Source organism: Sediminibacterium sp. GW821-FHT12F12 (assembly GCF_058806635.1).
This window is the reverse complement of sequence record NZ_JBXAPW010000001.1, coordinates 67,866-183,208: the sequence shown is the minus strand read 5'-3', so window position 1 is coordinate 183,208 and position 115,343 is coordinate 67,866. Positions and strand designations below refer to the sequence as shown.

The 115,343-nt window shown below is 44.3% G+C and carries 91 protein-coding genes and 1 tRNA gene (2 of these 92 cut by a window edge); 48 read left to right on the top strand and 44 right to left on the bottom strand.

The genetic code is table 11. From position 1 onward, the window contains the following. On the top strand, nt 1-2,259 hold the 3' portion of the coding sequence (locus AC1RNB_RS00730; protein ID WP_493079833.1) for an alkaline phosphatase family protein. Its footprint begins 1,020 nt before the window's first position; the window shows 2,259 of its 3,279 coding nt (coding positions 1,021-3,279); the start codon falls outside the window, past its left edge; it ends in the stop codon at nt 2,257-2,259. 62 nt (nt 2,260-2,321) lie between these two features. Here AC1RNB_RS00730 and AC1RNB_RS00725 read toward each other — a convergent pair whose 3' ends face one another. Then, on the bottom strand, nt 2,322-3,503 hold the full coding sequence (locus AC1RNB_RS00725; RefSeq protein WP_493079831.1) for a sialidase family protein: 1,182 nt from the start codon (nt 3,501-3,503) through the stop codon (nt 2,322-2,324). Nucleotides 3,504-3,508: 5 nt separating this feature from the next. Next, nucleotides 3,509-4,450 (bottom strand): 3-keto-disaccharide hydrolase, encoded by a 942-nt coding sequence (locus tag AC1RNB_RS00720; RefSeq protein WP_493079829.1) that lies wholly within the window; start codon nt 4,448-4,450, stop codon nt 3,509-3,511. A gap of 282 nt (nt 4,451-4,732) precedes the next feature. Between AC1RNB_RS00720 and AC1RNB_RS00715 the strand changes: the two genes are divergently transcribed. Continuing rightward, nucleotides 4,733-5,164, top strand: coding sequence for a response regulator (locus AC1RNB_RS00715; protein ID WP_493079828.1), 432 nt, complete (start codon nt 4,733-4,735; stop codon nt 5,162-5,164). Nucleotides 5,165-5,172: 8 nt separating this feature from the next. After that, nucleotides 5,173-6,600, top strand: a complete 1,428-nt coding sequence (locus AC1RNB_RS00710; RefSeq protein ID WP_493079826.1) for a PAS domain-containing sensor histidine kinase — start codon at nt 5,173-5,175, stop codon at nt 6,598-6,600. Nucleotides 6,601-6,619: 19 nt separating this feature from the next. Here AC1RNB_RS00710 and AC1RNB_RS00705 read toward each other — a convergent pair whose 3' ends face one another. From AC1RNB_RS00705 to AC1RNB_RS00680, 6 genes are all read right to left on the bottom strand, one after another. Beyond that, complete coding sequence (locus AC1RNB_RS00705; RefSeq protein ID WP_493079824.1) at nt 6,620-11,149, bottom strand: PAS domain S-box protein; 4,530 nt, start codon at nt 11,147-11,149, stop codon at nt 6,620-6,622. A gap of 458 nt (nt 11,150-11,607) precedes the next feature. Continuing rightward, on the bottom strand, nt 11,608-12,006 hold the full coding sequence (locus tag AC1RNB_RS00700) for a hypothetical protein (protein ID WP_493079822.1): 399 nt from the start codon (nt 12,004-12,006) through the stop codon (nt 11,608-11,610). Between the two features lie 237 nt (nt 12,007-12,243). Continuing rightward, nucleotides 12,244-12,450 carry a hypothetical protein gene (locus tag AC1RNB_RS00695; protein ID WP_493079821.1) on the bottom strand — a complete coding sequence of 69 codons (207 nt, stop codon included), beginning with the start codon at nt 12,448-12,450 and terminating at the stop codon, nt 12,244-12,246. Nucleotides 12,451-12,959: 509 nt separating this feature from the next. After that, complete coding sequence (locus tag AC1RNB_RS00690) at nt 12,960-14,297, bottom strand: ThiF family adenylyltransferase (protein ID WP_493079819.1); 1,338 nt, start codon at nt 14,295-14,297, stop codon at nt 12,960-12,962. Then, on the bottom strand, nt 14,294-14,638 hold the full coding sequence (locus tag AC1RNB_RS00685; RefSeq protein ID WP_493079817.1) for a hypothetical protein: 345 nt from the start codon (nt 14,636-14,638) through the stop codon (nt 14,294-14,296). Before AC1RNB_RS00685 ends, AC1RNB_RS00690 begins: the two co-directional genes overlap by 4 nt. An 11-nt stretch (nt 14,639-14,649) precedes the next feature. Continuing rightward, nucleotides 14,650-15,318 carry a multiubiquitin domain-containing protein gene (locus AC1RNB_RS00680; RefSeq protein WP_493079816.1) on the bottom strand — a complete coding sequence of 223 codons (669 nt, stop codon included), beginning with the start codon at nt 15,316-15,318 and terminating at the stop codon, nt 14,650-14,652. Between the two features lie 400 nt (nt 15,319-15,718). Here AC1RNB_RS00680 and AC1RNB_RS00675 point away from each other — a divergent pair, with 400 nt between their 5' ends. From AC1RNB_RS00675 to AC1RNB_RS00655, 5 genes are all read left to right on the top strand, one after another. Continuing rightward, entirely contained in the window at nt 15,719-16,060 is a 342-nt protein-coding gene (locus AC1RNB_RS00675; protein ID WP_493079814.1) for a helix-turn-helix domain-containing protein, read from the top strand. Continuing rightward, a complete protein-coding gene (locus AC1RNB_RS00670) occupies nt 16,053-16,946 on the top strand; it encodes an ImmA/IrrE family metallo-endopeptidase (protein ID WP_493079813.1) in 894 nt (297 codons plus the stop codon). The genes AC1RNB_RS00675 and AC1RNB_RS00670 overlap by 8 nt, the downstream gene beginning before the upstream one ends. A gap of 10 nt (nt 16,947-16,956) precedes the next feature. After that, nucleotides 16,957-18,003, top strand: a complete 1,047-nt coding sequence (locus AC1RNB_RS00665; protein WP_493079811.1) for a protein kinase domain-containing protein — start codon at nt 16,957-16,959, stop codon at nt 18,001-18,003. Continuing rightward, complete coding sequence (locus AC1RNB_RS00660) at nt 18,003-19,574, top strand: hypothetical protein (RefSeq protein WP_493079809.1); 1,572 nt, start codon at nt 18,003-18,005, stop codon at nt 19,572-19,574. Before AC1RNB_RS00665 ends, AC1RNB_RS00660 begins: the two co-directional genes overlap by 1 nt. Nucleotides 19,575-19,732: 158 nt before the next feature. Then, nucleotides 19,733-20,080 carry a transposase gene (locus tag AC1RNB_RS00655; RefSeq protein ID WP_493079807.1) on the top strand — a complete coding sequence of 116 codons (348 nt, stop codon included), beginning with the start codon at nt 19,733-19,735 and terminating at the stop codon, nt 20,078-20,080. Nucleotides 20,081-20,255: 175 nt separating this feature from the next. On the opposite strand, the gene AC1RNB_RS00650 is transcribed toward AC1RNB_RS00655, so the two are convergent. The 4 genes from AC1RNB_RS00650 to pth all read right to left on the bottom strand — a co-directional run bounded on the left by AC1RNB_RS00650 (nt 20,256) and on the right by pth (nt 23,869). Then, nucleotides 20,256-20,329: transfer RNA gene (locus AC1RNB_RS00650), tRNA-Met, on the bottom strand. 69 nt (nt 20,330-20,398) lie between these two features. After that, on the bottom strand, nt 20,399-22,465 hold the full coding sequence (locus AC1RNB_RS00645; protein ID WP_493079806.1) for an alpha-ketoacid dehydrogenase subunit alpha/beta: 2,067 nt from the start codon (nt 22,463-22,465) through the stop codon (nt 20,399-20,401). Nucleotides 22,466-22,506: 41 nt separating this feature from the next. Further along, nucleotides 22,507-23,118, bottom strand: a complete 612-nt coding sequence (locus AC1RNB_RS00640; RefSeq protein WP_493079804.1) for a fumarylacetoacetate hydrolase family protein — start codon at nt 23,116-23,118, stop codon at nt 22,507-22,509. A gap of 100 nt (nt 23,119-23,218) precedes the next feature. Continuing rightward, on the bottom strand, nt 23,219-23,869 hold the full coding sequence (gene pth, locus AC1RNB_RS00635) for an aminoacyl-tRNA hydrolase (RefSeq protein ID WP_493079802.1): 651 nt from the start codon (nt 23,867-23,869) through the stop codon (nt 23,219-23,221). Nucleotides 23,870-23,950: 81 nt separating this feature from the next. Between pth and AC1RNB_RS00630 the strand changes: the two genes are divergently transcribed. After that, the gene (locus tag AC1RNB_RS00630; protein ID WP_493079800.1) at nt 23,951-25,237 is read left to right on the top strand and encodes a sensor histidine kinase; all 1,287 of its coding nucleotides are present in this window, start codon (nt 23,951-23,953) and stop codon (nt 25,235-25,237) included. Nucleotides 25,238-25,284: 47 nt separating this feature from the next. Here AC1RNB_RS00630 and AC1RNB_RS00625 read toward each other — a convergent pair whose 3' ends face one another. Continuing rightward, on the bottom strand, nt 25,285-25,875 hold the full coding sequence (locus AC1RNB_RS00625) for a 50S ribosomal protein L25 (RefSeq protein ID WP_493079798.1): 591 nt from the start codon (nt 25,873-25,875) through the stop codon (nt 25,285-25,287). Nucleotides 25,876-26,036: 161 nt separating this feature from the next. Further along, a complete protein-coding gene (locus AC1RNB_RS00620; RefSeq protein ID WP_493079796.1) occupies nt 26,037-26,993 on the bottom strand; it encodes a ribose-phosphate pyrophosphokinase in 957 nt (318 codons plus the stop codon). A gap of 75 nt (nt 26,994-27,068) precedes the next feature. Here AC1RNB_RS00620 and radC point away from each other — a divergent pair, with 75 nt between their 5' ends. Then, entirely contained in the window at nt 27,069-27,758 is a 690-nt protein-coding gene (gene radC, locus AC1RNB_RS00615) for a RadC family protein (RefSeq protein WP_493079794.1), read from the top strand. Nucleotides 27,759-27,825: 67 nt separating this feature from the next. Here radC and AC1RNB_RS00610 read toward each other — a convergent pair whose 3' ends face one another. The 5 genes from AC1RNB_RS00610 to AC1RNB_RS00590 form a co-directional block, all read right to left on the bottom strand. Next, nucleotides 27,826-28,131: a DUF3467 domain-containing protein gene (locus tag AC1RNB_RS00610; protein ID WP_493079792.1), complete on the bottom strand. Its 306-nt coding sequence runs from the start codon at nt 28,129-28,131 to the stop codon at nt 27,826-27,828. Nucleotides 28,132-28,289: 158 nt separating this feature from the next. Then, entirely contained in the window at nt 28,290-29,810 is a 1,521-nt protein-coding gene (locus tag AC1RNB_RS00605) for a SusD/RagB family nutrient-binding outer membrane lipoprotein (protein ID WP_493079790.1), read from the bottom strand. A 29-nt stretch (nt 29,811-29,839) separates the two neighbouring features. Further along, the gene (locus AC1RNB_RS00600) at nt 29,840-32,422 is read right to left on the bottom strand and encodes a TonB-dependent receptor domain-containing protein (RefSeq protein WP_493080454.1); all 2,583 of its coding nucleotides are present in this window, start codon (nt 32,420-32,422) and stop codon (nt 29,840-29,842) included. Further along, nucleotides 32,416-33,033: a carboxypeptidase-like regulatory domain-containing protein gene (locus AC1RNB_RS00595; RefSeq protein ID WP_493079788.1), complete on the bottom strand. Its 618-nt coding sequence runs from the start codon at nt 33,031-33,033 to the stop codon at nt 32,416-32,418. The genes AC1RNB_RS00600 and AC1RNB_RS00595 overlap by 7 nt, the downstream gene beginning before the upstream one ends. 505 nt (nt 33,034-33,538) lie before the next feature. After that, nucleotides 33,539-34,234 (bottom strand): hypothetical protein, encoded by a 696-nt coding sequence (locus tag AC1RNB_RS00590; RefSeq protein WP_493079787.1) that lies wholly within the window; start codon nt 34,232-34,234, stop codon nt 33,539-33,541. A gap of 153 nt (nt 34,235-34,387) precedes the next feature. Here AC1RNB_RS00590 and AC1RNB_RS00585 point away from each other — a divergent pair, with 153 nt between their 5' ends. The 4 genes from AC1RNB_RS00585 (at nt 34,388) to dprA (ending at nt 39,159) form a co-directional block, all read left to right on the top strand. After that, entirely contained in the window at nt 34,388-35,266 is an 879-nt protein-coding gene (locus tag AC1RNB_RS00585) for a bifunctional 5,10-methylenetetrahydrofolate dehydrogenase/5,10-methenyltetrahydrofolate cyclohydrolase (protein WP_493079785.1), read from the top strand. A gap of 154 nt (nt 35,267-35,420) precedes the next feature. Further along, nucleotides 35,421-36,002 carry a 7-carboxy-7-deazaguanine synthase QueE gene (locus AC1RNB_RS00580; protein ID WP_493079783.1) on the top strand — a complete coding sequence of 194 codons (582 nt, stop codon included), beginning with the start codon at nt 35,421-35,423 and terminating at the stop codon, nt 36,000-36,002. 81 nt (nt 36,003-36,083) lie between these two features. After that, entirely contained in the window at nt 36,084-37,994 is a 1,911-nt protein-coding gene (locus AC1RNB_RS00575) for an OmpA family protein (RefSeq protein WP_493079782.1), read from the top strand. A 64-nt stretch (nt 37,995-38,058) separates the two neighbouring features. After that, entirely contained in the window at nt 38,059-39,159 is a 1,101-nt protein-coding gene (gene dprA, locus AC1RNB_RS00570; RefSeq protein ID WP_493079780.1) for a DNA-processing protein DprA, read from the top strand. A 34-nt stretch (nt 39,160-39,193) separates the two neighbouring features. Here the strand turns inward: dprA and AC1RNB_RS00565 are convergent, their stop codons facing one another. Next, the gene (locus AC1RNB_RS00565) at nt 39,194-40,414 is read right to left on the bottom strand and encodes an MFS transporter (RefSeq protein ID WP_493079778.1); all 1,221 of its coding nucleotides are present in this window, start codon (nt 40,412-40,414) and stop codon (nt 39,194-39,196) included. A 131-nt stretch (nt 40,415-40,545) separates the two neighbouring features. Here AC1RNB_RS00565 and guaB point away from each other — a divergent pair, with 131 nt between their 5' ends. The 7 genes from guaB (at nt 40,546) to AC1RNB_RS00530 (ending at nt 51,026) form a co-directional block, all read left to right on the top strand. After that, entirely contained in the window at nt 40,546-42,045 is a 1,500-nt protein-coding gene (gene guaB / locus AC1RNB_RS00560; RefSeq protein ID WP_493079777.1) for an IMP dehydrogenase, read from the top strand. A gap of 191 nt (nt 42,046-42,236) precedes the next feature. After that, nucleotides 42,237-43,385 carry an Lnb N-terminal periplasmic domain-containing protein gene (locus AC1RNB_RS00555; RefSeq protein ID WP_493079775.1) on the top strand — a complete coding sequence of 383 codons (1,149 nt, stop codon included), beginning with the start codon at nt 42,237-42,239 and terminating at the stop codon, nt 43,383-43,385. Between the two features lie 9 nt (nt 43,386-43,394). Next, on the top strand, nt 43,395-44,204 hold the full coding sequence (locus tag AC1RNB_RS00550; RefSeq protein ID WP_493079773.1) for an alpha/beta fold hydrolase: 810 nt from the start codon (nt 43,395-43,397) through the stop codon (nt 44,202-44,204). 14 nt (nt 44,205-44,218) lie between these two features. Beyond that, on the top strand, nt 44,219-46,828 hold the full coding sequence (locus AC1RNB_RS00545; protein WP_493079771.1) for a PKD domain-containing protein: 2,610 nt from the start codon (nt 44,219-44,221) through the stop codon (nt 46,826-46,828). Between the two features lie 195 nt (nt 46,829-47,023). Next, the gene (locus tag AC1RNB_RS00540; RefSeq protein WP_493079769.1) at nt 47,024-49,669 is read left to right on the top strand and encodes a T9SS type B sorting domain-containing protein; all 2,646 of its coding nucleotides are present in this window, start codon (nt 47,024-47,026) and stop codon (nt 49,667-49,669) included. A 94-nt stretch (nt 49,670-49,763) separates the two neighbouring features. Next, a complete protein-coding gene (locus AC1RNB_RS00535) occupies nt 49,764-50,519 on the top strand; it encodes an SDR family NAD(P)-dependent oxidoreductase (protein WP_493079767.1) in 756 nt (251 codons plus the stop codon). A 15-nt stretch (nt 50,520-50,534) separates the two neighbouring features. Then, nucleotides 50,535-51,026: a DinB family protein gene (locus AC1RNB_RS00530; protein ID WP_493079765.1), complete on the top strand. Its 492-nt coding sequence runs from the start codon at nt 50,535-50,537 to the stop codon at nt 51,024-51,026. A 107-nt stretch (nt 51,027-51,133) separates the two neighbouring features. On the opposite strand, the gene AC1RNB_RS00525 is transcribed toward AC1RNB_RS00530, so the two are convergent. Together AC1RNB_RS00525 and AC1RNB_RS00520 are read right to left on the bottom strand one after the other, a co-directional pair. Continuing rightward, complete coding sequence (locus tag AC1RNB_RS00525; protein WP_493079763.1) at nt 51,134-52,087, bottom strand: NAD(P)H-dependent flavin oxidoreductase; 954 nt, start codon at nt 52,085-52,087, stop codon at nt 51,134-51,136. 94 nt (nt 52,088-52,181) lie between these two features. Continuing rightward, nucleotides 52,182-53,174 (bottom strand): sugar phosphate nucleotidyltransferase, encoded by a 993-nt coding sequence (locus AC1RNB_RS00520; RefSeq protein ID WP_493079761.1) that lies wholly within the window; start codon nt 53,172-53,174, stop codon nt 52,182-52,184. 276 nt (nt 53,175-53,450) lie between these two features. Here AC1RNB_RS00520 and glyA point away from each other — a divergent pair, with 276 nt between their 5' ends. Together glyA and AC1RNB_RS00510 are read left to right on the top strand one after the other, a co-directional pair. Next, on the top strand, nt 53,451-54,731 hold the full coding sequence (gene glyA / locus AC1RNB_RS00515; protein WP_493079759.1) for a serine hydroxymethyltransferase: 1,281 nt from the start codon (nt 53,451-53,453) through the stop codon (nt 54,729-54,731). A gap of 72 nt (nt 54,732-54,803) precedes the next feature. Then, the gene (locus AC1RNB_RS00510; RefSeq protein WP_493079757.1) at nt 54,804-55,226 is read left to right on the top strand and encodes a DUF4293 domain-containing protein; all 423 of its coding nucleotides are present in this window, start codon (nt 54,804-54,806) and stop codon (nt 55,224-55,226) included. Between the two features lie 85 nt (nt 55,227-55,311). Here AC1RNB_RS00510 and uvrA read toward each other — a convergent pair whose 3' ends face one another. Then, nucleotides 55,312-58,182, bottom strand: coding sequence for an excinuclease ABC subunit UvrA (gene uvrA, locus AC1RNB_RS00505; protein WP_493079756.1), 2,871 nt, complete (start codon nt 58,180-58,182; stop codon nt 55,312-55,314). A gap of 283 nt (nt 58,183-58,465) precedes the next feature. On the opposite strand from uvrA, the gene AC1RNB_RS00500 reads away from it, so the two are divergent. Beyond that, entirely contained in the window at nt 58,466-59,047 is a 582-nt protein-coding gene (locus AC1RNB_RS00500) for an RNA polymerase sigma factor (protein WP_493079754.1), read from the top strand. An 81-nt stretch (nt 59,048-59,128) separates the two neighbouring features. Here the strand turns inward: AC1RNB_RS00500 and AC1RNB_RS00495 are convergent, their stop codons facing one another. The 5 genes from AC1RNB_RS00495 to AC1RNB_RS00475 form a co-directional block, all read right to left on the bottom strand. After that, entirely contained in the window at nt 59,129-61,075 is a 1,947-nt protein-coding gene (locus AC1RNB_RS00495) for a protein-disulfide reductase DsbD family protein (RefSeq protein ID WP_493079752.1), read from the bottom strand. 13 nt (nt 61,076-61,088) lie between these two features. Then, nucleotides 61,089-61,541 (bottom strand): protein-disulfide reductase DsbD domain-containing protein, encoded by a 453-nt coding sequence (locus tag AC1RNB_RS00490; RefSeq protein ID WP_493079750.1) that lies wholly within the window; start codon nt 61,539-61,541, stop codon nt 61,089-61,091. A gap of 55 nt (nt 61,542-61,596) precedes the next feature. Then, complete coding sequence (gene purQ / locus AC1RNB_RS00485) at nt 61,597-62,256, bottom strand: phosphoribosylformylglycinamidine synthase subunit PurQ (protein WP_493079748.1); 660 nt, start codon at nt 62,254-62,256, stop codon at nt 61,597-61,599. 94 nt (nt 62,257-62,350) lie between these two features. Further along, nucleotides 62,351-63,337: a hypothetical protein gene (locus AC1RNB_RS00480; protein ID WP_493079747.1), complete on the bottom strand. Its 987-nt coding sequence runs from the start codon at nt 63,335-63,337 to the stop codon at nt 62,351-62,353. A gap of 9 nt (nt 63,338-63,346) precedes the next feature. Further along, nucleotides 63,347-64,879: a hypothetical protein gene (locus AC1RNB_RS00475; RefSeq protein WP_493079746.1), complete on the bottom strand. Its 1,533-nt coding sequence runs from the start codon at nt 64,877-64,879 to the stop codon at nt 63,347-63,349. A 173-nt stretch (nt 64,880-65,052) separates the two neighbouring features. Between AC1RNB_RS00475 and AC1RNB_RS00470 the strand changes: the two genes are divergently transcribed. The 3 genes from AC1RNB_RS00470 to AC1RNB_RS00460 all read left to right on the top strand — a co-directional run bounded on the left by AC1RNB_RS00470 (nt 65,053) and on the right by AC1RNB_RS00460 (nt 68,771). Continuing rightward, nucleotides 65,053-67,050: a KUP/HAK/KT family potassium transporter gene (locus tag AC1RNB_RS00470; RefSeq protein ID WP_493079745.1), complete on the top strand. Its 1,998-nt coding sequence runs from the start codon at nt 65,053-65,055 to the stop codon at nt 67,048-67,050. A gap of 104 nt (nt 67,051-67,154) precedes the next feature. Continuing rightward, complete coding sequence (locus tag AC1RNB_RS00465; protein WP_493079744.1) at nt 67,155-67,943, top strand: alpha/beta hydrolase; 789 nt, start codon at nt 67,155-67,157, stop codon at nt 67,941-67,943. A gap of 15 nt (nt 67,944-67,958) precedes the next feature. Beyond that, nucleotides 67,959-68,771: an alpha/beta hydrolase gene (locus tag AC1RNB_RS00460; protein WP_493079743.1), complete on the top strand. Its 813-nt coding sequence runs from the start codon at nt 67,959-67,961 to the stop codon at nt 68,769-68,771. A 41-nt stretch (nt 68,772-68,812) separates the two neighbouring features. Here the strand turns inward: AC1RNB_RS00460 and AC1RNB_RS00455 are convergent, their stop codons facing one another. Further along, nucleotides 68,813-69,325 carry a hypothetical protein gene (locus AC1RNB_RS00455; protein ID WP_493079741.1) on the bottom strand — a complete coding sequence of 171 codons (513 nt, stop codon included), beginning with the start codon at nt 69,323-69,325 and terminating at the stop codon, nt 68,813-68,815. A 148-nt stretch (nt 69,326-69,473) separates the two neighbouring features. Here AC1RNB_RS00455 and AC1RNB_RS00450 point away from each other — a divergent pair, with 148 nt between their 5' ends. The 9 genes from AC1RNB_RS00450 (at nt 69,474) to AC1RNB_RS00410 (ending at nt 78,618) form a co-directional block, all read left to right on the top strand. Then, a complete protein-coding gene (locus AC1RNB_RS00450) occupies nt 69,474-69,941 on the top strand; it encodes a RidA family protein (RefSeq protein ID WP_493079739.1) in 468 nt (155 codons plus the stop codon). A gap of 88 nt (nt 69,942-70,029) precedes the next feature. Continuing rightward, nucleotides 70,030-71,136 (top strand): D-TA family PLP-dependent enzyme, encoded by a 1,107-nt coding sequence (locus AC1RNB_RS00445; RefSeq protein ID WP_493079738.1) that lies wholly within the window; start codon nt 70,030-70,032, stop codon nt 71,134-71,136. Between the two features lie 87 nt (nt 71,137-71,223). Continuing rightward, nucleotides 71,224-72,294, top strand: coding sequence for a dipeptidase (locus tag AC1RNB_RS00440; RefSeq protein ID WP_493079736.1), 1,071 nt, complete (start codon nt 71,224-71,226; stop codon nt 72,292-72,294). Nucleotides 72,295-73,002: 708 nt separating this feature from the next. Then, nucleotides 73,003-73,215 carry a hypothetical protein gene (locus tag AC1RNB_RS00435; RefSeq protein ID WP_493079734.1) on the top strand — a complete coding sequence of 71 codons (213 nt, stop codon included), beginning with the start codon at nt 73,003-73,005 and terminating at the stop codon, nt 73,213-73,215. A 30-nt stretch (nt 73,216-73,245) separates the two neighbouring features. Next, nucleotides 73,246-73,458 (top strand): hypothetical protein, encoded by a 213-nt coding sequence (locus tag AC1RNB_RS00430; protein ID WP_493079733.1) that lies wholly within the window; start codon nt 73,246-73,248, stop codon nt 73,456-73,458. 61 nt (nt 73,459-73,519) lie between these two features. Beyond that, nucleotides 73,520-74,392 carry a CPBP family intramembrane glutamic endopeptidase gene (locus AC1RNB_RS00425; RefSeq protein ID WP_493079731.1) on the top strand — a complete coding sequence of 291 codons (873 nt, stop codon included), beginning with the start codon at nt 73,520-73,522 and terminating at the stop codon, nt 74,390-74,392. A 189-nt stretch (nt 74,393-74,581) separates the two neighbouring features. After that, entirely contained in the window at nt 74,582-75,655 is a 1,074-nt protein-coding gene (locus AC1RNB_RS00420; RefSeq protein WP_493079729.1) for an HlyD family secretion protein, read from the top strand. A gap of 2 nt (nt 75,656-75,657) precedes the next feature. Further along, the gene (locus AC1RNB_RS00415; RefSeq protein WP_493079727.1) at nt 75,658-77,814 is read left to right on the top strand and encodes a peptidase domain-containing ABC transporter; all 2,157 of its coding nucleotides are present in this window, start codon (nt 75,658-75,660) and stop codon (nt 77,812-77,814) included. Nucleotides 77,815-77,925: 111 nt separating this feature from the next. Next, nucleotides 77,926-78,618 (top strand): hypothetical protein, encoded by a 693-nt coding sequence (locus tag AC1RNB_RS00410; RefSeq protein ID WP_493079725.1) that lies wholly within the window; start codon nt 77,926-77,928, stop codon nt 78,616-78,618. Between the two features lie 940 nt (nt 78,619-79,558). Here AC1RNB_RS00410 and AC1RNB_RS00405 read toward each other — a convergent pair. Continuing rightward, nucleotides 79,559-80,467, bottom strand: coding sequence for a S66 peptidase family protein (locus AC1RNB_RS00405; protein ID WP_493079724.1), 909 nt, complete (start codon nt 80,465-80,467; stop codon nt 79,559-79,561). Between the two features lie 144 nt (nt 80,468-80,611). On the opposite strand from AC1RNB_RS00405, the gene metG reads away from it, so the two are divergent. Continuing rightward, nucleotides 80,612-82,804: a methionine--tRNA ligase gene (metG, locus tag AC1RNB_RS00400; RefSeq protein ID WP_493079722.1), complete on the top strand. Its 2,193-nt coding sequence runs from the start codon at nt 80,612-80,614 to the stop codon at nt 82,802-82,804. 113 nt (nt 82,805-82,917) lie between these two features. On the opposite strand, the gene AC1RNB_RS00395 is transcribed toward metG, so the two are convergent. Beyond that, complete coding sequence (locus tag AC1RNB_RS00395; RefSeq protein WP_493079721.1) at nt 82,918-83,610, bottom strand: gluconate 2-dehydrogenase subunit 3 family protein; 693 nt, start codon at nt 83,608-83,610, stop codon at nt 82,918-82,920. Nucleotides 83,611-83,724: 114 nt separating this feature from the next. Then, complete coding sequence (locus AC1RNB_RS00390; RefSeq protein WP_493079720.1) at nt 83,725-85,467, bottom strand: GMC oxidoreductase; 1,743 nt, start codon at nt 85,465-85,467, stop codon at nt 83,725-83,727. Between the two features lie 228 nt (nt 85,468-85,695). Here AC1RNB_RS00390 and AC1RNB_RS00385 point away from each other — a divergent pair, with 228 nt between their 5' ends. From AC1RNB_RS00385 to tnpA, 5 genes are all read left to right on the top strand, one after another. Continuing rightward, nucleotides 85,696-86,454, top strand: a complete 759-nt coding sequence (locus AC1RNB_RS00385; RefSeq protein ID WP_493079718.1) for a hypothetical protein — start codon at nt 85,696-85,698, stop codon at nt 86,452-86,454. A gap of 18 nt (nt 86,455-86,472) precedes the next feature. Then, entirely contained in the window at nt 86,473-89,274 is a 2,802-nt protein-coding gene (locus AC1RNB_RS00380) for a TonB-dependent receptor (protein ID WP_493079717.1), read from the top strand. A 9-nt stretch (nt 89,275-89,283) separates the two neighbouring features. Further along, nucleotides 89,284-90,438 (top strand): DUF4249 domain-containing protein, encoded by a 1,155-nt coding sequence (locus AC1RNB_RS00375; protein WP_493079715.1) that lies wholly within the window; start codon nt 89,284-89,286, stop codon nt 90,436-90,438. A gap of 19 nt (nt 90,439-90,457) precedes the next feature. Next, on the top strand, nt 90,458-92,881 hold the full coding sequence (locus tag AC1RNB_RS00370) for a hypothetical protein (protein ID WP_493079713.1): 2,424 nt from the start codon (nt 90,458-90,460) through the stop codon (nt 92,879-92,881). A gap of 515 nt (nt 92,882-93,396) precedes the next feature. Continuing rightward, complete coding sequence (gene tnpA / locus AC1RNB_RS00365; protein WP_493079711.1) at nt 93,397-93,822, top strand: IS200/IS605 family transposase; 426 nt, start codon at nt 93,397-93,399, stop codon at nt 93,820-93,822. Nucleotides 93,823-94,064: 242 nt separating this feature from the next. Here tnpA and AC1RNB_RS00360 read toward each other — a convergent pair whose 3' ends face one another. Further along, nucleotides 94,065-97,424 (bottom strand): vitamin B12-dependent ribonucleotide reductase, encoded by a 3,360-nt coding sequence (locus tag AC1RNB_RS00360; RefSeq protein WP_493079709.1) that lies wholly within the window; start codon nt 97,422-97,424, stop codon nt 94,065-94,067. Nucleotides 97,425-97,827: 403 nt separating this feature from the next. On the opposite strand from AC1RNB_RS00360, the gene AC1RNB_RS00355 reads away from it, so the two are divergent. Beyond that, nucleotides 97,828-98,583 carry a phosphoglycerol geranylgeranyltransferase gene (locus AC1RNB_RS00355; RefSeq protein WP_493079708.1) on the top strand — a complete coding sequence of 252 codons (756 nt, stop codon included), beginning with the start codon at nt 97,828-97,830 and terminating at the stop codon, nt 98,581-98,583. 246 nt (nt 98,584-98,829) lie between these two features. Here AC1RNB_RS00355 and AC1RNB_RS00350 read toward each other — a convergent pair whose 3' ends face one another. The 3 genes from AC1RNB_RS00350 to AC1RNB_RS00340 form a co-directional block, all read right to left on the bottom strand. Then, entirely contained in the window at nt 98,830-100,128 is a 1,299-nt protein-coding gene (locus AC1RNB_RS00350; protein WP_493079706.1) for a M28 family metallopeptidase, read from the bottom strand. 126 nt (nt 100,129-100,254) lie between these two features. Then, entirely contained in the window at nt 100,255-100,986 is a 732-nt protein-coding gene (locus AC1RNB_RS00345) for a LytR/AlgR family response regulator transcription factor (protein WP_493079705.1), read from the bottom strand. Between the two features lie 22 nt (nt 100,987-101,008). Then, the gene (locus AC1RNB_RS00340; RefSeq protein WP_493079703.1) at nt 101,009-102,061 is read right to left on the bottom strand and encodes a sensor histidine kinase; all 1,053 of its coding nucleotides are present in this window, start codon (nt 102,059-102,061) and stop codon (nt 101,009-101,011) included. A gap of 191 nt (nt 102,062-102,252) precedes the next feature. On the opposite strand from AC1RNB_RS00340, the gene dxs reads away from it, so the two are divergent. Continuing rightward, the gene (gene dxs / locus AC1RNB_RS00335) at nt 102,253-104,187 is read left to right on the top strand and encodes a 1-deoxy-D-xylulose-5-phosphate synthase (protein WP_493079702.1); all 1,935 of its coding nucleotides are present in this window, start codon (nt 102,253-102,255) and stop codon (nt 104,185-104,187) included. Between the two features lie 75 nt (nt 104,188-104,262). On the opposite strand, the gene AC1RNB_RS00330 is transcribed toward dxs, so the two are convergent. The 3 genes from AC1RNB_RS00330 to AC1RNB_RS00320 all read right to left on the bottom strand — a co-directional run bounded on the left by AC1RNB_RS00330 (nt 104,263) and on the right by AC1RNB_RS00320 (nt 106,551). Next, nucleotides 104,263-105,123, bottom strand: a complete 861-nt coding sequence (locus AC1RNB_RS00330) for a segregation and condensation protein A (protein ID WP_493079701.1) — start codon at nt 105,121-105,123, stop codon at nt 104,263-104,265. A gap of 181 nt (nt 105,124-105,304) precedes the next feature. Beyond that, a complete protein-coding gene (gene mscL, locus AC1RNB_RS00325; RefSeq protein WP_493079699.1) occupies nt 105,305-105,754 on the bottom strand; it encodes a large-conductance mechanosensitive channel protein MscL in 450 nt (149 codons plus the stop codon). A gap of 50 nt (nt 105,755-105,804) precedes the next feature. Continuing rightward, nucleotides 105,805-106,551 (bottom strand): PPK2 family polyphosphate kinase, encoded by a 747-nt coding sequence (locus tag AC1RNB_RS00320; RefSeq protein ID WP_493079697.1) that lies wholly within the window; start codon nt 106,549-106,551, stop codon nt 105,805-105,807. A gap of 71 nt (nt 106,552-106,622) precedes the next feature. Between AC1RNB_RS00320 and AC1RNB_RS00315 the strand changes: the two genes are divergently transcribed. Next, nucleotides 106,623-107,489, top strand: a complete 867-nt coding sequence (locus tag AC1RNB_RS00315; RefSeq protein WP_493079696.1) for a DMT family transporter — start codon at nt 106,623-106,625, stop codon at nt 107,487-107,489. Between the two features lie 28 nt (nt 107,490-107,517). After that, entirely contained in the window at nt 107,518-107,883 is a 366-nt protein-coding gene (locus AC1RNB_RS00310; RefSeq protein ID WP_493079694.1) for a nucleoside triphosphate pyrophosphohydrolase family protein, read from the top strand. 69 nt (nt 107,884-107,952) lie between these two features. Here the strand turns inward: AC1RNB_RS00310 and frr are convergent, their stop codons facing one another. Beyond that, entirely contained in the window at nt 107,953-108,516 is a 564-nt protein-coding gene (gene frr, locus AC1RNB_RS00305) for a ribosome recycling factor (RefSeq protein ID WP_493079693.1), read from the bottom strand. Between the two features lie 168 nt (nt 108,517-108,684). Between frr and AC1RNB_RS00300 the strand changes: the two genes are divergently transcribed. Further along, nucleotides 108,685-109,527 (top strand): transketolase, encoded by an 843-nt coding sequence (locus AC1RNB_RS00300; RefSeq protein WP_493079691.1) that lies wholly within the window; start codon nt 108,685-108,687, stop codon nt 109,525-109,527. Nucleotides 109,528-109,640: 113 nt separating this feature from the next. On the opposite strand, the gene AC1RNB_RS00295 is transcribed toward AC1RNB_RS00300, so the two are convergent. After that, nucleotides 109,641-110,855, bottom strand: coding sequence for an FtsX-like permease family protein (locus AC1RNB_RS00295; protein WP_493079689.1), 1,215 nt, complete (start codon nt 110,853-110,855; stop codon nt 109,641-109,643). A 90-nt stretch (nt 110,856-110,945) separates the two neighbouring features. Continuing rightward, nucleotides 110,946-111,320 (bottom strand): 30S ribosome-binding factor RbfA, encoded by a 375-nt coding sequence (gene rbfA / locus AC1RNB_RS00290; protein WP_493079687.1) that lies wholly within the window; start codon nt 111,318-111,320, stop codon nt 110,946-110,948. A gap of 63 nt (nt 111,321-111,383) precedes the next feature. Here rbfA and AC1RNB_RS00285 point away from each other — a divergent pair, with 63 nt between their 5' ends. Beyond that, nucleotides 111,384-113,204, top strand: coding sequence for an ABC transporter ATP-binding protein (locus tag AC1RNB_RS00285; RefSeq protein ID WP_493079686.1), 1,821 nt, complete (start codon nt 111,384-111,386; stop codon nt 113,202-113,204). 586 nt (nt 113,205-113,790) lie between these two features. Here the strand turns inward: AC1RNB_RS00285 and AC1RNB_RS00280 are convergent. Both AC1RNB_RS00280 and ileS read right to left on the bottom strand, forming a co-directional pair. Next, nucleotides 113,791-114,756, bottom strand: coding sequence for a TraR/DksA family transcriptional regulator (locus AC1RNB_RS00280; protein WP_493079684.1), 966 nt, complete (start codon nt 114,754-114,756; stop codon nt 113,791-113,793). Between the two features lie 6 nt (nt 114,757-114,762). Next, nucleotides 114,763-115,343: the final stretch of an isoleucine--tRNA ligase gene (gene ileS, locus AC1RNB_RS00275; RefSeq protein ID WP_493079683.1), read on the bottom strand. It continues 2,920 nt past the right edge of the window; 581 of the gene's 3,501 nt are visible here — the last part of the coding sequence; its start codon lies beyond the right edge, outside the window — the gene reads right to left on this strand; the stop codon is at nt 114,763-114,765.

The window sequence follows — 115,343 nt, the reverse complement described above, 5'->3', positions numbered from 1 at the left end:
GGCATTAAAGCATTTACCGATAAGGGAAAAACATGGGTGGTTTGGAGCGCTGCAGAAAAAGACAGCGATAAATCCTTTCTCATGATCGCCGAATGGGCCAATGAGTTCCGGCAGTTTGCTTCGGTTCCTTTCGCAAAAAAATCGCCTTCTAAAAATGCACTTCCAAATGATATAGTTGTTACCAAAGAACAGGGAGAAGCGTTTTTATATATTGTTCTCAACGGAAACAATGAGCTTGTCAAACTACGCTGGAGCGACCGAAGCATCGTGTGGCAAACTAATACAGGTGTAGCGCCCTTTGGATTAACTGTAGCCGCCAATAAAGTATATGTAAGTAACTGGGCAGGAAGCACCGCTACCGACAGCAGCCGCGAAAGAGCAGGTGTTCCCTGGGGGCTTGCTTATACGGATCCCAGAACCGGTGCTACCGCCAGTGGCTCAGTAAGTGTATTTGACACAAAAACAGGCAAACAACTTAGCGAGATCAACACCGGTCTCCATCCGAACGCAGTGCTTGCTTCGACTGATGGCAAATTTGTATATGTGGCCAATGGAAACAGTGATGAGATCACGGTGATAGAGACCGCTTCAGATAAAGTGGCAGCAACGATTCCGGTGGGTCTACTTACTAAAACAAACAATTTGCAGGGTAGTAGTCCGAATGCACTGGAACTGAACAAAGACAACACAGTGTTATATGTGGCCAATGGTATGGACAATGCGGTGGCACTGGTACAATTGGGCAAACAGGCCGCCAGTTTGGGAAAAGGAAAAACAAGATTGTTGGGATTGATCCCTACGGAAGCCTATCCCGGAGGGTTGAAGCTGATCAATAAGACACTGGTGGTTACCAATCTCGAATCTGATGGGGCCAATGTAATAGATGAGAAAAGAAAAGCAAGATCTATTCATAACCAACTGGCTTCTGTAAGTATGATTCCTGTTCCGGGTGCGGCCCGCTTAGCGCAGTATACGGAGGAAGTAACTACATTGAATCTAGTGAACCGTACCGAACAGTTTGCACCCAGAAAAAACATAACCCCGGTGCCCGTTCCGGCCCGTTTAGGAGAGCCTTCTGTGTTTAAACATGTGGTGTATATCATCAAAGAAAACAAAACCTACGACCAGGTTTACGGTGATATGCCTGCGGGCAGGGGCGATAGTTCCTTATGTATTTTCGGAAAAAAAATTACACCTAATATGCACGCATTGGCGCTGCAGTATGGCTGGATGGATAACTATTACGCATCGGGTAAATCTTCTGCCGAAGGACACCAATGGACGGATGCGGGCATGGTATCTGATTACGTGGAGAAAAATGTACGCGCATGGTTTCGCAGTTACCCGCACAGGCAGGAAGATGCGTTGGTGTATAACAAAAGTGGTTTTATCTGGAATCAGGCCATGGATCATGGAAAAACTGTCCGCATTTTCGGCGAAGCCTGCGAAACCGAGTACGACAGAAAACTGAAATGGCAGGACCTCTATAAAAACTTCCTCTCAGGTAAAAAACCGGTTTGGCATAATGAGAGCACCATTGCAAGGATCAGACCCATCATCTCTTCTACTTTTCCGGATTGCGACAATATCGCTTTCAGCGATCAGCAACGGGCCGCAATTTTTATGGACGAATGGAAACAGGCAGAAAGGGATAATCATCTCCCAAACCTGATGGTGGTTTCTCTCCCCAATGATCATAGTGCCGGCACTTCTCCCGATTTCCCTACACCCAATGCCATGGTAGCAGATAATGATCTGGCTGTAGGAAAAATTGTAGACATGATCAGCAAGAGCAAGTACTGGGATTCTACCGTGATCTTTATCACACAGGATGATTCGCAGAGCGGATGGGACCATATTTCCGCGTACCGTACAGTAGGTCTCGTTATCAGTGCGTACAGTAACAGTAAACTGGTAACTACGGAATACAACCAGACTTCCATGCTGCGCACCATAGAACAGATCCTGGGCATTCCGCCGATGAATGTGATTGATGCTACCGCCAGATTAATGACCGATTGTTTTCAATCCACTAAAAACAGTCTGTCTTATCAGTTTCTACCCAACAATATTCCACTGGACGAAATGAATAAAAAGCTGAATGTACTCAGTGGCAGAGAAAAGAAAATGGCCCTGCAATCGCAGCACGAAGTCTTTAATGAAATAGATGGTGGTAAAGATGATACCATGAACCGGATTATCTGGTATTATGCGAAGGGGGACACACCTTATCCTACTGCCGGACAGACAAAAAAATAAGATCTTGTGTACAGGTATATAGAAGCTGGATGTACCATCAGCATGCTGTATAACCAGGTGGTTTATTTATGCCGGATAAGCCGGAATGCGATTTCACCGTAATTATCCCTCTCATATAAAATGCCAATCTCTTTTTTCCCAACCACGGTAATATCCGAATAGGCGGTTGCATCACCCTTCCTTCTTTTATTACCCGCTTCTATCAACCATGATTGCGGCCAACTGCGGCCCTCATCATAACTGATCCGCAGTGTAAGGCTATCCCTTCTTTTTTCCGATGCATTGTTGCTGAAAGCCAGCACGGGTTTTCGTTTGCGTGGTGTAAGATTCAGGATACTTCCTTCACAAACAGGATCGGGTAATTGTTTGTCAAAATAAACCGTATCCCATTTCTGTCCGCCGTTATGGCTCAGGGCAATAATTCTTGCCCGCTGATCGCCATTCTGGTTACGGATATTCATCATCAGTTTGTTTCGTGGTAACGCAACGGCACTGGCTTCATTAGATCCGGGAAGCGACACCACATCACTGAGATGAAAACTTTCGCCATGATCATCTGTATAAAATCCATGCGCTGCATAATCTCCCGCATCCGGTTTTGCAGCACCGGCACTATGATTGGCCGCTATATAAATCCTACCCCGGTAAATACCTGTCTGAAACTGTTCTCCATGTCCGGGTGTATTGGCATAACAACGCCAGTCTTCTGCAAACCGGTAGACCGGATTGATGGAGGGTTGCAAGGGCTTATGCACCTGTAAGGTAATATCTACGCCTGCAGACCAGGTTTCGCCTCCATCAACAGAAGTTGTATACCATACCTGTTTATATCCTTTTCCCTGGCGGATTTCATTTTCGGTAACATTACCGGTATTATAAAAAAGAAAGATCCGGCCTTTGGGATAGCGGGGATCGGTGAGATCGATCACAGGGGCAGGATTACCTGATTGCAAAGTATCATTATCGGTTATCTTCTGTAAGGGTAACCAGGTTTTGCCCTTGTCCATACTTTTCTTGAGCACAATATCAATATCACCAAAATCGGCACCGTCCTGTACACGCCCCTCAGCAAAAGCCAGTAATACACCATCCGGCCTTGTTATAATAGCAGGGATCCGGAAAATCTTATACCCTTCTGTTCCGGAAATAAAAACAGATACCGCGGCCGGTTGCGCAGATACCCGGATAGATAGCAGGGCACACCCGATCAGTAAAAACGGGCTTCGGATACTTCTCCGGTTCATGGCACTTATCTGGCAGGCGTAATGACAATATTCCGATACTCAACCGGACCATGATCGCCCTGAATCAGGATAGGTCCAGGTTCTCCTTCTTTGCTGTTCAGTGCACCGCCTGTAATGCCGGGTATTACCTGATCTGCAATTACTTTTTTGCCATTCGCTGTTACGGTAACTCTTCTGCCTACTAAAGTGATATCAAAAGATTGCCATTCTCCTGCTTTTTTGGCTGCCATCTCGTTGGGTGGCAGAAATCCATATACAGCACTGAACAGATCAGGCAGCGGTGCCATTCCATAGCTATCTTCTACCTGCACTTCATACCTACCCCGAAGGTATACGCCACTATTACTGCCTTTGGGATAACGGAATTCAATATGCAGTTTAAAATCATCGAACTGCTTTTCGCTCACCAGATTAGCCCCGGATTTAGGGCTGCGTAAAACACCATTTTCCACCATCCACTGGTTGGTACCCATCGCTTTCCAGCCATCCAGGTTTTTACCATTAAAAAGTTGTATCGGCGTTCCCCATACCGGTTCCTTCGCTCTTACCAATGAAGGTGCCCTAACACCTGTCCATTCATACTTTTTACCATCTGTATAGATCATAGACCCTTTTAAACCACCCTCCGAAAGGATAAATTCAAATTCCATTTCACGGGAACCTGGCTCCCATTGCGGGGGAATGGAAAAAGAATAGACATTATTGGTATGTTTTACCTGTGCTATCGGCCTGGCGCTTCCAAATGCATACACAAACCGCCCAACCAGTGTGCTTCTGCCCGAATGACTTACTTCTAACCAGGAGGGCAAGGATTTCCCCTCCTGTTCAATCACGAGATCCCACCGTCCTTCAATAGCGGCGTCTACTTTTGCCTGAGAAAAGGCTACAGAAAAAAAGCCCGACAGCAGTAAGGCCAACAGGCCTGTTCTTTTCAGATAATTTTTCATGGAGATATTATTTTGCAGGTACTGAAAGTAAGCAAAAAACAGGATTCTGCTATCTCTTCTTTATATCTCACACAATATTCCATCTCAGAAATCATTTCACATTGTGGAATGATTTCTGGCCGGATCCGGTTTTCCCATTTACAAAAATCATCTCACAATAAGTGTCAAACTACTACTTCAGCTTTTCCGCCCTTCTTGGGTAGGTAGAAAAAAATCAGAGACCAGCAGAATATGCGTAACTAAATGATTTTGATTGTAACTTTAATAAAACCCCCAGTTGTAATGAAACCCATCCATATTCTGCTTGTTGAAGATAATGAAGGTGATATTGTACTAACAAAAGATGCACTGGAAGAATATAAGATAGCTACGAATACAAGTATTGCCCGGGATGGCAAAGCGGCTATTGAACTGCTGGAGGAATTATGGAACAAAGGACCCGCTTTTTTACCAGACCTGATACTACTCGATATTAACCTCCCCAAAAAAAACGGCCAGGAAGTGCTGCAAACCATTAAGAGTGATAACAGATTTAAAGAGATTCCTGTCATCATGCTTACTACTTCTTCTTCTGAAGATGATATTTTGCGGGCGTATCAAAATCATGCGAACTGTTTTATCACGAAACCTGTAGAAGCAGAACAGTTTCTGGAAGTAGTTTCTTCTATAGAGAACTTCTGGATCTCAATCGTTAAGTTACCTGTACGTAAATAGCAGCTACCATGATCAAGGATGAAAAAAAATACCGGATCCTCGTGATCGAAGATAATCCAGGAGATTTTCTGATTGTGGAAGACCTTTTATCAGAAGAAATCCTTGACCCTGCAATTATACAGGCAAAAAACTTTAAAGAAGCCGTTGCGCTGCTCAGTTCGCAGGAAAACCCGTTTGATATTATCCTGCTGGATCTGACCCTTCCGGATAAAAGCGGACAGGAACTGATCAATGAAATATTACTGGCCGCACCCAACTATCCTATAATCATTTTAACAGGCTATACGGACATGGACTTTAGTATCCGTTCCATTACCCGGAATATATCCGACTACCTGCTCAAAGATGATCTGAACGCTACAACCCTTTACAAAAGTGTGCTGTATGCCATAGAACGGAATAAGTATATCGCAGAAATCAGGAAATCGGAAAAAAGGTATAGTGATCTATTCCGGTTAAGTCCACAGCCCAAGCTCGTATTTGATGAAGAGAGTTACCGTCTTGTACAAGTGAATAAAGCAGCAGCAGATAGCTATGGGTATAGCGAGCAGGAGTTTCTTGATCATTCTCTTCTGGATATCATACAAGAGGGAGATATCCCTAAAATCAAAGAAATGCTGGGAAGCGGTACAGAACCGGAAAAAGAAAAGCTGAACGGGATTCGATGTACGCACCGTAAAAAAAACGGCGACCTCATTGAAGTGGAAATGTATAGCAATCCTATTCTCATCGGGGAGAAACAATGCAGGTCAATGATCGCGATCGATATTACCGAAAAGATCCTCCACGAAGAACGTGTTATCCAGGCTATCCTTAAAACCCAGGATGAGGAACGCTATGAAGTGGGCAGTGAACTGCACGACAATGTTTGCCAGATCCTGGCAGCAGGCCAGATTGGTCTCGACAAACTGGAGGAAGTAATACCAGCCGAAAAAATGAACTGGTTCAATTATTGCAAAGATCAATTAGCGCTGGCATTGATGGAAATCCGCAACCTCTCCCATCGCATGGCACCCGCCTTTCATAGCGATACTACGGTAGAGTTTGCTTTCAGAAAACTATTACGCTCATTTGATATTGAAGGAAGGTATAACATCAATCTATCCATTGATGACACTGTGCAGCATTACCAGATTACAACAGATGCACAACTGAATCTTTACCGTATCCTGCAGGAACAACTCAGAAATATTTCCAAACACGCAAAAGCAACAGAAATCCTGATAGATGTAAACATAAATGATGATCAGTTTACCATGTCCATAACAGACAATGGAATAGGTTGTACGCAGGATACTACCATACAAGGCATTGGTGTAGCCAATATGAGGAGGCGGGCAGATTTTTTTTCGGGAACACTTGATATCAGTTCTTCACCAGGAAAAGGTTGCCGTGTTTTGGTTAAGATCCCACTTAAAAAAATTGTAGTTCCGTAACCGATAGCCCATTAAATTTTTATTTGGGAATCGTAAATGAGAATATACTTCCTCTACCAGGTTCAGATTGTACCCGGATTTTTCCGCCCATTGTCTCTATAATTTTTTTAACAAGCGCAAGCCCGATACCCGTGCCACTGTATTGATCTCTTCCATGCAAACGCTGAAAGATTACAAAAATCTTATCAAAATATTCTTCCTCAATACCAATACCATTATCCTGTACAGAAAATGTCCAGAAATCACCTGTATCACTGGCTGACACTTCTATCAAAGGCGGCACCCCCTCTTTGTTGTACTTGATGGCGTTACTGATCAGGTTCTGGAATACCTGCAACACAGGTGATTTAAGCTGGTAAATAACCGGAAGGTTCTTTGTAGTAATAATGGCCTTCTTTTCTTCTATTGCTTTTTTCTGTAACAGGCAAATCTCATTGATGAGTAAATTCAGGTCAATACGTTCTTTCTGGCTGTTGACTCTACCAACCCTTGAAAACTCCAGTAATTCAAGAATGATCTGTCGCATCCGTTTGGCCCCATCTACTGCAAAAGCGATGTATTGACGGGCTTTTTCATCCAACTGATTTCCATAGCGTTTCTCAAGTTGTGTCAGAAAACCTGTTACCATACGCAAGGGTTCCTGCAGGTCGTGAGAGGATACATACGCAAACTGTTCCAGTTCCTGGTTAGAAATAGCCAGTTCATTATTGATCCGTTCCAGATTGGCATTCAGTTGCCTGAGCGATTCTTCCTGCCTTTTCCGTTCTGTTACATCGGCAATAGACCCAATCATCCGGATGGCTTCGCCTTTTTCATCTCGGATGATGAGCCCTTTATCATATACAAATGCATATGTGCCATCGGCTTTCAGAAAACGGTATTCATCCTCCCAATGATCCAATGCAGGGTCTGATAGGATTTTTTGTCTTTCTGTATGAATTCTCTCCAGATCATCCGGATATACATGAGCCGCCCAGAACTGATCGTCTGCATCTGCCGTTTCTGCATCGTACCCAAAGATTTTTTTGAAATTATCACCGGACCTGACAACCTTATTGGTACGCAGATCCCAGTCCCAGATAGAATCGTTGGTTGCCTTGGCTACATAATCATAGCGTTCATTGCTTACCCGTATGGCTTCTTGTGTTTTTTTCCTTTCTGTGATATCTTTCAGGTATACAGATGCACCTTTTTCGGATGGATACGCACTGATTTCAAACCATCGTTGTACAAATTCAAGATAACGTTCGTAATGAATCGGTTTCTTTTCTTTTACCACCATTTGGTAGTACTCGTTGATATTGGGAGATAAATTATCTCCAAAGTATGTCAATAGATTTTTACCTATCATTTCAGCAGCACTTACACCCAGCACTTTCGAAGCCTCGTTATTCCAGTAAGTAATGATCCAATCTTTATCCATCGCAAAAAAAGCATCTCCGATACTTTCCAGAATAGTATTCCGTTCTTCCAGCGTACTTATAAAAGCAAGCTGCGCCCGTTTCCGCTCGTCAATATCCTGAAAACTACCATATAATCTTATACATCGCCCATCTTTCAGTTCTGCCTCACCTATTGTCCGTACCCATTTTTCGTTACCCTTAGCAGTAATAATCTGGAGCTCTGCCGAAAAGGAACTCCCGTCTTTGATCGACTGCTGCAACAGTTTGCGGATAGTTTCGCGGTTCTCTCCTTCTTTGTAAAAAAGAATAACCGATTCGAGTGAGGGTTCAAAATCTACAGAGGTTTCATGTATCTCCCGTGTAATCAACGACCAGGATATTTTGTTAGTTACCAGGTCCAGGCTCCAAACACCCATTCTAGACAAACGATATACTTTATCCAGTGTTTCTTCCAGTTCTTTTTTGCCGGTAATATCCTTCCCATATCCATAGAGTAACCCGTTTTCATCAAATACTTCAGAGGAACTCCATGAGATCCATTTCCATTCTCCGGATTTTGTCCGATATCGATTTTCAAAAACATAGGTCAAGTTATCGTTAAAAGCATCTTTGTGCGAAATAATAGTTTCGGTGACATCATCAGGATGCACAAAATGCATATAAGGATTACTTGTTAATTCCGCTTCTGAAAAACCAAGCAGGTTAGTAAATGCCGGGTTTACCTTTTTGAAGAAACCATCCCTGCCAACAATACAAAGCAGGTCGGGCGACTGGGTAAAGAAACGGTTCAGTTCATGTTCTGTTTTCTTACGTTGAATTTCTCCGGCCAGGTGCGATAGCAGTGAATCCTCCATAACCACAGATGCGGAAAGATGCTGCTGTTCCTGTGTATCATAAAAAATCAAAACAGCGGTTACCGCACCTTTAAAAATAACGGGTATAGCAGTTGCCCGCAAAAAACCATGAGATGCCGCCCATTCTTTTCTGATATAGGATCCATCGTTTTGCAGGTCTGCGAGAAAAACGGTTTCTCTTCTCTCCCAGCAGATGCCCGGTAAACCTTCTCCCTTATTGAAAATCAGCAGTTTCTCGGGATCGGTATTCAGCTGATCAACAAAATAAGTGGACTCAAGAAACAGCTGGTTCTGATCCATTCCGGTTAACCAAACTTCGCCAGCCTGTTGTTTAAAATACCTGCAACATAACTCCAGCATCTTTACCAGACATACTTTTATGGTTTCCTCCGTACTGAATACTGCGTTGATCTGTAGCAGCAATTCTTTTTCCTGGTGGTTATGCACCATATCAGTAATATCTCTGCTGATACCAACCACCCCGACCACCTGTTCATTTTCCATAATCGGGATCTTGGTCGTATTCAGCCAGCGTAATTCTCCATTAGCCAGGTACAGGGGTTCCTGTTTATTGATAACCGCTTTTCCGGTAGCAATCACTTCGCGGTCATCTTTCAGGTAAACCGCAGCTTCATCTGGCGGGAAAAAGGCTTCCAGTGTTTTATGCAGTGTCTCTTCTTCTGCTTTCGCACCCAGCAACTGCACCATTTTTTTATTATTGAGAAGATGCCGGGTCTCTCTGTCTTTCACATACACATAATCCGGCAGGGTATCTACCAGGATACGTAAAAGGTTTCTTTCTGCGGCCAGTTGTTTTTCTTTCCTTTCCAGGGCTTCATCTGCCTCCCATCGCTGGGTCACATCCCTCACAAAACCCATATAATTACCATTGGATAATACACTCGAAGTGATTTCTGCAATAAAAGTACTACCATCTTTTCTTTTGGCCTTACGCGCTGTAAGCAAAGACCTTTTTTCCAGCAACTCTTTTACCTGCAATACAGGATCAGTTGCTGTTATTACCAGTACATCGGGTAAATGCAATTCAAATAACTCTTCGCGGCTATAGCCTAACAACTTTAATGCTGCTGAATTTACCTGAACAAAACGAAGCGAAGGATCACAGATCACAATACCATCAGAAGCCTGCTCTACCAAAATGCGGTAACGTTCTTCCGACACCGCCAATGCCTCCATAGCCTCCCGTTGTTCGCGGGTCTTTATCTTCACTGCCCTCCGAACCATGATTCCATACATCAGTATACCGGCAAACAAAATCGCTACGATCCCCAATACAAAAAATCCGATATTTTTTACCGATTCATACAGGCCAGGTTTTTTTTCATAGATAAACCCATTCAGTTGCGTTGTAGCCGGCATCAGCCCCAATGCTTTGTGAATATCAAGAATATGGCTCCATCTCCCCTCATTCATATGTCCCATATCTACCAATTCAGGCAGAATCAGTTTCTCCATTTCTTTCGCCTCAAACAGCAGTGCCTCTTTGGTTGTCTTTCGGGCCAACACACCCGGCAGGGTAAGGATATAGTTGCACATTTCTTCCTGATGACTCATGGCATATTCCCATCCCAAACAACTGGCCCGTCTGAATTTTTCAACAGTTTCAGGGTTGTTTTTTACAAATTTTCCGGAAGAAAAAAGAATATCACCATAAAAATCAACGCCATAGTTTATCGGTTTGATGAGCACAGGCGATATACCACCCAACCGTTTGATCTGGTAGGGTTCTACTGAACTATAACCAGTCATTGCATCTACTTTGCCATTCACCAGATCCTGGTTATCCCAGCTATGCTGGAGCACAGCAAGATGAGAAAGATCAATCCCTTCTTTTAAGAAAATCGCTTTCAGTTCCACCCATCCCTGGTTTTCAGATGCCATAATAGATTTACCAACCAGATCTGAAGGAACCCGGATTCCCCTTCCGGGCATCGACATAATTACATACGGGGAATGTTGAAAAATGGCAGCTACTGCCACCAGCGGTTTACCCTTTGAATACTCGATGAGGAGGTCTGAGCCGGTAATACCGAAATCGGCTCTGCCCAACAAAACCTCTTCGGTAACGGGATGTATTGCATCGCCCTCTATCAGTTTTACGGTAAGGCCCTCCTGCTTATAATACCCCTGCCTTATCGCTGCATAATATCCGGCAAACTGGAACTGATGCCACCATTTTAAACGGAGCGTTACCTCCTGCTTCTCCGCTAATCCATTGAGTGGAAGGAAAAGAGAAAAAAGGCATACCCAAAAAACTCCGCGGAATAACATAGGCCTGGCAATCTGAATACAGCAATAAGATACTAAAAAAACTGCATATTTTACAAAAAACTACACGCCCCCATCTCTGCTTTTTTTATGCAGAGATGGAGGTATACAGATAGTTCCGTCTTGTAAGGTTACTATTCGGGAGGGGAAAAAAATGACTTTCGTCAGCTGAGAAGCAGGATACATGTATTGCGTATCCGTATTAGCCCTGGCAGAATTTGAACATTTATGTCATGGCAAACCGGCTGTAATGGTACAAATACAGTTCGAGACCAATTCTCTCATTCAACACACAAAGTGCCTGATATCAACTTATCCGCAGCAGGCAAAAAGGGCATTAGCAGAGATTTTACACGAGATCGCCACTATGTGGGCAATTGGTAGCCCATGAACCCGCAGCCGGTTCCCGTTTATCTTTGATGGGCCTGTATTATAAACAAACAGGCCTCCTGGCAGGTAATTCAGTTACTCCAGTCTTCCGTTAATGCCACCCATTGAAAAGCGGAAGGTGCACCGGGAACAGTAGCCGCACAGGTACTGCAGGCGGGTTCGCTGATCTGTTTCTCAATTAATCTGATTTTGATCACCAAACCCTTTTTATCTGCTGTAAGCGTCTGCATTTTAGCCATATCGGCGCAGGAAAAACGGGTGGTAAACACGTGATCGTACGTCGTATCCCTACTTACAAAACCATTTACGCCGTACTGATACAATGCAGGATCCTGGATCTGAACAACCGCACTGCTACAGATCTCATCTATGATCTTGACCCTGAATACTTTTTCTGAGATCTCAGACTTCGTACAACTGCTGGCTACCAATAAAAATGATAGCATTACTACCCAAATATTGTTTTTCATGACACTTGTTTTGGGATTGACACAGGGTGGATAGGATTCGTTGCATGTTTGTTTCCAGAAAAAATATTCTGCGGCAAACAGGCAAACTAACTTCCTACCGTCACACAAAAAAGCCCCGTTGACGGGGCTGGTTGTATGTTTGAGTACACGCTTCATTAGTATACGTTCTCGGAGTTATGAATCCGCAGAAGGTAAATTCTCCAAATCATTCTGATGGATTTGATGGTACGATTACCATTATTCGTTTCTTGACTTGATGGCAAACCTGGTTTTATCCATACGCGGGGGCGAATGCTGGGAATAGTTAAAAGCGATACTGTTTAAATAAGCCGACACGCGCAAACGCTCTTTCCAACTTATCTGCTGGTAATAAGTAGCATGATCTGACGCTTCCTCCACCGTTTGCGCTTTGAAAGCAGTTCTATCTAACTTGTATGAAGACATAACCGAATATACAAAAACATAATTGTTTAAGCGAGCAACACGAATACCAGAAGGAAACCTGTATCAATATATCCGAAAAAAACTTGTAAATTTTGTTTTCAAGACTATTTTCTTACAACTAACGAGATCGGGATTGGAGCCCAGGATCTGCGCACTATTTATTTTTTGCCATAATACTTATTAGTTTATTTTTTATATATTGTCATTAAATGAAACCATCATGGGAAACTTAAGCTTTACAGAATTGGTTATTATTTCCGTTTTGTTTTTGGTGATTGTCTTTTCGGTAATCAGAGGAATTAAAATACTGTTCAAACGTAAATAAGGAATCTGTACTGAATCAAAAAGCCCATCAAAATTTGATGGGCTTTTTTGTAGCAAGTATGAGCGTTTATTAGAACTGGAAGACGACTTTCTAATTGAACTTCAAACGATTGTACGATCAAAGAAGCATCAGATTGATGAATTGATACAAGCAAATTGTATCACGAAAGAACCTTGACCCCAATCTATAATCTTTTGAAAACGGGAGGCCCGGCATCTTCTAATAGATAATGTATACAAACCTTATCCGCATATTTAGCACGTATATGTTCCTGCATCGTCCCCGCATTACCATTATACGATAGATAAATCTGTTCCTTAGACGCATTGGTCCAGCCTGTGATCATTTCGACCAAAATTCCTACGGCTGTCGAAGCCAGGACGCCGTTCGGCCAAACAACTTGCGGTCTACCCCCTACTTTTCCATATTTAGCGGCCTCCTTCGCAAGGTTTTCTTCAGTCAGGAAACCGAAGCACTTAAAGCAGGAACAAGCAGGAATCGAAGCCACAACCTGTCCTGAGATTAGATAATCACTATCCTCTTCTTTGTGAACATCCATGCCAATATCGATCAATGGAATAAGGTAGCGTCTGCACTCAGCTTCCAACTGTTCCCGTTCAGCATAGGAATCAACGTTTCCCATAATGATATCACAGCTATGAAGAAATTCAGGAGCCTCCTGCCACCTTTTCGCAACAGGCACCACCACCGCATCAGGAAGAACTTTTTTAATAGCTCTTTTTGCAATCTGAGTCTTCAACGTTTTTTTTACGAGATCGATGAACCATCCGCCGATTAAACGATTTAAATTACTTTTTTCTATATGGTCTTCGTCGAAGACAACAATATTCTTGATACCGATATGTGCGAGTTGTTGCCCGATGTGAGAACCTCCTCCCCCATAACCAACGATTCCTATGCGAACATTGGAAAATAGCATTTCGGAATCAGCTCCTAAAAACGATTGCCGAGTATATACATCTTTGTTGGCAGGCACTATCGGATCATGATAAACTAACTTCATAGGTGATCCCACTACACTGAAGTTTGCAATTGCACTTGAAGTTTTTGCCTTATCAACAAATGCATTCGCAAAAAATGAATTATCGCTCAGGATCAGAAAACCCGTTGAGTGAATACCGGAAATTCCCGAAAGGCTTTTTGACAACGCAGGAAGGCTTTCTTTGTCAGTGTAGCTTGGATAAGGCTTACCAAATCCTTCATGCTTGTGAACGTGAAAACAACCACACTTTTGATCAAACATCAGTTGCATGATTTTCCTTATCGCTTCTGAACTTATTTTGGCTCCAACGCTGTTGTCCTGAACATAATCTTCATCTGCAACCGGCACATAACCTACTGCAACAATAATCTCAGTTCCGAATGCAACTTTCATAGATCTTGTCAGTAAGAAGCCTACACGTTCGTATGCAAATTCATGTGGCCTATCCAGATCATTATGCATTGCCTTGTACATTGACGAGGTGGTGCGCAATTGTATTTTTATTTTTCTTTTTTTCATGGCCTTAGTGCACTTAGGTGAATTAATAACATATCTACTAAGCTCAACCCTGCGTTCACTTTCCAGGACACGGCATGCCAATTTTTACTTAGCACACGGATGTTTCCATTCCAGTTACGGGCTGGGCCACCGGTAATTTGCTGCGCAAAAAATAATCGGGATTGATATCCATCGCGTGGCACAGGACACAGCAATACATCAACACTTTTGGGTATGCAATGATCCGGCAGAGCTAAATTGGGAATCAATATATAAGAATACCCCCCTTCCTGAGCCAGGCTCAGGTCAGGGGATATCTTTTTCAATTCCGCTATTTGTTCGTCAAAATTTTTATTAGACATAGCGGAAGGTTTTAGGATGAGGACCCGTCACGTACGTGGCCAAAAAAGATTTCACATCCTTTGATCAACACAGTCGCATCATCAGCCAAAGGAGTAAGCTTTCCATTGATCAGTTCTTCCAACACGTAAGTCTGTGGTAGTCCTCCGATCTTTTTGATTTCACTTACCGTGTACTTACCTCTTTTAACAGGATACCGCACTTCGTTGATCTCGATTGTTACATTCAGATCTTCGTCATGTTTCTTGATGATAAAGCGCTCAATACCTGGGCGGGCAAGATCCACTTGCGTTTCATCTTCAATAACCTCGTCCTCCCATGGTCTTTCGATAGCCAGCAGGATTTTGTCCGCTTCTGTTGCAACGGCGATCTTACGCAGATCGAACCCCGTGATGTACTGTTTAAACCATTCGTGTTTGGTTTCATTGATGAAAAACTCCAGCTTTTTCTTGCAATAAAAATGCTCGATTTCCGGACGCGCGAGATCGACACGTTTGTCATTTTCGATCAATTCATCTTCCCAAGGGCGTTTGATAGAAAGGAACAGCTCTGTCGGAAAGGGAATTCCGGCCATTTCTTTCAATTCTTTACCTGTTACATACTGCTCCTTCCATTCGAAGGCCTGTCCATTAATGATTAAGGGGAGTAATGGATGCTCACCATGGTTTACTAAATTTTTCACTTTTTTAAATTTTGCCGGCGCCGAAAGAAGCTGGATGAGGAAGGTGCCGTTTTCCTTTTCCCAGGATAGCGCGGCAGTATTGTGGGGATCAGAATAATCCTTTACATTGTGTCGCGAAACTTAACAAGGACGAGGTGATGAGCCTCGCAAGTAGAAAGCGCTAACTTTCCACTTCGACCCGGCCAGCTGCTATCATTGCCTGTCCGGGTTATTTTTTTCATCGGCAACCTATTTAATGGGTTTGCTTCACAAAAATAGCGATTTCTAATTATAATTAGCAAATCTAAATTTACTTACTTTAATTTTAAGCAAATCTTAATTCACTTACCATATTATTAGCAAATTTTGGTATTCTGAGCAAATGGCAATATTTTTGTATCTCCAAATTCAAAAAGTCCCCATGAAGTCCTTAGGCAAAACCCTGAAAGAGCACAGAGAGAGAATTCCGTTGACGTTGAGACAGGTTGAAGAAGCTACCGGTATTTCAAATGCATATTTAAGTCAGCTGGAAAACGAAAAGATTAAAAAGCCCTCTGCAAATGTGTTGCACAAACTGGCAGGCTTATATAATGTAGATCTGAATGATCTATTGGCGGCAGCCGGTGTGATAGAAAAAACGACTCCAGGAAAAAGCAGGTTACTGGATACTGCAGCGCTTTCAGCCAGACAACTGACCAATGAGGAAGAAGCGGCATTGCTTGAATACCTGGATTTTATGAGATATAAATCGCGGAATGGTTGATATTCACAGCAGGAAGGACATTGACAAAATTTCTTATGAGATTTTAAGAAACAGCAAAAGTTTTGATGTTTTTCCTACTCCTATTGACAAGATCGCCGAATTTTCAGAGCTCATAATTAAGAAGGATATAGACATATCCCAGGTTCACGAAAGCTATCTTCAGAAGGCAAGTTCTGTGCTCAAAAGTGCCTTATCCAAAGTCAGTGGACTTTTCGATCACAAACAGAAAACCATTTATCTTGATTTATCACAGTTGCCTACCAAGCGTAATTTTGTCCAATTACATGAAATTGGGCACGGAGTATTGTACTGGCAGACCGATGTGTATGATTTTATGGATGATGATGACCAGTCGTTGAATGGTGAATACACGGAAGAATTTGAGGCGGAAGCCAATTATTTTGCCTCTGTAACTTTATTCCAACACGACAGGTTTGATCATGAGGCTAAAAAATATGGGCTAGGCATAGAAGCATCTATGACCATTAGCAAACACTTTGGTGCTTCCATACATGCGACTTTACGCCGCTATGTTGAAACCTCAAAAAAACGTTGCGCATTAGTTGTTTTGGAAAATATTTCCGGCAAAGGCCAGCCACCCAAATGTAATATCAAATCCATTAATGAATCTGCAAGATACATTGAGGATTTTGGGTTGTTAACATTACCGCAGGAATTAGGTTTTACGTGGGAGTTTGTGAAAGACTATTATTTCAAAAGAAGACTCAAGATGGACGGTAAGATAAAAATCAAAACAGACAACGGAACTATAGATTTTCATTACCATTTCTTTTACAACGGATATAACGGGTTTGTTTTTCTTTACCCGATAGGTGAAAAGAAGAGTGCCACGACAAAAATTATTATAGCAAATCATTCCTCTTAAATACTTCGATATGGCAAACGCTGAGAATTTAGTAGGTGTAAAGTTGAACAATGATTGGATTGTAACAAAGAAGTTGACTAACAAGCCCTTTTCAACGGGTGGAAACTTTTCAATTTGTTATGTCGTAGAACGAGGCGGTGAGGTTGGCTTTATGAAAGTCCTTGACCTTAAGCGATTACTAAGGGCCAAAGATGTTATGCGGGTATTAGAATTAGCCATCAAGGCACACAACTATGAATCAGACATACTTAAATTATGTGCTGAACGCAGAATGTCAAAAGTAGTATATGTTATTGAACATGGTGAGATTCTTGCCGAAGAAGGCGAAAGTGATCTGCCTGTTCATTATTTGATATTTGAACTGGCTGACAAATCGGTAAGAGATCACGTAGCGATTAGTGAGGAATTGGCAAACTCATGGCTGATGCGTTCTATACACAATGTTGCCGTAGGCTTAAGCCAGTTGCATAAATCAGGAATAGCTCATCAGGACGTTAAACCGTCAAATGTATTATTGTTTAATAAATCAGCCACATCAAAAATCGGTGATCTTGGTAGAGCAGAAGCTCAGCAAAGGGAGTCGGTTTATGTATACTACACTGTAGCAGGTGATCCAGACTATGCGCCCCCGGAATTGCTTTATAATTATATTGAACCGGATTGGAACAAGCGCAGAAAAGCAACTGACTTATACCATTTGGGAAGTTTACTGACTTTTTATTATATGAAGTCGCACATGACAGCGCTTCTAAAAACATATTTACCCAGTGAATTTCACTGGACTAACTGGGATGGAGAGTACAAAGCAGTACTCCCCTATGTAAATAATGCATTTGAGCGTGTTCTGGAAAAGACAGCAGAAGAAATGAAAATAAAAGTGAAAGATGAAGAAATAACAAAAGAAATCATCACAATCATCAAACAACTTTGCCATCCAGAACCAGACAAACGCGGACATCCTTTAAACCGAATGATTGAATTAAACAAGTATTCTCTAGAAAGATATATAACACAATTTTCAAGACTCACTAATAAGTTTGAAGTAAAGATGATCTAATGTCAATTATCTTAGAAGATAGAAACCGAATCATTATTCCTACTTGGAGAGAGTACAAAACCAACAACCTTTCCCAGGAGCACCTGCCTGCTTTCCTTCACAAACCAAAGCCAAAACCGATTGGAGAAGGTTTATTGATAAAATTGGAGGAATGGAAAGGTGAGCCCAGCCTATCAACCTCCCTTGAATTGGTAAACTCTGCCTATGCAAGCAATCAACATCAAATAGCTGTTGATGCCGCCAAATTTTTGAAGGTACATGGCAATAACTTCCCACAACAGTTTCATAGAATTATTGCAGAAATACTTGAGGAAGACGTTGATCAAGATCATACAGTTTCGCAAGAAATCGCAGAACTAGATAAGCTTCTCAGTTACATAGGCAAAAAAATCAATCATACCCGGAAACGATTAGTTGAATATCCTGATAATCCATTTTTATGGATGGAACTGGCTAGACTACATTCAATTTTAGGGAATGCAAAAAAAGCTGAGAAGAGTTTGCTCGTTGCAATGCAACTTTCTGCTGGACTGAATCGGTATATAGTAAGAGCAACTTCACGCTTCTATTATCATATGGATGAATATGAGCAATCGAGTCGAATTATTCGTGCATATCCAAATCTTAAAAATGATCCGTGGTTACTGGCATCTGAAATAGCTTATTCCAGAAAATTGGAGCGACATACCCCTTATTTAAAAATAGGTGGACAATTAATTGACTCAAAAAATTATTCGAATGATTCAATTTCAGAATTAGCCGCAATGATTGGGACACATGAACTATACGATGGGACTTTAAAAAATGCCAGGAAATTCACTAATAGATCACTTTTAGCTCCTAACGACAATTCATTGGCACAAGCAGAATGGCTATCACGGCATATCAGTGAAATTCATTTCAACTCATGGCTTGATAAAATCGAATTTGCTTATGAAGCCAGAGCTCATGAGCTTTTGTTTACAAAGGATTACAAACGATCGATGGAGGAAGGATTTAATTGGGTGATCGATCAGCCGATCTCTAAACGTGCAGTTGCTTTTGCTTCATATGTAGCGTGTGGAATTATGGGCAATTATGATCAAGCGGTGGACATTTGTAAATTCGGTTTGAGAACCAACCCTAATACATTTTTAATTTTAAATAATCTTACCTATTCTCTCGCTTGCAATAATCAACTCTCTGAAGCCACAAAGTATTTTGAAAAGATGGCGACATGCATCGACGGTGATCTTGATCGTGTAGTTTATCACGCCACCGACGGCCTGATTGATTACCGTTCAGGAAATCCAAAATCAGGCCGAGAGAAATATGAAAAATCGATCGAGTTGGCACTCAAACTTAAAGATGACAGTGTTGTACTAAAAGCAAAGATGAATTTTATACGAGAACAATGTTTTGCCGGAGAACTTGATGAAGAAACAGCAATGAGAACAATTACAAGTGTTTACAAAGAATCTAAAGCTGGCAACAGTGATGAGTTGAAATTGGTAATTACAAAAATTGAAGAGAAAATAAAGATAGCTGGCAAACAAGATAATTCAGTCTACCGCCTCAAGACATCCGATTAATTCAAGACCATGCACTTTTTGCTCAAGCATTTTCAATCTAATTTCCGGCGATCATCTAATTGCCTGGTAGTTGTCCATGCGAATGATCAGCTATTAACATCGTGATTTTTGCGCCATTACCCCTAATGGTTACATAAATACCGTTTAAAAGCTGGATTATGACTTATATAAAATTCACGAGACGCAAATCATTAGCACTTCTTAGGCTAAAAGAAAGTGGAATGCCAGTTACTGAACTTTGCAAAAAACAAAAGATTAGCCGAGCAACATTTTATAATTGGATGACGACGCTTCGGATACAAGCTCTAGAGAAAGAAAACATACAGCTCAAAAAAGAAATACTGCGTTTAAAACCAAAAAGTAAAACACCGACAATCCAAACAAAGTTAGAAAAAGATGACGATCAGGAATTCTTTGAAACAATAGCGACGATTATAGCGGATATTATTTTAAATAACAACTATAACAATCCAGAAGAATTCTTGAAAAAACTAAAAAAATTCTAGCTTGGTCCTAAATCTTCTCATTCATACCTGTAAGAGACTTTATAAAAACCTATTGAAAACAAATGTATTATACAGCCCTAAAAATGAAATTTCTAAGACACGTTTTAACAAATAAGTAGTTGATTATAAATAAAATAGACCGCAAACAGCGGTCTATTTTAACATTTTGTTTAAGTAGCGAGAACGAGATTTGAACTCGTGACCTCAGGGTTATGAATCCTGTGCTCTAACCAACTGAGCTACCTCGCCAGGTCATTTCCGCCGGAAGTTTTCACTAACGGGCTGCAAATATAGGAGGTTTGGGCAAAATGAAAACCCTTAGTAGGCTAAAAGTTTGTAGATCCGCTCCATCAATTTGTCAGGAGTGGGTAACATAGCCGCTTCCAAAGCCGTATGAATAGGTACTGCAGGCAGGTTTTTGGCCCCCATTACCTCCACTTTGGCATCGAGAAAATGATAACATTGGTTGGAGATCCGGAGCGATAAAGCCTCGGCAAATGAATTATGCTGCTGTTCTTCACTCAAAACCAGCACTTTTCCATGCCGGCGCACGGCTTCAAAAACCGCTTCCTCATCCAGCGGAAACAGGGTGCGCAGGTCCAGGATCTCTATTTTTCCGGGCATGCGGGCTTCTACGGCTTTGGCCCAGTAAACCCCCATTCCGTAAGTGATAATACAAACCGTTTCGCCTTTCCGTAGTTTGGCGGGATCAGCTTCCTGTACAATGGCGGCCTTGCCAAGGGGCAGTACATATTGGCGGTCGGGTTCAATGGTTTTGGCATCCTCTGTACCGGGTACTTTGCTCCAGTAAAGGCCCTTGTGCTCCAGCATAACCACCGGGTTTGGATCGAGAAAAGCTGCTTTCAGCAAACCCTTCATATCTGCCGCATTGGATGGATAGACCACTTTGATCCCTTTTACACTCAACAGGGTACTTTCTATACTGCCGCTGTGATAGGGCCCACCCCCTCCATAAGCCCCCGTAGGCACCCGCAAAACCATCTGCACAGGAAACTTACCATTACTGAGGTAACAGGATTTGGAAGCTTCTGTGATCAACTGGTTTAAGCCGGGGTAGATATAATCAGCAAACTGCACTTCTACAATAGGTTTGATACCCAAAGCCGATAAACCTACTGTTGACCCTACAATATAGGCTTCCTGAATAGCGGTATTGAATACCCGGGTAGAACCAAACTTATCTCCCAGGGTAGCCGCTTCTCTGAATACACCGCCCAAACGGGCCCCTACATCCTGTCCATATAAAACCGCTTCGGGATAATCTTCCAAAATCTCTTCAATCGCATGAAGGGCTGCATCCACCATCATTACTTTCTCGCCGTTTTTGGGTGCACGTTTACCCTTTTCTTCTGTAACCGGTGTGGGAGCAAATACATGCTGCTCCACAGAAAAAACATCCGGCTCGGCCGCCTGCTGTGCCAGGGTAAAATCCTGCAGCACTTTTTCACGGGCAGCCGATTCTACCTGGTTAATCTCGTGTTCGGGATAACCTACCCCGTTCAATAACATCCGCAGCTTAGGCGCCGGATCATATAATCCATGTTTTAACAGGTCTTCGCGACTCCGGTAAAACTCTTTCCGCACCCCACTGGTATGGTGGCCCAGTAAAGGCACTACGGCATGCACCAATACGGGTTTGCGTTCGGTGCGGGCATAACTTACCGCCTGTGCCATGGTTTCATAGCTCTTGATAAAATCACTGCCGTCGCACTGTAAACGTTTCAGGCCTTTAAAGCCGGCGGCATAATCATACGCATTACCCGAACGGATCTCATCAGCCGTAGCGCTGATGCTCCATTCATTATCCTGTACCAGGTATACGATCGGTAATTCTTTAAGCACAGCTACCTGCAAAGCTTCGCTCACCTCTCCTTCCGATACACTCCCATCTCCCATCGAGCACACCACCACGGGCAAACTGCCATCTTCTGCCTTCCTGAAAAGCGGCGAATTGATCTTCTCCAAAAATTGTAACCCCTGCGCCAGCCCTGTAGTGGGTATGGCCTGCATACCGGTGGCACTGCTCTGGTGTATGATAGAAGGTTTATCAGTATCCCGGCTGCTCGGATGGCAGTAATAAGAACGCCCGCCCGAAAAAGGATCTTCTCTTTTGGCCAGCAGCTGCAACATCATTGCGTAAGGGGTAAAGCCGATGGTTAAGAGGATACTGTCATCCCGGTAATACGGACTTACCCAATCGCAGGGCAGTAACTGCATACCGGTGGCTATCTGTATCGCTTCATGTCCGCGGGAAGTGGAATGTACATATTTACACACTTGCCGGTTGGCATCATAGGTATCGCCCATGGCGCGGGCCGTAACCATCAGTTGATAAGCGTGTAATAAAAGTTCTGGCGTCAGCATCTGGCGGTTCGTCTTCGGATAACTTGGTAAGAAATAAGGTATTATTTGATCTCGAGGGCGAATACTTTCTCTTTACCATAAAACCCTTCCAGTACATCATCGGTTACACATTCGCCCACACCGGCCGGTGTACCTGTATAAATCAGGTCGCCGATATTCAATGAAAAATACTGGGAGATATGAGACACGATCTCGTCAAACGGAAAGATCAGGTCTTCGGTAGTACCGCTCTGTACGGTTTCTTTGTTTTTCTGGAGTGAAAACAGGATCGGTGCATTCCGCAATTCGTTTGTAAAAGGGATCCACCGGCCAATAATGGCTGAATTGTCCCAGGCTTTGGCTTTCTCCCAGGGCAGGCCTTTTTTCTTCAGTTCTGCCTGTACATCCCTTGCCGTAAAATCAATCCCAATCGTAAATGCATCATAATATTTATGGGCAGATTCTTCATCTATATATTTCCCATTTTTGCAGATCCGCAGTACTACTTCTGCTTCGTAATGCAGTTCATTGGTAAACTCAGGGTAATAAAAGGGGGCGTTCGACTGCATCAGCGCAGTCTTGGGTTTCATAAAGATCACCGGTTCTTCCGGAACCGCATTGCCCAATTCTTTGGCATGATCGGCATAATTCCGGCCAACGCAGAAAATTTTCATAAGGTAACAGTTTAAAATACTAACTAAATAGCCGGATTACATGGATACGGAGGCTACTTATATTATATTTCTCCTTCCGCAAAACGCTCAGAAAGCCATTTTATTGCCCGAAAACAAGGTTATTTACCTGGTTCATCGTTCTTTCGATTCCGATTGCTGCAAAAGACTCAATCACTTCAACACATCTATCTATTTTTTGTTGCACAACCGGCATTTCAGCCGGCGTCCATTTTCCCAACACAAATTCAACCTGCCTTCCCTTGGGAAAATCATTGCCGATCCCGAAGCGGAGTTTGGGGTATTGATCGGTGCCAAGGGTTAACTGGATATCTTTGAGTCCATTATGTCCCGCATCGCTGCCTGAGCCACGTAAGCGTAATTTATGCAGGGAGATGGCCAGATCGTCTACAATCGTTAAAGTTGCCGCGATCTCGATCTTTTCTTTATCCATCCAGTACTTAAAAGCCTTGCCACTCAGGTTCATGAAAGTGGTGGGTTTGATACAGACAAAGGTCTTACCCTTCCACTTCACCTCTGCTACTTCGGCTAACCTGTCTGTTTTAAAGAAACCACCATGTTTGAGCACAAATGCAGAAACCACATCAAACCCGATATTATGCCGCGTATGCCGGTATTCATCACCGATATTACCCAATCCAACAATGAGGAACTTATTCATAGATACCCCAAAAGTAGCGGGTAAACCGTTATGCACAAAAGCCATTTCGGATAGGCGTAATCCTGTATACACAACTGTTTTGGAGGGGTTGTCCTTTTCCTGTTTATTTTCGGGGCAGTTATCTTAATTTTACAGTAAGCCCACTATCCGTTTATGCAAAACCCGATCAAACAGCTTACACAGTTCTTTCACTGGATAGCCAATATCGGGGTCACGGACTCCATCGGTTTCTATGAGAAGAAAAAAACACAACTGATCAACCTGGCAGTTGCCCTGGGAATACCGGTCAATGTATATTTTGCGATTAAAAATTTTTCCGAACAAAGAACTACCCTGGCCATTATCAATGTTTGCCTGATGACCGGGGCATTCGCTATTCTCCTGATCAACAGCTACCGGAAATTCCTGCTCGGACGCGCGGTCCTGAGTTTTTTGGCGAGTATTCTTTTTTCAGCAAGCGCCATCCTGTTCCGGAATGGAGGCGAATATTTCCTGCTGCTGAACGTGGTTATCATCATTACCTTTTTTAATGATAAGAAATTTCTCATCAGTTTCACTGTTTCTAACATCCTACTTTTCATAGGCATAAAAATATTCCTCAACAGCCCGGTGGTATATGATGAAGTTCCCTTCAGCAGGGTGCTCTTCAACCTGATCTGGGCACTGATTACGATGGTACTGGCCCTGCTCTTTTTTAAAAATGAGCAACTCTCCTATCAGAAACAGGTAGAAGAAAAGAACCATGAACTGGAAGAACTGAACAATACCAAAGAAAAATTATTCTCCATTATTGCGCATGATCTGCGTTCTCCCATCGGACAACTGAAGTCATCACTGGAACTGGTAAACAAGGAATACATTACGCCCGAGCAGTTTTTGCCGATAGCCGGTAAACTATCCGTGCAGGTAGACCAGTTACACAGCACCCTCGATAATCTTTTACGCTGGAGTATCAGCCAGTTTCAGGGTATACAGGCTGTTCCGGAGTATGTTTCACTGGAAGATGTGATCGGACAAAAAGCCATTCTATTCCTGAAACAGTCTTTTGACAGGAAGAATATACAGTTGCATACAGAAGGATTGCAGCAGCGGGTCTGGGCCGACCCCGATCACCTGATGCTGATCTTCCGTAACCTGGTGGCCAACGCCATCAAATACAGCTACCAGGATGGAAAAATCAGTATCCGGGCTTACCGGAAAGAAAATAACGTGATTGTTGAAATTGCGGATAATGGCATGGGCATGACAGAAGAAGTACAGAAATCTGTATTCAGTTCTCCTACCATGATTTCCAATACCGGCACTTACAATGAAAAAGGAACCGGGCTGGGATTAAAACTCTGTAAAGAATTTATCGAAAAGAACAAAGGGAAGATCTGGCTGAAAAGCGAACCGGGTAAAGGCAGTACTTTTTACGTATCGATACCCGCCACCCAATAAAAAACCCGGAAGATTTTCCGGGTTTTTTAATAAAAGCTATGGGAAGATTATTTCTTCTTCGCGTCTTTTTCTGCAGTAGCTTCTTCCTGTTTCAGCTGGCGGGTTAACACCACTGAAGCGATAGGAATACGTGGAGAGTTCAGAATTTCCATTCCGTCCACTTTTACATCTTCTACACGGATATTACCATTCAGATCCAGGTTAGTGATATCCACTTCGATGTTCTCTCTCAGGTCTTTAGGCAAGGCCTTTACTTTCAGAGATTTGATCTTGGTAATCAGTTTACCACCACCTTTCACACCCACAGAAACACCTGTGAATTTGATAGGCAAAGTAGCAATCACTTTTTTGTCGCCAACCAGTTCCAGCAGATCCACGTGGATCAGGGAATCACTTACTTTGTCAAACTGCAGATCTTTCAAAATGCATTTGTACTTTTTGCCGTCTACCGATACTTCAGCCAACTGAAATTCACCAGTGTACACCAAAGGCTTGAAAGCCTTCGCAGAAGCATAAAAATTAACCTCTTCGGCACCCCCGTAAATTACACCCGGCACATTTTCCTGAGAGCGAATCTGGCGGGCGGCTTTTTTGCCATGTTCGGTCCTCAGGTGACCTTCGATTGTAATTGTTTTCATGTTATTATTTTTGGACGGCAAAGGTAGGGAAATAGCAATTAAAAATTAACAATTAAAAATTAGCAATTGACAGGGTTGCACAAGAATGAAAATTGCCCAACTATTTAATAGTCAGGCAATTATTTATAAAAAATTTTTAATTTCTAATTTCTAATTTTTAATTACTTGTCCCTCCCCCTCAATTGAGAGTGTATAAACAGGCTGGTAATGCTCTTATTTTCATAGGCATTCCGGATAGCGATGGCGAAGAGGTCGGCCACCGAAATCACCTTGATCTTGGGGCTGGGCTGCTTCAGCGGAATGGTATCGCAAACCACCAGTTCTTCCAGTACACTGTTTTCGATATTCTCGTATGCTTTCCCGCTCAGCACCGGGTGGGTAATCATGGCGCGAACACTACGGGCACCCTTCTCTTTCAGCAAACCGGCCGCTTTGGCCAGTGTACCGCCGGTATCGCAGATATCATCTACCAGGATAATATCCCTGTCGGTTACATCTCCAATCACCACCATACTGGCAATCTCATTGGCACGTTTCCTGTGTTTATCGCAGATCACCATTTCAGCATTGAAATAGCTTGCAATTTCACGAACACGGTTGGTACTGCCTACATCCGGCGCGGCAAAAGAGAGGTTGGCCAGCTTCAGTTGCTCTATATAAGGAATAAAAATCGCTGAACTATCGAGGTGATCCACCGGCACGTCAAAGAAAGCCTGGATCTGCGGTGCGTGCAGGTCCATGGTAATGATCCTGTCGGCACCTGCCGCCTGTAAAAGCGTGGCAATCAGTTTGGCGCCAATAGCTACACGGGGTTTGTCTTTTCGGTCCTGCCTCGCAAATCCATAATAAGGGATTACAGCAATAATTTTGTGTGCACTGGCTCTTTTGGCTGCATCAATCATCAGTAACAACTCCATCAGGTTATCTGTGGGTGCGTAGGTACTTTGCACCAGAAAAACATAATCGCCACGGATACTTTCCAGGAAAATGGGCTGGAACTCGCCGTCACTGAATTTCTGAATGTTGATTTTTCCGATAGGCGCACCAAAACGTTGCGCAATTTTTTCTGCCAGCTTCTGAGAACCAGTGCCGGAGAATATCTTGACGGATGGGTTCATAATGTGTGGGGATGTGCCGCGAAGATAGAGATAAGGCGAAGAAATTGTAATTTGATTTTCCTATAATTTTTCCTTATGCGCAAATTTTCTATCAAAAACTGGGCATCGGATGACCAGCCCCGGAAAAAGCTGTTACAGTTGGGAGCCCCTGCGCTCAGCAATGCAGAACTGCTTGCCATCCTGATCAATAACGGATCAGGAGGTGATACGGCAGTGGATGTTGCCAGAAACCTGCTCTTATCTGCCGAAAACGATCTGCAGAAACTGGCTGGCCTTAGTGTGAAAGAAATGGTGAACAGAAAAATCAAAGGATTGGGGGAAGCCAAAGCCATCACCATTGCCGCCGCACTCGAATTAGGCATTCGCCGGAATGCCGCCGGAAGATTAAAACCCCGTGTTACGCGCAGCGAAGATATTGCCCATTTTCTCCGGGCTACGCTGGAGCACAGGCAAAAGGAAGTATTTGCGGTGGTGTACCTGAACAGTAACAATACCATTACCCATCTGGAAATCATCAGTGAAGGTGGTCTCACCGGCACCGTTGCCGATCCACGGGTGATTCTGAAAAAAGCGCTTGAACACAATGCCACAGGACTGATTCTCTGCCATAATCATCCCAGTGGGAACCGCCGCCCCAGTAAAGCCGATGAGGCCCTCACCCAAAAAATCAAACAGGCCGCCACCCTACTCGACATGATGGTGATGGACCATATTATTGTAAGTAATGAAGGATATTTCAGTTTTGCAGATGAGGGGATGTTGTAAGAGTTAACAGTTAAAAGTTAATAGTTATGCTTCACTATTAACTTTTAACTATTAACTCCTAACTTTCCTACGCCTGCGCCGTAGGCCCGCCAAAATTCATCGGGATCTCTATCTGTTCCAGATCTTTGATAGCACCGTTAGCGGCTTCATAACGCTCTATATTTTCCTGTAAAGCACGCATAAAACGTTTGGCATGCATAGGGGTAAAAATAATTCTTGATTTTACTTTGCTTTTGGGGGTACTGGGCATCACATTCACGAAATCTATTACAAATTCAGCATTACTATGGGTGATGATGGCCAGATTGGCATAACTGCCTTCTGCTACTTCTTCACTGATCTCTATATTCAATTGGGTAGGTTGCTGTTCCATGTATATATTATTTGTGTGGCAAATGTAAAAAATGAAACCCGTAAACGGGCAGGATTATTCTGCGCCTACATGGAACACATAGACCCTATGCTAAATAAGAAGGCCGGCAAAACTGCCGACCTTCTGTAAAATATTCCTAAGCTACGCTTTCGGGGAAATTAGTTAACGTCCCAGAAGATTTTGCTTGTAAACGGATTGATAGTGCCCTGTGCAGTAACATTGGCACCGTTAGAACCCAGTTCACTGGCAGGATAATAAAATCTGCGAGGTCTGTCTGAATTCACCACCTGTAAAGACTGTGGTGTATTAGGCAGTTGAGTTCTTCTGTATTCTGTCCAGGCTTCAAAACCATTGAAGTTGGCCAGGGCAAACCATTTCTGGGTAGCAATAGCAGCCAGCTTATTAGTAGAGGCAACAAAATCACAGTTGTCAATTCCGCTGGTTAACAGCGTAGTTGCCTGTGCAGTGGTGCTACCTACCAGACGGAAAGCCTGTTTAACACCCTCTTCGTAATAAGACTGAGGAGTTCCAGATAAGGTAACTGCAGGGAAACGCTGTTTCAGTTCTGCCAGACAGAATTGTACTTCTGCTGCAGACATCATTACCAGCGGTCTTGCATACTCACCTCTTACCAGCAAGCTTGGCCCTAAAGAAGAAGCTGCAGAAGGCAGGTAACCAGCACTGGCGCCGAAAGGAATACCAGTATAGTTGCTGGCATTTTCAGCTACAGCACTTATACCTGGGGTAGAAGAACTTTCACCACCGTTGGCATATCCAAAACGCTTCAGACGGAAAGTGTCATTGTTGGCTTTAAGAGTATTAACAAAATACTGAGTCAGACGTGGGTAATTGTTCAACGCTCTTTTGGCATTGGTCTCAGAATAACCCCATCTATCGTAAATTGGGTTAGTGTGACCGGCTACTGCTTCGTAACCTGGGTTAATAGAGGCTTCTGCTCCGGTTAACCAGCCACCAGCACCTGTAACTATCTTGTTTACTTCGGTAGTGATGTAACCATCCCTTCCGGTAATTCTGGCCTGGTGAGTCAGGATACGCAGTTTCAGTGAGTTCGCAAACTGGATCCATTTGGTGGTATTTCCCTTAAACATGATATCAGAACCTGCATAGGCATTGGCAAATGCATTGGCTTTCAGGTCAACGATAGCCTCATCCAGTAAAGTGATAAGTCCTTCGTATACTGTTTTCTGATCATCAAACTTAGGAGCCAGTGAAGCAACTCCTTTCAGCGCATCGCTGTAAGGAACATTACCATACATGTCTACCAGATGCTGGAATACAAAAGCTTTCATCACTTTTGCAGGCCCTTTCAGGTAAGCCTGACCGGCAGCATCCGCACCAGTGATTACATACTGGTAATCCTGCAGGTTATCGTAGAATCCATCCCAATAGTTAAAGTCTCCATTGGTAAAGTTATAGGCAAACTGGGTGGTAGAGATAATGTAACCGTTTGACTGGGTCCATTGTCCAGACCAGTAAGCACCCAGTTCATTAGGTCCTACCATGTTATTACCTGTTACGTTAATTGCATTTGCAATTACAAATGCAGGGGTAGCTGATGGGAGTGAGTTCGGGTTCGTATTTACATCAAGGAATGATTTGTTGCAACCCGTACCAAGAACTGCAGCTAACCCGAGGATATATAATGATTTAAGTTTCATTGTCATTTATTTATTGGTTAGTGTTGTAATTAGAACGTAAGGTTTACATTAAAGCCATACTGACGAACCGGTGGAGTCTGGTTGGTATTGTTGATACCGATACCATTACCAGTTGTGAAGCTATACTCAGGATCAGTGTAGTAGTTAGCCTTGTCTACGATAGTAAACAGGTTTCTTCCGTACAATGAAACGCTGGCAGCAGTAAACACTTTGGTTTTTCTGATCAGGCTGGAAGGCACATTATAAGCGATGTTTACATCTCTCATTTTGATAAACCAGGCTGAGTTTACAAAGTTCTCAGAAATCAAACGGTAGTTGTTAACCCATAAAGCATACTCTGGCTCACGAACCTGTACGGTTGTGTTTGGTACCACTTTACCGCTACCATCAAGATAAGCTGAGTTAGCGAAGATCTGAGGAGCCCTGTTCTCAGTCCATTTACCAGCACCGGTAAAGGTCATCTGACGGCCCAGATCGCTATACATCACGTTTCCACCGCGGTATTCGAGGTTGAAAGTGAAAGAGAAATCGTTGTAAGATATTCTGTTGGTGAAACCGGCGATGTGACGGGGCAGGGTACCACCTCTCTCATTCAATGTAGCATTTCTTAAAGGATATCCTGTTGTAGCATTCACCAATCTCATACCTGAACCATCTGGCGCATATTGATAACCATCTGTTTTCAGGATAGGGTAACGTGAACCTTTGATGATATTGGTACTTGCATACGCCTGATAACCACTGAGGAAGAACTCGTTGATGCCTGGGTACAGGTCAACCACTTTGTTATCGTTGAAAGAGTAACGAACACCCACATCCCATTTCAGTTTGCTCTTACGCAGGATCTGTACTTTCAGGTCTGCTTCATAACCCCAGTTTTTCGCTTCACCTACGTTGATCAGCAGGTTAGAGAAACCGGTAGTGTTAGGAACTTTAACGGTGATCACCTGTCCTTTTGAATTCTGATTGTAAGCAGTTACATCCAGGTTAACGGTGTTGTTAAATAACTGGAACTCACCACCTACTTCGTAAGAAGTTACGAACTCAGGCTTCAGGTTAGCATCAGGTAATACGTTACCAACAGTTAAACCTACGGTGCTACCATAAGGGAATCCACCACCATTAGGATAAGTCAGGTCCAGACCATACAAAGGCACGTTATCGTTACCGTTTTTGTTGTAGTTCAGACGAATCTTAGCATAGTTCAGGGTCTTGCTCTTCAGAGAAGGCAAGGCGTCTGTAGCGATGAACGCCAGGGCCACACCATAATAAGGATATGAGTAGAGGCTGGTAGCTCTGTCTGCTTTGAAGAAACGGGAAGTGGCATCATAACGGAAAGTACCATTCAGGATCAGATAACCTTTGTAGCTGGTGGTTAAATCCGCATAAGCACCCCATTTACGCTCAGTAGAATTACCTTCAGAACCGGCAACGTTACCCTGCCTGTTGGCAATATTGTAAACGCCGGGTACTACGATAGAGCTGGAAGAAACACTGATAGATTTGGTTTGTCTCTGGTAAACAGAGTAACCCAACACCAGTTTATTTTCAAAAGAACCGAAATCTTTTTTCAATTGTGCCTGAAACTCATTGTTCACTATATTCTCAGTAGAAGAATAATCGTTTACAGAACCTAAGACATCAGAAATCGCACGGTAGATACCGGGATAATCATCATCATGCTGCCATGGAGCAGGAATGTAGGCAGAATTCTTTGCAAAATCAGAATACAAGAACTGCTCTACGATGTTCTTACCGGTACGTGAATTATTCATCATACCTAAACGGTTAGTGAAAGTTAACCATGGTGTAGCGCGGTAAGCAATGTTGAAGTTACCGGAAATGTTTGCATCCTTATAACGGAGACGGTTGATGTCTGCGTTAAAGTAAGGGTTGTTATAGTAGTCATTATAGAACCCATTAGGATTGGCGAACTTGTTGTTTCTCCAGTCTCTTAACTCGTTCAATGGAATATGACTCGCGTTGTTGATGATGTCGTTGTAGAAATCAGAACCGGTTCTGTCATAGTCTGCCTGTGTATAGCTTACGTTGAAGCCGGTGCTGATCTTGTTGTATTCTTTGGTAGCTGCCAAACGAACACCAGTACGCTGGCTACGGTCGTTGGGAACGATACCGGCAATTTTCTGGTTTTCAACAGACATATAGTAAGAACCGGTTTCATCACCACCCTGGAAACTTACCTGGTTGTTGATAGAAACACCTTTGTCGAAACTCTTACGGCGTCCATTCTCAACATTTGCATAAGGAACTACCAGTTTGTCGCCGGCTGCGTTGATCACACGACCGATGATTCTCTGAGAACCATCATACGCATCACCATACTGCTGGTTTTCATAAGGCCTCCAGTTTTCTTTCATCCTTACTTTGTAATCAGAACTGTAACCAGCCTGGCCGAATACATAAGGATAATACTGAGAACCATTACCATAAGTTGTCTGGAACTGAGGCAGGAAGCTGATCTCTTCAAAGTTGGTTGAGTTAGAGAAGTTCACTTTCAGTTTACCTTTTGTACCGGTTTTAGTAGTAATTACTACAGCACCATTGATACCTGCAGAACCGTACAGGGTTGCTGCCTGACCACCTTTCAGGATAGTAACGCTTTCGATATCGTTAGGGTTGATAGTAGCCAGTACAGTAGTGGTGGTTGCATACCATCCAATACTACCAGGGCTTCGTTATTACCGGTTAAAGAACGGTAACCACGTAATACCAGTTTGGTTTGCGGGTCAACGCTGTTGTTTACGTTGTAAACAGCCAGACCAGATACTTTACCTGATAATGCCTGGGCCAACTGAGGAGAACGACCATTGGTCACTTCATCGTTGGATACCCTTGCATAAGAGTAACCGATCTCCTTGGTTTTCTTTCTGATACCCTGGGCGGTAACTACCACATTCTCCAGTTCATTCACTGTTTTAGACAGTGAAATGTTAAGCACAGAGGATTTTCCTACTTTCTGCTCAACCTCGTTGAAACCTACGGCAGAAAATACCAGAACTGCGTTATCTGCAGCACTGATCCTGAAATTTCCGCTGGCGTCACCTACTGTTGCAGTAGTAGTACCCTTGATTTTAACTGAAACACTGGGAACAGGAGCGCCCTGTTCATCTTTAACGGTACCCGTGATCGGACGTACCTGTGCAGTAACCGCTATCGAAAAACATAGCAAGGCCACTACAAGTGTGGATACAATTTTCTTCATGTTTTTAGTTTTTGGATAAACTTTTGAGTGGACGAATATAACCAAACATGTCAAATGTTAAAAAAAAACTAATTCAACAAAATTTACAATCAGTTAACACGTCCGCGAACGGGAGATAGACCACCCTAAGTTGGTAATTGCTGCGTAAAACAAAAAAAATAGTTAATATTAAAAAATATTAACGTATAAAATATTAATTATCAATCTATAAAATAGCCTGATATATCCACGTATTTTAATGCAATTAGGTTTACACGCTTTAACCGATCTGTTATCACAAAGTAGCCTTGAGATAACGGAGATTCTGGTTGGAAACCGAAACCAATCGGGACGAGTACGGATCTATCAGATTATAAAAAGAGACTACCTAAAAATATCTTAACAATTTGTTTAACAACCACTTAGGCTATAATAAATAGGATAGTTGGGTATCAAACTAATAAAGAGGCTGTATCAAAAGATTGATACAGCCTCTTTATTATCTATTGTGTTAGGCCTTCGGGTATCAACTCAATGGCACATCAGATATCCGGGCAGCCAAAGAACCATCTGCCTTTTTGATGAGACTACCTACAATAATCCTGTTACCGGATCCTCCAACATCTAATGTTGTAATATAATTGAGTATGTGCGGCGGATTATAATCAACCCGTACCGATGCATTTACATCTGGAGGTAAATTCCACTGTACCTGAAAAATCAGTTGCCACGCCGCATTCAACTGATTAGCATAGTTGTTTCGGTAGGTATCCACTGCTGCCCAGTAACTACCTAAGTCCGGGAAAAAAGGTGCCATATAAATAGATGGAACCTGAAATATAAATTGATTACTTGGGGCATCCGGAGCAGCTATCAAGCTCCATTGGCTGGAGTTATCATTAGGGTTGAATGAAACAGTAGCATACACCGGATCTCCTTCTTTGGGTATAAGCGGAAGTCCATTGGCGTCATATAAGATGTCATAAATGACATTGGTGAACTTAATTTCAGCACCAAAAATAATAGCCGTATAGGAGGCATCGGCAGGGTTGTAAACAAGCGGAACTTCAGTGCTACCAGGGTTGGCTACATCCGTACGCTTAACAATGGGACCGAGATTATCCTTGCTTTCCAGATCACTTTTTGGCGGAATATTCTCTTTTTTACAAGCAGCGAAGAGAAGAATAATTGCGAGTGGCAGGAAAAAAAATTTTTTTTTCATTGGATTGGATTTTAAATAAATAATTTATTTGTTAGACAACTAACACAATAGATTTGCATAAATATAATATAATAAAAATGTAATAAGAAGTAAAAAGCTACCGCTGGAAAAATTAAATATGCTGGCAGACAGGAAAGAAATATTTTTGTGTTAATGTTACTACTCGACGGAAAAACCGCATCCGCAGCGGTTAAACAGCAAATACATGCAGATACCCAACTACTTATACAGTCGGGCAAGCGTGCCCCGCACCTGGCCGCCATTCTGGTAGGTACCAATGGTGCCAGCGAAACCTATGTGGCCAGTAAGGTCAAGAACTGCGAAGAAGTAGGGTTCCGCTCTACCCTGATCCGCCTGGAGAGTGATGTAGCCGAAAACGTACTACTCGAAGCCATTGCCACCCTGAACAATGATAAAGATGTGGATGGCATTCTGGTGCAGTTACCCCTGCCCAAACAGATCAGCGAACAGAAAGTGATCGAAGCCATTGATCCATCAAAAGATGTGGATGGTTTTCATCCCAGCAGCGCCGGTAAACTGGTGCAGGGTTTACCGAGTTTTATCCCAGCTACTCCTTACGGCATTATGCTGATGCTCGAACTGTTTGATATCCCCACCAAAGGCAAACATGCCGTTGTGATAGGACGCAGCAATATTGTAGGCAGACCCATGAGTATCCTGCTCAGCAGTAACCAAAAAAGAGGCAACTGCACCGTAACCATCTGCCACTCACATACCCCTAACCTGAAAGAGATCTGTTTGCAGGCAGATATTCTGGTAGCCGCGCTGGGCCGCCCTGAGTTTGTAAAAGCAGATATGGTAAAAGAAGGTGCCGTGGTAATTGATGTGGGCATTACACGCGTAGACGATGCTACCGCTAAAAAAGGGTTCCGCATTAAGGGGGATGTGGCATTTGCAGAAGTAGCACCCAAAACATCCGCCATTACGCCGGTACCCGGTGGTGTAGGCCTGATGACCATTGCCGGATTATTGAAAAATACGTTACAGGCATATAAACAGAACCAGCTATAAGGAATGTCGAATATCGAACAGGGAACACCGAACGCCGAAGTATCACTCCGATCTGCATTCGACATTCCTTGTTCGATATTCGATATTCAATTGCAGAACTCGTAAGTACCCCATTTCTGATATGACTACATCTACTCTAAATACGCTTCCCGTTATGGAAGCTTTCTACACCATTCAGGGAGAAGGTTTTCACCAGGGCCGGGCCGCGTATTTTATACGGCTGGGAGGTTGTGATGTGGGTTGCGTATGGTGTGATGTAAAAGATAGCTGGGACGCTACTCAACATCCGCAAAAATCTGTAGAAGAAATCGTAGCGGCCGCTAAAACATTTCCCGGTCGCCTGGTCGTTGTCACCGGTGGTGAACCCCTGCTTCATAACCTGGATGCGTTAACACAGGCATTACATGCTGCCGGTTTTGAAACCAATATGGAAACCTCCGGTTCTTCGCCTTTGAGTGGAGAATGGGACTGGATCTGCCTCTCGCCCAAAAAATTCAAACCCCCGTTACCCGCTATTATTCCGCTGGCGCATGAATTAAAAGTGGTCATTTTTAACAAACACGATTTTGCCTGGGCCGAAAACTATGCAGCGCAGGTAAACAAAGATTGTAAACTGTATCTGCAACCCGAATGGGACAAAGCCGCAGAGATGACACCGCTGATCATCGAGTATATCAAAGCCCATCCGCAATGGGAACTGAGTCTGCAGGTGCATAAATACATCAACGTTCCCTGATTGTCCGCTCATCCCTGAGTCGGATAAGCATCCTAACTTTAACAAGTTGCTGTTTCCCTTTTTTACGATCTTGTTCCTGCTATGAAAGTCATTTTAATCAGTATTTTGGTTTTCTCATCCACCCAGGTTTTTTCGCAGGTATATGTGCCCGAGCGGGTGAATCCGAAAGCCGTTAAAAATTATGAGAAAGCGCTGGACCTGCTGCAGGACGGCCAATTAAACGAAGCTGTTCCCGTGCTGTTACAATCCATCAAAGAAGACAGCAATTTTGTAGATGCCTACTTATCACTAGCCGGCGCACTGGGGCAACTGAAAAGATATGACCAGTCGGTAAAACTCTATGAGAAAGCAAGGGACAAAGACACCAGCTATTTCCTCTTATACAATCTCCCCTATTCCATCAATCTGGCCGGACTGGGCAGATTTGAAGAAGCATTGGCAGCCGTAAAATCTTTTCTGCGTTATCCCAAACTGAATGAACGCAGTATCAAAAGCGCAGCGTACCGGATCCGTTGTTACGAATTTGCTATTCGTTATGCGAAAGAACATCCATCCACTTCTTACTTATTTACCCCGGTAAACCTGGGCGATAGCGTGAATACGGCACAATCGGAATACTACCCATCTGTTACCGTAACAGACAGCCTGCTGGTTTTTACCCGACTGGGGCAACGTGGGCGCGAAGATTTTATAGAGAGTGCCATGCATAAAAAAGGATTTGGCAAATGGAAACTGATTGATGGAGACATCAATGAGGAACCCAATAAAGGTGCCTTATCTGTTTCGCAGGATGGCGAATGGATGATATTTGCCGGCCAGCTCAGTACACAGAGCTACCGCAGTTTTGATATTTACATTTCTTATTACACCCCGCAGGGCTGGAGCGAACCCCAGAGCCTGGGCCCGAATATCAATACTGATGCGTATGAAAGCGGACCTACATTGAGTCCGGATAAGCGTGCCCTCTATTTTATCAGCAACCGTCCCGATGGTTATGGTGGAAGCGACCTGTATGTAAGTTACCGGCAACCCAATGGCAAATGGGGGCCGGCTGTGAATATGGGACCGGATATTAATTCTGCCGGAGATGAAAAAGCACCTTTTATTCATGCCGATAACCAGACACTTTACTATACTTCTGATGGCTTACCGGGATATGGCGGATCGGACCTGTTTGTGATACGCAGGAACCTCAATGGTGATTGGGGTAAACCGGAAAACCTCGGCTACCCGATCAATACCATTGAGAATGAAGGCAGTCTGGCTGTTTCAGCAGATGGATTAACGGCGTATTATGCCAGCGACAGGAGTGATAGCCGCGGAGGCCTTGATCTGTACAAATTTGATCTGCGGCCGGATATACGTCCTTACCGTACTTTATATGTAAAAGGAAAAGTGACCGATAAAAAGACCGGAAAGCCATTGCCTTCTTCTGTAGAACTGGTAAACAACAGCAATAACAATTTGCTGATGAAAGTGCAGACAGATGAGCTGGGTGATTACTTTATTACATTGCCAACCGGTAAAGACTACACATTCACCGTTAACCGTAAAGGATATCTTTTTTACAGTGAATTGTATGCATTGGGCAGCATGGAAGCTGATAGTGTTTACCGGAAAGATATTTTATTGCAACCGGTAGAACTGAATGCGGTCAGTGTGTTTCAGAATATCCGGTTTGCCAGTAATTCATTTGAGTTACCAGCCGGTGCATTGATTGAGCTGGATCGTTTACTGCAGGTATTAACCGAAAATCCCACCCTGAAAGTGGAGATCAGCGGACATACAGATAATATTGGCAGGGCGGAAGATAACCAGGTACTGGCCACCAACCGCGCCAAAGCCATCGCGGATTATTTGAAGGGAAAAGGAATTGCAGCTGACAGACTTACCTATAAAGGATATGGCGCTACCCAACCTGTTGCTGATAATACTACCGAAGCAGGCAGGGCTCAGAACCGGAGAACTACGTTTACAATCACCGGTTTATAGCGTATAAATACCTAACCGGAATCCTCACATTTTGCAGACATTGAACAGGATTAAAACTGTTTGTATGCAGGATGAATTGTATTACCAGGTGGCCCTTACCCTGGTACCCGAACTGGGAGCCATCCGCGCCCGCCAATTAGTGGATCACTTTGGATCGGCGGCAGCTGTTTTCAAAGCAAAGAAAAAAGAGATTGCTGCGATAGACGGCATTGGAGAAAACTGTGCCAGATCAATTAAGGAATGGAATGCTTTTGATGAAGCAGAAACAGAGATCCGCTTTACAGAACAACACAACATACAAACCTTCTTCCTCACCGATCCGGCCTACCCGCAACGTTTATTACACTGTTACGATCCGCCCACGCTTTTGTATTATAAAGGCACTGAAGATCTTAACCATCGTTATATCGTCAGTATTATCGGTACAAGAAATCATACAGAGTATGGCCGGCAGGTTACGGAACAATTGGTGACAGATCTGCAGGAGCAAGAGGTAATGATAGTGAGCGGACTTGCTTTCGGGATTGATGCCATTGCACACCGTTCGGCTTTACAATATGGTTTACCCACCATCGGGGTGCTGGGGCATGGATTGGATACAGTATACCCGATGCAGCACAGGTCGCTTGCCAGAGAGATTACCGGGCATGGTGCACTGCTAACAGAATTCCGCCGGCATACACAACCAGACAAACACAATTTTCCCAGGCGAAACCGGATTGTGGCCGGGATGGCAGATGCCACCATTGTGATAGAAACGGCCAATAAAGGAGGCAGTATGATTACAGCAGAACTGGCTTACACCTATAACCGCGATCTGTTTGCAGTACCCGGAAAAATCACAGATTCCAAGAGCAGTGGTTGTTTGCAACTGATCAAACAGAACAAAGCCATGGTATACACAGGCGCTGAAGATTTACTGAATATACTGGGCTGGAAAGAAAAGAAAAAGCCGGTTGTTAAAAAGCAGAAAGAGCTGTTTATAGAATTGACTCCAGACGAAAAAATCATTGTTGACCTCTTATCGGAACAGGAAGGAACCCCTATCGATATACTGTACCTGCGAAGCGGTTTAAGCAGCAGTACCGTAGCGGCGGTTTTGCTGAAACTGGAATTGCAGAATATCGTAGTGTCGCTACCGGGTAAAATATACCGGCTGCTTTAACTTTTGGAAAGTGTCAGCACTTTCCAAAAGTTACTTATTCAGGCAGATCATACACCGTTGGTTGCTGTTCCTGCAGCATGTTTTCTTTTCTTCGCCAGTTCAGTAGTAATAACATGGCCACCAATGCCAGTAAACCGGGTAATAAAAAAGCATACAATAAATTCTCTAACCTGTTCCGGTAAATCCAACCCGAGATCAATGCGCCGCTGCCGATGCCCAGCTCCAGCGCAATATACACAGATGCTACGGCCCTGCCGCGGTTCTCCGGTTTGCAGAGGTCTACTGTCCAGGCCATCAGCGTAGGCCCGTTCATCCCTACACTGAACCCCAACAGGCAGGCACTGATGATAACCATGGTAACGCTATGTGCCAACGACAATACCACCATTGCAACCAACATGGTAAATGATGAAAAGATCAGCACAATGATCCGTCCGTGACGGTCAGAAACTTTACCGGCTGCGAAACGGATAGCCAGAGAGGCAATCGTATAACAGGCATAAAAGAAACCTTTGTTCTTCAGACCCACCGACTCACTGAGATCGGGCGATAAAGTAAGTACCACCCCAATAGAGAAACAAAGCAGTGTCATAATGATAGCCGGACGAACAGAAGTATTATCAAAAATTTCATTCTTTTTAATATGCAGCAGACCGATCGTAAAAGGTTGTGGGTTGGGTAATGTTTCCTTAATATTATACAGGATGATGACAGAACCTAATGCAAAAACAGCAGACACAATAAACATGGTGTTGTAGGAATAATGCATCACCAGAAAACTACCTGCCAGCGGACCGATAGAAGAACCAAGACTGTAACCGATAGCCAGTGCACCCAATGCTTCTCCCCTTCTTGATTCGTGTACCACATCTGCTCCATAGGCCGATGTAGCGGTTGGTTTAAATCCGGTAGAAAAGCCATGAAAGAACCGTAATAATAAAAATCCACTCACAGAAGTCAGTACAGGATATAACAGACTGCAAACCACACATACCAAAGAACCAAAGATCATCACAGGCACACGTCCAACAGTATCGGTTAGTTTTCCACTGAAAGGTCTTGAAATACCTGCCATGAGGGTAAACAGTGCAATGATCAATCCTTTGTACTCGGCACCTCCCAGGCTGGTTAGGTAACCCGGCAATTCAGGGATCATCATGCTGAAACTGGCGCTGAAGAGAAAATTACTGAAACAGAGTAAGCCGAACTGTAAGTTAAAATAAGGGGTATCTGCAGCAGGGGCAATTCTTGTCATCGCTCAAAAGTAAAAACAAATCCATTGGCAAATAGGGTGATTATTCCTGCCAAACCCATGCTGTTACAGGCGGTTATATAGCTGTATGAAAAAGTTTTGGACTGAATTTACCTGCAGCACTATCTTTGCACATGGCAACAAGAAATACTCCTCCCCGCACCAAGTCTGCTTCTTCCAGGTTATTCGGCGAAGGTCTCACATTCGACGATGTATTGTTAATGCCCGCTTTCAGCGAGATCCTGCCCCGCGAAGTAGATATCCGTTCACACCTCACCAAAGACATTGTACTGAATGTACCCATGCTGTCTGCAGCTATGGATACCGTAACCGAAGCCCATCTGGCCATTGCGCTGGCGCGTGAAGGTGGCCTGGGTATCCTGCACAAAAACATGAGCATTGAACGTCAGGCAGAACAGGTACGGAAAGTAAAAAGAAGTGAAAGCGGGATGATCGTTGACCCGATTACCCTGTTAATCGATGCCACTATCGGTGATGCACTGAAGCTGATGAAGGATAATAAAATAGGTGGTATTCCGATTGTAGATGCCGGCCAGAAACTGGTGGGGATTTTAACCAACCGCGATCTCCGTTTTGAAACAGATAAGCGCCGGAAAGTAAAAGAAGTGATGACGAAGGAAAACCTCATCACCGCACCGGAAGGCACTGATCTGAAAAAAGCAGAAAAAATCTTACGCCAATATAAAATCGAAAAACTGCCCGTAGTTAACAGGCAGGGAAAACTGATTGGTCTGATTACTTATCGGGATATTCTGCAACTGCGCAATTATCCCAATGCTGTAAAAGATTCGATCGGCAGGTTACTGGTGGGTGCTGCGCTGGGTATTACCCAGGATTTGATGGACCGTGCCTCCGCTCTTCAGTTTGTAGGAGTAGATGCCGTTACCTTAGACAGTGCCCATGGCCATAGCAAAGGGGTGATTCAGGCCCTCAAAGCCCTTCGTAAAAATTTCAAAAATTTACAGATCATTGCCGGTAATGTAGGTACCGCCGCCGGTGCCAAAGCATTGGCAGAAGCCGGCGCCAATTGCGTGAAAGTAGGTATCGGTCCGGGTTCTATCTGTACTACCCGTATTGTGGCCGGTGCCGGTGTTCCGCAGTTAACGGCTATTATGGAAGCCAGTAACGCTTTAAAAGGAAAAAATATTCCGGTCATTGCCGATGGCGGTATCCGCTACACTGGTGATATGGTAAAAGCACTGGCCGCAGGTGCCAATGTGGTGATGATGGGTAGTGTATTTGCAGGGGTGGAAGAAAGTCCGGGCGATACCATCATCTACGAAGGAAGAAAATTCAAAGAATACCGCGGTATGGGCAGTCTGGGTGCTATGAGCCAGGGAAGCGGCGACCGTTATTTCCAGGATGTAGAAGCAGATATTAAAAAATATGTACCGGAAGGTATTGAAGGGCGTGTAGCTTATAAAGGTTATCTGAACGAGATTGTTTACCAGTATGTAGGGGGGTTACGTTCCGGCATGGGTTACTGTGGTGCCAAAGATATCAAGGCATTACAACAGGCCACTTTTGTAAAAATCACCAATGCGGGGATGAAAGAAAGCCATGCGCATGATATTGATATTACAAAGGAAGCGCCGAATTATAGCAGGAAGTAATCGGTAGTATAAGTTCTATGTTCTAAGTTTTAAGTTCTGAGCTTTACAAGTAATCAGAAACAGGTGACTCGGCTAAGGTGTCACCTGTTTGTTTTTTAGGATATGGGCCGAGCTGGCCGATTAAGGAATTAGGTAAAGGTTGATTAACCTCAATCCACTAAAAGCGATGTATCTTTCCAAAAAAAAATCTGGTGAAAAAGATTGTCCTGGTCTGCCTGCTAATAGGCATATCGTTTTGCAGCAGTTTTGCGCAAGGCGGTCCCTCTCATCTCCGTATCAGTGTACTGACCTGTGCACCGGGACAGGAACTCTATTCTACATTCGGGCACACGGCTATCCGTATCATCGACAGCAGCCGTCAAACAGATCTAGTATATAATTACGGCACTTTTGATTTCAGTGATCCGGATTTTTATTCCAAGTTCACCAGGGGCAAACTCGATTATTTTTTATCCGTGGCACCGCTGGAAGATTTTATGTATGAGTACCGGTCTGAGAACCGTGATGTACACGAGCAGGTTCTGGCAGTAACCGATAGTACCAAAAAGACCATCCAGCAGGCATTGGCAGAGAACCTGGCGGGTCCGGCACGTTATTATAAATATGATTTTCTGTACAACAATTGTACTTCGCGGGTACGAGATATTTTGATGAAATATGCCGGTTTGAAAGCAGACCAGGTATTGGTGCCAGCCGGAACCAGTTTCCGGGATATGCTGCATGAATACCTTGACAAAGGCAACCAGGCATGGAGCAAACTGGGGATCGATCTGGTATTGGGCAGTCCGATAGATCAGAAAGTGAACATAGCCGAATCTATGTTCCTGCCTGACTACCTGATGAAGGGAATAGATAGTTCTGTTCATACCCTTTCATCGATGGTACTACAGGAAAAAATACTGATCAATCGGGGCAAGGGTCAGCAAGAACCTTTTCGCAATACTCCCTTGATTCTTTTTAGTGTGTTGGCCATAGTGGCGGGAATGATCGCCTCTATCAAACATAAAACAGCCATTAGCCTCACAAAATTGATTGACTTTTTTTTATTCCTTTTTACTGGCCTGATCGGCTGTTTGTTGCTGTTCATGTGGTTTGGCACCGACCATGCCGCCTGTGCCGCCAATTATAATTTGCTATGGGCCCTGCCTTTTAACCTGGTGGCGGCCTTTGCAGTTTGGAAACAACCTGTATGGTTACAGCGGTACTTTACGTTGTATGCAGTGATCCTGCTGGTCGCTTTGCTGGGCTGGTTCTGGCTACCGCAGGAATTGAATACGGCTTTACTACCAGTTTGTTTGTGGTTATTGTTCCGGAGTATCCGGCTAAGAAAGAAGTCATAGATATCAACTATGGAAAAAACATTCTCCTTCCATTCCACCACTATCTCCTACACGCTCCAGGGAAAAGGAACACCCGTGGTTTTATTACATGGTTTTGGAGAAGACAGCCAGATCTGGAACACACAGGTTTCTTTTCTGCAACAGCATTGTATGTTAGTGGTTCCCGATCTGCCCGGTTCGGGTAAGTCGTCGCTGTTTACAAAAGAAATTTCCGTTGCTGATCCCGTTAGCATAGAAGATTATGCAGATCTGATCTATGCTTTGTTACAGACAGAAAACATTGTTTCCTGCATTATGCTTGGCCATAGTATGGGTGGATATATTACACTGGCTTTTGCAGAAAAATATCCGGCCATGCTGCAGGCTTTCGGGTTGGTACATTCCACGGCTTTTGCAGATAGTGAAGAGAAAAAAACGATGCGGGCCAAAGCGGTAACCACCATCGCGCAATATGGAGCAGTTGCTTTTTTAAAGAATACGATCCCTAATTTATTCGGCAAAGCTTTCAAAGAAGTCCACCCGGACAAAGTAGCCCAACTCATATCATCTGCTGCTGGTTTTACAGTAGCGGCGCTGCAGCAGTATTACATTGCCATGATGAACCGTCCCGACCGCTGCAAAGTATTGGCAGGCAACCCATTACCCGTACTCTTCGTTATGGGCACCGAAGACGTGGCCGCGCCGATGGAAGATGTATTGCAACAGGTTCACCTGCCCAGGATTTCGTATATTCATGTATTACCGGGTTGCGGTCACATGGGTATGTGGGAAGCAACTGAACCACTCAACCAACTGCTGCTGGCTTTTATCAACCCTTAACTATTAGCAGATATATGAAGAAGTATTTCTTCATATCGGCATTATTACTTTGTTTTCTTCCTTCACAGGCAAGACATGTGGCAGGAGGAGAACTGTTTTATGAATACATAGGCCCCGGAAATTTATCAGGATCTGCCAGCAGTGTTTACCGGATCACTTTACGTTTGTTCAGAGATTGTGCCACATCCGGTCCGGTACTGGAAGCCGAAAATGTAACTGTTGGTATTTATTCAAACGATAATAATCTCCTCGTATCAACGGTTCCGTTACCACTATTTAATGCAGTCAGTACCATTGCACTGAACACAAGTGTATTTCCCTGTTTGGTAGGCAATGTAAATGTTTGTTATGAGATCGGCATCTATACCGCTACCGTAACACTATCGGATAATGTAACAGGTTATACGCTTTCCCGAACCGGATGTTGCCGGGTAGACAGACTTTCCAATCTTGCCATCTCCACCAATGTAGGCAGCAATTATGTAACAAAGATTCCGGGAACGGGCGTTTTGGGTGCCGGGCATAATAACAGTCCGCAATTCTTTGTACGTGATACTGCCCTGGTATGTGCCCGTAAAAGATTCACCCTCGATTTCAGTGCGCGGGATGCAGATGGTGATTCGCTTTCCTATTCTTTTTGCGAAGCCTATTCTGCACCGTCTGGCGCCAACAATTCGGGTCCAACCAGATCGCTGAGCCTGATCCCATTACCCTACGCGTCTATTTATAGTGGTGCTTATCCGCTGGGGTCGGAAGTCAGTATCAATCCGGCTACCGGCATCATCAACGGGATAGCGCCACCGGAAGGACAGTATGTAGTTAATGTATGCATCACCGAATGGAGGGCCGGAAAACCCATCAGCGAGCACCGGAAAGATTTTATCCTGAAAGTGCAGAACTGCGATATTATTGAAGCGGTACTACCCGAAAAAATCATTCAATGCAAAGACTCCATCGTACATTTTGAGAACCAGTCTACCTCCGCATCTATCACTTCTTACCGCTGGGATTTTGGCGATGGCACGGGTAATTTCTCTACCAGTCCAACGGTAGATTATCCCTATGCAGATACCGGCATGTATATTGCCCGGTTAACCGTAACCGGTCCACAGGGTTGTTTGGGATCGGCCACTACCCGTGTATTTGTATACCCTGGATTTCAGCCGGCATTTTCTGTGCTCGGAAGTTGTGTGCAGAATCCTTACCAGTTCAAAGATCTCACCAGTACCCGTTATGGTACGGTGAATAGCTGGCGATGGGATCTGGGTGATGATGAAAGCACGGCAGATACATCGCTTTCCAAAAACACTTCCTACACCTATCCCAAACCTTCGGTAAAAGATGTGAAGCTGATTGTTACCAGTAGCAAGGGTTGTATTGACAGTGTGTTTCAACAGCTCACTGTAGCAGACAAACCAAGATTGCAATTACCATTCAAAGACACGCTGATCTGTTCTATTGATACCCTGGCTATTCCTGTATTGAACACAGGCAGTTTTTCCTGGCAACCCAACCGGAATATATTATTTGCGAACAGTTCTGCGCCATTGGTATTTCCCAAAGACACTACGCGTTATATTGTAACCCTTAATGATAATGGTTGTGTGAATAGTGATACTGTTACTGTGAATGTATTATCCTTTATCAAAGTGCAATTGGGCAATGATACACTGATTTGCCAAACAGATACTCTGCGGCTCAGGCCGGTCAGTGAGGCATTGAGTTACCGCTGGAGCAGTTCTTCAGGTGTAACCGTGAACAATGTAAAATATCCACTGGTACAACCGCTGGTGAATACACAGTATTATGTTACTGCCAACCTGGGCAAATGCCAGGACAGGGATACGGTACTGATCAAAGTGGCTCCCTATCCTATCGCCATAGCCGGTCCGGATACCACGATCTGTTTTGGCACAAGAATACAATTGAGAAGTACCGTAAGAGGCAGCTCCCTGAACTGGACACCTGCAAACTCTCTTATTGACCCTACCGTAGGTTCTCCTGTAGCGGGGCCTTCCAGAACTACCACGTATGTTTTGCATGTAACCGATACGGCAGGCTGCCGTAAAGCGGTTACAGACTCAGTAGTAGTAACCGTAGCTCCCCCCATACCTGCCTATGCAGGAAAAGATACCGCTGTATTAGCTAACCAGCCGTTGCAATTACAGGCATCCGGTGGATTGCGTTACAATTGGTATCCGGAATATGGCCTCAGCAATCCATCAATCCCCAATCCGTTAGCCACGCTGGATGCGAGCATCGACTCGATCCGTTACCGGGTTATGGTTAGCGATGCGGCGGGTTGTTATGCGTATGATGAGATCCTGGTCAGGGTGTATAAAACAGGGCCGGATATTTTTGTACCCTCTGCTTTTACGCCAAATGGAGATGGTAAGAATGATATTCTAAGACCGGTTACCCTTGGCATTAGCCAACTTACTTATTTCAGGGTATATAACCGTTGGGGGCAATTGATCTTTAGTACCAGCGAATTGGGGAAAGGATGGGATGGCATATATAATGACACCCCGCAGGCTGCCAATACCTATGTTTATGAGGCCGAAGGCACCGATTATACCGGTAAAACAGTGTACCGTAAAGGAACTTCGGTATTGATCAGGTAATTCAGTAAAATACAGCTGACAGGCAGCAGAATCTGCCTGTTTTCCCTCTTTATTGTTAAGTGTTGTGAGTCCGTTAAAACCAACAGGATTCTGTTAACGAAACGTTTACAAATAGTACTTTCACGTTTGCAATCACGCGTATCGGGATCAAATGATCCCAGGTTCGGAGAAAGATGCAGAACAGGAATATAGAAGATGAAAAAAGCTGTCTACACCATTGTTTTCGTATTAGCCATGCTAACCAGTTATGGAAAGCATATTACCGGTGGCGAGATCTACTATACCTACCTGGGGGCCTCCACTACCAGCCCCGGCAAACTTTCCTATAAACTCACTTTACTGTTATACAAAGACACTACGGTTACCGGTGCGGGTGTAGCTTCGCTCGGCGTAGCTTATCCGCTTTCTATTTTCAGAGGAGATAATAATACACTTGTAACCACCGTTACTGCCCGCCGCAGTAATTATGAGTACATGAATCTTTCTACTTACAACCCCTGTTTAAATACCAGACCACCGGTCCGTTTTGCCGTAGCCACTTTTGAAGCTACCGTTGACCTGGACCCTTTGGCAGCGGGTTATATTGCAGCACACTCGCAGTGTTGCCGCATAGACCAGATCGTTAATATCAATTCCCTGAATGTGGGAGCTACCTATTGGGTAAAAATCCCCGGCACTAACGACAATCCTTTTGCACCCAATAATTCGAATGCGGTTTTTAATAAACGGGATACGATCCTGGTTTGTAAAAGTTCTCCCATCGCCATCGATTTTTCTGCGGCAGATCCCGACGGAGATTCGCTGGTGTATAAATTTATTCCGGGTTATGTCGGAGCAAGCCCTAATCCAGCTATACCGCCGAACGCAGATGCACCACCCTATATTCCGGTTAATTATCTGGGTAGTTACTCATCTACGTTACCGCTGGATACCGGTATCACCATCAATTCCAGCACAGGGTTGGTTACGGGCATTGCCCCGGCCACTACGGGTGTATATCTGATGGCAGTGCTGGTAGAAGAATACAGGAATGGCATCAAGATATCGGAACACAGAAAAGATTTCCAGATCAGCATCAATGATTGTACCCTTACCGGTGCCGTGCTGAAACCCACCTATGTAACCTGTAACGGTACCACACTTTCGTTTCAGAATGAATCAACCAGTTCTAATATCAGTTCCTATCTATGGGATTTTGGGGTGCCTGGTATCAATACCGATGTTTCAACCAGCCCTACCCCTACCTACGATTATTTACAAAGTGGAAAAGACAGTGGCACTTACACCGTTAAACTAAAAGTAACCGCTGTGGGTGGTTGCCAGGATTCTACTACAGCTGTGGTAAAAGTGTATCCCGGTTTTAATCCTGGCTTTACGGTTACCGGTACCTGTTTCCTGAATAATTATGTGTTCTCAGATACTTCCAAAACAAAGTATGGATCTATCACCAGCAGAATCTGGGATTTTGGCGATACCAATTCCCTGGCTGACACAGCCCGCAGCAAAGACACGGCCTGGAAATATACAGCTGCCTCCAGCGTGCAGGTGAAAATGATCGTGGCCAATAATGTAGGCTGTGTTGATACGGTTACCAAAACGGTAACCATTCTTGACAAACCCACGCTGAACCTTCCCTTCCGCGATACCCTGATCTGCAGTAATGATACACTTGCCTTAAAAGTAAATATCAGTAGTGGCAGCGTTTTGTGGACACCATCTGTGGGCCCCAACAGCACCCGGATTCTTAACCGGGCCACCAATTCGCCATTGGTATTTCCCAGGGATACCACGAAGTACTATGTATCTGTTAATGACAATGGTTGCGCCAACACGGATACAGTAACCGTAAACGTGTTACAATTCATTTCGGTAAAAGCAGGCGTAGATACGGGTATCTGCCTAACGGATACCTTTCGGTTACGGCCGGTGAGTGATGCATTGAGTTATCAATGGACCAGTTCTTCGGGCGCAGCTATACAAAATATCAAAAACCCGCTGGTGCAACCCCTGGTAAACACTAAGTATTATGTAATTGCCAATCTGGGCAAATGCCAGGCAAGAGACTCTGTGGCTGTAACGGTGGCGCCTTATCCAACGGCCAGTGCCGGATCTGATATCACTATCTGTTACGGAACCCGCGCCCAGTTAAACGGTTCTGTTGTTGGCAACTCATTTAAATGGAATCCGGCCGCTACACTCATTAATGAAAATACCTTAACACCGGTTGCCGGCCCTACCCGTACTACAGCGTATGTTTTAACGGCTACCAATACAGTGGGTTGTCCCAAACCGGTTACGGATACCATACTGGTTACCGTTATTCCACCTGTAATAGCCAATGCGGGAAAAGATACATTCGCCGTTCCTACGCAACCATTACAATTGAATGCCAGTGGCGGAACGAGTTATGTATGGTCGCCAGCAGATTATCTGAACAATCCCAACATTGCCAACCCGGTAGCTGTATTCGACAACAACATAGATTCGATCCGTTATACCGTAAGAGTGAGTGAGGGTGCCTGTTTTGCAGAAGACCAGGTATTGGTACGTATATTCAAAAACGGACCGGATATACTGGTCCCCTCTGGCTTTACACCTAATGGAGATGGCAAAAATGATGTGATCAGACCCAGTCTTGTGGGCATCAGTAAACTTACTTATTTCAGTATTTATAATCGCTGGGGACAACTCCTATTCACCACCACTGAAGAGAATAAAGGATGGGACGGTAATTTTGCCGGCGTGGCACAAGCCAGCGGTGCCTATGTGTACCAGGCATCGGGTGTGGACTATCTCGGTAACACGGTATTCAGGAAAGGAACCGTGGTACTGATCAGGTAAAAAGCCCTTTTACTTATTCACTTTTCGGTAAGTGGCATAATGTAATAACTGCATTCCTGTACTTTTGTGATCCCTCTTTACTTCAATCTTTTATATGGATAAAATTATCTTGATTACCGGTGCCAGTTCTGGTTTTGGCAAAGCCATTGCCGAAAAATTTGCCGCTGCCGGATGGAACTGTATTGTTACCGGAAGAAGAGCCGACAGGCTGAACGCATTGGCTTCGGAACTGCAAACTAAATATCAGGTGAAAGCGTTACCGGTTGTATTTGATGTGCAGGACAGGAAAGCTGTTTTTGCTGCCATCGAAAACTTACCTGCTGAATGGAAAACGATCGATGTGCTGGTGAACAATGCCGGCCTGGCGCTTGGACGCGATAGTTTTGAAAATGCCGATCTTGACGACTGGGATACCATGATTGATACCAATGTTAAAGGCATGATGTATGTTACCAAAGCGGTATTGCCGTATATGACAGCACGCAAAAAAGGACATATCATCAACATGGGTTCGGTAGCCGGCAAGCTGGTTTATAAGGAAGGCAATGGTTATTGCGCGAGTAAACATGCAGTAGATGCACTGAGCAAAGCCATGCGCATTGATCTGTTACCTCACCGCATTAAAGTAACCGCCATTCATCCCGGTGCTGCAGAAACAGAGTTCTCCATGGTGCGTTTTAAAGGTGATGAAAACAAGGCCAAACAGGTGTATGATGGTTTTATTCCGCTGTACGCAAACGATGTGGCCGATATCGCATTTTACTGTGCTTCCTTGCCCGAGAATGTATGCATCAATGACCTGACCGTTTCGTCTGTTTCGCAGGCAGATGGCATTTATATTCATAAATAAGTAAACCCTGATCCAATGTTTAGTTCTATCCAACATTTTTTAGGTGTATGGGATTCAGAATCCGCAGCCACCATTTCCTGCTTTGAAAAACTAACCGACGAAAGTTTAACCAAAGATCTGGTACACGATCATCGCTCTATCCAACGGCTCGCCAACCATATTATTAATTGTGCTGCCGGCATCCCGCACGAAGCAGGTTTTCCGGTGCTGGGGTATGAAAATAAGGAGTACAACACAGCAGCAGAGATCGTAACCGCTTACAAAGCCGCTGTTGATAGGGTAAAGCAGGCATTACAAACCTGTACAGACAATACCTTACAGGACGAAAGCCCCATGTATGGCGAAACCTGGAAAAAAGGATTTTCGCTCTGGGTAACTGTGATGCACCAGATACATCACCGCGGTCAGTTAACCATATTAATGCGTTTAGCAGGATTACCCGTGCCCGGTGTGTACGGACCTTCCAAAGAAGAATGGGAAGCGATGGGGCTGCCGCAGGCAGACTGAGGTGGTGAGCAGTCAGTGGGGAGTTGTGAATGGACAATTGTCAATGGAGGGCAGCTCTATTTAACTGCCTATTCACTACTCACCACTGACGATTCACCACTGACGATTCACCATTGCCCATTCACCATTGCCAATTCCTGCAAAGCAGCCCTGTATTCTTCCCAGATCTCTTTCACAATTTCTCCGGCAGGGATAATATTTTTGATCAGGGCGCTTACCTGACCTACTTCCAGTTCGCCTTCTTCGAGGTCACCTTCAAACATGCCTCGTTTGGCGCGGGCGCGGCCCAGGATATGTTGCAGTTCTTCTTCAGTTGCACCCCGCTGTTCAGCGGCACGTACTTCTTCAAAAAAACGGTTTTTTAATAAGCGCACGGGCATTAGTTTTTTCATGCTCAGCAGGGTATCTCCTTCTTCTGCCTTGACCACCGCTTCTTTAAAGGCGATATGTGAAGAAGCTTCAGGACTACAGATGAACCTGCTGCCGATCTGCACACCATCTGCACCCAGTACCTGTGCGGCCAGCATCTGCCGGCCGGTAGCAATTCCACCGGCAGCGATAACCGGTATTTTTACAGCGGCCCTTACCAGCGGGATCAATACAAGGGTAGTAGTTTCTTCCCTTCCGTTATGACCACCGGCTTCAAAGCCTTCGGCCACTACGGCATCACAACCTGCGTCTTCTGCTTTTTTAGCGAACTTGCTGCTGCTGACCACATGTACTACTTTGATACCTCTCTCTTTCAGATACCCCGTCCAGATTTTGGGATTACCGGCACTGGTAAACACAACAGGTACTTTCTCTTCTACAATAATATCTATCAGTTCTTTGATGTCGGGGTACATCAACGGTATATTCACGCCAAAAGGTTTGTCGGTGGCCGTTTTACATTGCTGTATATGCTCGCGCAGCACGGCGGGATACATACTGCCCGCACCGATCAATCCCAGGCCACCGGCATTACTCACCGCACTAGCCAGTTTCCATCCGCTGGCCCAGATCATACCAGCCTGGATAATGGGAAACTGAATATTGAATAATCGGGTGATGGGCGAAGACATGGAAAGAATTTGAAAATTTGAAAATGTGGTAATTTGAAAATGAGTGAATCTGAAAACCATTTTCAAATTTTCAAATTACCTCATTTTCAAATTACTACCCAAAATCGATCTCTGTATTATCCCCGATATTCAGGCTGCGGCTCAATCCTTTTACAGAGGCATCGCTGCCGATGAGGGAATTATCCAGCACCACTTCGTCGAGGTTGGTATAAGAGCCAATGATACTGTCGCGCACGATAGAGTTTTTGATAGAGGTATTGGCACCAATGGCTACGTGCGGACCGATAATGGAATTAGAAATATCACATCCTGGTGCAATACTTACGGGAGGAATGATGATGGTTTCTTTGTATTCATGTCCATCTGTTGTGTTACCCCCGAATTTCTTTAAAAGGGTGGCATTACTTTCGAGCAGGGTTTCTTTTTTACCGCAGTCGAACCAGTTCTTCACTTTAAACGCTTTGAACCTGGCGCCGCGTTTGATCATACAGTCCAGCGCATCGGTAAGATTATACTCACCAAAGGTTTTGATATCCTGGGTAAACAGGTGATGCAGGCATTCGAACAGGAAATGGGTTTCCTTGATCTTGTATAAACCCACCAGGGCCATATTACTTTTCGGTATCGCCGGTTTCTCTACCACCTGTTCAATAAATCCTTCTTCATCAATAGAAGCTACCCCGAAATTGCGCGGGTCGTCTACTTTTTTAATACCGAGCATGCTGTAGGCACTATTCACCACTTCTTTCACATCGTACTCGCAGATAGTATCTCCGAGCACCACAAACACTTCATCGTTACCTACAATGTTCCTGGTTAATTCAATAGCATGACCGGTACCCTGCCGCTCGTTTTGGAATACAAAATGAGTGGTTAAATCGGGGTAAGTCTGTTTTACATAGTCCTGGATCTTTTCACCCAGATAACCTACAATAAAAATATATTCTGTAATGCCTGCTTCCCGCAACTGATCCACAATAAAACTCAGGATCGTTTTTCCGGCAATGGGGATCAGGGCTTTGGGTTGAGTATAGGTATGGGGTCTTAATTTGGTTCCGGCGCCCGCAACTGGGATGATTGCTTTCATGGGGGTTGTTTATGTTTGAACACTGCGTTGATGACTGCTTCACAAGATCATCATGTATAGCCAACACAATATCAGGCGCCGAAATTAGGAAAAACTGCCGATGGGGCAAGTTTTGGGGAAAATAAGCCCCTTTTGAGGCTGGGATACCCTCTGTTTGACACATTCTAAAAAAATTTCCTCATTTTATTACCCGATTATCCCCTTTTGGCACAAATCCATCTGACGCAACAGGGCACCTATTTGCCCACTGCTTATCTTTGCGGCAAAATCAATACAATGCAAAGAGATACCCTGGTTTTCGACCTGATCAAGCAGGAACTGGAAAGACAACGTCATGGAATTGAACTGATCGCCTCTGAAAATTTTACCAGCTTACAGGTAATGCAGGCCATGGGTGGTGTAATGACCAATAAATACGCCGAAGGGTATCCCGGCCGCCGTTATTATGCGGGTTGCGAAATTGTGGACCAGACAGAACAGCTGGCCATCGACAGACTGAAACAGATTTTCAACATAGAATACGCCAACGTACAACCGCATAGTGGTGCGCAGGCCAATGCGGCAGTAGCACTGGCCGTATTACAACCCGGTGATCCGATCCTGGGTCTTGACCTGAGCATGGGCGGACACCTTACACATGGTTCTGCCGTAAACTATAGCGGTAAATTATATCAACCCCATTTTTATGGTGTAACCCGCGAAGACGGTTTGGTGGATTATGCCATGCTGGAAGCCAAAGCACGTGAGGTAAAACCCAAAATGATCATTTGTGGCGCCAGTGCCTATAGCCGCGACTGGGACTATGCCCGCATCCGCAAAGTAGCAGATGAAGTAGGTGCACTGGTGATGGCTGATATTGCACACCCTGCCGGGCTGATTGCCAAGAAATTACTGAATGATCCATTCGATCATTGTCATTTTGTAACTTCTACCACCCACAAAACCCTTCGTGGACCACGTGGCGGAATTATCATGATGCGGAAGGATTTTGAAAATCCTTTTGGACTGAAAGATGTAAAAGGTAATATCCGCATGATGAGTAACCTGCTGGATATGGCCGTATTCCCCGGTATCCAGGGTGGTCCGCTGGAGCACGTGATCGCTGCCAAAGCCATTGCGTTTGGAGAGATCCTGAGTGATGAATTTACCGTTTATGCCAACCAGGTACTCAAGAATTCGCAGGCCATGGCCAAAGCATTGGTGGCTAAAGAATATCAGATCATCAGCGGTGGTACAGATAACCACCTGGTATTGATTGATCTGCGTAATAAAAACATCAGCGGTAAAAAAGCAGAACAGGCATTGGTACAGGCAGATATTACCGCCAATAAAAACATGGTTCCTTACGACGATAAAAGTGCCTTTGTTACATCCGGTATCCGCCTGGGTGTTCCGGCCATTACCACACGTGGTATGAAGGAAGAGCATATTCCGTTTGTAGTAGATGCCATCGATAAAGTGCTGATGAACGCAGATGATGCCGCTGTACTGCAGGCTGTAAAAAAAGACGTAAATGCCTTCATGGAGCAGTTTGTACTGTATCCGGAATTAGGTTAAAACAGTTAAATGGGTAAAAAGAGGTAAATTGTTGACATAGCATTTTATCCTGAAAACCAATAAACTTTTTCTATGTTACAAAGATTACAAACCGTTTGGCTGCTGCTGGTTGCGGTACTGGCTTTTGTATCGCTGAAAGTATCTTTCTTCAGTGGTAATATCCTGGTAGAGAATGCGAAGCAATTCCAGAACTTCACCGCCATGAGCAATATGCTGATCATGATACTGACGGTGGGTGTGGGTATAGCCTCACTAATCACCATCTTCCTGTTTAAAGACCGGAAACTGCAGATCAAAATCGGTTTTGCCGTACTGGCAGTTGCGGTGATAAATATTGTTCTGTATTATCTGCAAACCAAAAACTTCGTTCCCGAAGAATGGACATTTGATATCACTTCCCTGATCACCATAGCCATTCCCTTCCTGTTGTTCCTCGCCATTCGTGGAATTTACAAAGATGAAAAACTGGTGAAGAGTGTAGACAGGCTTAGATAAGAACAGAAGAATATCGAACAGACGAACAAGGAACAGACGAACCGAGGGATTATAAGATATTTCATCTGTTCCTTGTTCATCTGTTCTACAGATATTTCCCCGTATAACTTTCCTTTACTTTTTTAATACCTGCCGGTACCCCCGCATATACCAGGTTGCCACCCGCATCCCCGGCTTCGGGGCCAAGGTCGATGATCCAGTCGGCGGATTTGATCACATCTGTATTGTGTTCGATCACGATCAGCGAATGTCCCTGTTCAATTAACGCATTGAAGGACGCGAGCAATTTTTTGATATCGTGAAAATGCAGTCCGGTAGTGGGTTCATCAAACACAAACAGCATATGTCCGATGCCTTTGCCCTTGCCCAGAAAGCTGGCCAGCTTTACACGTTGTGCTTCACCACCACTTAAGGTATCGCTGCTTTGTCCCAGTTTGATATAACCCAGCCCTACATCCTGCAAAGGCTGTATGGCGGTTTTGATGGCTTTTTCGTCTGCAAAAAAATCAATTGCTTCATCCACACTCATATCCAGTACATCGAACACACTTTTGCCATGATACTGCACTTCAAGTACTTCTTCCTTGAAACGTTTGCCGCCGCAGGATTCGCAGGTCAGGTGTACATCGGCCAGGAACTGCATTTCTACGATCTGTTCGCCTTCTCCTTTACAGGTATCACAACGCCCGCCATCTACATTGAAAGAAAAATGTTTGGGCTGAAAACCGCGGGTTTTAGACAATTGCTGTTTGGCATACAGATCGCGGATATGATCGTAGGCTTTGATATAAGTGATCGGATTACTACGGGATGATTTACCGATCGGGTTCTGGTCTACCAGTTCTATCTGTGAGATATAATCCATATCACCCGTCAGATTTTTATGCAGCCCTACTTTTTCAGAGAACTCTCCCTTCAGTTTCCGCAAAGCGGGTACCAATACCTGTTTTACCAGTGTGGTTTTTCCACTGCCGCTTACACCGCTCACTACACACAAAGTATTCAACGGAAATTCAACGGTGAGATCTTTCAGGTTATTCTGCCGCGCGTTTTCTACCGTAATACTCCGGTTCCATTTGCGTACATTTTTGGGGGCATCTATACTGAGTGTACCCGTCAGGTATTTACCGGTTAGGCTTTCGGGGTTGGCCACCAGTTCCTCATAATTACCAACGGCCACTACTTCGCCACCCAGGTGCGAAGCCAGTGGACCCATATCAATAATATGATCCGCTTCGCGCATCATCATTTCATCGTGTTCTACCACCACTACCGTATTACCCAGATCGCGCAGCGCTTTTAATACACTGATCAGGCGAACCGTATCGCGCGAGTGCAGTCCAATGGAAGGTTCATCCAAAATATACAATGAGTTGGTCAGGTTACTGCCCAGACTCCGCGTTAGCTGGATACGCTGGCTTTCTCCGCCGCTTAAAGAATTAGCCAGCCTGTTCAACGTAAGATAACCCAATCCTACATCTATCAACGTCTGCATGCGCTGGTGTACTTCTATCAGGATCCTTTTGGCTACCTGCCGGTCGTGCGCAGACAGTACCAGTTTATCCAGCCATTTCTTCAGATCTTTCACCTGCCACTCGCATAACTCACCAATATGTTTACCGCCTACCTTCACATACAAAGCTTCTTTGCGTAAACGATAACCTTTACAATCCGGACAATTGGTACGGCCCCGATAACGGCTCAGCAGAACGCGGTATTGCACTTTGTACAGGTTCTGTTCCACTTCTTTAAAAAAATCATCGATACCCTGTACCACGCCTTCGCCCTGCCATAACTGGCGATACTGTTCTTTACTGAGATCGATAATGGGTTTGTGTATAGGGAAGCCGAATTTACCTGCATGTTTTACAAACTGTTCTCTCCACCAGCCCAGTTTCTCTCCTTTCCAGGGGGCAACAGCACCTTCATACACACTTAATCGTTTGTCTGGGATCACCAGGTCTTCATCAATACCCAACACCTGGCTAAAACCCTCACAGGTAGGACAGGCGCCATACGGATTATTAAAGGAAAACAGATTGGGCACCGGTTCTTCAAACTGGATACCATCGAGCTCAAATTTATTACTGAAATGAAGCAGTTCTTTATTATTGATCTCTACATACATCTCCCCCTCTCCTTCATAAAAAGCCGTACCGATCGAATCTGATAAACGGTGGATATCATCTTCTTCAAATTCTTTGGTTACGATGCGGTCAATGAGAACGTGAGTGGTGAGTGGTGAGTGGTGAGTGGTGAGTTTCTTTGATAGTTCCTTATCGGTTAAAGCCAGTAAGTCTTCAATACGAATCAGCTCCGCAGATGTCGCTTCCCTCACTGACGACTGACGACTCACGCCTGACGCCTCTCGAATATACATTCTCGAAAACCCTTTCTGCATCAATATATTCAGCTCTTCGCGGGTGGCTCTGTTGGCATGTTGTTTAAAGGGTACAATGATCACCAGTTTGGTACCATGGGGCAAAGCCTGTATGGCTTTCATTACATCGGCCACATCATCTTTCTGCACTTCTTTGCCGCTGATGGGCGAAATGGTTTTGCCGGCACGGGCATACAGGAGACGCAGATAATCATAGATCTCCGTCATACTGCCCACCGTACTACGGGGCGTTCTTGTGATCACTTTCTGTTCGATGGCAATGGCGGGGCAGAGACCTTTGATAAAATCCACATCCGGCTTTACCATCCGCGCCATAAACTGGCGGGCATAGGCACTCAGGCTTTCTGCGTAACGCCTTTGTCCTTCGGCAAAAAGCGTATCAATGGTTAAAGATGATTTGCCGCTGCCCGAAACTCCTGTAACAACGATCAGTTTATTGCGAGGAAAGCTGACAGTTACATTTTTGAGGTTGTGCACGCGTGCCCCTTTCACGATGATGCTGCCGGAATCGTCTGTTGTCTTTTCTATTTTCGGGAACTTTGTCTTTGTTGCCATAGGGTCAGCAATTTAAACAGATTATCCGCGCAGATGTTTAGAAAGCCCTGCAGATGCGGATTTTTTTTACAAATGGCTACTTTATTTCTTCCTTTCGGGCCGGCCCCTCGGCCACCTGAAATGTGTATAACCCAAAACCCGGAAAACATAATTTCCACAAAACTTTCCAGACATAAAAAGATGTATAATTTGTTGTTGAAAGTTAATGAGTTAGTCGGGGCGCATTCAACCAAAAGTTCTAGTAAGGCCCGGCATAAGCAGTACACAACTCAAAAATGATGATATGAGACCAGCAGAACAGGCATCTGATACGGAACTGATACGGGCATTCCAGGATGGCGATACTGCCTCCTTCGAAACCCTTATCTACCGGTATAAGGATAAGATCTTCTCTTCTATACTTTTCTTTGTGAAGGACAGTTACCTCGCCGAAGACCTTTTCCAGGATGTGTTCATCAAGATCATCGACACGCTTAAGAACAAGCGTTATACCGAGGAGGGCAAGTTCCTTCCCTGGGCCCTGCGCATTTCACATAATCTTTGCGTGGATTATTTCCGCAAGGTAAAACGCACCCCCGCCATCCGCACCAGCGATAACCAGGATATTTTTGAAGTTTTGCAGATCGTGGAAGAAGGACCTGACAGCAAGATCATGCAGGGTCAGAGTCATGAGCGGGTACGTAAAATGCTGGACCTGCTGCCCGAAGAACAACGCGAGATCATTGTATTAAGGCATTATGCCAATATGAGTTTTAAAGAAATTGCCCTCATCACCAATTGCAGCATCAATACGGCATTGGGCCGGATGCGCTATGGCCTCATCAACCTGCGTAAGATGATGGTGGAGAAACAGATTGCCTTATAGGCAGGAAGCCGATTTCCAATCGATGAAAAAATCATGAACCCTTCATTACGATGAGGGGTTCGCCTTTTATAGATCGGGATATTATTGGCCTTTATCAAAAGCCGCTTTACCACACTGCAGCCATCTCAGGTATTCGGCAGCATTGGGGGTATAACCCACCGGGTGGTTCATGAGTTTTTCGCTGGTATCCAGGATCCCGTAAAGTGGTTGTGTGGTCTGGTTAAAATTCTCCGCTTCAAATGTGGCCCATTTATCACCCACGGTAATGATGTCTTTGGTATCACCATTTTTGGTCTTGTAATTCAGGATCCGCTGTTCGGCGGGCAGGTTCTTCCGGTCGTCTACGTACAGAGAAACGAGGATATAATTTTGTTTGATGTAGTTGTACACTTCGGGTTGTGTCCACACATTCTCTTCCATCTTACGGCAGTTCACACAGGCCCAGCCGGTGAAGTCGATCAGGATGGGTTTGCGCTGCTCTTTTGATAAAGCTACTGCCTTGGCATAATCGTTCACCACGTTGGCTTCCAGTCCTTTGCCATGCACATTGTCTGTTCCGTAAATACTATAACTTAATGGTGGTGGAAAACCACTCAGCAGTTGCAGGTTGGCATATTTGGTGGGGGTAACACCGGGCAACAGATAAAGTGTAAACAGCAATGCGAGTACACCCAGCGCTTTTCTGCCTTTGCTGATCTTCATTCCCTTGTAATCGTGCGGTAAACGCAGAATACCAAACAGGTATAAAGTTAATCCAGCACCTACCAGGATCCAGATTCCGATAAATACTTCACGTTTGAGTAAACCCCAGTGCATGACCAGGTCGGCATTGGACAGGAACTTGAACGCCAGGGCCACTTCCAGAAAAGCCAGAATTTTTTTCACCGTATCCAGCCAGCCACCCGATTTGGGTAGTGATTGTAACCATTCAGGAAAAATGGCGAACAGGGCAAAAGGCAGGGCCAGGGCCAGGCCAAAACCTGCCAGCCCCGAAGTTAGTTGCCAGGCACCTCCACTTAAAGAACCTACCAATAAGGAGCCGAGAATCGGACCGGTACAGGAGAATGATACAATGGCCAGTGTTAAAGCCATGAAGAAAATGCCCCCCATACTTCCCAATCCGCTTTTCGAATCTGCTTTACTGGCAATACCACTGGGCAGGGTGAGTTCGAAATAGCCAAAAAAGGAAATAGCAAAAAAGATGAAGATGATGAAAAAGATAACGTTGAGCCAGGAATTGGTGGAGATATTATTGAAGATCTCCGGCTGCACATTGCCAAGAATATGGAAAGGCAGGCTGGCCAACAGATAGATCAGGAAAATAAAGAACCCATATATGGCTCCGTTCTGGATTGCCTGTTTACGGCCGGAGGCTCTTTTAGTAAAGAAAGAAACCGTTACCGGTATCATTGGAAATACACAAGGCGTCAGTAAAGCAATCAGACCGCCCAGGAACCCGAGCAGAAAAATGGCCCAGAGACCACTCTCAGCCACTTCATTTTTGGCACCACAATCAGCCACGGGATTTCCGAGATCAATAGCAGCGATTTTTAGTTCTGCGGCAGAGGCTTCCGTAGCTGCACCACCTTCCAGCGATACTTCAAAAGGCTGTTCAGATACAATGAACTCACCCGCTTTGGCCATACTGGCATTAATGGTTCCCTTTAATACGGCAGGTACAAAACCATTGATTTTGATCTGTTGCCTGATTTCTATCTCACCCTTATATACATCCACTTTACTGAACAGCGGATCGTTAATGGTACTGGGCTGAATATTATAGCGGATGCTTTCCTGCAGCACCGCATTCTCGTAAGCAGGTACAAATTTTACCTGCTCCAGTCCCTCAGCTTTTGGATTATTGCCATACACATACCAACCTGTCGGAATCGTTGTTTTTGCCACCAGTTCATACATACCATTACTCAGCTTACGCGATTGGGTTTGCCAACGCAATAAACTGTCTGTCTGACCAAACACCAGCACGCATGCCAGCATCGTTACGCAAAGCAGGGAGAGTTTTTTCATTTGTACCGCTTGTTTATTGAAGCTTCAGGTCAAATGATTTTTTAACAGGGGGTAAACACTGGCTTTCATCGCAAACCATGTATTCAACAGTACCACTCAGGTTGGTTTTGATACCGCCTTTTACTTTTACCAGTTGCACAAACTTTACTTTATCGGAGAAATAGAGTACATCGGTATTGAAGTTCTTATCGAATACTTTTTCGAGTTTACCCAGTTCTTTTACTTTACCGGTTTTAGTAACCAGTGGATTGGGTTTAAAAACAACAGTGGTTGGGATAGGACCTCCTTTACCTGTATTCTGAGAGTAGATATGCCAGGGCTCTTCTACCGTTGCGGTTAACACGATTTCGTAGGTATCGGCCGATTTTTTGATAGCTTCATAATTCCAGCTAACGGGATTCTGCCTTTGTGCAAAGGAAAAGGCAGTTACGAGTAAGGCTATAACAGAAAGTGACAATCTTTTCATAAAACAATGCTGTTTACAAGTATGACGCAAAGCAAAACCTATCCTTACAACTCTCCTAATTCAGTCCCAGTATTTCAAATACTTTAACACCATCCAGGTTATTCAGGGCTTTGGATGTGGCCCTTTCCGGGTGTGGCATCATCCCAAATACGTTATTCTGTTTGTTCCGGATGCCGGCAATATGGCGTTCGGCCCCGTTAGGGTTAGCAGCTGCATCAATCGTGCCATCTTCTGTACAATAACGGAAAATTACCTGTCCATTGGATTCCAGCTCATTCAGTGTTGCTTCATCAGCATGGTACCTTCCTTCGCCATGGGCAACCGGAATTTTCAGGGCTTCGCCGTTTTCCTGTTTGATAAATACATTTTTGCAGACAAATTGTTGATTGGCATTCTGGAGCAGCACCCCCGGTAACAGACCACTTTCGCAAAGGATCTGGAAACCATTGCAAACACCCAGCACTTTCCCGCCACGGTTGGCAAAATCAATTACACTTTTCATCATCGGACTGAAACGCGCAATGGCGCCACAGCGCAGGTAATCGCCATAAGAGAACCCGCCGGGCAGAATAATGCAGTCATCGGTGGTAAACATACTCAGGTCCTCGTCTTTGTGCCAGAGCATGATGACTTCTTTACCAAGGTCCTGCTGAAGGGAATCCTGCATGTCTCTATCGCAGTTAGATCCCGGAAAAACCACAACGCCAAATTTCATAGGGGTGTATTTTGTGCTCGAGTAAGGAAAAAACGCTTGCGCGGCAAAGGTAATAACTGACCGGTTAAGAAGGGGCTAATTTTTGCACACCCGGCTACTTGTAATAGATCAGCCACCAGTTATTATAGGCGATAATACCGGCTGCCAGCCAGAACAGGATATTAGGCAGTACCAGTCGCCGGGGGTAGGAAAAGCTGTTTCCGGCAAATGCTCCCAGCGGAACCAGGCTCATCAGGGCCGATTCCATACCCGCTTTCATGAAAATAAAGGGGATGGGCAGGAGAATAATGAGCATTACCGCCATTACCCCCCAATTCTTCCGGATCTGGATCACCATACGGGCACTGGATACCTGCCAGTAATATAGACCGGTTACCAGAAAAATGAACATTACCGACAAACTGATCACCAGCGGTACACTCCATTGCAGCAACGGCAGGTTCCATTGCAGGTAGGGCAGATAAAGCGAAAATTTGCCAAGCTGGTCCTGCATAAACAAATAGGCTCCAAGGAAATAATAAGGTACCAGGATGCCCATTAACAGGGTCAGCCATTCGGCCAGTTTAAACGGGCGTACTACGGCCAGCGCAAATAATACCACCAATACCAGGATGGCGGTAGGATGATAACAGAGCACAGCCACCCCTACGATCAACCCGGTATTAAACAGGAGGGTTTTGGGAGAGGGATGATTATACAGCCTGCTGAGTTTGATAAACAGCCAGATCAGCAGAAAATTGGCCAGCAAAGCAGGCGTAATGCTGCACCACTGGGTAAATAAACCGGTTAACAGCACATAGGCCATGGCAGTAGTGTAGGTATTGTGCTGAAACATCCGCAGATCGTTCAGCACCATATTCAGGCGAATGGCCTGTACCAATACTACTGCATGGTATAAAAGAAACAGTACCGTAGCAGGTAACCCTGCTATATATTGGTGAAGCACCGTAGAAAAGAGCCCGTCTGTAGTACTGCTGATTACCAGCGGTGTGTTAATGAACAGGTGCAGATGAACGGCAATGCTGAGAAGCAGCAGGAAAAACAGGTTAATGATCGATTTGTCTCGGAATAAAAAAACCACGGCAGCAGATTAAAATTCTAGTTTGGCAAAACAGGTAAAGCCCCTGTACTGGCAGGGAACAATGGCTTGCCTTGCCCCTACCTGTTTGGCATGACGCGGCATAAAATCATATCCTTTATCAAGATTCTTGAAGGTCGGATTCCTGTCAAGCTGGCCATTGGGTGCCAGGCTCTGTTCCGACAATATCATATTCCTTTTTTCCTGGATATTAAAAATAAAACGCAGCTGGTCGCCGGTATTGAATAAACCAAAGCCGATATAATTATCAGTATTATCATCGTATTGCGATTTGCGTATCACATTACTCCATTCCACTTTTCCATTGGGCTCGAAAGAGATCACTGCCACATTATCTGCATAATAACGGGTAAGGGTATTGATATTATTATACATACCGGAACGGTACCAGGGATAATACCCTACCGGACTGTTCCATGAATAATAATCCACCGGCGACCAGTACGGAGACCCATACAGGTAATCCCAGCGGTTCAGGGTATTGCCTCTGGAGCTGGTATAGGCCGATTCGGCTACCACAATAAAACCACCATCTTTCCGCAAAATGATATTCTTCAGAAAGTAATCGTTAAAAGCCGTTTTGGTGCCACCCTCGCCCTTGGCATCTTCCCTGAACTCGGGGGTAAAGATATCGGTGGCATTCAGCAGTTCCTTGTTCTGCTGTTTATCCCAGAGCACATAATACAGTCCTTCAATATTACCCCTTCTGGTCTTACTCAGAAAAGAAGTGATCACATAGTGTTTATTGATATTATCCACTTTAATACGGATATCATCCAGAAAAATATTACCCAGTTTCAGGTCGGTCATCGTATAGCTATCCAGCGGAGCGGGTTTGGTAATGAGGGTGATCTTGTTGATGTTATCATTGGTAGAAGTACCCGAGGCCCGGATGCAAACCAGGTCACCATCATTATCCAGCGAGAACTCTGATAAAAAATCGTTCCGCTGCGGCATATTGATACTGAGCCTTGATTTTTTTACCAGCGATAGGTCTTTGTTAAACAGACTGGTAGTAAGCATATGCATCTTATCATTGCGCGTATTGATTTTAAACACCATGATCTTCTGCCTGTCTTCGCTGTTCAGTACAGAGTATATTTTGTTACTGGCAGAGTAATTGATATTATCGGTTGAATCAAGCTGAACAGACTCACCCACCTGTTTACCCGCCCCATCCAGTTTAATGGCCATGCAGTACATGATGCTTCTTTTCTGGTACTGGTAGATCATATAGGCAAAATCGGCGTACTGGATGAATTCCGTATTCAGGATCCGGGTATTACCAGCCAGCTCCAGCTGGTTTTTATCCACCATCTTCATTTCATTATCATAGGTAACAATAAAATGCAGATCACGATAACTCTTATATACCAGCACTTTCCCATTGATTTTCCCGATCACTTCAAAATTGAGCACCCGGGCATCATCTCGGTCGGGCTCAGAATACGTGATCCGTTGGCCCCAGGCGGTTACACAGGCAAGCAGCAAACAGCTCAGTAATATGGGTACGGTCTTTTTCATTTCCGGGTGGTCATTTAGTATTTCAAAAGTAAGGTTTGTAAGGCTTCCCCATCTCTAAATTAACAGTAAAAGCACAATGGGGGGCCGGGCAGCGGATATTTCTTTGGTGGATTGATTTTCAGGCTACATTTGTTAAATATATTTCACAGCAACCATTGTAATACACACTTCGAGTGAGCAAGAATATTAATAAGGTTTCCACCGCGGGATTGATCATTGCTTTGGGTATCATCTACGGCGATATCGGTACCTCGCCTTTATACGTTTTAAACGAAATCATTACCGGCCGGCCGATCAGCGAGAAGCTGATCCTAGGAACCCTGTCCTGCATTATCTGGACACTTACCCTTCAAACCACCGTTAAATACGTGATCCTTACCCTCAAGGCCGATAACAAGGGCGAGGGTGGCATTTTCAGCTTATACGCCCTGGTACGCCGCCGCCGCAAATGGCTGGTTATTCCCGCCATGCTGGGGGGTGCTGCGCTACTGGCCGATGGTATTATTACACCGCCCATCACCGTTACTTCTGCCATTGAAGGTTTGCGGCAGTTACCGAGCTTACGCAACATACAGCAAACCACCATAATCGCTATCGTGATCGGGATCATTTCCGTTTTGTTCTTTATGCAGCAATTCGGTACCGCTTCCATCGGTCGTTTATTCGGGCCCATCATGGGTATCTGGTTTGCCATGCTGGCTGTGCTGGGCTGTTCGCATTTAATGGATGATATTGGCATATTCAAAGCCCTTAACCCTTACTATGCTTTTGAAGTGCTGACCACTTACCCTAAAGGTTTCTGGCTACTGGGGGCGGTATTTCTATGTACTACGGGGGCCGAAGCGCTGTATAGTGATCTGGGGCATTGTGGCCGCGGCAATATCCGCATCTCCTGGATCTTTGTAAAAACCTGTCTGATCCTGAATTATCTGGGTCAGGGTGCCTGGTTACTGGCCAACTACAAAGACCAGGTAATTCCGCCGCATATCATGGCCGACGGGTTCAACCCCTTTATCAGCATCATGCCCCAGTGGTTCAAACTACCGGGTATTATCATTTCAACCATTGCTGCGGTGATTGCCAGCCAGGCGCTGATCTCCGGTTCTTTTACCCTGATCAGTGAAGCTATGCGACTGAACCTATGGCCCAAAATGAAGATCAATTATCCTACAGAAGAAAAAGGCCAGCTCTATATCCCGGGCATCAGCCTGTTGTTATTCGTGGGTTGTGTGGGCATTGTGTTGTATTTCCAGAAATCGGCCAATATGGGCGCTGCTTATGGTCTGGCCATTACCATGTGTATGATCAGTACCTCTATCCTGTTTGCCAATTTCCTGGTAAGCAGGCGTGTAAACAAAGGCTGGATCTACCTGTACCTGATCGTGTATTTCTCCATAGAATCTTCCTTCCTCGTAGCCAATCTCGAAAAATTCATGCACGGTGGTTATGTGACCCTGGTGGTAGGTGGCGCTTTATTTGCGGTGATGTATGTCTGGTTCCGCAGCCGTAAGATCAAAAACCGTTATGTGGAATTTGTACGTATGGAACATTATATACCCATGATCCAGGAGCTGAGCAACGACAAAACCATTCCCAAATATGCCACACACCTGGTATACATGACCAGTGCCAACAACCCGAAAGAGATCGAGCATAAGATCATTTATTCCATCCTCAACAAAAAACCCAAGCGCGCCGATATTTACTGGTTCGTACACGTGGATGTTTTGGATGATCCCTACACCTGTGAATACTCGGTAGAACATATCATTCCCAACGATATTATCCGGGTAGAGTTCCGCTTAGGGTTCCGGGTGGAGCAACGCATCAACCTCATGTTCCGTAAAGTGGTGCAGGAATTGGTAGACAATAAAGAAGTGAATATTACCAGTCGATATGAAAGTCTTGAAAAGAACAATGTAGTGGGCGATTTCCAGTTTATTGTACTGGAGAAATACCTGAGCCAGGATAACGAACTTCCTTTCCTGGAACGCATTGTGATGAAACTCTATTTCTGGCTGAAAGAGATCAGTCTGGGTGAGGAAAGAGGTTTTGGACTTGACCCCAGTAATGTAACCATTGAAAAATTTCCGCTGATCGTAGCACCGGTGGCTAACCTGAACCTGAAAAGGGTTTACCACGAGGGGCTGGAGGAGGAAGAGTTTGCCTAATACAGTTTCCCAACCGGTTAGGGCAGCTACCTATTGGGTCTGCTTGTGAATAGTATTGGTTTCCACCAAGAAAAAACAGAACTTAGGAAACCAAAACACTACGCTTGCTACTGATTCTCCTTTATATCCTTATCGGTTACCTTGTGATGGCTGCAGTGGTGTACCTCGTGCAGGAAAAACTCATTTTCAAACCGGAGAAATTACCGCAGGATTTTGAGTATAAATACGATGCCCCTTTCGAAGAACTGTTTTTCCATATTGCACCAGGGGTGCATATCAATGGGTTGCATTTCAGGTGTAAAGAACCCAAAGGACTGATCCTCTATTTTCATGGCAATTCCCGAAGTATCAAGGGCTGGGCCAAATATGCGCGTGATTTTTACCGTTATGGGTATGATGTATTACTGGTAGATTACCGTGGTTTTGGTAAAAGCATCGGCAAAAGAAGTGAGAAAGAAATGCTAAACGATATGCAGTTTGTGTACGACCGGCTGCGCGAGAAATACGAAGAGCACCACATCCTGGTATACGGCCGCAGTATGGGCAGTGGTTTTGCCACCAAGATAGCGGCAGACAATACACCCCGTTACCTGATACTGGATGCCCCTTATTACAGTTTTATCAAAGTGGTAGAGCGGTTTACCCCTTTTCTGCCACATCGATGGTTTTTGCGATACCAGCTGCGCACCGATCAGTGGATCCGTAAAGTAAACTGTCATACCTATATCCTGCATGGCACCCGCGACCGGTTGATTCCCATCCGGCATAGTGAGAAACTGCAGCAACTCAATCCCCATAAAATCACTTTGATCCGGATCCATGGCGGCGGGCATAATAATCTGCCGGTTTTTCCGGAATACCACAATTTCATCCGGGATATATTACAATACTGAGCCTACCTTTGCGGTGTGAAAAATAAACAGCGAATTTTCCGTTGGGTTAAGATCGGAATTGCCATATATGCGATCCTGGGTATTGCTTTGTATTACCTGCAGGAGAAACTCTTGTTTCATCCGGTGGCCATTCATGCAGACAGCAGTTATCATTTTTCACAATCCTTTACCGAAGCCAATATTCTGCTCGATAAGGAAACGCGTTTTAACATCGTACAGTTTCCGCCGGCCGATACGCCTGCCAAAGGCATTGTACTGTATTTTCATGGTAACCGCGAAAATGTGAACCGATACGCAGGTTTTGCCAAAAAATTTACCAGCAAAGGATATGAAGTCTGGATGCCGGATTATCCCGGTTTTGGCAAATCAACCGGCAAACTCACAGAAGCCATCCTGTACGAAGAAGCTTTGCATGTTTACAAACTGGCCAGGGTGAGGTTCCAGCCGGAACAGATCATCCTCTACGGAAAATCTATGGGTACGGGCATAGCGGCAGAGCTGGCTTCTATCCGCGATTGTAAACAGCTGATCCTCGAAACACCTTACTATAGTCTCAGCTCCGTTACCAGACTGCTTTGCTGGATGTATCCGGTAAATCAGTTACTGCATTTTAAAATGCGGACACAGGAGTATCTGCCCAATGTAACTGCACCTATTACCATTTTTCATGGTACATCAGATGGGGTGATCCCTTATTTTAACGCGAAAAGATTACAGGCTGTTCTAAAACCCGGCGACCGATTTATTACTATCGAAGGTGGTTCGCATAATAACCTGAACAGTTATCCGCTGATGCAGCAACAACTGGATAGTTTACTCCGGAAATAAAAACCCGCGCCTCCTCGCCTTTGCGGGAAAATACTATCCGTTCAATACGCCGGCGGATTTATCCCCACCCAGAACTGCAGAAAATCTTCTACCCTGCTATCTACCGGAACACCATTCTGCAATCCCGGTTTCCAGAAAGGCATTTTGCCAATCATATCAGCGATGCGTTTATCGTAATACTTTCGATCCTCTGAAAAATACCGGATCGTTTTAGCAGATTCCCCCCTCGCATACTGGGTAGAAGCCATCCGTTCAAACCGACCTTCGTAAGGAGCGCCGTTCTTATCAACAATAAAGGAAAAATATACGCGGATGTATTTTGCCGTATCTCCCCGCTCAATCACTTTACTTAACACACTGTCGAACCCACCAAAAAAGGCAAAATAGAATCGTTTGCAGGAATCCGCACCAAAGGGATATTGCGGCGGTTTCTGCATATACTTCGCTTCAAACAAACGGGAGTAACCCGACTCAGCCAGTGCTGCATTGGTATTCCGTTGCGCCAGGGCCGGAAGGGCCATTGAGAACCACACAAAGAAAAGGATATTTTTCATGCTCGTGTTTTTACAAATAAACGGTTTTACAGCTATTTTACATAGCGTATTTATACGGTAAGATCTGGCTGTTTTTCCACAGCATGATGGCTTTTTCTTTTATCTTAGTGCAGAAGATCCTGATTAATTCATCCTTACAGCCTGCTTTATGACACCTGAAGAAAACTTTGCCAAACTGGGCCTAACCCTACCCCCCGCCCCCAAACCGCTGGGTGTGTACAAACCCTTTCTGATTGATGGTAAACACGGTTATGTTTCCGGACATGGCACCATAAAAGAAGATGGAACTTTTATTACCGGTCGCGTAGGCGTGGATCTTACCATGGAAGAAGGTAAACTGGCCGCCCGCCAGGTAGGACTGGCCATATTGGCCACCCTGAAAGCCAACCTGGGTTCGCTGAACAAAGTAAAACGCGTAATCAAAGTACTGGGTATGGTAAGCTGTACCCCTGAGTTTGACAAACATCCCTTTGTGATCAATGGCTGCAGCGAACTGTTTGCCGCCGTTTGGGGCGAAGACAATGGAATCGGTGTAAGAAGCGCTGTTGGCATGGGCTCGCTGCCTGGTAATATTCCGGTTGAGATTGAAGTGATGTTTGAAATTGAAGAGAAGTAAAAAGTCAAAATTAAAAAATGATTCCTGTTCAACCCGTTTTGACTTTTGAATTTTGACTTTTGAATTGCTAATTTTTAATTGCTTTCCCATGCAAACTCCCTGGTACACCATATCCAACATAGACAAAATAGATTCTCCCTCACTGGTGATATATCCGGAAAGGATCAAAGAGAATATACGCCAGTTGATATTGATGGCGGGAGATGTGGCGCGTATCCGTCCGCATGTAAAAACCAATAAGATACCGGAAGTATGCAAACTGATGCAGCAGGCCGGCATTCAGAAATTCAAATGCGCTACAATTGCCGAAGCCGAAATGCTGGCCGAGATAGATGCTGCCGATGTATTGCTGGCTCATCAGCCGGTGGGTCCCAAAGCAGACAGGCTCTTACAACTGGTCACCAATTTCCCCGACACCAGTTTTTCCTGTGTGATAGATAATATCGAAACTGCCACCATTCTGTCTGAACTTTTCAGCAAACACAATCTGCAACTCAACACTTTTATCGATCTTAATATCGGCATGAACCGGTCCGGCATCAAACCCGAAGCAGCACTTGTTTTATACAGGCAGGTAAAAACACTGGCCGGTATCCGCATCATTGGTCTGCACGCCTACGATGGTCATATCCGTGATACCGATCTGGCAGAAAGGAACCGCCGTTCCGATGAAGCTTTTGCCAAAGTAGAATGGCTCGTAAAAGAAATCGCTGCCATCGATCAAACCAACCTGCAGATCGTGATTGGTGGTTCACCCAGTTTTCCTACGCATACTAAAAGGAAGAACGTGGTGTACAGTCCGGGTACCTTTGTGTTCTGGGACTGGGGCTACAAACACATTGTACCCGATGAACCTTTTGAATATGCAGCACTGGTCATTACCCGCATCATTTCCATCATTGATGAAAACACATTCTGTACCGATCTCGGCCACAAAGCCGTAGCAGCCGAAAACCCATTGCCCCGTGTACATTTCCTGAATGCACCCGATGCCGTTCCTTACTCGCAAAGCGAAGAACACCTAGTAGTAAAAGTACCAGACAGCAGCCAGTGGAAAGTAGGCGATGTGTTATACGGTGTGCCGGTACATATCTGCCCAACCGTAGCCTTATACGACCACGCTATGGTGATAGAGAACCATGAAAAGGTAGCCTGCTGGCGGGTGGTGGCGAGGTCGAGGAAAATAACTATTTAGCGAGTTGGCAATGGTGAATGGTCAATTGTGAATAGACCTTCCCTTGCCAATTGACCATTCATCATTACCCATTCACAATTCACCACCATGTTTATCTTCGACGCCCATCTTGATCTCAGCATGAATGCCATGGAATGGAACCGTGATCTGCGGTTGCCGGTGCATACTATACGCGAAATAGAAGCAGGGCTGACTGATAAACCCGATCGTGGCAAAGGAACTGTTTCGCTACCCGCTTTGCGGGAAGGAAATATTGGCATTGTGGTAGCTACTCAGATTGGTCGATACGTAGCACCCGGCAGCACCCTCAGCGGCTGGCATTCGCCCGAACAGGCATGGGCACAAACACAGGGGCAGTTACAATGGTACCGCGCCATGGAAGAAGCGGGCGAAATGATACAGATCAGTAACCTGACAGAACTGGAGAAACATTTGTTGCTTTGGAACAACGGCACCCCTAATCATCAGAAACCCATTGGCTATATTTTAAGTCTGGAAGGAGCCGATTCGTTGATCACGCTTGAGCACTTGCATCGCGCGCATGCTGATGGTTTGCGTGCGGTTGGACCGGGACATTATGGTCCGGGCAGGTATGCCAACGGCACCAATGCCACCGGAAGACTGAATGAAATGGGCATCGCTTTACTGAAAGAAATGCGATCACTGAATATGATCCTGGATGCTACCCATTTATGTGATGATGCCTTCTGGGACGCGATGGAAGTATTTGATGGAAGTATCTGGGCCAGTCATAACCATTGCCGCAGCCTGGTAGATCATAACCGGCAGTTCAGTGATGAGATGATCAAAATCCTGATCCAGAAAAAAGCGGTGATCGGTGCCGCCATGGATGCCTGGATGATCGTGCCCGGATGGCAGAAAGGGATCTCAGATCCCAAACAGATGAACTGTGGTCTGGAAAAGGTGATCGATCACATGGACCATATCTGCCAACTGGCCGGCAACACCTTACATGTAGGCATAGGAACAGACCTCGATGGTGCTTACGGAAAAGAACAATCTCCACATGATATCGATACCATTGCCGACCTGCAAAAAATGACGGGTCTGTTACTGAAACGGGGCTACTCACAAACCGATTGCGAAAACATCATGCATGGTAACTGGCTAAGGCTGCTCAGGGAAACCTGGCAATAACTGCCCGGCGTTGATTCTGAACGCTTTATAAAGACGCAAAAGCCTCCTCCAGGTATTGCCACGAATTACCGCCACGTGGCGTAGTGCAACTATTACAAATATTATTTACATCCAGATAGCTAAATAGCCATGCACCTTTAGCCGAATGTTTGCTGAAAACCAGGTGTTTTTACGGTATTTGATTTGCGTAGTAGTACTTAGTTTTAGCACAGAAAGTTTTCCAACAGATGTTAACTGATGAATAATAGGAGTATACGATCATGAACCTGTATATGACACATGGTAAAGCATCGAAACCTGTGATTGAGATATTAGGTAGTGAAAAGTCTGAATAAATGGATGGTTTCATAGGTATAAACAGATGATTCAGTGATAGATAATTAGATTCGGCGAATAGCCGAGAAACAGGAAAAAAGAAAATATTCTTAAATGAAAAGTGGTTTCGAAAAATAATTATTGTCTTTTTAAAATGAGGTATATATAAAATATTGAAGTCGCATTCAATGGGTATTACTCCTTAATTGACCATAAATCTGTGGCCACGGATAAAAAAGGGACGTTGGTAGTTCACGATACTACTTCGGGAATAGCATTACAGCCGAGTATTTAATACAAACATGGAGCCTTGCAGTATAAGCAAGTAAATAAACCGCTGAAAATCCGATTACCATGCGCGTCAGGCAGATCATTCACTCAAAAAAAAACGTCATGAACACATTAAAGTTAAACGATTACAATCTTACTTCACTCAATGATCAGGAAATGCTACTGCTTAATGGCGGAGGGCTCTTCGATTCACTCATAAAGCTTGTAGAAGCTGTTGGATTAATCGATGCGATTACAGATTCGGCTAAAGGCTTTGTTGATGGCTTTAAAGCAGGTTACAACAAAAGAAGTCACGGCGCTGGCGGCTCATGGTAATTCATTTACACACTAATAAAACTTAAAACAATGAAAAACATTGAATTATTTGGCTTGCAAGAACTTTCGTTGCATGAAACTATATCAACAGATGGTGGTGGATTTTTTTATGATCTTTTTCACAATGCCGGTCAACTTGTTGGCTCAGGTGTTAGGTCGGTAGTCGATTATTTGTCTACACCTCGTCCTAATGATCCGAGCAATGCCGCTACCTTGAGTTCTGGCACCTATTATGGTCGTTAGTATGTTCAGCTAAGGCGACCAAACGTCGCCTTAGCTTCTTTATTGCATTTATAGAATAGTTATGAAAGCCTTTATTCAAGAGATTTCCACCAGTATCGGAGACATATTAAGTAAACTGATTACATACTTTGTTTATTTACTGCTTACTTATGTACTTGTTTTACTGACTTTTATATTATTCCATATCAGTAAATCGGCACTTTTATTTGAGTTTTCTGTACCAAGCATCTGTGCAACGGTATTTTTTTGCCTAATTGTTACCTTCAAAGAAAAAAAAGTATTATTCACAAGAGAGCAAGTAAACACCATAAAGAATTATTGGATTGAGTTGCTTGTTGGGTTTCTCTTGCCGGTTTTCATTGTCTTGCTAATAAAATTGGTTGATAGATATAGTTCACTATCGTTAAATTTTGACATAAAAGCATTTTATTACCTACCTTTTTTTTTCCTGTTTGCCACATTTGAAGAGGTTCTGTTTCGCTTTGCATTATTGGGCAGTCCGAAAACTAAAGGAAAGTTCAATACAAAAGTAATTTTGTCAAGTATTATTTTCTCACTTTTTCACATCACAAATAACGGTTACGATTTAGTTGCTTTTGCCCTGATTTTTGTCTCAAGTATGATCATTTCGTTTGTCTACATTGCAACGGAAAAAAATTTGCTTTTGGTTTCACTTATACACACGATCTGGAATTTTTGTTCCGGCAGCGTGATTGGTGGAGAAGTCAGTGGTTTACCAGTTCAGCATACCCTGATTAAGCTTGTTCGGACAAAAGATAACATAGTAAATGGAGGTAGTTTCGGAATTGAAGGGTCAATTATATCTCTTATAATATTAACATTTATACTTCTTGGCTATACTACTTTCAATAATTGGTTTAAAAAAAATATTAAATTCTCCACTAAAAATCACAGTTCAGGGACATGTGGTTGAAAATCGATATGGCACCTTTCGCCTAATCGGTCCAAAAGAAAATAATTGCTGCTAAGATGAGATCAAAATAAATTATAAACCTTTTGTAAATATTTAATATTGATTTATTCTACTACAAGTCTCGAGTACAGTACAATTCATTATTTACCTACAATTAGGCCAAATGCCCGTGCTTTCATTTCATTTCTTTTGATCTCATTTATAAGCATTCTTATCAGTTTGCCATTTATTGACCTTGATATTTACGTAAAAACAGTAGGTGTAACAAGACCGATAAAAGAAAGAACGGAAGTTAGGCCCACTATCTCCGGCATTATCGATACTATATTTTTTGAAGAAGGATCGCATATAGAAAAAAACGCTCTATTGCTCCGTATCAAAGATCTCAACACAAAAAGTAAAAGATATACCAATCACTTTGAATCATCGGAGCGAGTGTCATTCATATCAGATTTGTCAATATTAACTGCTACCGGAGATATTAATTCAGAAGTTGTTGCTCTCTTGCAAACCCCTCAATATAGGCAGCAAGCATTACGATTTATTCATCAAAAGAATGATTATAAGGCTTCCCTAAAAAAAGCAACACATGAATTGCAAATAAACACTTCGCTCGCAAAAGAAAAAGTGATTAGTGGCAAGGAACTTTTTGATATACAGATCAACCACGAAAGGATTCAATCCTCATACAAAGCCTTTGTTGAAGAACAGTTAAGTAGCTGGCAGCAAGATTTCACGAAATACAGGCTTGAATTATCTGAATTTAGACAGCAAAGGGATCAAATAAACGCTGAAGCAAATTATTATGAATTAAGAGCTCCGGTTTCTGGGACCATCCAAGGCTTAAATGTTCGATACAGCGGCGGTCTAATCCAACCCACCGAGGCCATTTGCACCATTTCGCCAGATGAGGAGCTAATTGGCGAATGTTATGTGCAGACAAAAGACATCGGACTCCTCAAAAAAGAAATGCTAGCACGTTTCCAATTCGAGGCATTCAATTACAATTACTTTGGCACATTGACTGGTAAGATTATTGCAATTGATAACGATTTCACCATCCAAAATGCAAAGCCGGTTTATAAAGTAAGATGCAGTTTCGACGAGACCCAGTTGCATCTTAAAAACGGATACATCGGTCTGCTAAAAAAAGGATTAGGATTTCAAGTAAGTTTTCCAATCGCTAGAAGAAGCCTATGGCAGTTGCTTTTTGATAAATTCGACGATTGGCTAAACCCAAATGCTCCGGGAAAAACAGGATAACTATGGGTTGGAATCAACGTGTAAAAATCAAGCAAAGAGATATAACGGATTGCGGAGCAGCTTGTTTGGCATCTGTTTCTGTACACCATAAACTTCGCCTGCCTGTTAGCCGTATAAGACAATTTGTCGGAACTGACAAAAAAGGAACAAACGTGTTAGGGTTGGTTGAAGGTGCTCAACAAATTGGGTTTCAAGTCAAAGCGGCTAAAGGCCCCCTTGATAGTTTATTTAAGATTCCATTACCTGCTATCGCCCATCTAATCCTCAAAAATAATCTCCACCATTTTGTCGTAATCTATAAGGTTACTAAGGATAACGTTATCTATATGGATCCTGGTACCGGTACTATGGAAAAAAAGAAAGTAAATGAATTTGCGGAAGTATGGAGCGGAATCATCATTCTATTGATGCCGGGTGAAGAGTTCAGAACAGGAAATGAAAGAATTTCCAATTCATTTCGTTTCTGGAATTTGATCAAACCCCATGGTTTCATTATGCTACAGGCAATTATTGCCGCAGTCCTCTATACCATGCTCGGTCTCTCAACTTCCATTTATATACAGAAGGTTATTGACTTTGTATTAGTCGATGGCAATTTTAGATTATTGAATCTACTAAGTATTGGAATGATTGTAATTTTATTTATACAGTTATTGACGGGATTATTCAAAAGCATTATCAGTTTACAAACCGGCCAGTACATTGACGCAAGACTTATCTTGGGGTATTACAAACACCTTCTGAACTTGCCCCAACGTTTTTTCGATACAATGCGTGTTGGAGAAATCGTTAGTAGGGTAAGCGATGCGGTGAAAATCAGGCTGTTTATTAATGAGGTGGGCATGTCTCTTATTGTAAATATCTTGATAGTGATATTTTCTACTGGGATAATGTTTTTGTATTATTGGAAACTTGCTTTAATTACAGTATCAGTAATCCCCGTACTCTGTCTTTTGTATTGGCTAAGTAATCGAATTAATAAAAAATGGCAGCGAAGATTAATGGAAAATAGTGCTGAACTCGAAAATCAGTTGGTTGAAAGCCTAAATGCTATTGGCACAATCAAAACATTCAGTTTAGAGGAACATGCCAATTTAAAAACAGAGAATCGCTTTATTCAGCTACTTCAGTCTATTTACATTAGTAGTTTAAAAGGTCTTTATGTATCCGTATCATCAGATTTTATTACTCGATTATTTACCATAATTGTGTTGTGGGTCGGCAGCTATTTTGTTATCAATCGCGAATTGACTCCTGGTGAATTACTTTCGTTTTATGCAATAGTAGCTTATTTTATTGGGCCGGTCACTTCATTAATCGGAGCGAATAAAAGTATTCAGGATGCGCTGATAGCATCGGATCGCCTTTTTGAAATTATTGACCTCGAAACTGAATCATCCGACACCAATAAAGTTGAACTATCTCCTGAAACAATCGGAGATATTCATTTCCATGCTGTAAATTTCAGGTATGGGAGCAGGGTAACAGTGTTTGACGGGTTAAGTCTTACAATTGAAAGAGGGAAAGCAACGGCCGTCGTTGGTGACAGCGGGAGCGGTAAATCTACGCTTCTATCACTCCTCCAGAATCTGTATCCCCTAAATTCTGGAAACATCACTATTGGAGGCCTCGACCTTCAACATATAAGCAATGCAAGCATCCGAAATATGATTGCCGTTGTACCTCAACAAATTCATTTATTTGCCGGTACTATTATTGATAACATTGCTATTGGTGATGATGAACCCGACATGCGAAAAGTAGTCGGAATATGCCAATCTTTAGGTGTAAATGAGTTTATAGAGAAACTCCCGGCCACATATGCAACAATTTTGAGCGAACAGGGTAATAATCTTTCAGGGGGTCAGCGTCAACGTATTGCACTCGCCCGCGCATTATACAGAAATCCTCAAATACTCATTCTAGACGAAGCTACTTCTTCTTTGGATCCATCAAGTGAACAAAAAGTGCAGCATACACTTGAACAATTAAAGTTAGCTGGGAGAACTGTAATCATCATTACACACCGACTTAGCACAATAAAGAACGCCGACAAAATACTCGTCCTACGAGAAGGTAAATTAGTAGAACAAGGGGATCACCAAAAACTTTTAGCTCTGAATGGATTCTATCATGAAATGTGGCAAAACATGATGTAAGCCTTCTGGTACAGATCAGTAACCTGCCTGAGCTCGAGAAACATCTCTAACAGTCAACAAGGATTAAGTAAAGCAGAAATAAAACAAATTGGAACAGAGCACAATCGTCTAATGATTGATATAATTAAACAGCTTAAAAACGGCCCGGTCGCCTCATCAAACATTCGCACTAACTCTTTTGGCGTTAAGACTAATTACATTGATAATGTGACAGTATACAACACATTAAACTATGTTCTTAGCAACAATGGTTACCCCACTGTTCCGCAAGATGAGTTTTCATACTATATAAATAATTATTCTCTCGAGGTTGTAGGCCCTACCATTGCAAATACGCTTAGTAGTATTAGTAATACACAGCAAGGTGATATTATGAGGTCATTAGTAGCAAACGTTGATAATACGACCGATTATAATACTTTGAACCAACAACTTGCTGCCCTATCTAATAGGGCCTATAATGAGCTTTCGGGTTATGATCAAACATCAACTTTAATTGCTATCGAAGTTGCCAACAACTCTGCATACATGTGGTTGCCAGAAAGTCAAGGAGGTTTAGGATATTATGATATGGTCGAAAACGATCTGCTGGTTGGAGCGAATAGCACAAGGTCACAAACAACAGTGGGTGAAAATAGCACTTATGTAATCCCACCTAATCGCGTTAAGCAGAATAGGCTAGATAAGAAAAAAGTTGGTGCTGTTATCGGTGCAGACGCCATGGGGGCATTTTTCGGCTTTTGCCAAGCAGCTTTATCATATTTCTTAAGTGGGGGCCTGTTAATCCGGTATCAAACGGAATGATTGCAGGCAGGGCTTTAATTGGAGGCGTTCAGGCTTCTGCAGGAGCTGCATACGGTATCCTATCTAGATAAATCTAATATTTTCAATTCCATGATAAAAAAATTTATTTTCTTTTGCATTATTACCGTTGGATTGTATGCTTCATTGGTAACATACCACCTAATCGTTAATAATCAATTTACTCACGAATACAAGTGGGCTTTAATAACCGCCGTGTACACATCATTATCACTCAGTATAGCAGAGTATTTCTACGAAAGAAAGAAAAAAAAGAAACCAACATCTAAGAAAGAGGTTTGATTTTTTCATTTTTATAGTTTTAACCGCTCCAGTAACCTGGGGCGGTTTTTAGTTTCTTCGTTCCAGCTAGCTTACTTTTGGGGAAGCCTATAGTGTAATCCGGGCTAACGAGATTCCGATACACCCCTGCCCTTTGTGTGGACGTCGGTTAGAACATATAGGCAATGATGTACGGGATATGAATAAATAGATTACTACTATTGTATTTCACATTAAACTAAATAACAATGACTTATCGATTAAAAAAAATGGCGGCTATAGGAATTATTCTAATGATGATTGGAATCAGTTTACCCCTATTTATAAAATCAATCTTACTAAAAAGAGTTTTACAAATTACTCTTTTATGTGCAATGAGTATTTTGATAGTGAGAGTAGTTGAAGAAAAGAAAAAGACTAATCAAAAGATTAACTACATAAATCTGATCATTGTTACATTATATGGTCTTGCATTATACTTCGTACTAAAAAATAAGTAAAACGAACAAGCTTTCTCAAAAGTCAATTGCGAAAATTTCATGCCTGGCACTAACTCCGTGTATCTCTGTTTCTCTGATTCTCTGTGTTGAAAAAAAAATAGCATTTGTCTACCATCATTATTTTCAACGCAGAAACAGGGAGGTACAGAGGGACACAGAAATTAGATTTCTTTGAGTATCACTTTGGCTTTTGTAACCGTTAACCGGTGTTTTACACCCACTTTCAAGGCATAATTCTTTTTATCATGACTCACCGGAAAATCAAAACAAACCGGGTAGTCATACTCTTTCAGGTGCGCTTGAATGGCCGTGTACACATCGGTACCAAAAGGAATGGTGGTATCTTTCATTTCTGTGAAACCGCCGATGATCAGTCCGGCCAGTTCATCCAGCATACCACTCCGTTTCAGCTGAATGAACATGCGATCAACGTTATAAATATATTCTCCCACATCTTCGAGAAACAGGATCTTTCCTTTGGTCTGATAAGCAGACACACTGCCCACCAGGTGCGCTACCAGCGAAAGATTACCGCCTACCAGTTCACCTTCGCCTTTGCCTGCCCGGTTCAACACATGCGGCTTGCAGGCATAATTCGCTTTTATCCCTTTCAACGCTTTTGCCAGCGACTGTACATATTCTTTTTTATGCTGCCCGTCATTAAAAGCCGCCGCCATGGGTGCATGCAAACTGGCTGTTTTTAATTGCTGGTACACCTGTGCATGCAGCACGGTAATATCGCTGAACCCGATCAACCATTTGGGATTCTTTTTAAATTTTGTAAAATCAAGTCCGTCCACAATATGGCTCATCCCATACCCGCCACGGCCACAAAGAATGGCTTTTACATCCCTGTCATCCAGCATGGTCTGCATATCGGCTAATCGTTCGGTATCCGTTCCGGAAAAATAATGAAACTGGTTACCCAGGGTTTTACCCACTCTTACCTGGTAGCCCCATTCCTGCAGAACACGGATACAGGTTTTGGCTTTTTTAGCGGGCATATAACCCGAAGGACAAACAATCGCAATGGTATCGCCTTTCCGCAAATAGGGTGGTAGCTTAATCATACACAATATTACTGAACTGTATCAATATGCGTGCAGGCGTATACGCCTGCACGCAGTCGCTCGGCTCCGCCGAGTGACCACTATCCCCCCGGCTTCAAGCCGTCAATAACCTCCAAGCCTCCCAAAATTGCCTACTTACACGGATTGCTTACCTTTGCAGACTTTCCCAACAAGGAAACCACCGAAACAATGGATACACCCAAAAGATATTTAATTACTTCTGCCCTTCCCTATGCCAACGGACTGAAGCATATCGGTCACCTGGCCGGAGCCTACCTGCCAGCTGACATTTACGTACGTTACCTGAAAGCACAGAAGCGCGATGTGGTATTTGTATGTGGAAGCGATGAACACGGCACCGCCATCCCCATCCAGGCTACCAAGGAAGGAACTACGGCCCGTGCCATCATCGATAAGTATCACCCGATTATGGAGCAGAATTTCAAGGACCTGGGCATTGCGTTTGATATCTATCACCGCACCAGCGATCCCCTGCACCATGAAACGGCACAGGAGTTCTTTACCAAGCTGAACAATAACGGCGATCTGGAGATCAAAGAATCGGAACAGTATTTTGATGAACAGGCCAACAGTTTTCTGGCCGACCGCTATATTAAAGGCACTTGTCCCAATTGTAGTTTCCCGGGGGCCTATGGCGACCAGTGCGAAAACTGCGGCAAGAGTCTGAGTCCGGATGAACTGATTAACCCGGTAAGTACCCTCAGTGGTAATGCACCGGTAAAAAAATTAACCAAACACTGGTACCTGCCCCTGAACAGGCATGAAGATTTTTTACGTAACTGGATCCTGAAAGAGCATGCCCACGACTGGCGTTCTACCGTATTGGGCCAGTGTAAAAGTTGGATAGATGGCGGCCTACAACCACGTGCCGTAACCCGCGATCTGGATTGGGGTGTGAAAGTACCGCTGAAAGAAGCCGATGGCAAAGTATTGTATGTTTGGTTCGATGCTCCCATCGGATATATCAGCGCTACCAAACAATGGGCACTGAATAATGATAAAGACTGGCGCCCTTATTGGGAAGATAAGGACACCAAACTGGTGCATTTTATCGGCAAGGATAATATTGTATTTCACTGCCTGATTTTTCCGGTAATGTTGAAACTGCATGGTAATATTCTGCCTGATAATGTTCCTTCCAACGAGTTCATGAACCTGGAAGGAGATAAAATGAGCACCAGCCGTAACTGGAAAATAGAGATGCAGGATTATGTGGATGATTTCATCAACAAAGAAAATGGCGGCAGCCAGATGGCGGATGTGTTGCGGTATTACTTAACACTGATCGCACCTGAAACCAAGGATAGTGAATTTACCTGGCAGGGCTTCCAGGATGCCAATAACAGCGAACTGGTAAGCATTTTCGGTAATTATGTAAACCGTTCCTTGGTATTGATGCACAAGCTCTGTAAAGGCAAAGTGCCTCCCATACACAATGAGAGCCTCACCGAACTGGACAGAGCCACCATCGAAGAAATAGAAGGTTCCGGAAAGAAAGTAGAGAACCTGCTCGAACAATACAAGTTCCGCGATGCCCTGTTTGAAGTGATCAACCTGGCCCGTACCGGTAACCAGTACATGCAGAAAAAAGAACCCTGGATCGTTGCCAAACAAGTGGGCGATGATGGACAGGTTGTAAAAGAAGCGCAGCAGTCTATCGACAATACCATGCATATCTGTTTACAGCTCTGTGCTAATCTCGCTATTCTCATCAATCCCTTCCTGCCGTTCACGGCTAAGAAAATGTGTTACCTGATGAAAGTGGTAGATAAAATGCTGGATTGGGAAAATGCGGGTAAAATGAAATTATTAAGTGTAGGCTATTCTTTGCGTGCACCCGAATTGCTGTTCCGTAAAATAGAAGACAGCGAGATAACCTATCAATTGGAAAAATTAAAAGCAGCCGTAGTGAATCGTGAATCGTCAATGGTGAATGAAACAAGTACCGCAAAAGCGGAAGAACCCATAGCAGCAAGCAGTCCGGTAAAACCGGAGATCGTGTTTGATGATTTTGCGAAGATCGATCTGAAAGTGGGCAAGATTGTGAGTGCCGAAAAAGTGGAGAAAGCAGATAAGCTGCTGAAACTATCGGTAGACCTTGGTTTTGAAACCAGAACCATCGTATCAGGCATTGCCCTTCATTTTACGCCAGAAGAGATTGTAGGCAAACAGGTAACCGTGGTTACCAATCTGGCCCCGAGAAAAATGCGGGGAATAGAAAGTAACGGTATGATCCTGATGGCAGAAGATGCCAATGGTAAATTACACTTTATCAATCCTGAAACGGATATTAATCCGGGTGCGGGGGTAAGTTAGGCGTTGGTTAAAGTAGTTAAAAAGGTTAAAAGGGTTAAAGTAGTCAGGAGAAATCTGTTACTACTTTAACCCTTTTAACCTTTTTAACGCTTTTAACGGCCTATACTCTACCCCTACGCCTTATCAAAGCTCACACACTCTTTCAGTTCTCTTTCAGAATAGGCGTATCCATATTGTTTCAACACATCATCCGGTACACCATTCCATTGGTTGGGCGTGTTGCCCATGTAACCGAGGTCTTTTACCCCGATCTCTGATGTATAAAAACCGGTCATTACCAGGTCGCGCATTTTGCTGAAAAAAGCAACGCCCTGCTGCATACCGGGTTTAATAGTACGTTTGTTTTTGCTGATGGCCCCCTCCACTTCCGGGTAGGCAATATCTTCCACGATCTCGATCTGCTGCTTAGCATCGCTATCTTTGAAAGCTTTACCAAAACGTTTGAGGCTTTCCATATCCAGCCAGCGTAAACCACCACGCAGGGGTGTCTGGTGCTCGGGCATATCTTTCACAATAAACTCGAGAAACTCATGCACTTTGGCATCGGAAGCACTACCACTGGTAGCATCTTTGGGCAGGATGATATCTTCCAATACAATAATAGTAGCCATTTCGTGTTCCGTAAAGAACCTGGGTTCGGCCTCTATTTTTTTCAGGTAATCTTTCTCTTCCTGCATCCTATCAGCCAGCAGCACATCTGCCGATTCGGCAATGGCCTTTTTGTCACTGCTCTTACAGGCTTCTACCAATACACCGGCACCAACGGTTCCGATAAATAAGGTTTTGATCGATTTTCTTCTGTCCATAATAATCACAGATTGATATGATTTTAGTATGATTCCTTGAGCCGGATTTTTATACTTGATTTATATGATTCCGTAGAAAGCGAAATCATATAAATCAAGCATGTTCATCCGCGCTTAAATGTTTTGTTTTTTCATCTCCTCAATAATATACTCCGATGCCCGCATAGAAAGCGCCAGGATGGTCCAGGTGATATTTTTATCTGCCTGGGAAGTGAACTGGCTGCCATCAACACAGAACAGGGTTTTACAATCGTGAGCCTGGCTCCATTTATTCAGGGCAGAAGTTTTACGGTCTGCACCCATCCGAACGGTTCCGGCTTCGTGAATGATATTTCCCGGGTTATTCAGTCCCCAGTTATTCTTTTCATTATCATCTCCCCCCCAGGTAATGATCGCGCCCATATTGTGCAGGATCTCCTTAAAGGTCTCTTTCATGTGTTTGGCCTGCTTGATCTCGTACTCTGAGTGATTGGTATGGAAACGAAGTACCGGGATCCCGTATTTGTCTACCACTTTCGGATCGATCTCGCAATAGTTTTTGATATCGGCAACCGCTTCTCCCCTACCGGCCATCCCTACACCGGCACCATAGAAGAAACGGGCATCTTCTTTTAATCCCGCACCATAGCCACCGGGATCTTTGGTTTTGCCATTCACCATGTACTTACCATTTTGGTATTCCATACCCATACCAAAGCCATAGGCCGGCTGGCCCATGCCACCCCAGTATTCAATATGGTAACCTCGTGGGAAGTCTAATTTTTTGTTGTCTAACCACCAGGGCGTATACACGTGCATACCACCCACCCCATCTTCATTATAACGCTTACGACCATACAGTTGTGGCAATACACCTCCTATAGCGGCGCCGGTAGAATCGTGCAGGTATTTACCTACTACATTGCTATCATTGGCTAAACCGTTGGGGTGTCGGGTAGATTTTGAATTCAGTAACAAACGCGCTGTTTCGCAGGCACTGGCAGCGAGTATTACTACACGGCCGCTTACCTGGTATTCCATATTGTCTGTTTTGTCAACATAAGAAATACCGGTGGCCAATCCATCCGCATTGGTAATTACCTCACGCGCCATGGCATTGGTGATCACATCCACATTACCAGTAGTAACTGCCGGTTTAATCAATACAGAAGAAGAAGAGAAATCGCCATATACTTTACAGCTTCGGCCACACTGTGCACAATAAAAACAGGCACCGCGCTCCTCATTGATCTTTTTGGTGAGGATCGATAAACGCGAAGGAATCACAGGAATACCGATTCCGGTTGCCGCTTTTTTAATCATCAGCTCATGCAGCCTGGGCTTAGGTGCCGGTAAAAAAATACCATCCGGATCGTTCTCCAGTCCTTCATTAGAACCGAATACTCCGATCAGTTTATCAATCTTATCGTAATAGGGTTTTACATCTTCGTAACCAATGGGCCAGTCATCGCCCAATCCATCAATACTTCTCCGTTTAAAATCCTTCGGACCAAAACGCAGGGAGATCCTTCCCCAGTGATTGGTACGTCCGCCAATCATACGTGCCCTCCACCAGTCCCACTTGGCACTTCCTTCGGCCATGGTATACGGTTCGCCGTCAATTTCCCAGCCCCAGTAGCAGCCATCAAAATCACCAAATGGTCTGAATTTGGTACTGGCTCCGCGGCGCGGAGAATCCCAAGGATTTTTGAGTTGAGAAGAGTGTTTGGCAGGATCATAATCAGGCCCTGCTTCGATCAGACAAACTTTTAAACCCGATTTGGCCAATACATAGGCAGCCATACCACCACCTGCACCGGAACCTACGATGACTGCATCGTATTTTTTGCTTTGTTTTTTGATCTGGAGATCTCCCATATAGCAATATTGATTTTGGAATTCGTTGAGAGAATGAAAATAAGTTATTTCAGTTGTTATAGAAAAGGTTTTAGTGAAATGTCGAAAAAGTATCGGTAAAGGGTAAAAAAAATCTATTCCGGGTATTGAACCAAAGAATCACCGATAAAACAGGGCCGTTTGTCAAAAAACGGCTCTGAAATTTGTATCGGCCTGACAAAAGATTTACATTTCAAATATTATTAATTTATGATCACCACCAAAAGAGCTGCTTTTGGGATGCTGGCCACCTGTTTTTCCCTCCTGACGAAACAGTCGCTTGCACAACCAACCCCATCCGACAGCAGTACCCGTACTGCCGCGGTGGAACATGTGCGCCGGCAATACCAGCAGTTCCTATCTACCGCCGCCCCTCTTTACTCCGGGCCGCAGTATGTGGAATACGATCAACGGCTCGACCGGGGGCAGCCCTTTTTTCTATCGGCAGCTTTCCAGCAGGGCTCTATCCGCTACGATCATATCCTGTATGAGAACATCCCGTTTAAATTCGACCAGGTACAAAGCAGGCTGGTACTCACAGATGCTTCAGGCACTTTTAAATTAAGTCCATCAAACGAGAAGATCGACGAATTCACTATTGCCGGACATCTGTTTATCAAATTAGAGAAAACCCCCAATACCCCTACCTTGCCCGTCAGCGGGTTTTATGAATTGCTGCACACAAACAGTCGCTTTTCCATCCTGAAAAAAGAAAACAAAGCCATTGAAGAGGAATTGAGAAACTGGGGCGGCGGCGCTTTCAGGAATATTGTATCCTCTGTAAATTATTATCTCAAAGAAGGGAATACCTATCAACCTATTGGTAAGAAAAAGCAGCTATTAGCTTATACAAAAGATAAAAAAACGGAAATCAGACAGTTTATCCGGAAGAATAAACCCGATTTTTCAAAAGATACAGACAATGCGCTGATCAGTGTGCTGACCTATTATCAAAGCCTGACAAACTAATTTTATAAGCTCAGATACATGTTCCGCAAACAGAAACATATCCTTTTATCCTCACTGGTAGTATTACTAATGAACTGTTTATCTGTAAAAGCACAGACCGATACTTCGGGGCCGCTGGTTACGGGAGAGTTCAAACAGCTACGGGTAGAGACATTTCTGTTACAATTGGAAAAAAACACAGGCTATAGATTCTATTACAATAAAACGGATTTCGATAGCATTCTGATCGATCTTTCTGTCAAAAACCAACCACTGCACAAACTGCTGCAACTCGCTTTCAACGATACCCATCTTGTTTTTTCTGATGATGGCAACCGGCAGATCTTCATTACCAAACATATACCGATCAGTATGGCGCTGGCTGATGATCTATTTGATGATCTGCCGCCAAAAATTAAAAAACCGGTTATAACGGCCAAAAATCCTGTCCAAAAAGATGCGGTAGTTACAGAACCCAAAGCCGCCAAAGCCAATCTCGAGAACAAACTCTATATAATTGGTGACAAACCCAAAACAGCCCTAACCCCGGGTAAAGTAACCATTGCAGGTTATCTCCACGATAGTAAAACAGGAGAACCGGTAATTGGTGCTTCCATTATGCTGGAAGGAAGCAAAACAGGTGTGATCAGCGATCAGTATGGGTATTATTCCATCACGGTACCCAAGGGACGTACTATTATCAACATACAAAGCCTGGGTGCCCTTGATACGCGTCGGCAGTTAATGGTGTATGGAGAGGGACGGATGAATATTGACCTGCAGCCACAGGTAATTTCCCTGAAAAATGTCACTGTTTCTGCTGAAAGAACCAGCCTCATTAAAGGCATGCAGATGGGTGTGCAGAAAATAGATATCAAAGCCATCAAACAGGTACCCGTTGTTTTTGGAGAAGCAGATATTCTCCGCGTAGTGATGACCATGCCCGGTGTAAAAACCGTGGGCGAGGCCAGCACCGGTCTGAATGTACGCGGCGGTTCGGCAGACCAGAACCTGATCTTATTTAATGATGCTACCATTTTTAACCCTTCACATTTCTTCGGGTTATTCTCGGCTTTTAATCCTGAAGTGGTGAAAGATGTGCAATTATACAAAAGCGGCATTCCCGCCAGGTATGGCGGACGGCTTTCTTCTGTACTGGAGGTAAACAGTCGCGAAGGAAACAAGAAGACTATTACCGGCTCAGCAGGGATCGGGTTGCTCACCAGCAGGATCAACGTAGAAGGGCCCCTCGTAAAAGACAGGAGTTCCTTCATTTTCGGTGCCCGCACCACTTATGCCAACTGGCTGCTGAACCTGTTACCCAATGAATATAAAAACAGCAAAGCAGCTTTTAATGATATCAATTTCAATATCACACATGAGATAGATAAAAAGAACAGTGTCTATTTTACAGGTTACCTCAGCAACGACAGGTTTAATCTCAATAACGATACCACCTATCATTACGGCAACCGGAATATTTCACTCAAATGGAAACATGTATTCAATAACAAATGGTACATGATCAGTTCCGGGGGGTATGATGGATATTATTACGACATATCGAGTGAACGCAACCCTACCACTGCCTACAAACTTGATTTCAATATTAACCAGTATTACCTGAAAACCCATGTAAACTATTTTGCGAATGCCAGGCATACCATTGAGTTCGGAATGAATAACCTCTTGTACAAACTACGACCCGGAACATTTGCTCCATTGGGAAACAAATCGCTGATAGTACCGCAAAAAATGCAGACCGAGCAGGCGCTGGAAACGGCCTTATACCTCAGCGATAAATTCACCGTAACACCCGAGCTTTCTCTGGAAGGAGCCATTCGTTATTCCGTTTTTAATTATCTGGGGGCACAAACTGTTAACCAGTACGCGGCCGGTGTTCCCAAAACCGAAAACAACCGGGTGGGAGTTATCAATTATGGCAGTGGCAGTTTCATCAAAACCTATCACGCACCAGAGATCAGGGCTACTGCACGCTATATCATCAACCAGAATTTCTCAGTGAAAGCAGGGTTTAATACCCAGCGGCAATACATTCACATGCTTTCCAACACAGCCGCCATTGCACCTACCGATATCTGGAAGCTGAGTGATCCCAATATCAGGCCACAATCGGGCGAACAGGTATCATTGGGGATTTATCATAATTTCAAATCCAACACCATTGAAACATCCGTAGAAGTATATTACAAACGCATCAAAGATTTTCTCGACTACAAAAGTGGTGCTGTTCTTGTGCTGAATCCGCATATCGAAACAGATCTGGTAGGTACCCGCGGAAAAGCATACGGCGTAGAGTTCCTGATCAAAAAAGCAACCGGTAAATTCAATGGCTGGTTCAGCTATACTTACTCACGCACTTTGTTACAGATGAACGACAGTACACAGGGATCTCCTATCAATAAAGGAGCTTTTTACCCTGCCAACTACGATAAACCGCATGACCTTACTTTTGTGGGAAACCTCCGTATTTCGCACCGGTTCAGTATCTCGGTGAATACAACCTATAGCACCGGTCGCCCCATCACTTTGCCCATTGGTATGTTTTATTATGCCGGAGCGCAACGCACCCTTTATTCAGACAGGAACCAGTACCGGATACCTGATTATTTCCGTGCCGATTTTTCGATGAATATAGAAGGCAATCACAAAGTGCATCAGCTGTTTCATAATTCATTTACCATTGGCGTATACAACCTAACGGGAAGAAAGAATCCTTATTCCGTTTACTATACAACAGAGAATGCGGTGGTTAACGGCTATAAACTATCCATTTTCGGAACATTGATTCCTTATATCAACTATAATGTGCGGTTTTAAATGATGCGTATGAAAAAACTATTTATTGTATCACTGCTGCTGATGGCTCTTGCCTGCAGGGAAAAATACATACCACAGTTAAACGAACCCCCTACCGGTTACCTCGTAGTGGAAGGCTTCATCAACAGCGGCAATGGTCCTACCAGTATCAGCATTTCAAGAAGCACAAAAATTTCCAGTGCTGCCACTATCGTAAAAGAAACGGGGGCACTGGTACGGGTAGAGAATAAAAATAATACAACCAATTTTCCTTTAGCTGAAACAAGTGCGGGTACCTATACCCACCCACAGATCGTCCTTAATAATGCTGAACAGTATCGTGTATACATCAGAACAGCTGCCGGAAAAGAATATGTATCGGATTATTCAACTGTACGTAAAACACCCGATATTGACAGTGTTTCTTGGAATAGAGAAAACGGTGGCGTACAGATCTATGCAAACACACACGACAATACCAATAACACAAAATTTTATCAGTTTAAATACGACGAGACATGGGAATTCAGTTCCACATTCGCCACTATGCTGAAAGTGTACAATGACAGATTTGGTAATCCGCACCATGTAGGCTACCGCGATTCGAGTAATCCTGTGTACGACCCGAAAGTACTCAGGTGCTGGAAAACAAATATCCCAACCAATATTCTCATCAACACAACAGAAAAATTATCAAACGATGTAGTAGCGCTTTATCCATTAACCTACATTGAACCTGCCTCCTGGAAACTGGGGATTCTGTACAGCATCAACTTAAAACAATATGCCATCAGCCGGCAGGCATTCCGTTTTCTGGAGCAGATGCGGAAAAACACAGAACAACTGGGTTCCATTTTTGATGCCCAGCCTTCTGATAACAATGGCAACCTGCATTGCCTCAGCAACCCGGCTGAACCGGTAATTGGTTTTGTTGAGGTTTCGGAAGAAAAACAGAAGCGGATTTTTATCAGTGCAGCGCAGGTACCCGGCTGGAATTATGACAGTAAATGTTTACCGGAAGTAGTGGTTAGAAATCTTCCTGATTCTATCAAAATAAAAGCTGGAACCCCTACACGCGTTGCCATAGGAGGTATGACCGGTCTTGATTATGTTTATTTCGCCAGCGAGGTCTGTGTTGACTGTACGATAAGAGGCGTTAATGCCAAACCCATATTCTGGCCCTGAAAAATAGTATACTGTATCCATGAAACGCATTGCTGAAATAAATAGAAAACCCTGCTTCTTTTTTGTTGTGGCACTGCTGTTGGCCGTAGCAGCTAACGCACAAATCAGTACAGAAAAGCTGAGCGGGCATTTTTCACGCTACTCGGAAAAAAGTTTACAGGAAAAACTCTACATGCATGTTGACAGGGAGTTCTATCTCGCAGGTGATATTATCTGGTTTAAAATATATGTAACAGATGCATCTCTCCATCAACCATTGGCCATCAGCAAAGTAGCATATGTGGAAGTGCTGAATGAAACCAATCAATCCATACTACAGGCAAAAATATCCCTTCAGAAAGGAAGTGGAAATGGTTCTTTACAGTTACCTGTGACAATCAATTCCGGCAACTATACCATACGGGGTTATACCAACTGGATGAAAAACGCAGGGCCGGCTTATTTTTTTGAAAAAGCGATTACAATTGTCAATACACAAAAAAGCAGGGAGATATTTACTCCCACGGTAGCCTCTACCACTGCTCCTGATATCCGTTTCTTTCCGGAGGGTGGTAATCTGGTAACAGGTATCAGTTCGCGGATTGCCTGTAAAGTGCAGGGGGCTGATGGCAATGGTATTGTGTATACTGGTTTGATCGTAGATGAAAAGAACGATAGTATCACCGGCTTTCAGTCGTACCGATTCGGAATGGGGAGTTTTGATTTTACACCTGTTACCGGCCACCGCTATAAAGCAATCATCAAAACCGGATCAGCTACCTACACCCGCGACCTCCCGGAAATATTTGACCGGGGATATGTAATGCGTTTACAGGCCAATGGCAATGCAACTATCAACATTACGGCACAAACCAATCTCTCAGACACCGGCACGTTGCTACTACTCCTGCATACACGCCAGTCGTTAAAAAAAATATGGCAGGGCAAACTGCAGCAGGGTAAAGCTATATTTGCTGTAGACCCGGACTTATTGGGCGAAGGTATTTCTCATTTCACACTGTTCAATGGTGCCGGACAACCGCTCTGTGAAAGATTGTATTTTACCTACCCGAAACAAAAACTATCAATTGACCTAAAAGGGATACAACCTGCTTATAACACCCGTTCTGCAGTAGACATGCTGGTAGAAACCGCCATGCAGAACAGGAAAGAGAACAACACCGACCTATCCATATCTGTATACAGACTGGACGAGCTGCAGCAACCGGATGAAAGCAATATCCATACCTTTCTCTGGTTACAGTCAGATCTGCGCGGAACCATTGAATCACCGGCTTTTTATTTTAACGGGTCCAGAGAAGAGACCCTGCCGGCCATGGATAACCTGATGCTGACGCAAGGCTGGCGTAGATTTAAATGGGATGATATTCTCCAGGAAAGAGATCCGGTGTCCGCTTTCCCACCAGAGCTCAACGGGCATATCATTACCGGTAAAGCAGTGAGCGCCATCACCGGCAAACCACTGGAAAATATTGAAACCTATATTTCTGTTCCCGGCCTGAATACCAACTTCAAAACTTATATCAGCGATACTGCCGGAAAAATAAAATTCGATTTCAAGTACATGAAGGGTTCGTCAGAGATCATTGTACAAACCAATCCTACCGTTGATTCCCTCTCAAGAATAGAGCTCAATAATCCTTTTGCCGAACAATTTTCGAGAAATACTGCACCCCCGTTTTATCTGTCTTCAGCCAGACAAAATGCCCTGCTCGATCAAAGTATCAATGTGCAGGTTCAGAACCAGTATGCGGGCACCCAGTTAAAACATTTTCTGCCAACTGCCGATACCGCTTCTGTTTTTGAAAAACCGGATGCCGTATATATGATGGATGATTATACCCGTTTCTCCACCATCGAAGAAGTACTCCGCGAATATGTAAACCTGATGGACGTGCAGAAAATAAAAGGAAAATTCCAGCTCCAGTTATGGAATAATTTTTTCGCACCCAGGCAAGACATGGCCAATCTTCAGTTTTTTCAATCCCCTCCGCTGATACTGGTGGATGGTGTACCTGTATTTGATATTGACAGGCTGATGAGTTACGACCCCCTCAAAATGAGAAAACTGGAAGTCTATAACCGGCGCTATTTTCTCGGCAATTCCTTTTTCTCCGGCATCCTTAACTGGACCAGCTACAAAGGCGATCTCGCCAACTTTGAACTGGATCCACGTGCATTGGTGATAGACTATGAAGGTTTACAACTACAGCGCGAATTTTATTCGCCCGTCTACGATGCTGCTAACCCGGAAAAAAATTCCCACACACCTGATTTCAGAACTTTACTGTATTGGTCGCACGAAATACCTGCCGACAAGAATAATGAGCGTCATGTCCGTTTTTACACCTCCGATAAAAAGGGCAGGTATATCAGTGTGATACAAGGCCTCAGTCCACAGGGATATGGTGGTACTGCAATACAATATTTTGAAGTAAAATAATGATGCTTTTAATGAAGCATGTACCCGCTTGCTATCAGCTTACCACTCGCGGGACTAAAGTCCCGGATAAGATTCAGCGTTAGTCCTCCATCCACGCGCTGAAGCGCGTGGCAAAACAATTAATCTTGTCAATTTTACAGCTGCAATAATTATTCTGGCTGACAACCATTATATTGACTTTAATTCCATTATCAACACATAAATAATCAAGTTCATATAGCAAACCAGATGGCAATACTATCTATTAATTGCCAAATTCCGATTTGTCTAACTATTCCCATTGATAAAATTAGAAAGGTTGAAATTTTCACTGAAATAAATAAAAACAGAAGTCCAGACAATGTATTAAAAGATGGAGCAGCTGTTAGTTTTGCCACGCGCTTCAGCGCGTGGAATACAATCTAATAGACACACAACTGGGACTTTAGTCCCGAGTATTCCGTTTTAATAGCTACACAATCAGGTATAAATACCCTAACACTATAGTCTAATTATTTTCTTGCTTTACAAAAAAAATGCCTTTCACAAAAGTTTGTATTCATTATGTATGGTCTACCAAAAACAGGGAACCTGTTTTAACCAAGCCCTTGCGTTCTCTTTTATTTGATCATATCAGAAAGAATGCAAATGAAAGAGAGATCTTCATTGACTGCCTGAATGGCTATTCAGACCATATTCATTGCATGGTCTGGCTAAAGCCCACACAGACTATACATGAGATAGCCAAACTACTGAAAGGCGAATCGGCTCACTGGTTTAATAACAGATCGGGAATCAATCATGTAAAATTGTATTGGCAGGATGAGTACTTTGCTGTGTCAGTAAGTGAATCGTTGATACCAAAACTGAGAGCATATATTGACAATCAGGAAAAGCATCATCAAAAAAAGAGTTTTCAGAAGGAATATGAGGAGTTTCTGGAAAAATTCAACTTTAGTTAAAAGGCATCCGCGGGACTAAAGTCCCTGATAAGGTTCATAGTTAGCCTCCATCCACGCGCTGAAGCGCGTGGCAATAAAGCATATCCCCTACTATCAAGATGGTCAGGCAAGAAAATGTACTCATTGTATCGGTCAACATCTCATCCCATTTTTTTTTCATGTCCAGAACATAAAAAAAACCGCTCCTGAGTGGAGCGGTTGGTATAGTTGATATTTCTGATCATTTAATTATGCCGGATCGATTAAGAACAACCCATGCTATTACCACAGTTCAGACATTTGTAACAGGTACCGCTACGAATGGTGATATGTCCGCAGGTATTACAGGCCGGTGCATCGCTCTGCATGTTTTTGGCGGCAGCATTTACGGCACTCATACCATTGTCTTCGTTAACGGCTGCCCGCTGCAGTTTCTGGGGTTGTGGCGCTGCGGCGGTATTGGCAGATGGCGCAGTTACGCGGATACTGCTCAGCTCAGGCTTTCCCAAAAAAGTAGCGTCTCCTTCATCCCCCTCACCCGTATTACCGATGCTGGGTTTATCCAGTACATGCACCAGGTCGGTTCTGCCTAAATATTCAAATGCCAGGGCACGGAATACAAAGTCAACCAGGGAAGTAGTGGTTTTGATATTCGGATGGTCTACCATACCGGATGGTTCGAACTTGGTAAATACAAATTTCTCTACGAACTCTTCCAACGGAACACCATATTGTAAGCCTACAGAGATCGCAATGGCGAAACAGTTCATAAAGCTTCTCAGCGTAGATCCTTCCTTGGCCAGGTCTATAAAGATCTCACCCAAAGTGCCATCCCCATATTCACCGGTACGCAGGAAGATCACCTGTCCGCCGATCTTTGCTTTCTGTGTAAAACCACGGCGTTTGGCCGGTAATGATTTCTTCTCCACAATACCAGACAGTGCCCGTTTGAACTTGGTATCGGTAGAAGCCTGCATGCGCTTCTGCACTTCTTCCAGTAATTCGTCAACGGTTAATTTGCTCAGGTCTACAATATTAGACGCTTCAGCTACCGGTTCTTGTGTAGTATCGGCAGTAGCTTCTGTTTCACCTGCTTTCTTTTTCTTGTCTGATTTGTTGCTCAGTGGCTGGCTCAATTTAGAACCATCGCGGTACAGGGCATTTGCTTTCAGACCCAGCTGCCAGCTCAGCAGATAACAATCCGAGATCTCTTCTACAGTTGCTTCGTGCGGCAGGTTAATGGTTTTGGAAATGGCGCCGCTCAGGAATGGCTGGCAGGCGGCCATCATACGGATATGTCCGTAAGCATGAATATATCTTTCGCCTTTTTTACCACACTTGTTGGCGCAGTCAAATACAGGTAAATGTTCTTCTTTCAGGAAAGGAGCCCCTTCAATGGTCATGGTTCCGCACACATAATCGTTGGCTGCATCTATCTGCTCTTCTGTAAATCCTAAAGCTTCCAGCAGGCTGAAGTTCCAGTCGGCATATTGCTCTTCCCTGAAACCTAAACGCTGCATACACTCATCACCCAGGGTAAAGCGGTTAAAGATGAAACCGATCTCAAACGCTGATTTGGCAGCACCATTCAGTTTCTCGATCTCCTGCTCTGTAAATCCTTTTTCGCGCAGCGAAGTAGGGTTTACAAATGGCGCTCCTTCAAAACTGGCAGCACCTACAGCATATTTCTCAATGGCTTCGGCCTGTGCAGGATTGTAACCGAGATTACGCAATGCCTGTGGTACAGACTGGTTAATAATCTTGAAATAACCGCCACCACTTAATTTCTTGAATTTCACCAGGGCAAAATCAGGTTCCACACCGGTAGTATCGCAATCCATTACCAGACCAATGGTTCCGGTTGGTGCAATCACCGTGGTTTGTGCATTACGGTAACCGTATTTTTCACCCAGCTGCACGGCATCATCCCATGCTTTGGTGGCTGCTTTCAGGATATAGTCCGGACAGTATTGGGCTTTAATACCCTGTGGTTTGATTTCAATGCCGGTATAGGCATCTTCTGCATCGTAAGCAGCAGCACGGTGGTTGCGCATTACACGCAGCATATCTTCCTTGTTTTCTTCGTACTTATCAAAAGCACCGAGGAAGCTGGCCATTTCGGCAGATGTTTTATACGCTACACCGGTCATGATAGCTGTGATCGCACCGGCAATACCGCGGGCTTCTTCACTATCGTAAGGAATGCCGCTTACCATCAGCATAGAACCGAGGTTGGCAAATCCAAGACCCAGTGTACGGTAATCGAATGATAACTGCGCTACTTCTTTGGATGGGAACTGCGCCATTAACACAGAGATCTCCAGTACAGTGGTCCACAAACGGGATGTATATTCAAATCCTTCTACGTCGAAAATGTTATTTTCTTCTGTATGGAATTTACGCAGATTGATGGAAGCCAGGTTACAAGCCGTATTATCCAGGAACATATACTCTGAACAAGGGTTGGATGCATTGATCCTTCCGCCTTTCGGACAGGTATGCCATTCGTTGATCGTGGTATCATACTGTGTACCGGGATCTGCACAACGCCATGCGGCATAAGAGATCTGCTCCCATACTTCGCGGGCAGGAATTTTTTTCATCACACGGCCATCGGTACGTGCTTTCAGTTCCCAATCGCCGTTTTCTTCGAGTGCTTTGAAGAAAGAGTTAGGGATCCGTACAGAGTTATTGGAGTTCTGTCCGGAAACCGTTGCATACGCTTCGCCTTCATAACTGTTATCATAACCGGCTTCTACCAGCGCCGCTACTTTTTTCTCTTCACCTACTTTCCAGTTGATGAATTCCATGATCTCGGGGTGATCCAGGTCCAGGCAAACCATTTTGGCCGCCCGGCGGGTTGTTCCGCCACTTTTAATGGCACCTGCCGCACGGTCACCTATTTTCAGGAAGCTCATCAGTCCGCTCGAACTGCCACCGCCTGATAATTTTTCGCCACCGCCACGGATCTGGGAGAAATTGGTACCCACACCTGAACCGTATTTAAAGATCCGGGCCTCGCGGGTCCACAGATCCATAATACCACCCTCGTTCACCAGGTCATCATTCACGCTCAGGATAAAACAGGCATGTGGCTGTGGACGCTCGTAGGCGTTGGTTGATTTCTTTAATTTTTTGTCTTTGGGATCTACGTAATAGTGTCCCTGCGGTTTACCCGTAATACCGTAACTCTCGTGTAAACCGGTATTGAACCACTGTGGTGAGTTAGGTACACAGGCCTGGTTCAGGATACTATATACCAGCTCATCATAAAATACCTGGGCATCGTTTTTAGAGGCAAAATAGCCATAACGCTCGCCCCATACACGCCAGCAATTGGCCATACGGTGTGCTACCTGCTTTACACTGGTTTCCCTGCCAACCGACCCATCCGGCTGGGGTACTCCCGCTTTACGGAAATATTTCTGGGCGAGGATATCCGTCGCAATCTGACTCCATTGCTTCGGCACCTCCACATTGTTCATTTCAAAAACTTTTTCCCCGTTGGGATTTTTGATCACGCTGTCGCGGTAATCATATTCAAACATGTCAAAGGGACTAACATCGTCCTTTGTAAAGCGGCGACTGAATTGTAAGCCTTTGGAAGCGCGAGGGTTAGACATAACGCAGGTATATTTTATGGGTTGTTGGTAAATGCCCCCGGCATTAACGGTTGGGTTAAGCGGTTGACGAAAATATCCTTCCTTTCGGCATTTTAAACTTGTAAATATTAACAGGTTGTGGATAAGGAATTGGGAATATTTCACAGCCCAAATCCCTGCTGGATTTGCGGGAATGTTAACAGGTGTAGAAAAGAATTTTTACCCAAAAGGCTTGTGAAACCATTATTTTTTCGTAAATGAGAATAGTTAAACAAACCCTTTACGGGAGGTTCCCGGCCGGCCTCTGCCTGCACAAATCGGCCAGAATGGCTTATCTTTCCCATCTATATCGAAACAGCAGGCCAATAAGCCGTTGTAAATAAAAACTTTTCTGCATTTTTGCAGCAGTACCTATCCTTACTGAATGAAGCAGGCATTGTATCATCAATTTGAGACCAACAAAAAATCGGGCAAAAAATCCTTTGCTGTTCTGATCGACCCCGATAAGGTCGATAATGAAAAGATCGATCAATTGCTCACCCTGGCCACAGAAGCCAAAGTGGACTATTTTTTTGTTGGCGGCAGTCTGGTTATTTCCAGTCATCTTGACGAATGTATCCAGCAGATCAAAGCCGATTCCAATATACCTGTACTGCTCTTCCCCGGATCACCCTCCCAGGTAAGTAAATATGCAGATGCACTTTTATATCTTTCCCTCATATCGGGCCGTAACCCGGAATTACTGATCGGGCAGCATGTAATCAGTGCTCCTTTTGTAAAAAAGAGCGGACTCGAGATCATGCCCACCGGTTATATGGTCATAGATGGCGGGGCACCCACCACGGTGTCCTATATTTCGAATGCAACCCCCATTCCCGCCGATAAAAATGAAATTGCCATGTGTACCGCCATGGCGGGAGAAATGCTCGGCATGAAGCTCATATACATGGATGCAGGCAGTGGCGCCAAACGCCCCATTACCGAAACCATGATCGAAAAAGTGGCGCGCAACATAGAAATCCCTCTCATCATCGGCGGTGGCATCACCGAACCCGAAAAAGCTTACCGCAACTGCAAGGCAGGAGCCGATGTGATCGTGGTAGGCAATGCCATCGAAAAAGATCCTTCCCTCATCAAAGAGATCAGTAACGCGGTGCATAGTGTGCCGGTGAATGCGTGAGGCATCAATCGTGAGACGTGAGACGTGAATCGTCAGTCGTGAGAGGGAGTAATTAGCAATTAGTAGTTAGTAATTTATGGGTAAGCATAAAAAAGGGGTGGGATTAAACAAGTTTGTTTAATCCCACCCCTTTTTCGTTCGCCTAATTTACTATTCACCATTGACAATTCGCGACCGACATCTCTCTACTCACCACTCACGACTGACGACTGACGATTCACGTCTCACGATTCACGCCCCCTGCGCTCATCTCAGGCTCGAAGTATCCACCCGCGAAGGCGTTTCCTTTCCGCTCACAATTCCTTTGGAACTCAGGGCAATGGCTTTGATGATCATGGCCATGTTCTCCATATCCAGGGTGCCGATCTCGTCACTCGCTTTGTGGTAATTGGGTTCGCTGTCCATTTTGGAAGTGGAAATGGTATGGGCAGGTACACCCAGTCTTGCCAGGGTAGCATTGTCTGAGCGGTAAAACAGATTCTGTGTGGTATAGGGATCAGGATAAAAGGTAAAATCGGTTCCCTCCAGGTTGCCCTGCAGGATCTTTCCCATATCGGTTTTTTCATAGCCGGTAATATAGGCCGAGTTCCTGCCCCACTTGCTTTCGGTTCCGATCATTTCAATATTGAACATCGCTTTTACATCTTCGGGATTGTATTGCTTCGAAAAATAAGTGGCGCCATAACCACCTACTTCTTCCGCCGTAAAGGCTGCAAAAATCAGGGTGCGCTCATTATTTTTCAATTCTTTAAAATATTTGGCCAGCATAATCACAGCCGTAGTACCGGCAGCGTCATCATTGGCACCATTGAAAATAGAATCTGTTAGTACATTACCCTGGCGGTCTTTACCCATCACACCCAGGTGATCGTAATGACCGGAGAAGATCACATATTCATTCTTTTTGCTTTTACCGGGAATAACACCCACCACATTGGCCAGCTTCATTTCGGTGAATTCATGTTTGGCTTCAACTGTAAAACGGGCAGGTGTTTTGGCTGCCAGTACAAATACCACACTGTAGTCGGATTTGTACAGCTGTGATTTAAAACGGGTAAGTCCATTATAGGTTTTGGCAAAACTGGTATCTACCAGCACAAAAAGATTTTTATTGGCGTTGATATGTTTGCGTGCTTCTGTCATGAAGTTGGCACCTGCCTTAATCTGTACGGTTTCATAACCGGATTGTTCATTGATCTGCAGGTTCTCTTTGCTCGTAAACACGATTACATCCCGCGTGTCAACTGAAACCCCATCAAATGTGCAGCTGGCGCTGATGAACTTAGGGCGTACCATGACAAAAGACTGCAGGTAACTGCCGCTGTTGTTCACGGTTTGCAAACCAATGGCTTTAAACTCGTCTGCAATAAAAGCGGCTGCTTTTTCTATACCGGGCGTGAATGTTCGGCGGCCCTGCATATCATCGGCAGAGAGTATGCGCTCAATTCTTTCAACTTCTTTGGCATTGATGATCGTTTCGGCCTTTTGTGCAAAAGCGGTGGCGGTAAAGGAAACCAGTACCAGCAGGGAGGAGATTTTTTTCATAATAGTTTGAGATGGGTCGGGACGCTAGAGCGGCCTGACCGATAAAAAGAAAACGTTAGTAATAAAAAAGAATATACACCATTGAGAAAGAAAAAGTGCCAAACAATCAACTGTTTGGCACCTGTATTATAAACTCATCATTTCTTTGAATTTTACCGTTTGCCTGCGGCTCACTTCTATTTTTTCTCCACCCTTCAGATCTACCAGCAACCCACCGTTAAAATAAGGTTCAATTTTTTCGATCCAGCGGAGATTGATGATATGTTTCCTGTTGGCACGGAAAAACATTCTGTCGTCCAGCCTTTCTTCCAGTGCATTCAGCGATTTCAGGATCAGGGGCTTGTGGGTACCAAAAAACACTTTGGCATAGTTACCCACGCTTTCAAACAAACGGATCTCGCCCAGTTTTACAAACCAGCAGCGTTCCCCGTCTTTTACAAATACCTGGTCAAACTCGGTCAGCGGACCACGGTTCATCCCGTTAATGCCCACGTTCTCTTTGAAAATCTCGGCCTGCAGTTTCTGAATGGCATCGGCCAACCGTTTGGGCTCGATCGGTTTTAAAAGGTAATCCAGTGCATTTACTTCGAATGCCTTGATGGCATATTCATCGTATGCGGTGGTAAAGATCACTTTGGGTGCTTTTTCCACTTCGGCCAACAGGTCGAAACCGGTTTTGCCGGGCATCTGGATATCCAGGAAAATAAGATCCGGGTTCAGCGTTTCAATTTTCTCAATACCATCATCCACATTCGCCGCTTCCTCGATCACTTCAATATCTGCATGGTCCTGCAACAGTTTTTTTAACTCGTTGCGTGCCAGCCTTTCATCATCAATAATAATTGCTTTAATTGCCATACTACTAATTTATGAATAGAATTTAAGAATGCAATTCCTGTACAGGCATTTTTACGCTGGCTTCTACCATATTCTCCCCCGTATTTCGGATGTCGAAAGAAGATTTGCCACCAAATAAGAGTTTCAGCCTGTTACGGGTGCTGCTGATGCCAAACCCGTCACCATTGCCGGTATCATCCAACCTACCTGTGTTCTGAACAATCAGTTCATGGTGGTTATCGCGGTAATCAGAGATCACACGGATCAGTCCACCACCCTTCTGTTTACCAATACCATGTTTAATGGCATTCTCTACCAGCGTCTGCAGCATCATGGGCGGAACCGGCTGATCAAGGGTATCCTCGTCAATATCATATTCTATCTGTAACCGGTCTTCAAAACGGATATGTTCCAGTGCCAGATAGTCTTTTACAATATTCAGTTCCCGCTCAAAAGGTACGGTTTCCATTTTCTCGGCCTGCATACTGCTGCGCAGGATATTGCTCAGCTCGGTAATAGCGGTACGGGCCCTTTCAGGGTTCTCATCTACCAGGGCACGGATGCTGTTAAGGGCATTAAAGATAAAATGGGGATTGATATGCGATTTGATGGTCTTCAGCTCGAGCTCTTTTACCAGGCTTTCCAAACGGGCTTTCTGGATCTCGGTTTTGGAACCCAGGTCAACATAATGCCATATATAATACGCAGAAAACCAAACTAAAACAAGGGGAGAATCGAGGATCAGGTTATAGAGGAATCGTTTTTCTACCGATACCTTGATCTTGGGATCATACATTTTCAGGAACTCCACAATGGCACTATTGGCCAGGTTGAAGAGGATAATGATACTTAACACAGTGATAATCAATAACCACCATTTCTGCACCTGTATGGGCGGACGTAGTTTTAACCGTACAATCAGCTCACGCAGTAAATGTGTAAAAGTTAAACCGATCAGGATAGTAATGGCAATCCGGGGGTAGAGGATATTGTTGGTTTTGTTCTCGAAAATGAATGCAAAGAACACCATGGTTAACCCATAGAACAACCAGCCACCTAACTGGCAAGTCCAGTATAATGAAGATTTACTTCTCATGTTGGAACAAATATAGAGGGAAACACAGCCCCAAACACCCCGAAATTTGATTAATGGCAAAATCTGCCTCTGTTTGGCAGAAATTAATGTTTTCTACCGCCGAACCATCGGGTTTGTTCTATGTTTCTATACCAGTGTGGCTACTGGCTTAAGCAGGAAAAGCCTATTTTTACATCTTAAAAACCATCTGCATGCAGATAAACGCCGGTCCCTTATTACAATCGGTTAACAACCCAAACGACCTCAAAAAACTCAGCCGCGAGCAGTTACACCAGGTTTGCGATGAGCTTCGCCAGTACATTGTAGATGTGGTAAGCGTGCATGGCGGCCATTTTGCAGCCAGTTTGGGCGTGGTAGAACTGTCTGTGGCCCTTCACTACGTGTACAATACTCCTTATGATCAATTGGTATGGGATGTGGGCCACCAGGCTTACGGCCATAAGATCCTGACCGGCCGGAGGGATAATTTTGTTACCAACCGCAAATACAAGGGCCTGAGCGGTTTTCCGAAACGCAGCGAGAGCGAATATGATACATTCGGGGTTGGACACTCTTCTACTTCCATCTCAGCTGCCCTCGGTATGGCCATTGCCGCCAGATACAAGGGAGAAAACCGAAAATCCGTAGCCGTGATCGGTGATGGATCCCTGACGGCCGGCATGGCTTTCGAAGCCATGAACCATGCGGGTGTAGCCGATAGCGATGTACTCATTATCCTGAATGATAACTGCATGAGCATCGACCCCAATGTGGGTGCTTTGAAAGAATACCTCACGGATATCAGCACTTCGCCTACCTATAACAAAATGCGCGACGAGATCTGGAACCTGATGGGCAAATTACCCGTAGGCAAGAATTTTACCCGCGAAATGGCGAGTAAACTGGAAGGCAGTCTCAAAAGCGTGGTAACCAAAAGCAGCAATCTCTTCGAAGCCTTACAGATCCGTTATTTCGGCCCGATAGACGGCCATAATATCACCAAACTGGTAGATACCCTCAACGACCTGAAAAAGATCCCGGGCCCTAAACTGTTACACATCGTAACCGTGAAAGGAAAAGGTTATTCGCTGGCTGAGAAAGATCAAACCAAATGGCACGCTCCCGGACTGTTTGATAAAGTGACCGGTGAAATCTTCAAGAAAAAGATCGACAGTCCGCAACCACCCAAATACCAGGATGTATTCGGCCATACCATGATTGAACTGGCAGAAATGAACCGCAGCATCATGGGAGTTACACCCGCCATGCCCAGTGGTTCTTCACTGAAATTCATGATGGATAAAATGCCCAACCGCGCTTTTGATGTAGGTATCTGCGAACAGCATGCCGTTACAGTAAGTGCCGGACTGGCCACACAGGGTCTGCGTGTATTCTGTAATATTTATTCTTCTTTCATGCAAAGGGCCTACGATCAGGTGGTGCATGATGTAGCCATTCAGAAATTACCCGTGGTATTCTGTCTGGACCGTGCCGGTTTGGTAGGCGAAGACGGACCAACCCACCATGGCTGTTACGATATTCCTTATATGCGTTGTATCCCCAATATGGTGATCAGTGCACCGATGAATGAACAGGAATTGCGTAACCTGATGTATACCGCTCAGCTGGAAAAAAACACCTACCCGTTTGTGATCCGCTACCCCAGGGGCGAGGGTACTATGCCGGAGTGGAGAACTGCATTTGAAGAATTGCCGATTGGTAAAGGAAGAAAATTAAAAGATGGGGAAGAGATCGCCATCCTGAGTTTCGGGCATCCGGGCAATTTTGCCCAGGCAGCCATCCGCGAGCTGAGAACACAGGGCATTAACCCTGCACACTACGATCTGCGTTTTGTTAAACCGATAGATGAAGACCTCTTACACGAAGCTTTCCGCAAATACAGCAAAATCGTAACCGTGGAAGATGGTACTGTAGTAGGCGGATTCGGTAGTGCCGTACTCGAATTCATGAACCAGCACGGGTACAAGGCCGATGTAAAGATCCTTGGTATTCCGGACAGACTGGTAGAACATGGTACCCCCAAAGAACTGCACCGCGAATGTGCCTATGATGCACAGGGTATTGCAGATGCCGTGAGAGAATTGATGAAAGACAAAGTGAGTGTTAGCACTGCTATCGCAGGATAAGCGGCTGCATACTGCATAAAAAAATCCGGCTCAGATCTGAGCCGGATTTTTTGTGCACTCATTTGAGTGAACCTATTATTCTTCGGGTAAAGAGTTGTCTTCAACATTATCTGCCACATCATCCGGTGTTGCCGTTTCGCCGATAATATCAGCATCGCCTACATTGCCTTCGGCTTCCAGGTCTTCTTCGCGGTGTTCGTTCCATTCTACAATAAAGTTGTTCATTCCCTGTCCTACCAGCAGTTTCATGAATTTCTGCTGAGACAGTTCCAGTAGGGAAAGAAATAAAAACAGGGCGTGGATCCTGTCCTGGCAAACTTCAAATACCTTTTCAAAAGAAACCGTTTTTTCTTTCTGCACAAAACCCAGCATATAATCACGGCTGCCTTCCATAGTGTAATTGTACCGCACCACGGTATGTACCGGTTTATTCTGGCGTTGCTGAACGCGTAACATTACTTTCTCAAAAGCCTTCATCAGCTTAAAGAGGGTAATATTCTGGATCTCGGTACCTTCCGAAGCTTCTTCGCCAATCAGCGAGATCTCGCGCTGGAGGTTACCCCGTTTGATCATCAGCATCCGCTCAGCTTCCATTTCGGCCATTTTGGCTGCAGCTTCCTTGAAGCGTTTGTATTCGAGGATCTTGTCTATCAGTTCCTGTCTCGGATCTATCTCGTTACCCTGCGCATCAATCTCTTTGCGTGGCAATAATAACCTTGCCTTGATCCGCATCAGGGTAGATACAAACAGGATAAACTCACTGCTCAGTTCAATATTCAGTTTCTCTCCCTGGTGTATAAAATCCAGGAAGTCATTGATGATTTTGGTGATTGGAATATTGTAGATATCCAACTCATCTCGCTCAATAAAAAACAACAGCAGGTCAAAGGGGCCCTCAAACTGGTCCAACTTGATCTGGTAACTCACATTATTCACGGGTCAAAAGCTTTAGCTGCAAAGAAAACCGAATAAGGGATAAAACGGGCAGGGGGCGGGTAATAGTTATCCACCGGGGAGGGGCGTGAGACGTGAATCGTGAGTCGGGAGATACATGACGGCCCCCGACTCACTACTCACTACTCACTACTCACTACTCACTATTCACGATTCACGAAACTTAGTCCTTCGTTTCCGCTCTTTTCAGTGAATCCCTGATTTCGGCCAGTAATTTATCGGCATTGGAAGGTTCTGGCGGAGCGGCGGGTTTGGCGGGTTCTTCCTTTTTCATCTTATTAATGGCTTTGATGACAAGGAATACGGAAAAAGCGACCACGATAAAATCGAACAGATTAGTAATAAAAGCACCATATTTTACGGCCACTTCTGCCACAGCCGGTGTAACAACGGTTCCGGCAGCATCTTTTACCTCAGCCGTGCCCGCTTTTAGCACAAGCACTTTATCATTAAAGTTAACACCACCGGTAAGCATACCCACCAATGGCATTACAATCCCATCCACAAAAGAGGTAACAATTTTGCCAAAAGAGGCTCCCATTACAAAGGCAACGGCAATATCTACCAGGTTACCCTTCATGGCAAACTCTTTGAATTCTTTCATCATGCCCATATATCAGTTTTTAGTGATTTAAAATACTACAAACAACCGAATCGTCAAAGCTATTTCTTCAAACCCGGATATTGCATTTTCAGAGAACTGAGCAGGCTGTGCAGGGCCCTGGCCACCAGGTATTCCTTATACCAGTTCTGATCAGCCGGAATGATATGCCAGGGAATCTTGTTACAGTGCGTAAAACAATCTTCATACATTTTCATATACAGACTCCATAGTTTAGCTTCTTCAAAATCCTTTTCATTGTATTTCCATTGCTTTTTGGGGTCTTTGATCCGCTCCTGCAAACGAAGCTGCTGCTCTTCAGGCGATACATGCAGGTAAAATTTGAGGATATGTGTATGGTTATGTTTTACCAGCAGGTCTTCAAAATCATTGATGGCTTTCATCCGCTCTACCGCCAGTTTATCGCTGCACCATTGATGTACCCGCGTAACCAGGATATCTTCATAATGCGAACGGTTAAAGATCTGGATCACACCCTTGGGTGGTGTGTATTTATGTATCCGCCATAAAAAATCATGGGACAATTCTTCGGGAGTAGGTGCTTTGAAAGAACGTACCCATACTCCCTGCGGATTCAGTTTACCCAGCACTTCCCTGATCAATCCATCCTTACCGCTGGCATCCATTCCCTGGATCACGATCAGCACCGCATGTTTGGATTGGGCAAAGAGCAGGTTCTGCAGATCGTCCAGTTCTGCGAGTAAAGCAGTTGTTTTGGCTTTGGTCTTTTCCTTGCTCCATCCTTTGGGTGCGCGGGTAGAAAGTTTACTGAGTTTGATGGCAGGCATAGGATTACGTTTACATAAATTTATTCCTTTGCTTTTGTAAAAACACCAACTTTGAACAAATTCATGCTGCCTTGAGAGATAAACTTATCAACTGGTCATTATTTACCATTCTTTCCCTGATCTGGGGTAGCTCCTTTATCCTGATGAAGGAGGGGATGAAAACCCTCAGCCCTTATCACGTAGCTTCTCTCCGGATCCTGAGTGCGGGGGTGGTACTGATTCCTTTTGCCCGCAAAGCCTTGTTACAAGTGCCCCGCGAGAAACTGTTTTTGGTGATCCTCTCCGGACTATTGGGCAGTTTTTTTCCGGCTTATCTTTTTTGCATTGCAGAAACCCGGATCGACAGTTCGCTGGCCGGGATCATGAATGCCTTAACGCCCCTGTTTACGATCATCATAGGGATTGCCTTCTTCCAACTGAAGGCAGGCAGACGTAAGATCATTGGTGTACTGGTGGGTTTTATCGGCCTGTGTTTACTCATCGCCCCCAAAGGTGATTTCCGTTTTGAAGATTTTTATTATTCACTGCTGGTATTACTGGCCACTGTTTTTTACGGTATCAATGTAAACATGGTGGGACGACATATGCAGGGCGTAGGCTCACTCAATATCGCTTCGCTGGCTTTTGTATTCCTGATCATACCCACGCTCATCATACTGTATTTTACCGGCTACTTTGCCCTGCCACTGCTGCATACGGAATTGATGATTTCTACCTTGGCATCTGTTGTATTGGGTGTATTTGGTACCGCCATTGCGTCTATCCTTTTTTATATGCTGGTGAAAAGGGCAGGCACCCTCTTCGCCTCGATGGTTACCTATGGCATTCCCTTTATTGCCGTACTCTGGGGTATATGGGGCGGAGAAACCATTACCCTGCTGCAGGTTGGCTGCCTGGGAATTATATTGCTGGGTGTTTACCTCGTTAACAAAAAATAAAGCTCCGCATCACTCCTAAACCAATTGTATGAAACTTGACCTCGAAAAGTTCAGGGAACTGAATGTACAAAGAGCCAAAGAAGGTTTTAAAACCTACGATAACCAACCCATTACCTACTGGACCACCGCCGTAGCCGGTGAACTGGGTGAACTCTGTAACATGATCAAAAAAACACAAAGGGTAACCATGGGTGGGGTGGATGGCGGAAGTAGTTATACCGCAAAAGACATTACAAAGAAAATGCTACAGGAAGAGATCGGTGGTATTGCGATTTACCTTGACCTGCTGGCTTCCCTGCTCGGCATTTCGCTGGAGCAGGCAATTATTCAGACATTTAATGAGAAGTCGGAAAAATATGGGTTCTCACAGTTTATCAGGGAGGGAGAGGAATAGTTGCAGGTTTCAAGTTGCAGGTTACAGGTTACGGTCAACTTGAAACCTGTAACCTGTAACCGGTAACTATTACACCGTCATAATTTCTTTCTCTTTTACCGTCAGATGCTTTTCTACCAGTGAACTATATTTATCGGTTAGTTCCTGAATGGTTTTTTCACCGTCTTTGGCGGCATCTTCGCTCAGGCCGTCTTTCTGCAGTTTTTTCACCTGCTCAATAGCATCCCTGCGGATACTGCGGATGGCTACTTTGGAATTCTCGCCCTCACCACTCGATTTTTTCACCAGTTCCTTTCTTCTTTCTTCGGTCAATGGTGGCAGGAACAAGCGCAGCTGCACCCCATCATTCTGTGGTGTGATACCGATATTGGCCTGCATGATGGCTTTTTCAATAGCCTGTAACATATTCTTTTCCCAGGGCTGGATACTGATGGTTCTGGCATCCAGCACACTTACATTGGCTACCTGGGCAATGGGGGTGGGTGCCCCATAATATTCCACATTTACCCCATCCAGCATGGTAGGATTGGCTTTACCGGCCCGGATACGGGTTAACTCCGTTTCCAGGTGTCCGATGGCTTTTTTCATGCCATCTTCGGCCTCTGCAATGATCATATCTAATTCTTCCGACATAACAAAGTGTTTAAAGTGTGGCGAAAATAATGAATAGTTTGGAGTTTGGGGTTTGGGGTTTGGAGTTTTGGGTCAGTGGATAACTCCAAAAAAACAACTCCTAACTCCAAACCCCAAACTCCTAACTTATCATTTCCCCCTATCTTCGCACCCATAATTAAAACCGTTATGGCAAGTATACAGGAGTTAAAAGACATCGCTACCCAGATGAGGCGCGATATTATAAGAATGGTGCATGGTGTACAGAGCGGACACCCCGGCGGATCGCTCGGTTGTGCCGATTACCTGACCGCCCTCTATTTTCATATCATGAAACATGATACCAACTTTTCAATGGACGGAAAAAATGAAGACCTGTTCTTTCTTTCCAACGGACATATCTCTCCCGTATTCTATTCCGCCCTTGCCCGTTCCGGTTATTTTGATGTGAAGGAGCTGGCCAGTTTCCGTAAACTGAATACCCGTTTACAGGGTCACCCAACCACCCACGAACATTTACCCGGTGTACGTGTTGCCAGTGGTTCACTGGGCCAGGGTATGAGTGTTGCCATCGGCGCAGCACTTACCAAAAAAATTAATGGCGATCATCACCTCGTTTTCTCCCTGGCAGGAGATGGTGAACTGGATGAAGGCCAGAACTGGGAAGCTATTATGTTTGCTGCTCATAACAAGGTGGATAACCTGATCGCTACCATTGACTGGAACGGACAGCAGATCGATGGACCTACTGAAAAAGTAATGTCGCTCGGTAATCTCCGTGCCAAATTTGAAGCTTTTGGCTGGAACGTTCTGGAAATGAACGGAAATGATATGGACGATACCGTTACCATCCTGAACAAAGCCAAGTCTATGACCGGCCAGGGAAAACCCATCTGTATCCTGATGAAAACAGCGATGGGTAAAGGGGTTGATTTTATGGAAGGCAGCCACGAATGGCATGGCATTGCCCCTAACGATGAGCAATTGGCCAAAGCACTGGCGCAGTTACCCGAGACACTGGGAGACTACTAATCCTATTTCTTACTGAACATACTTCGAAAGTCATCACCTTGGGTGATGACTTTTTCTTTGCGCCTCTGCGCCTTTGCGGGCAAAATTTTCTCGTAAAGGCGCAGGGCAGGTATTTAGCTTTTTAGGGAGAACAGTTGTTGCCCCGCTTTGCGGGAAGGAATCCATGCGGCGAGGATGGCGATGAATGCAATAGTGGCAACCACCAGCACAAAATCGCCGGGCACCATTTTAACGGGATAGTAATCGATGATAAATGTGTTACCGCCCAGTTTGATCAGGTGAAACCGGATCTGCAGCCAGCAGATAAATGTAGCGAGTAAGATACCACCGCCACCACCCAGCGTTGCCAGCAATACACCCTCGCTCAGAAAAATGCGCTGCACCATTTGTTCATTGGCGCCCATGGCTTTGAGTACGGCAATGTCTTTTTGTTTTTCGAGCACCAGCATGGTCAGGGCACCAATCATATTAAAAGCCGCTACTACCAGTATCAATGAGAGAATACCATAGATCACCCATTTCTCTACCTGCATAACGGCGTACAGACTTTTGTTCTGTTCATATCTTGTTTCCACCAGCAGTTCTTTACCGAGCAATACCTGTAACTGTTTTTTTACTTCATTGGGGTCGCCGGTGATTTTGATTTCCATGGCGCTGAATTCATCGGCATCCATGTTCAGCATGTATTTTACAAAACCGAGGTTCGTGAATACATATTTGTTATCAAAATCCTGCTGCACCATAAAAGTGCCTGCGGGAGCAATGCTGAATGCATTCAATCCATCATCGGCTGATAACCGGGCTGCCTGACGGTTGGGCAGGTAAATCGTAGCCGCATAAATGGGTTTTTCAACATCAATACCCGCCGCATTCTCGATGCCGGCCCCTACTACCAGTTTGGGTTCGGCAGTGGTACCCAGTTCAAATTTTCCCCGGGGAATATGTTCGGTGGTATTAATACGGTTAACAGCTGTATACTGTTCGTCAACTCCCTTTACAGAAACAATGGTTTGTAATGCCCCACTCAGTACAGCTTTCTCTTCTGCAACAAAACTGACAACGGCTACACCTTTTGTGCGCTTGAGTTGCGCTATCTGTTCGGCCGAAAAATGAAAAGTTTTACCGCGGGCGGGAACCACGCGTATATCCGCATAAAAATCTGCGTACAATCCTTTTACCAGGTCTTCAAAACCATTAAATACACTCAGCACAATGATCAAAGCCGCGCTACCCACTGCTATGGCAGTAACACTGATCCAGGCAATTACATTAATCGCATTGGTGGATTTGTTTGACCGGAAATAGCGCCAGGCGAAAAGGAGGTTCATAGAATTACGCATTAACGGATGACGGATTGGCGGATTGGGATGGCGGATGATTCAATTCCTGAATCCGCAAATCCGTTATTCGCTAATCCGCTAATTCTCCTCCCCCGGAGGTTTTTCTTGTTTGATCTGTTTAAAAATCTCTTCCATCTTAAACACATAATCCAGGGTATCATCGAGATAGAAATGCAATACAGGGATACGGCGTAACTGATGCTTTACGCGGTCGGCCAGTTCTTTTTTGATCTCCCAGGCCCTTGCTTCGATCGTTTTCATTACCGCTTTGGGATCTTTTACCTGGAACAGGCTCACATAAATACGCGCTTCCAGCAGATCGGGCGTTACTTTAACGGAGGCAATGGATACCATGCCGCCATCTATCATACTCAGGTTCAAACGCCTGAAAATATCATTCAGTTCTTCCTGCAGGGCACCTGCCACCTGTCTCTGACGCTTTCCTTCCTCCATATTCTAACATTTGATTGACTGCAAAATTAGTTACTTTGCTGCGTTTTAAAGGTTTTACATTTTATGAAGCGATTTGCCCGGATACTTTTTTACCTGAGGAGCCAGAAACGGAATATAGCACTCTATGTACTGTTCAATCTGCTCTCCATCGTATTCTCGCTGGTATCGCTGGCTATGCTGGCCCCTTTTCTGCAAATGCTGTTTGGCAAGGAAAAATTCATACAAAATGCCCCGGAACTGACGTTTTCAGCTGCCGGTGTGCTGGATTATCTCAAATATATCATCGGTAAACTGATCCAGGACCATGGAGAGATCTATGCCCTGGGGGCGATCTGTGTGATCATTATCATCTCTATTTTCTTCAAAAACCTGTTCACCTACCTCTCTTTCCGGGTATTGGCACCCATGCGGAACTATGTGATGACCAAACTCCGCTCCGACCTCTATGCCAAAATCCTGGAACTGCCCATCGGTTTTTTTACCGAACAGCGCAAAGGTGATATCATCAGTCGCATGAGCAATGACGCCAATGAAGTGGAATGGAGTGTAATGAGCACCCTCGAAGGATTGATCCGCGACCCGCTGAATATCCTCATCATCCTTGCATCGCTGGTGTACCTCAGTCCAGCTTTGTCTTTGTTCCTGTTGGTACTGCTTCCCTTAACCGGTTTCATCATTGGCCGGGTAAGTCGCTCGCTGAAAAAACAATCCACCGTATCACAGGAACAATTGGGCACATTGATGTCGATACTGGATGAAACACTGGGTGGGTTACGTGTGATCAAAGCGTTTAATGCGGAGAAGATCCTGCGCAATAAATTCTTTCATACCAATGATACGCTGAACCATATCCGTAACCGGATGAATTTCCGCCGCGACCTGGCTTCTCCCATGTCGGAGTTTATGGGGGTGCTGGTATTGAGCTGTATTCTGTGGTTTGGCGGTAAGCTGGTGCTGAGTAACCAGGTAGGACTGAGTCCGGATAGTTTTATCACTTATATCGTATTCTTCACACAGATCATCAATCCGGCCAAATCCTTATCCACTGCGTTTTACAATGCGCAGCGAGGCAGTGCCGCCATCCAGCGTATTGAAGAGATCCTGCAGGCACCATTGACCGTGACAGACAAACCGGATGCAACTGCCATCCCCGCCTTTACCAGGAGCATAGAGTTTAAGAATGTATCTTTTGCCTACGAGGATAAAGTGATCCTGAAAAATATCAATCTCGTGATTGAAAAAGGGAAAACCGTTGCATTGGTAGGTTCTTCTGGTGCCGGTAAAAGCTCACTGGCCGATCTGGTTCCGCGTTTTCATGATGTAACCGAAGGTGAACTGCTGATCGATGGTGTGAACATCAAAAATTACACTTTACATTCTGTGCGGAGCCTGATGGGTATTGTAACACAGGAACCCATTCTCTTCAATGATTCCATCGCCAATAATATAGCACTGGGGGTTGATAATGTAACCAGGGAGCAGATAGAACACGCGGCCACCGTAGCCAATGCCCTGTATTTCATCCGCCACAAAGAAGACAGTTTTGATTCCAATATCGGCGACAGGGGCAGCAAGTTAAGTGGTGGCGAAAGACAGCGCCTCACCATTGCCCGCGCCGTATTAAAAAATCCGCCGATCTTAATCCTGGATGAAGCCACATCGTCGTTGGATACAGAAAGTGAACGCCTGGTACAGGATGCCATCAATAACATGATGCAGAACCGCACTTCCCTCGTCATCGCCCACCGCCTTTCTACCATCCGTCACGCCGATGAGATCATCGTATTACAAAAAGGTGAAATCGTAGAACGCGGCAACCACGACCAGCTACTGGCGCATAATGGCATTTATAGAAAGCTGGTGGATATGCAGGAGGTGAAGTAGAATATCGAACACCGAACAGGGAATATCGAATGTCGAAGGGAAGAAATGACTGTCAGCGTTAGGGCACTATGGCCTTTGTTCTCGGTTCTATGTTCTGAGTTCTATAATCAGTTCCTTGCTCATCTGTTCATCTGTTCCCCTATACTTCGGCATTCGATATTCCCTGTTCGACATTCGACATTAAAAAGGTTCCGTTATGAGTTCTGGGTTCTGGGTTCTATGAATACTTCATCAGTTCCTTGCTCATCTGTTCATCTGTTCCCCTATACTTCGACATTCGACATTCCCTGTTCGATATTCGATATTAAAAAGGTTCCGTTATGAGTTCTATGTTCTGGGTTCTATGAATACTTCATCAGTTCCTTGCTCATCTGTTCATCTGTTCCCCCTCACTTCGACATTCGACATTCCCTGTTCGATATTCGATATTTAAAGTTGTGAGTTCAATAATATACACTCCCACTTCATCAGTTCCTTGCTCATCTGTTCGTCTGTTCATCTGTTCATTTGTTCCCTGTTCGATATTCGACATTAAAAAAGGCCCCCGATTTACTCAGAGGCCTTCCTATAAATATTTAATTTCTTCTTATTGTTGCTCCGGAGCCGGTTTTACCAGACCCAGTTTCGCTTCCAGGCTAAGGGTAGCGTGGGGCACGGCACGTAAGCGGGCTTTATCGATCAGTTTACCGGTTACACGGCAGATCCCGTAGGTTTTGTTCTCGATCCGCATCATCGCCTTTTCGAGGTGGTCGATATAAGTGATCTGGCGACTGGCCATCTGGCTCAGCTGCTCTCTTTCCATGCTCATACTGCCATCTTCCATGGTCATGTAACGGGCATCATCATTATCACCACCCATTTCATCCTTGCGGGTAATCAGGCCTTGTAAATAAGCCAGTTCTTTTTTAGCTGCTTCCAGTTTTTTGCTGATCAGATCCCTGAACTCGTTCAGGTCGCTGTCGCTGTATTTTACCAAAGGATCTCCGCTGGTTCTGGCTGCATCTGTTCTTTTTTCTAATTGGGTATATCCGGGCTGGTAAGGAACACTCGTCTTCGTGTTGATCTTAGGAACTTTTACGTCTTTGATAGGTTCGGGTTGTTTTTTTACAGGTTTCACAGGTGGAGCCGGTGGGGCTTTCACTTCTACTTTGGGTTTAACGGGTACCGGGGCTGGTTTAGGAGCTACTGGCGCTACCGCTTTGGGAGCCGGTTTAGCAGGTGCCGGAGCTACTTTTTTGGCGGGTGCCAGAGCTGGTTTGGCGGCTGGTTTAGGGGCAGGTTTTACGACTGCCTTTGGAGCTGGTTTGGCGGGTGCGGCAACTTTTTTGGGTGCTGGTTTAGGAGCAGGCTTGGGAGCCGCTTTCTTTGCCGGAACTGCTTTTTTAGGCGCAGGCTTAGGGGCAGCTTTCTTGGCCGGAACCGCTTTTTTGGCTGGTTTAGGCGCAGGCTTGGGTGCCGCTTTTTTAGCCGGTGCCGCTTTCTTAGGAGCAGGCTTGGGAGCCACTTTTTTGGCTGGTGCCGCCTTCTTTGGAGCAGGTTTCTTAGTTGGCATACAATTTTATCCTTTTTTGTTTACAACCACTTTTAACAGTTCGTCATTGATCTCAACCTCGGTCCCGCCGCTGATTTCAGGCAACCATACAATCTTATCTGCTAAAATTTCGCGGCAAATATAATCGTAATTTTTCATAATAGACTGCTTGAGGTTAGCAGGCCCAACCACGGTCACGAATATACGGTCTGTGAGGTCAAAACCGCTTTCTTTTCTGATATTTTGCACCCGGTTCACGAATTCTCTCGCATCCCCTTTTTGCTTCAGTTCATCGGTAAGGGTGATATCCAGTGCCACAGTGAGGCTACCTTTGCCGGCCACACTCCAGCCCGGTATATCTTCTACTATCAATTTTACTTCATGATTTTTTCTTATAACTACCTGATTATCATTATAATTAAATGTGTCTTGAGATGTGACTAAGAAGGCCTTGTTATCCCTAATAATGTACTTGAATTCCCCTTCTCTATTAAATTTATTCACCATATCACTATCCCAGCTTTTAATATTCTCCGCTATTGAACCAGTTGCTACCGTTGGAATATTTGCCAAGAATAATGTTTGGCTGATTGTCTTGTAATCTGGTA

Coding starts and splice junctions, on each gene's coding strand:
- AC1RNB_RS00405 (WP_493079724.1), bottom strand. CDS start 80,467: ATGATTAAGCTACCACCCTATTTGCGGAAAGGCGATACCATTGCGATT.
- AC1RNB_RS00495 (WP_493079752.1), bottom strand. CDS start 61,075: ATGAAAAAACTCTCCCTGCTTTGCGTAACGATGCTGGCATGCGTGCTG.
- AC1RNB_RS00300 (WP_493079691.1), top strand. CDS start 108,685: ATGGCAAGTATACAGGAGTTAAAAGACATCGCTACCCAGATGAGGCGC.
- glyA (WP_493079759.1), top strand. CDS start 53,451: ATGCAAAGAGATACCCTGGTTTTCGACCTGATCAAGCAGGAACTGGAA.
- AC1RNB_RS00720 (WP_493079829.1), bottom strand. CDS start 4,450: ATGAAAAATTATCTGAAAAGAACAGGCCTGTTGGCCTTACTGCTGTCG.
- AC1RNB_RS00510 (WP_493079757.1), top strand. CDS start 54,804: ATGTTACAAAGATTACAAACCGTTTGGCTGCTGCTGGTTGCGGTACTG.
- AC1RNB_RS00565 (WP_493079778.1), bottom strand. CDS start 40,414: ATGACAAGAATTGCCCCTGCTGCAGATACCCCTTATTTTAACTTACAG.
- AC1RNB_RS00445 (WP_493079738.1), top strand. CDS start 70,030: ATGCAAACTCCCTGGTACACCATATCCAACATAGACAAAATAGATTCT.
- AC1RNB_RS00280 (WP_493079684.1), bottom strand. CDS start 114,756: ATGCCAACTAAGAAACCTGCTCCAAAGAAGGCGGCACCAGCCAAAAAA.
- AC1RNB_RS00640 (WP_493079804.1), bottom strand. CDS start 23,118: ATGAAAATTTTCTGCGTTGGCCGGAATTATGCCGATCATGCCAAAGAA.
- AC1RNB_RS00575 (WP_493079782.1), top strand. CDS start 36,084: ATGAAAGTCATTTTAATCAGTATTTTGGTTTTCTCATCCACCCAGGTT.
- AC1RNB_RS00370 (WP_493079713.1), top strand. CDS start 90,458: ATGAAACGCATTGCTGAAATAAATAGAAAACCCTGCTTCTTTTTTGTT.
- AC1RNB_RS00700 (WP_493079822.1), bottom strand. CDS start 12,006: ATGAAAAACAATATTTGGGTAGTAATGCTATCATTTTTATTGGTAGCC.
- AC1RNB_RS00520 (WP_493079761.1), bottom strand. CDS start 53,174: ATGAAAGCAATCATCCCAGTTGCGGGCGCCGGAACCAAATTAAGACCC.
- AC1RNB_RS00605 (WP_493079790.1), bottom strand. CDS start 29,810: ATGAAACTTAAATCATTATATATCCTCGGGTTAGCTGCAGTTCTTGGT.
- AC1RNB_RS00385 (WP_493079718.1), top strand. CDS start 85,696: ATGATCACCACCAAAAGAGCTGCTTTTGGGATGCTGGCCACCTGTTTT.
- AC1RNB_RS00660 (WP_493079809.1), top strand. CDS start 18,003: ATGTCAATTATCTTAGAAGATAGAAACCGAATCATTATTCCTACTTGG.
- AC1RNB_RS00340 (WP_493079703.1), bottom strand. CDS start 102,061: ATGAGAAGTAAATCTTCATTATACTGGACTTGCCAGTTAGGTGGCTGG.
- AC1RNB_RS00425 (WP_493079731.1), top strand. CDS start 73,520: ATGAAAGCCTTTATTCAAGAGATTTCCACCAGTATCGGAGACATATTA.
- AC1RNB_RS00440 (WP_493079736.1), top strand. CDS start 71,224: ATGTTTATCTTCGACGCCCATCTTGATCTCAGCATGAATGCCATGGAA.
- AC1RNB_RS00310 (WP_493079694.1), top strand. CDS start 107,518: ATGAAACTTGACCTCGAAAAGTTCAGGGAACTGAATGTACAAAGAGCC.
- AC1RNB_RS00590 (WP_493079787.1), bottom strand. CDS start 34,234: ATGAAAAAAAAATTTTTTTTCCTGCCACTCGCAATTATTCTTCTCTTC.
- AC1RNB_RS00530 (WP_493079765.1), top strand. CDS start 50,535: ATGTTTAGTTCTATCCAACATTTTTTAGGTGTATGGGATTCAGAATCC.
- AC1RNB_RS00455 (WP_493079741.1), bottom strand. CDS start 69,325: ATGAAAAATATCCTTTTCTTTGTGTGGTTCTCAATGGCCCTTCCGGCC.
- AC1RNB_RS00625 (WP_493079798.1), bottom strand. CDS start 25,875: ATGAAAACAATTACAATCGAAGGTCACCTGAGGACCGAACATGGCAAA.
- AC1RNB_RS00345 (WP_493079705.1), bottom strand. CDS start 100,986: ATGGCAATTAAAGCAATTATTATTGATGATGAAAGGCTGGCACGCAAC.
- AC1RNB_RS00500 (WP_493079754.1), top strand. CDS start 58,466: ATGAGACCAGCAGAACAGGCATCTGATACGGAACTGATACGGGCATTC.
- AC1RNB_RS00675 (WP_493079814.1), top strand. CDS start 15,719: ATGAAGTCCTTAGGCAAAACCCTGAAAGAGCACAGAGAGAGAATTCCG.
- radC (WP_493079794.1), top strand. CDS start 27,069: ATGCGCAAATTTTCTATCAAAAACTGGGCATCGGATGACCAGCCCCGG.
- guaB (WP_493079777.1), top strand. CDS start 40,546: ATGGCAACAAGAAATACTCCTCCCCGCACCAAGTCTGCTTCTTCCAGG.
- AC1RNB_RS00430 (WP_493079733.1), top strand. CDS start 73,246: ATGAAAAACATTGAATTATTTGGCTTGCAAGAACTTTCGTTGCATGAA.
- AC1RNB_RS00655 (WP_493079807.1), top strand. CDS start 19,733: ATGACTTATATAAAATTCACGAGACGCAAATCATTAGCACTTCTTAGG.
- AC1RNB_RS00415 (WP_493079727.1), top strand. CDS start 75,658: ATGGGTTGGAATCAACGTGTAAAAATCAAGCAAAGAGATATAACGGAT.
- AC1RNB_RS00710 (WP_493079826.1), top strand. CDS start 5,173: ATGATCAAGGATGAAAAAAAATACCGGATCCTCGTGATCGAAGATAAT.
- frr (WP_493079693.1), bottom strand. CDS start 108,516: ATGTCGGAAGAATTAGATATGATCATTGCAGAGGCCGAAGATGGCATG.
- AC1RNB_RS00355 (WP_493079708.1), top strand. CDS start 97,828: ATGAAGCAGGCATTGTATCATCAATTTGAGACCAACAAAAAATCGGGC.
- AC1RNB_RS00285 (WP_493079686.1), top strand. CDS start 111,384: ATGAAGCGATTTGCCCGGATACTTTTTTACCTGAGGAGCCAGAAACGG.
- AC1RNB_RS00695 (WP_493079821.1), bottom strand. CDS start 12,450: ATGTCTTCATACAAGTTAGATAGAACTGCTTTCAAAGCGCAAACGGTG.
- AC1RNB_RS00390 (WP_493079720.1), bottom strand. CDS start 85,467: ATGGGAGATCTCCAGATCAAAAAACAAAGCAAAAAATACGATGCAGTC.
- AC1RNB_RS00320 (WP_493079697.1), bottom strand. CDS start 106,551: ATGCCTGCCATCAAACTCAGTAAACTTTCTACCCGCGCACCCAAAGGA.
- AC1RNB_RS00630 (WP_493079800.1), top strand. CDS start 23,951: ATGCAAAACCCGATCAAACAGCTTACACAGTTCTTTCACTGGATAGCC.
- AC1RNB_RS00580 (WP_493079783.1), top strand. CDS start 35,421: ATGGAAGCTTTCTACACCATTCAGGGAGAAGGTTTTCACCAGGGCCGG.
- AC1RNB_RS00595 (WP_493079788.1), bottom strand. CDS start 33,033: ATGAAGAAAATTGTATCCACACTTGTAGTGGCCTTGCTATGTTTTTCG.
- AC1RNB_RS00535 (WP_493079767.1), top strand. CDS start 49,764: ATGGATAAAATTATCTTGATTACCGGTGCCAGTTCTGGTTTTGGCAAA.
- AC1RNB_RS00645 (WP_493079806.1), bottom strand. CDS start 22,465: ATGCTGACGCCAGAACTTTTATTACACGCTTATCAACTGATGGTTACG.
- tnpA (WP_493079711.1), top strand. CDS start 93,397: ATGCCTTTCACAAAAGTTTGTATTCATTATGTATGGTCTACCAAAAAC.
- AC1RNB_RS00620 (WP_493079796.1), bottom strand. CDS start 26,993: ATGAACCCATCCGTCAAGATATTCTCCGGCACTGGTTCTCAGAAGCTG.
- AC1RNB_RS00475 (WP_493079746.1), bottom strand. CDS start 64,879: ATGAAAAAGACCGTACCCATATTACTGAGCTGTTTGCTGCTTGCCTGT.
- AC1RNB_RS00705 (WP_493079824.1), bottom strand. CDS start 11,149: ATGTTATTCCGCGGAGTTTTTTGGGTATGCCTTTTTTCTCTTTTCCTT.
- rbfA (WP_493079687.1), bottom strand. CDS start 111,320: ATGGAGGAAGGAAAGCGTCAGAGACAGGTGGCAGGTGCCCTGCAGGAA.
- AC1RNB_RS00715 (WP_493079828.1), top strand. CDS start 4,733: ATGAAACCCATCCATATTCTGCTTGTTGAAGATAATGAAGGTGATATT.
- AC1RNB_RS00690 (WP_493079819.1), bottom strand. CDS start 14,297: ATGAAAAAAAGAAAAATAAAAATACAATTGCGCACCACCTCGTCAATG.
- dprA (WP_493079780.1), top strand. CDS start 38,059: ATGCAGGATGAATTGTATTACCAGGTGGCCCTTACCCTGGTACCCGAA.
- purQ (WP_493079748.1), bottom strand. CDS start 62,256: ATGAAATTTGGCGTTGTGGTTTTTCCGGGATCTAACTGCGATAGAGAC.
- AC1RNB_RS00395 (WP_493079721.1), bottom strand. CDS start 83,610: ATGGACAGAAGAAAATCGATCAAAACCTTATTTATCGGAACCGTTGGT.
- AC1RNB_RS00665 (WP_493079811.1), top strand. CDS start 16,957: ATGGCAAACGCTGAGAATTTAGTAGGTGTAAAGTTGAACAATGATTGG.
- AC1RNB_RS00550 (WP_493079773.1), top strand. CDS start 43,395: ATGGAAAAAACATTCTCCTTCCATTCCACCACTATCTCCTACACGCTC.
- AC1RNB_RS00545 (WP_493079771.1), top strand. CDS start 44,219: ATGAAGAAGTATTTCTTCATATCGGCATTATTACTTTGTTTTCTTCCT.
- mscL (WP_493079699.1), bottom strand. CDS start 105,754: ATGGGCATGATGAAAGAATTCAAAGAGTTTGCCATGAAGGGTAACCTG.
- dxs (WP_493079702.1), top strand. CDS start 102,253: ATGCAGATAAACGCCGGTCCCTTATTACAATCGGTTAACAACCCAAAC.
- AC1RNB_RS00350 (WP_493079706.1), bottom strand. CDS start 100,128: ATGAAAAAAATCTCCTCCCTGCTGGTACTGGTTTCCTTTACCGCCACC.
- AC1RNB_RS00360 (WP_493079709.1), bottom strand. CDS start 97,424: ATGTCTAACCCTCGCGCTTCCAAAGGCTTACAATTCAGTCGCCGCTTT.
- AC1RNB_RS00585 (WP_493079785.1), top strand. CDS start 34,388: ATGTTACTACTCGACGGAAAAACCGCATCCGCAGCGGTTAAACAGCAA.
- uvrA (WP_493079756.1), bottom strand. CDS start 58,182: ATGGCAACAAAGACAAAGTTCCCGAAAATAGAAAAGACAACAGACGAT.
- AC1RNB_RS00490 (WP_493079750.1), bottom strand. CDS start 61,541: ATGAAAAGATTGTCACTTTCTGTTATAGCCTTACTCGTAACTGCCTTT.
- AC1RNB_RS00725 (WP_493079831.1), bottom strand. CDS start 3,503: ATGAACCGGAGAAGTATCCGAAGCCCGTTTTTACTGATCGGGTGTGCC.
- AC1RNB_RS00685 (WP_493079817.1), bottom strand. CDS start 14,638: ATGTCTAATAAAAATTTTGACGAACAAATAGCGGAATTGAAAAAGATA.
- AC1RNB_RS00450 (WP_493079739.1), top strand. CDS start 69,474: ATGACACCTGAAGAAAACTTTGCCAAACTGGGCCTAACCCTACCCCCC.
- AC1RNB_RS00435 (WP_493079734.1), top strand. CDS start 73,003: ATGAACACATTAAAGTTAAACGATTACAATCTTACTTCACTCAATGAT.
- AC1RNB_RS00540 (WP_493079769.1), top strand. CDS start 47,024: ATGAAAAAAGCTGTCTACACCATTGTTTTCGTATTAGCCATGCTAACC.
- AC1RNB_RS00670 (WP_493079813.1), top strand. CDS start 16,053: ATGGTTGATATTCACAGCAGGAAGGACATTGACAAAATTTCTTATGAG.
- AC1RNB_RS00295 (WP_493079689.1), bottom strand. CDS start 110,855: ATGAACCTCCTTTTCGCCTGGCGCTATTTCCGGTCAAACAAATCCACC.
- AC1RNB_RS00410 (WP_493079725.1), top strand. CDS start 77,926: ATGATTGATATAATTAAACAGCTTAAAAACGGCCCGGTCGCCTCATCA.
- AC1RNB_RS00375 (WP_493079715.1), top strand. CDS start 89,284: ATGAAAAAACTATTTATTGTATCACTGCTGCTGATGGCTCTTGCCTGC.
- AC1RNB_RS00610 (WP_493079792.1), bottom strand. CDS start 28,131: ATGGAACAGCAACCTACCCAATTGAATATAGAGATCAGTGAAGAAGTA.
- AC1RNB_RS00380 (WP_493079717.1), top strand. CDS start 86,473: ATGTTCCGCAAACAGAAACATATCCTTTTATCCTCACTGGTAGTATTA.
- AC1RNB_RS00525 (WP_493079763.1), bottom strand. CDS start 52,087: ATGTCTTCGCCCATCACCCGATTATTCAATATTCAGTTTCCCATTATC.